The sequence below is a fragment of the Acuticoccus mangrovi genome (genome assembly GCF_016411865.1).
Classification (GTDB): domain Bacteria; phylum Pseudomonadota; class Alphaproteobacteria; order Rhizobiales; family Amorphaceae; genus Acuticoccus; species Acuticoccus mangrovi.
In genome coordinates, this window is sequence record NZ_JAEKJA010000017.1 from 1 (window position 1) to 88,899 (window position 88,899).

Here is an 88,899-nt window from a genome sequence, read left to right on the forward strand (position 1 = left end):
CGCGCCGCGCTCCCCGAGCCGACGGTGGCCGTCGCCGACCACATCGCCCCGGCGACGCCGGACGAGGCGGCGCTCTGCGCGATCGTCGCCGCCCTCTTGGGGGCGCCCCGGGTCGGCATGGGCGACGACTTCTTCCAGCTCGGCGGCCACTCGCTGCTCGCGGTGCGTCTCGTCGCCCAGCTGCGCGAGCGCCTCGGCCGCGACGTCTCCGTCCGCACCGTGTTCGAGCAGCCCGTCCTCCAGGACCTCGCCGACGCCGTCGCGAGGGCGACGCCGGCGAGCGGCCCGGTGACCGCAAGCCCGGACCCCGACAATCTGCTCCAACCGTTCGCGCTCACTCCCGTGCAGCAAGCCTACTGGCTGGGTCGCCAGCAGCTCGTCGCCCTCGGCGAGGTGGCCTGTCACGCCTATGTCGAACTGCGCGCAACCCGGTTCGACCCCGCGCGGTTCGCCAGCGGATGGCGGCAGGCGATCGACCGTCACCCCATATTACGGGAAGTAATCGACACGGATGGCGCCCAGCGCGTGCTCGAGGGCGAGGTTCCGTTCGCGATCGAGACGGTGGACCTCCGCCTTCTGCCGCCCGCCCAGTCCGCGGCGGGCGTGGCCGAGATCCGGCGGCAGATGTCTCACCAGCTGCTGCCGCTCGACCGGGCGCCGCTCTTCGAGGTGCGGGTGACACGGGTCGCCGACGACGATTGGCACATCCACATGAGCTTCGATGCGCTCATTCTGGATGGCGAAAGCATCAACCTGCTGCTGGCGGAGGTGTTGGCGGTCCATGCCGACCAGCCCCTCGCGCCCGCGCCGGCGCTGACGTTCCGTGATCATGTCATCGCCGCCGCCGGGAACCAGGAGGCTCACGCCCGCGCCGAAGCCTACTGGCGCAGCCGGGTGCACGCCCTGCCGCCGGCGCCGGCGCTGCCGCTCGCGGTCGCGCCCTCGCAGCTCGAGGATTCCCGCTTCGGTCGCCGCGCGGCGCGCCTGAGCCCGGCCGTCTGGGGGAGGCTGAAGCGCCACGCGGCCGAAGCCGGACTGACGCCGACGAACCTCCTCCTGACCGCCTATGCGGAGGTCGTGGCGACCTGGGCGAGCGAGGACGACTTCACCCTGAACCTGACCGTCGGCAACCGTCCGCATGGGTTCGACGGCGTGCTGGGCGTCTTCACCACGTTGCTGCCGCTCGAAATCCGCGCCGCCCGGCGGGGATCGTTCCGCGAGCGGGCGCGCGTGCAAAGTCGACGGCTGGCGATGGACCTCGACCACCTCGCCTTCGGCGGCGTGGAGGTGCAGCGGCTCAAGGCCCAGGCGGCCGGCGACCCCGAGGCCGGCCTGTTGCCGGTGGTGTTCACCAGCGTCATCGGCGAGGCGGACGTGACGCTGCCGGACGGGATCTCGGTCGCCAACGCCATCACCCAGACGCCGCAGACCTGGCTCGACAGCAAGGTCTACGAGGAGGGCGGCCCGGAGGGGGTCGGTCTCGGGATCGACTGGGACGCGCCCGAGGCGCTGTTCCCGCCCGGCCTGCTCGACGACATGTTCGCCGCTTATGTCCAGCGTCTCGAATGCCTGGCCGAGGCCGAGGCGTGGGACGTTCAGGGCGCGATGCTGACGCCGGCGGCGCACCGGGCCCTGTTCGCCGACGCCAACGCGACCGAGACCAACGCGACCGAGGCCGAGGCGAGCGCGGACCTGCTGCATGCGGGGATGTTGCGGGCAGCTGCGCGCTCCGGCGCGGCGCCGGCGCTGATCACGGCCGCCGGAACCGTCAGTCACGGCTCTCTGCTGGCGCGGGCCTCGGCGCTGGCGCACGACTTACGTGCCGCGCTGCAGTTGGACGATGCACTGGTGGCGATCGTCATGGAGAAGGGGGCGGAACAGGTCGTGGCGGCGCTCGCCGTGCTGCTGGCCGGGCGGGCCTTTCTGCCGATCAGCGCCGGCCAGCCCGACAAGCGGATCGCCGGTATCATCGATCAGGCGGGTGTCCGGGTGGCGATCACCCAGGCGCGCATCGAGCGCGGCCGAGCCTGGCAGACGATGGTGACGCTGTTCGACGCGCCGGAGACCGACCCGGTCGCGCCTCCACCGCCGTTGGCGGCGGACGCCGCGTCGCCGGAGGCCTTGGCCTACGTGATCTACACCTCGGGCAGCACCGGCGCGCCCAAGGGAGTCGCGATCACCCATCGCGCCGCCGTCAACACCCTCACCGATCTCGGCCGGCGCTTCGAGATCGACGAGCGCGATCGGGTGCTCTGGGTCTCCTCCTTCGAGTTCGACCTCTCGATCTTCGACATCTTCGGTGTTCTCGGGGCCGGCGGAGCGATCGTCATTCCGCCGGTCGAGGGTGCGCAGAATCCGGCGGCCTGGGCCGAGCTGGTGCGGGAGCACGGCGTCACCCTGTGGAACTCCGTGCCGATGGTGGTCGAGCTCATGCTGGCGGCGAGCCCCGCGCTGCAGGCCCAGCTCGCCAGCCTGCGGGTGGTGCTACTGAGCGGCGACTGGATTCCGCTCGCCTTGCCGCCCCGGCTGCGGTCCGTGCTTGCCGCGGACTGCCGGCTCGTCAGCCTCGGCGGCGCGACGGAGGCGGCGATCTGGTCGATCCTTCATCCGATCGAACGGATCGCGCCGGACTGGATATCCATTCCCTACGGTCGGCCCTTAGCCAACCAGCGCTTTCACGTGCTCAAGCCCGACCTGTCCCCCTGTCCGATCCATACGCCCGGCCGATTGTTCATCGCCGGAGCCGGCCTCGCCGAGGGTTATTGGCGCAATCCGGAAGAGACCGCCGCCCGTTTCGTTCGTCATCCCGCCACCGGCGAGCGGCTCTACGACACGGGCGATCTGGGCCGGTATCGGCCGGACGGGGAGATCGAGTTCCTCGGCCGCCAAGACAACCAGGTCAAGCTGCGGGGCTTCCGCATCGAGCTCGGCGAGATCGAGGCGCAGATGCGGCGCCATCCCGCTGTCGAGGCCGCGGCGGCTCTGCTCGTCGCCGACGGCAGTCGACGTCAGCTCGTCGGCTACTATGTGGCCGGCGCCTGCACCGACGCCGAGCTCCGCGCGTGGCTGGAGGACCGGCTGCCGGACTATATGACGCCCACGGCACTGATCCGGCTCGACGCGCTGCCGCTCACCGGAAACGGCAAGCTCGACCGCAGGGCGCTCACCGCCCTGCGGCCGATCGCGCCGGCCGGCGACGCCGCGCCCCAGACGCCGGCCGAGATCTGGTTCTGCGATCAGGTGGCGAGGCTGCTCGGGTTGGAGCGTGTCGGCCCGGACGACAATTTCTTCCATCTCGGCGGCGACAGCATCACCGCGATCCGCCTCGTCAACGCCGCGCGCAGCGCCGGCTTCGGCCTTGCCGCCCGCGACGTCTTCCTGCATCCGCTGATCCGCGAGATCGCGGAGCGCTCCGCACAGCCGGACGACTCCGAGGTCGTCGAGGCCGCCTTCTATCCGGACGAGGTCCTGGCGGGCCTGCGGCGAACCCATCCCGACATCGAAGACGCTTGGCCGCTGACGCCCTTGCAGCAAGGCATCTGGTTCCACGCCGCCTATGGCGAGGCCGGCACGGACGGCGAGGATCCCTATCTCGTCCAGCTCCTCCTGACCTTCGAGGGCACTCTCGACCCCGAGCGGCTGCATCGCAGCTTCGAGGCGCTGCTGAGACGCCATCGCAGCCTGCGCGTGTCGTTCCACGAGGATGGCGAGAAGCGCCCGGTGCAGCTCGTCGCGCGCGACTGCGCCTTGGCGTGGCGCGAGGTGGATCTGACCGACCTGCCGGCGGAGCCGCAAGCTGCCGAGGTCGAGGCTTTGGTCCGCGCCGACCGCGCCCAGCGCATCGCGCTCGACGTGGCGCCGCTGATGCGCGCCACCTTGGTGAGGCTGGCGCCGGACCGGAGCCAGCTCCTGCTCAGTCAGCATCACCTGCTCGGCGATGGCTGGGCGACGACGATCTTCTTCCGCGATCTCGTCGCGCTCTATCGGGCCGACGGCGCGGCGGGCGCCCTCCCGCCCCCGGCGGATTTCCGCGCCTATCTGGCCTGGCACGCCGGCCAGGATCGTGGCGCTGCGCGCGAGGCGTGGGGGACCTACCTCGACGGTCTGGCGGAGCCGACATTGGTGGCGCCCGACGCGAGCCGGGCGGCCTCGGCCCATCAGGCGATGCAGGAACGGCTCTTGAGCCGGACCCTGTCCGCGCGATTGACGGAGATGGCGCGAGAGCACGGCCTTACGGTCGCGAGCGTGCTGCAAGGCGTCTGGGGTCTGACCCTCGGCCTGACGCTCAACCGCACCGACGTCTGTTTCGGCGTGGTCAGCTCGGGACGGCAAGCGCCGGTCGCCGGCATCGAGGACATGCTGGGCGCCGTCATCACGACGACGCCCGTGCGTCTGTCGCTGCGGGGAGCACGCACCGGCCTCGATCTCTTCCAGACGCTCCAGCAGGATGCGGCGCGCCTCATGCCGCATCAGCATCTCTCGCTGATCGAGATCCACAGGCATCTCAATGTCGAGACGCTGTTCGATACGCTCTTCACCTACGAGAATTATCCCGTCGAGCCGCCGCCGCCCGCCCGGTCGCCGGACGATCTGCCGCTGACGGCCGTCGAGGGCCACAACAGCAACCACTATCCGTTGAGCGTCGCCGCCCTGCCGGGCTCGGCGCTGGGCCTGCGGTTCCACTACAACGCCGACCTCCTGCAGGCAGGCGACGTCCGGCGCTATGCCGATGCCTTCGTGCGGCTGCTCGAGCAGGTCACCCGCGATCCGCTGCAGCCAGTCGCGCGGCTCGACGTGCTGTCGGCCACCGAACGCGCCCGGCTGCTGGACGGGCTACCGCAGCCGACGGCGCTTCCGACGGTCTCCCTGGCCTCACTGTTCGAGGCTCAGGCGGCCGCGACGCCCGACCTGACGGCGATCGTCGATCGAGGCCAGAGCGTCGACTATGCCACGCTCGACGTCGAGGCCAACCGCCTGGCCTGGCAGCTGATCGGGCTGGGCGTCGGACCGGGCGATGTCGTGGCGACCCAGTTCGTGCGATCCGCGCTGATGGTGCGGGCCGTCCTGGCGGTGATGAAGACCGGGGCGGCCTTCATGCCGCTCGATCCCGATCATCCGCCAGAGCGCCTCGCGCAGTTGCTGGCCGATGCGACGCCCAAGCTCGCGCTGACCACCGGCGACCTCGCCGCGCGGCTGCCGGCCGATCTCGCGCGTCTCGTATTGGACGACGCGATCGTCTCGACGCAGATCGCGGAGGAGTCGGAGGTCGCGCCGCGAAACGAGGACCGCACGGTGCCGCTGCGGGGCGATCATCCGGCCTATCTCATCCACACTTCCGGCAGCACCGGGCGGCCGAAGGGTGTGCTGGTGCCGCATCGCGGTCTGCCCGGCTTGGCCAAGTCCCAGGCGGACCGGCTCCAGATCGGACCGGGCGACCGCGTGGTCCAGCTCGCGTCCTGCGCCTTCGACGCATCGATCTCGGAGCTGGCGATGACCTTGACGCGCGGCGCGACGCTGGTGATCGCGGACGCCGACGAGCGAGCCGGCACCGATCTGGCCCACCTATTGGACAGCGCTGCGATTACCCATGCCACCTTGACGCCGACCGCGCTGCAGACCTTGCCCATCGAGGCGGGGCGGACGCTGCGGGCGGTCATCGTCGCCGGCGAAGCGTGCCCGACCGAGCTTGCCGCTGCTTGGGCCGCGCGGGTTCGTCTGTTCAACGCCTACGGCCCGACAGAAGCCACCGTTTGCGCGACGATGAGTACGCCCCTGACGCGCGATGGGGGCGTTCCGATCGGCCGCGCCATCGCCGGCGTGCGGGTCTACGTGCTCGACAGCGCCCTGCGCCCCTGCCAACCCGGAACGGTGGGGGAGCTCTATATCGGCGGCGAGACGCTCGCCGAGGGCTATGTCGCCGACCCGGCGCTCACGGCGCTGCGGTTCGTGGCGGATCCCTTCTCCCGCGTGCCGGGCGCTCGGATGTACCGCACCGGCGACCGGGCGGCGTGGCGCGCCGACGGCGAGCTCGATTTTCACGGCCGCGTCGACGACCAGGTCAAGATCCGCGGCGTGCGCGTCGAACCCGGCGAGGTGGCGGCAGCCATCGCGGCGATGCCGCTGGTCGAGCAGGTTGCCGTCGATGCCGCGCCCAACGCCGACGGCCGACTGGCTCTGACCGCCTATGTGGCGCCCGCGCATCGGGGCGAGGCGATGCAGGCCCTGCGCCGGGCGAGCGCACGGGATCATGTCGAGGCGTGGCGTGAGATCGAGGACGACGGCGTCGTGTCGGGCGATGTCGCCGATCCGACCTTCGACACGCGGGGGTGGAACAGCGCCTATACGGGCGAGCCGCTGTCGGTCGCGGAGATGCGCGACTATGTCGACGGCGCCGTGGCCCGCATCGGCGGCCTCGCGCCGCGCAGGCTGCTGGAGATCGGCTGTGGGGCGGGACTGATCACCTTCCCGCTGCTCGGTGTGGTCGAGACCTATGTCGGCGTCGACATCTCCAAGCGGCGCATCGCGCATCTGCGATCCCTGCAAGGCGACGTTGCGCTGACGGATCGCACGCCGGGGCTGGCGCGCGCGGCGTTCCACTGCGCGGCCGCGCACGACATCGCGCGGCTGGCGCTCGGCCGTTTCGACACGATCGTCCTGCCGTCTGTCGCGCAGTATTTCGCCGATGAGGTCGACCTGATCGAGATCCTTGCCCAGTTGATCGAGACCTCGCTCGAGCCCGGAGGGACGATCTTCTTCGGCGACATCCGCCACAAGGGGCTGCAGGACGCCTTCAACCTGTCCGTCGAGCGGCGGCGCGGCCGCGCCGATACCGACGCCGCGGAGCTGCGCGAGCGCCTGTGGCGCAAGGCCGAGCAGGAGCGAGAGCTGTTGCTCGACCCCGCCTTCTTCATGGCGCTGCGCGCACGGTTTTCGCAGATCGCGCAGGTCGAGATCCTGCCGAAGCTCGGCGACGTTCCCGGCGAGCTGAACCAGTTCCGATACGACGTGCTGATCCGCACCGGCGGCAACGCCATCGACGCCGCGGCTTTCGCGTGGCGGGATGGCGGCGCAACCGATATGGCCGCCATCGAAGAGGCATTGGCCGGGCGACCGCCGGCACTCGCGTTGCGCGCCGTGCCCAACGCCCGGACGATCGCCGCGCACTGCGACGTCACCTGTCTGATGGACGGCGAGATGGCGTTGCTCTCGCCGGGCGTCGAGCCGGAAGACCTGAGGCGCCTGGGCGCCACGCTCGGCTACCGGGTCGACGTCAGTCTTGCGGCCGGGCATCCGGGGGGCGATCTCGATGTCTTGTTCCGGGCGGGCGACGACCGACCCGTGCAAATGCCGGGGAGCGCCGCCAGCGTGGACGCCCGTGCGCCCACCGGAACGCCGCTGGACGGGATGCTTCGCCAGCGCGTGGTGCAGCGCATCCGTGAGGCGCTCGAAGCGAAGCTCGCGGCGCCGTTCATCCCGCAGGACATCGTCCTGGTCGACGCCTTGCCGATGACCGTGTCGGGCAAGCTCGACAGGCAAACCTTGCGCGGCCTCGCCCGGCGGAGAAGCCGGCTCGCACCGGCGCTCGCGCCTCGCAATGCGCGTGAGCGCATTCTGTGTGCGATCGTCGCCGACCTCCTGTCGCTCGATGAGGTCGATCTCGACGGCAATTTCTTTCACCTCGGCGGCGACAGCATCAGCTCGATCCGGCTCGTCAGCCTCGCTCGGGAACAGGGGCTTAACCTGTCGCCGCGCGATGTCTTCCTGCACCCGGTGCTGCGGGATCTCGCGTCCGTGGCTCATGTCGGACCGGAGGAGTCGGAGTGGCAGGACGTCGCGGAAGGCGATGTCGCCGCGACGCCGATCATCCTCCATGCGACCGGCCGCAGCGATCGTTGGCGCAGCTTCCATCAGGCGAGTGTGTTGTTGACGCCCGCGGGTGCGGGCCTCGCCGCCCTGGAGCGCGCCTTGGCGGCGATTGTCGCCCACCATGATGCGCTCCGCCTGAGGGTCGATGACGCCGGAGCGCTGTTCATCCCGCCGCCGAACGCCGCCCGGCCCGTGTCGCTGCACCGGCTGACGACGGCCGACAACACGGCCGCCGAGCGCGATGCCGCGTTGAAGGCGGCCTACGCGGATGCCGTCGCTCGGCTCGACCCGGCATCCGGATCGATCGTGGAAGCGATATGGGCCGAAGCGGGGCCCTCGCAGCCGGGGCATCTGCTGCTCGTCGTCCATCATTTCGCGATCGACGGAGCGTCCTGGCGCATCCTGGCCGACGATCTCGCCCGCGCCTACGCGCAAGCGCTCGAGGGAGGACCGATCGACCTCGGCACGAAGACGACGAGCTTCCGCCAGTGGTCGCAGGCACAGGCGGCGGAGGCCTCCAACCATCGCAGTGAGCTGGCCTACTGGCAGGCCGCGACGAGCCGCGCGGGGCTGACATTCACGTCCGGCCAGCCCGATCCTCGGCGGGATCGGCTGGGGGATGCCGGCTACGTCAATCGCTCGCTGCCGAGCGCGGTCACCGGTGACCTGCTCACCCGCGTTCCGGCCGCATTCCGGGCGCGCATCAACGATGTGCTGCTGACGGCCTTGGTGCTGGCGGTCGCGGTCTGGTGCGAGCGGGCCGGCAAGGGCGGCCGACCGGCGCTGACGCTCGACCTCGAAGGCCACGGCCGCGAGCCGCTGAACTCGGTGGCGGATCTGACCCGCACCGTCGGCTGGTTCACCAGCCTGTTCCCGGTGCATCTCGACGCCGGCGACGTCGATCTCGACGACGTCATGGCGGGGGGAGGCGACGTCGGACGGGCGTTCAAGCGGATCAAGGAGCAGCTGCGCGCACTGCCTCACGCCGGCGTCGGCTACGGCTTGCTGCGGTATCTCGATGACGAAGGACGGGCGGCGCTGAGCGGCGGGCGGGATCCTCAGATCGCCTTCAACTATCTGGGCCGCTTCGGCCGGCCGCGGAACGAACCGTTCGCACCAGCCGCCGAATACGCCGCGGTCTTTGGTGGGGCGGAACGCGACAGGCCGCTCGATCATGTGATCAGCCTCAACTGCGCCGTGCACGAAACGCCCGACGGACCGCGGCTCGACGCCGTATGGCAATATGCGCCCGGGCTGCTCGGCGAGGCGGCGATGGACGACCTTGCCGACAGCTGGAACGCCGCCCTCGAAGCCCTCGTGCGGCACGCCGCGACGCCGGGCGCCGGCGGGCCCTCGCCGAGCGACTTCGACCTCGTATCCTACGATCAGGCTCAGATCGACGCGTTCGCCGCGATCGTTCCCGAGCTGGACGACGTGTGGCCCCTCACCCCGATGCAGGCCGGCCTGCTGTTCCACTCGCAGCGGGCGAGCGGGCAGGATCCCTATCTCGTCCAGCTCCGTCTGGAGCTTGACGGACCGCTCGATCCGGGCCGGTTGCAGCGAGCGCTGAACTCGCTGGTCAAGCGGCATCCCAGTCTCAACGTGCGGCTCGCCCACGACCGGCACGGCCGGCCCGTGCAGCTCGTTCCCGCCCAAGCGTCTCTGCCGCTGCGAACGATCGTTCTGGACGACGGCGCGTCGGACGGAGTGGACCGGATTGCGGCCGAGGACCGTGCGCGGGGTTTCGACCTCGTCGGCGGATCGCTCATCCGTGCGTCGATGATCGACGCGAACGGCGTGGGCCGTCAGCTCCTACTGACGATGCACCACATGGTCGTCGATGGCTGGTCGGGGGCGCTCTTGCTGCAGAAGCTTGACGCGCTCTATCGCCGCGACGGCGACGGGGCCATGCTGCCTCATCCGGCCCAGTTCAAATCCTACCTGCGCTGGCTTGGCGCGCAGGATGGCGAGGAAGCGCGAAACGCCTGGCGGGTCTATCTCGACGGCTTGGAGGCGACACCGCTGATCGGCGGCAAGGGCGATACGCCCGGCGAGGCGTCGGAGAGCAGGTTCAGCCTGTCCTGCGCGATGACGGCCCAGCTCGAGGCGCTGGCGGCCGACGAGGGCATTACCCTCGCCACCTTGGTGCAGGGCGCCTGGATGCTGCTGCTTTCGCGGCTGTCGGGACAGGATGACTTCTGCCTCGGCGTCGTCAGTGCCGGTCGGCACGCGGCGGTTGCCGACATCGAGCGCATCGTCGGCATGCTCATCAACACCACGCCGGTTCGCGTGAGACTGCACCGTGACGAGTCCGTGGTCGATTTCCTGCGCCGGCAGCAGCGCGAACAAGGCGCGATGATCCCCTATCTGCACCTTCCGCTTTCGGAGATCAGCCGGCTCACGGGAGGGACGCTGTTCGACACGCTGTTCACATTCGAGAATTTTCCGAGTGAGGGTGAGCACAGTCACGACGGAGGGCTGCCGCTCGCGTCGGTGTCTGGCAGCAGCGGTACGCACTATCCTCTGAGCCTGATCGTTCAGCCCGAATCTGCGCTCGCCTTTCAGCTCCATCTGAGCGCCGAGCTCGCGTCTATCGACGGGCCGGCGTTGCTGGCTCGGCTGGAGCAGGTGCTCAGATGGATGCTGGCCAATCGGCGCGCCGATGTGGCGGAACTCGATGTGTACCTGCCCGGCGAGCGAACCAGGCTGATACGGACGAACAACGAGACCGCTGCGCCCATCGCCGCCGGCACCGTCGTCGACGTGTTCGAGGCCCAGGCCGCCCGCACGCCCGATCGTGGCGCGGTGACCGACCGGGGGACGACGCTGAGCTACCGCACGCTCGACGAGCAAGCCAACCGCCTGGCCTGGCGGCTGATCGCCGAGGGTGTGGGTCCCGGCGACGTGGTTGCCGTCCAGCTGCACCGCGGGGCCGTGACGATCGTGACGATCCTCGCCATTCTCAAAGCGGGCGGCGCCTATCTTCCGATCGACGCCGAACTGCCGGTCTTTCGGCGGGACTACAGCTTCGACCAGACGCAACCGGCGGTGATCGTCACCACGAGCGAGCTCGCGGAGACGCTCGCACCCCGGTGGCGCGACGTCGCCCTCGCCATCGATGCCGCCGAGACCCGGTCAGACCTCGCGCAGCGCCCGTCGCGGGCGCCGGGTGCATCGGATCGCCGTGCGCCGCTCGTGCCGCTGCATCCCGCCTATCTGATCTACACCTCCGGCAGCACCGGCCAGCCGAAGGCGGTCGTCAACAGCCACGCGAACCTGATGCACCTGATGGCCGCTGCCGATCGGTTCGGCTTCGGCGAGACCGACGTGTGGACCTGGTTCCATTCCTACGCCTTCGACTTTTCGGTCTGGGAGATCTGGGGTCCGCTGCTGCGTGGCGGTCGGCTCGTAGTCGTGCCGCAGGCGGTCGCGCGGGCGCCGCGAGAGTTCCTCGCGCTGCTCGCCGATGAGCAGGTGACGATGCTCAATCAGACGCCGAGCGCGTTTCGCCGCCTGCTCCCCTTCAACGGCGACGGCCGGGGACTTGCCGTTCGAAGGCTCATCCTCGGCGGCGAGATCTGCCCGCCGGCGACGGCGGCAGCGTGGTCACGCCATTGCGCCGTCCACAACGGCTACGGCCCGACCGAGACGACGGTGTTCGCCACCATGAGCCCGGCGCTGGACGGGACGCGTACGCCGCCCATCGGGGCGCCGATCGCGAACGTTCGCGCCTATGTTCTGGATGAGCGGCTTCGGCCATGCCCGACCGGGGTGATCGGCGATCTCTACATTGCCGGAACGGGTTTGGCTCAGGGCTATCATTCTCGCTCGGCGCTCACGGCCGCGCGCTTCGTCGCCAGCCCATTCGAGGATGGTCAGCGCATCTATCGGACCGGCGATCGCGCCGCTTGGGACAGTGGTGGCCAGCTGATGTTCCACGGCCGCCTGGACGGCCAGGTGAAGGTGCGCGGATTCCGCATCGAGCTCGGTGAAATCGAGGCCGCTCTGTGTGTCCGCCCCGATATCGCCCAGGCTGTGGTGCGCGTCGTCGGCGACGCCGAGCGGACCCAGCTCATGGCCTGGCTGGTGCCGTCGGGCCCGCTCGCGCCGGATATCGACGTGGTGCGGCGAGAGCTCGCTCAAACGCTGCCGTATTACATGATCCCCGGTCAGTGGCGCATCGTGGCCGACATTCCGCTGACGGCCAACGGCAAGCTCGACCTGGCCGCCTTGCCCTACGGACGCGATGACGACGTCCGCTCCGATGTGGACGCGGGGGCGCCGGAGGAGCAGGCGCTCTGCGCCATCGTCGCGGACGTCCTCGGGGTGGAGCGGGTGGCTCCGACCGACAATTTCTTCGACCTCGGCGGCCATTCGCTGCTCGCCGCACAGCTCGCTGTGCAGGTCGGCGCCAGGCTCGATCGCGACCTGCCCGTCGAGACCGTCTTCAGCTATCCGGTGATCGGTGAGATGGCCAAGCGGATCGGCGTCGTGGCCGAGCGCGGCGCTGCGTTCGACGTGGTCCTGCCCATTCGGCCCGAAGGCGCACGCCCGCCGCTCTTCTGCCTGCACCCGGGGACGGGCCTCTGCTGGCCGTACACGAATCTCTTGGCCGTGCTCGATCCCGATCAGCCGCTTTACGGCATCCAGGCGCGCGGCTTTCTCCCGGGCGCTCCGTTGGCCGAATCCTTCGCGGACGTGGTCGACATCAGCCTGGCGGCGATCCGGTCGATCCAACCGGCCGGTCCCTACCGATTGGCCGGCTGGTCCTTCGGCGGCAGCGTCGCGCATGCGATCGCCACGCGCCTGCGCGCCGAGGGAGACGAAGTCGACGGCCTGTTGCTGTTCGACGCGTTCCCGCCCGCTCCCGACACATCGCCCGCGGAGGCTGAGGAGGTTTGGAGCGAGATCGCGCATGGCGCCGATCTCAGGACGGACGTCGCGCCGCGTGACGCGGCGCACCTCCTGAGCCTCGCCAAGGCGCAGGGGCACGTGTTCGGCAGCTTCTCCCTGCAGCAGCTGGAGGCGATGGCCCGTGTCGTCACCAACAACGCCCGCCTGCTGTGGGAGGCGCGCTTCGAGCGGTTCGACGGCGACGTGACCCTGTTCGAGGCGACCCGGGTCACGCCCGGTCTGGACCGATCCTTCGCCGATCCAGAGACGTGGCGTCCGCTGTGCGGCACGCTGCGGGTCGTCGAAGTCGACGCCGAGCATCATCATATGCTGTCGCCGGCGGCCGTCCGGCAGATTCGGGGAAGGGTGTGACCCTCGACGGCCGACAGGCGCGCCTCGCCACCCTGTGCGTGACCGTCGGGCTCGATCTGCGTGTGGGGCAGGAGCTGATCGTGTCGGCTCCCATCGAAGCGCAGCCTTTCGTGGGCCACGTTGCTGCGGCCGCCTATCGTGCCGGCGCTTCGCTGGTGACGTGCCTTTACGAGGACCCCGCCCTGATCCGCGCGCGCTTCGATCACGGCACGGACGAGGCGCTGGATCGCGCCGCCGGCTGGTTGTCCGACGGTGTCGCCGCGGCCTATGCCGACGGCGCGGCGCGGCTTTTCGTCTACGGGCCCTATCCTGATCTGCTGACGGGCGTCGCACCCGAGCGGATCGGCCGCATGCATGCCGCCATCGCCGCCGCCTCGGCTGCCGAGGGGGCGTACACGGCGGATTTGCGCGTGAACTGGTGTGCCGTTCCCTTCGTGACCCGGAGCTGGGCGCGGATGGTCTATCCGGCGCTGCCGATCGCCGAGGCGACCGCCACGCTCTGGGACGACGTGTTCGAGGTCGTGCGCCTGACCTCCTCCGATCCCCTCGCTGCCTGGCGCGACCATCTGGACGTGCTGGAGGCGCGATGCCGCACGCTTCAGGCGCTCGATCTCGGCGCGCTTCATTTCGTCGGCGGCGGCACGGATCTCATGGTCGGGCTGGCGGACGGGCATCAGTGGGTCGGCGGCCGATCATACGCCGCGAATGGTGCCCTTCCGGTCTGCAACTTCCCGACCGAGGAGGTGTTCACTTGCCCCCATCGCGACCGGGTCGAAGGAAGGCTGGCAGCCTCACGTCCGCTCGCCTTGGGCGGGACCGTCATCGACGGACTTGTGGTGACCTTCCGTGGCGGCGCCGCGGAGCGCATCGAGGCGCGGGAAGGGCGGGAGATGCTCGAGGGCCTAATCTCCGGCGATGCGGGCGCGAGGCGGCTCGCCGAGGTCGGTTTGGTGCCGTGCAGCTCGCCGGTCGCACGCAAGGACGTGCTCTTCTACAACACGCTCCTCGACGAGAACGCGGCGAGTCACGTCGCTTTCGGCCAGTCCTATTCGGCGTGCATCGAAGCCGGGCGGGACCCGGACGCGGCGGGCGCCAACACGAGCGCCCTGCATATCGATTGCATGATCGGCCATGACGCCATGGACGTGGACGGCATTCTGAAAGGCGGTGGCCGCCGGCCCATCATGCGGGCCGGTGATTTCGCGTTGGACTGACCGATCGGCTGAGACGTGTGTCTTCAGCGCGGCTCGGTCAGAGCGCGGCCGAGCGTCCCGGGCGCGACGTCTTCGCTCTGCACGAGCCTTCGCCGCGCCGTCTGCAGCGAGGGACCGGCCTCGACGCGGTCGGCGAGCATGTGCATCTGGGCGCGCAGCGTTCCGGTCAGCCCGTCGTCCCGACCGTCCCACGACCAGGGGACCCGGCGTCGCAGCTCCGGAACATCGTGAGCGAGGCGCCGGATCTCCGACAGCAACACGTCGGCATAGGTGAGGCTCTCCATGCTGATCGTCAGATGGAGCGAGTGCTCGTCGGTGCATCGCGCGGCGTGCATGACGCCGCGCGGAAGGTAGAGAACATCCCCGGCGCGCAACACCATGCTCTTGCCAGACCCGAGCGGCGTGTAGCGCTCCGGCTCCCAGGGCGTGTCCGCACTCGGAAGGTCGGTCTGGTCGACATAGTCGTCATAGATCGTCCAATCCTTGGCACCGGCGCACTGGACGATGAAGGCGTCGCTGATGTCGAAATGGGCGGGGAAGCCCGCACCGCCCGCCGGCGCGAGGTAGAGGTTCACCTGGCACGCGGCCAAGAAGAGCTGCTCGAGCCGGCGCAGGGTCTGCTGAACCTCTTGGCGTGCGTCCTGGAGATCCCGGATGCGCACCATCGAACCCTGGCGCAGCTGGTCGATGAGCACGGCAAGATGGGACCGTCCCGTCTTGTGCTGGAGGTCGCCGAGGCGGACCAACTGGCCCTTGGTGAAGACGTCGACCGCCTCGGGCCGAACCCTCGCGGCGCCCACATCCGCTTCGAGCGCATCCACCGTATAGAAGAGGCTTGAAATGTCGTCCTGCGAAAAGGCGCCGGGGTAATGCGCCCAACGGCGTTCTCGCACCTCTTCATTGAAGTGATGGATCGTCTGCCCCCCGACCAGACGAACGATCCGACGGTCAATCTCTTGGGACGCGGCTGGGGCGTCTTGCTCTATGCTATTCATCGCAAACTCTTCTTCCGACGCCGTCGAGCGATCGGCAATGTGACGTCGACCCGATGGGTGTGACCGTCCTACCAGTTCACTCCGGTCATCAAAACGCGTTGCTCTCTTCTGGCGCGACCGCACTCAGGCGACCTGCGGCAGCACGACGAACGCTACCCCATCCGTCTCAGGTCGGTCGGTCGATTATCGAGGATGGCTTCCATAGAGAAAAAGCCGCTGACCGCGGCGAGATCGAAGTCCGTTATCAGCTTCTGGTAGAACGTGTCGTAGCCCGCCATTCTGCGGGCCACCACCTTGATCAGGTAGTCCCAATCCCCGCCGATCCGGTGGAAGTCGACGACCTCGGGCAGGCGTTCCACATGCTTGCGGAAATTGACCGCCCACTCCTTCGAGTGGTGGCGCGTGCGGACCATCACGAAAACCGTGAGATCCAGGCCGAGCGCCTGCAGGTCGATGTCCATCCGCGATCCGCGCATGATCCCGGACTGGTTGAGCCGCTGCAGGCGTCGCCAACAGGCGTTTTGCGACAGGCCGACCTCGTCGGCCAATTCGCGCTGCGACATCGATGCGTCCCGCTGCAGGCAAGCGAGGATCCTCAGATCGATCGCATCGATTTTTTCCATTTCTTCGATCGTCCGATAGTTTTTCCACTCAAAATTACCCAAACAGGGTGAAGCTTTCAATGGGCGCGCTCCGCTAGGATTCACTTGGTTTTTCGGAGCCCTACATGCGAGTTAAGCCTATCGGGAAGGTCACCGGGCTGCTGGACAGCTTCAGCCAGGACCTTCGTTCGAGTGACCCAATCAAGGCGATCGCCGCCGGACAGATCGGCAAGGATGCCGAGGTCGATGGTCCGTTCGGTGCCAAGCCGCTGATCTACGCCGACTATGTCGCGTCCGGCCGTGCGCTGGCTCAGGTCGAAAGGTTCGTCCTGGAGAAGGTGCTTCCCTACTACGCCAACAGCCACACCGAGGCATCCTTCTGCGGCGGCTTCGTCACGAGGCTGCGTCGCGAAGCGCGTGCCGCTGTCGCTGACGGCTGCGGCGCCGATAGCCGTCACGCCGTCATCTTTTGCGGGTTCGGCGCCACGGCAGGGCTCAACCGGCTGGTGACGCTGTTCGGCATCACCGAGAAGACGCGCATCATCATCGGCCCCTACGAGCACCACTCCAACATTCTGCCCTGGCGGGAAAGCGGTGCCACGGTGGTCGAGATCGACGAGGCCGACGAGGGCGGCCCAGATCTCGGGCAGTTGTCGGCGGCGCTCGCCGAAGAGGGGGCCGACCGCGTGGTCTGCGCGTTCTCGGCAGCATCCAACGTCACCGGCATCATGACGGACGTCGCGGCGGTCACGCGCATGGTCAAGGCGGCCGGTGCGACGATGGTGTGGGACTACGCCGGCGGCGGCCCGTATCTGCCGATCACGATGACGCCCGGGACGGACGCCGAGATCGACGCCATCGTGGTGTCGCCGCACAAGTTCGTGGGTGGGCCGGGCGCGACCGGCGTGCTCGTCGTCCGCCGCGACGCTGTCGTGAGCTGTAAGCCGACATGGCCGGGCGGCGGGACCGTGAAATTCGTTTCCCCCACGGGTCACGACTACAGCGACAGCCTCGAGGAGCGCGAGGAAGCCGGCACGCCCAACGTCGTCGGCGACATCCGCGCCGCGCTCGCTTTTCTGGTCAAGCAGGCGATCGGCGAGACGGCGATGACGGCGCGCAACGCCACCTTGACCGCTCGCGCTCTGGCGAGGTGGTCATCCGAGCCTCGACTGGAGCTGATTGGCTCGCTGTCGGCCCCGCGGCTGCCGATCTTTTCGTTCCGTGTCCGCGACGGCGCGGGAGGCTTCGTCCACCACCAGCTCGTCACCCGCATGCTGAGCGATCGCTTCGGGATCCAGGCGCGAGGCGGGTGTGCGTGCGCCGGCCCCTACGTGCACCGCCTTCTCGATATCGGACACGAGGAATCCGACCACCTGCGTCAGGCCATCCTGGAAGGCCGCGAGATCGAGAAGCCCGGCTTCACGAGGCTCAACTTCAGCGTCCTCCTGTCGGACGAAGAGGTGGATTTCATCCTCGACCGCGTGTTGCAGCTGGCTTGCGACGCATCTGACTATGTACGCTTATATGATTTCGATCGAAGCCGGGCGATTTTCGCGCCTCGGGCACTCGAGGGCTGCGATGCGCGACTCTAAGCGACAAGATCTCACAGTGCCTCCAATGCTAACGACGATTGTTCGGGTATTGGACGCGCAATAGTGACAAGCATTCGCTGCGGCGCGCCGATCAAAGTCGTTCCAACCATCCTCTTCAGGAGGCGAACGATGGATTCTGGCGCTGCAGCGACGGTTGTGTTTCCTCCCGATGGACCATTCAATTCTGTGGCTTCACCGCCTTGGACCGATGATGACGATACTCGCATAGGAAACCTCATCGGCATTGTTGCTGATGGGATGCGCGACGCGGCCCCGAAGCGGGTGTATTCTCTGAGCGCCAGTTGTGTCACAAATGTGCGCATGTCTGGACATAACGACGAAATGATCGCGGATGATTGAGCAAGGCGGACAGGACTTGCTCGTAGACGTCGCGGTCATCGGCGGCGGACCTCGCGGGATCGCGACCGTCGAGCGACTCTCGGCCCGATGGGTGGGAGGATCCAAGCTGCGCGTGGCGGTCATCGATGCGGTCGAGGTGGGCGCTGGATCGACCTGGACCACGGACCAGACCCCGATCTTCCTGGCGAACACCCGCGCCGATCAGACGACGATCTACCCGGACGGTTCCACTGAAATCGATGGTCCGCTGGTCGGCGGCCCCACATTTCTGGAATGGGCGCAGCACGTATCTCGGCAGCCGGACGGTCATGAAGGCTGGGTGGCGGCCGAATGCGACGACGTCCATGCGTGGACGTTCGCCAGCCGACGGCTGCACGGCGTCTACTACCACGAGCAGTTCGCGCGCATCGCCAGCCGGCCATCGCTGGACGTCGTCGAGGTGCGCGGCCAGGCGACCGACCTGGAGCGGGACGGCTCCCTGCGGCGCATCACCCTCGCCGATGGTGGAACCGTCACCGCCAGCGCGGTCGTGCTGGCTCAGGGCATGATCGCGACCTCACCCGGGGGCGACACGGATCGCTTCATCGCCGCAGCGGCGGCCGACGGGCTCATCTATGTCCCGCCGGGCATGCCGGCCGTGCAGGACTGGAACCGCGTGGAGGCTGGCGAGCCGGCCCTCGTCCGCGGCCTGGGCGCCTGCTTTTTCGACATCTTGGCCGCGTTGACGCTGGGTCGCGGCGGAAGGCTCACGGGTGTCGGACTCGACGCCGTCTACGAGCCCAGCGGGGCGGAACCGATCCTGATTGCGGGCTCCGGTCGCGGTCTTCCGTTTCGGGGAAAGGCCCGCTACCCGGACGGTGTGCCGACCCGCTATGTCCCGCGCTTCCTGGGCGACGAGGTCGTGCGCGGGCTGATCACCGCCGCGCCGGTCAACTTCGAGCAGGCGGTGGAGCCGCTGGCCGTGCGGGAGCTGGTCTGGGCATATCTCGACGCGCTGTGCATGGCCCGACCGGACGTGGTCGCCGAAGCAGGTGCCTGGGAACCCGCGCTCCTCCGCCTGAAGACCGCGGAGGATGTGGATGCGCTGATGGCCCTCGCCGTCGCCGAGCCGCGCCATCGGCTGCGCCTCTCGGAGCTCGCGAGCCCGACACCGCCGGCAACCCTCTCGCGGGCCGACTGGGACGCCTATGTGGACGGCTATCTGCGCGACGACCTGTCGTCGGTGGCCGATCCCACCACGAGCCCGATCGACGCGGTCAACCGCGCCATGCAGTTCGTCCGAACTCAGATGAACAAGCTGAACAGGGCGGGGGCCTTCGACGGCTCCGCCTACATCAGTCCGGCGAAGCGCGCGCTCAATCGCAACAGCGCCTACATCGCATCGGGTCCGCCGCCGGAGCGGATGGAATTGATGTGGGGTCTGCGCCAGGCGGGCCTGCTGCAGTTCGTCGGCGCCGCCTCCCGGTTCGACCATCGCGACCACGCGTTCGTCGCGTGGTCGCCACGGGTCACGGGCGAGCCCATCCGCGCGAAGACGCTCGTCGAAGCCTGGGTGCCGCGCGGACGGATATCGCATACGGCCGACCCGCTCCTCCGATCGCTCCTCGACCGTGGCCGCGCCAGCCTGTTCGGCGTGACGCAGGCGTCGGGGGAAAGGGTGCTTCTCGACTCCCTGAACGTCACCGGCGACCGGTTCTCGCTGGTCGATGCGCATGATGTCGCCGACGACCGCGTCTACGCGATCGGCATTCCGGCGGGCGACGTTCAGCCGGGATCGGCGATCGGCGCGACGCCGGGCGTGTTCTCCCCTCTGCTCGCCGGCGCCGATCGCGTCGCGGCGGCGATCCTCACGATTCTACAGGAGACGACGACGGTGAAAGCCAATTTTGTCCGATCGCCGGGGGGCGATGCGCGATCAGACATCGACGACATCACCGCACCGCAAGATGTTCGCCCCGGAGCAGCCCGATGAAACCTTTTCACCTCGCCTGGTTTACCTGGTACGGGACGCAGGACTGAACCGACCCGAGCTGGGGTCCGATGTCCTGGAGCGACCCGTCGACGATCGTCGACATGGTTCGGACCCTGGAGGAACGGGGGCTGTTCGATGTCGTCGTGATCGGTGATCAGCTGGCGATCGCGTCCAAGTTGGGCAATTCGACGGACGTCTACGTGAAATACGGGCTCGACGGTCTGATGTTCGACCCGATGCCGCTGGCCGGCGCCATCATGGCGGCGACGAGCAAGATCGGCGTCGTCGCGACGCTGAACACGAGCCTGTGGCCTCCGCAGGTGCTCAGCCGCGCCATGCACACGCTGAAGCAGCTGTCCCAGGGCCGCACGGGCCTCAACATCGTGACCGGCGTGACCGAGCGGGCGAAGGACAACTTCGACCTCGCGATCCGGGGCCATGACGCGAGCTATGACTTCGCCGAGGCCTATCTGACGGAGTGCCGCAACATCTGGCGCGACTTCGAGGCCGCCGACCACGTGGCCGTCCCCGGGGTGCCGGCCGGTCCCGTCATCATGCAGGCCGGCAGCTCCGACCGCGGCAAGGACTTCGCGGCGGCCAACGCCAGCATCGTGCTCACGCACCAGAACACGGTGCAGAGCATGAAGGCGTTCTACGACGACATAAAGGCGCGCGTCCGAAAGTTCGGCCGCAACGAGGACGACTGCAAGGTCTTCTTCACGACGAAGCCGATCGTCGGTCTGACCGACGAGGATGCCGAGCAGGAGAGGCGGCTCCTTGCGAGCTCGCCGGAGATCTCCAGCGAGATAGGACTGGCGCGGTTCTCGCAGCGGATCGGAGTCGATCTGTCGGGCGCCGACCTGGACAAGCCGCTGGAGGGCGATGTTCCCGGGCAGACGCGGCAGAGCACCACCGGCCGATCGCTGTCGATGTACCAGCAATATTATGGCGACGACAAAACGCGCCGGCCGCCGCTGCGCGAAGTCGCCCTGCAGGAAGCGATGAAAGAGACGACGGGGGTGCAGGGCAGTCCCGAGACCGTCGCGAGCCGGATGATCGAGCTGATGACCGAAGTCGGCGGCGACGGGTTCGCCATCCGCGGCGGGCTATCCCCTCGAAAAGTCAGCACATTCGTCGACAAGGTGATTCCTGAGCTGCAACGCAGGAACGCCGTTCGAAGCGCGTACACGGGTACGACGCTTCGCGACCATCTCGCGCAATTCTGAAGAGTTGGAGACGTCTGGTGAACGAAGTGGTCGGCATGCGCACAGCCTGGATCTCCCCGCCGATGCCGGTGAGCGGCGAGACGAGGATGGAAATCAACTACGCCGTAAACCGGGTGCGTCTGCTCGAACGCATCGGCGTGGATCTGCTTCTCTTCGATGATCGCGCCGGCAATTTCATCCCCGGGGATTGGGCGGGCGACGATCCGCGATCCGAACCGGCCATTCCCGGTGTCGACCCCGCGGTCCTCGCTCCGATCATCGGGCGCGGCACGGACACCATCGGCATCGGCCTCGCTCTCGCGCCGACATCGTATCCCCCGTTCATGGCGGCCCGGCTGCTGTCGACGCTGGATCACTATGTCGATGGACGCGCCGCTTGGAATGTCGTGATCGCGGATGCGCCGGCGACGGGGGCGCAGCCCTCCGACGCGGCGCCGGACATGGCGGCCGTCGCCATCGACTACGTCGGCGCATGCCGGGCGCTCTGGGGGAGCTGGGATCCCGACGCTCTGGTTCTTGATGTCGAGTCCGGCGTGTTCGCAGATCCGAGCCATGTCCGCGACGCGAACTATGTCGGCCCCTTCTTCAAGACCCGCGGACCGCTCAACACCACCCCGTCCCGGCAGCGGGACGCGTTGCCTGTGACGCACGTGGCACGATCGGATGCCGGCCTCCGGTTCGCGGCCGCCTGCGCGGACGTCGTCGTGCTCACGGGCACGAATGCCGACGAGGTCGCCGGGGCCAGTCGGCGGCTGAAGTCCGAGCTCGAAAACCGAGAACGCCGTCGGGACGAGCTGGTGGTGCTCGTCGCCGTGAGCCCGCAGGTCTCGGCGAGCGCGGCAGGTGCCGCAGATCGCCCCGTCTCGCAGGCGGCGTGGTCGGTCGCGATGGATGGCTCGTTCGTGGACATCGCGGCGTCCATGCGCGACCTGATCGGAGCGGCGGAAGCCGATGGTGTGGCGGTCGTGGGGCAGCTCGACGGCGAGTTCATATCGGACTTCGGGCGTGTGCTGCGCGAGCTGCGCGGCCCGGCTCGTCCGGTGCGTTCCGGGGAGACGCTGCGGGCGAGGCTCCACACGGCGGGGCCGACACATGCGTGAGCGGCTCACCGACACGGGACTTCCGCCGCCGATGAGAGCCTTCGTGCGGCCTGACGCGTCGGGAAGCGCTCTCAGCGCCGCAATGCGTCCGCTGTCAACGCCGGGGCGAGGTCCGCGCGGGGACTTGGCCGCTGAGCGCCACAAAATGGCTGATGCGAAGTCCCATCGGAACGCAAAGTCGCCTTCTAATGCGCTGCCGTACGCACACACGTCATCCACATGTCGTCCAGGTGATGACGCGCATTCGGGGGAACGTGCGTGAACCCGATCGTCGAGACCACCCTCGATGAATCCGTGGACGTGGGTGCGGCGCCGCCGAGCGATCCATCGAGGAGAGTGCCGCTGTCACCCAATCGCGCATCAGATGAACCTGCCGCTCGCGGGAGGCGGCACCACCGCTCGCCGATCACGTTGCGTTTTTTCGTCTTGCGGCTGTTCACCGCCATGCTCGCGGTCTGGGGGGCGCTGACGATCGTCTTCTTCGCGCTCAACATGACCGGTAGCCCCGTTGCGCTGCTCGTGGGCGACAACGCGACGGCGGAAGAGATTGCGCGGCTCACCACCGAGTTCGGATACGACCGGCCCCTGGTCGTCCGATACGTCATCTTTCTGCGGGACGCGCTCACCGGGCAGTTCCCGGAGTCGCTGCAATACCACTCCAACTCGCTCGACGTGGTGCTGGAGCGGATTCCCGCGACGCTCCTGCTGAGTGGGCTCGGGCTCCTGCTGGGCGTGACCGTCGGCCTCGGTGTGGGATATCTGGCAGCCAATGGTCGCTGGGCATGGTCGAGGCGAGTGCCGCTCGCGATCATCGTCTGTGCCGAGGCGGTCCCGCCGATCCTGCTCGGCGTCGTCCTGGTGCTCATCTTCAGCCTGAAGCTCGGCTGGCTCCCGACGGGTGGGTCGGGATCATGGAAGAACCTCATCCTGCCGGTGACGCTGCTCTCGGTGTACGCCGCGCCCTCAATCGCGCGGGTGTTTCGCGCCAGCATCGTCTCGAATGCGCATGCGGACCATGTCCGGACGGCCGAGGCGAAGGGCCTGTCCCGCCGCATGGTTCGTTTGCGCCACATCGCGGCGAATGCGCTGATCCCGGTCATCAACCTCATCGGCGTGCACGTCGGCGCGATCCTGAGCGGGGCCGTCGTCACCGAGAGCCTGTTCTCCTGGCCCGGCGTCGGCCGGCTCTCCGTCGACGCTCTGCTGAACCGCGACTATCCGCTCGTCCTCGCGAGCGTGTGCGTCGTCGCGGTCGGCTTCGTCATCGTGAACCTGTTCGTCGACATCTTCATCGCGGTGCTCGACCCGAGGGCGCGTGAACGATGAGCACGCTGTTCAACAAGACGTTCGCACTCCGTCGCCGCCAGAAGCGAAACCGGTACCGATCCGGCGTGCAGGGGATCGTCGGCCTGGCGCTGATGGGGATGGTCATCATTCCGGTGATCTTCGCGCCGCTGATCGCGCCGTACTCGCCGACCGCCCTCAACCTCAGCAATGTCCTGGCCGGCCCGATGACGGGCGGCCACATCCTCGGCACCGACCAGCTGGGTCGCGACCTGCTGAGCCGGGTCCTCTACGGTGGACGTGTCCCGCTGATCGTCGTGACGGCCGCAGTGCTTCTCGCCTCGATCGTCGGCGTCGTCCTCGGCATGACGGCCGGCTATCTCGGGGGCTGGATCGATCAGGCCGTCTCGCGGTTCGCTGACATCCAACTGTCGATCCCCTCGCTGCTGCTCGCACTCGTCATGCTGGCCTTCGCGGGAAGCAGCCTCACCACGCTCATCCTGGTCATCGCGCTGGGGAGCTGGCCCGCGCAGTTCCGGATCGTCCGCGCCCAGTCGATCTCCCTGCGCAAGATGCCCTTCGTCGAGGCGGCGGTCGTCGGCTGCGTTCCGGCGCATGCCATCCTGCGTCGGCACTTTCTGCCCAACGTCATGCCCATGGTCGTGGTCACGGCGACGTTGAGCCTGTCCGCCGGCCTCCTCATCGTGGCGAGCCTGGGGTTCCTCGGACTTGGAATTCGCCCCGACACGCCCGACTGGGGCGCCATGATCGCGATCGGGCAGACGCAGCTCGGTCGGTCGTGGCTTCTCGCGGTGGCGCCCGGGGTCGCGCTGCTTCTGCTGCTGCTCGGCGTCCAGCTCGTCGGCGATTGGCTGGCCGATCGGTTTTCCGTGCAAGGTCTTCTGGCGAGGGGAGGGTAGCCTCGCGATGCTCAACGTAGACAAGCTCAGCACGGATATCGTCACAGCGGCCGGCGTCGTTCACGCTGTGGATCGGGTCTCGTTGTCGCTCGAGCGCGGGGAGATGCTCGGGCTGGTCGGGGAATCGGGCTGCGGCAAGACGATGCTGGCGATGTCGATCGCCGGTTTGCTGCCGGCGAGCGGGTCGGTCGTCTCCGGCTCGATCGTGCTGAACGACCGCGATCTCACGAGGCTTCCCTACGACGAGGCGAAGCGGCTTCGCGCGCAGAACATCGGCGTCATCTTCCAGAACCCGACCTCCGCGCTGAACCCGAGAATGTCCGTCGGCTCGCAGATCGTGGAGGCCCTCAATCCGGAGGATCGGACCTCGGCCGCCGGCGCGGATCGCAAGTGCGTCGAGCTTCTCGGAATGGTCGGTGTGCCGCGGCCTTGGGATCGTCTCTCGGACTATCCGCATGAACTGTCCGGCGGTCTCGCACAGCGCGTGCTCATCGCGATCGCGTTGGCGCGCAATCCCGAGCTGTTGATCGCCGACGAGCCGACCACCGCGCTCGACGTGACGATCCAGGCCCAGATCCTCGACGTCATCGATCGCCTGAGGTCCGAGCTGGGCCTCGGTGTGCTGCTCGTGTCGCACGACATGGCGCTGGTGGCGGAGCGGGCCGACCGGGTCGCGGTCATGTACGCCGGGCGCGTGGCCGAGACTGGCGAGGTGGGCGAGGTCTTCCGCAATCCGCTGCACCGCTACACCGCGGGGCTGCTCGACGCGGCGCCATCCGTCTGGTCCACCGGTCACGGCCGGACAAGGCTATTGGCGATCGACGGAACGCCGCCGGATCTGTCGGCGCCACCGCCCGGCTGCCGATTCGCTCCGCGCTGCAAGTTCTCCGAGAGCCGGTGCAGCACGGAGCCGGAGGTCGTCCGCCTCGACAACGGGCACACATACGCCTGCTGGAAACCGGCAGGTGAGCTGCTCGAGGCGACGTCCGCCGAGATGGCGCCCGACGTCGCGCCGGATCACGGCGCGCCGCCCGATGGCGACCGCGGCCAGCCGCTGATGAGCCTCTCCGAGGTGCGGAAGGAGTTCGTGATATCGCGCCGTGTTCTCGGGATCGGCACGGAGCGGCGCCGTCAGGCCGTGGCCGGCGTGAGCCTCGATATTCTCGAAGGCGAATCGCTCGGCATCGTGGGCGAGTCCGGATGCGGCAAGTCCACGATCGCCCGGCTGCTGGTCGGCCTGGAGCGGCCCACCGGCGGCACGGTCACGTTGCACGGACGCAAGACGGCGGCGGACGGTCGCGGCGAACAGACCGCGTGGCGGCGCACGGTGCAGCTCGTCTTCCAGGATCCCTATCTCTCCCTGGACCCGACGATGCGGGTACGCGACTCGATCGCGGAGCCGCTTCTATACAAGGGCGGGCGCAAGCGCGCGGTGCGCGACCTGGTGGAGCGGTTGGCCGCGGAGGTCGGGTTGGCCGAGGGCGTCACGCGGCGGCGACCCAACGAGCTGTCGGGCGGCCAGCGGCAGCGGGTGGGGATCGCCCGAGCGCTCGCTCTCGACCCGCAGATCCTCGTCGCCGACGAAGCCGTATCGGCGTTGGACGTCTCGGTGCAGGCCGTGATCCTCAACCTCTTGAAGGACCTTCAGCGAAATCGAGGCCTGACATACGTCTTCATCTCGCATGACCTCGGTGTGGTCCGCTACGTCTGCGACCGCGTCGCGGTGATGTACCTCGGCAAGATCGTCGAGACCGGCCCGACGGAACGGATCTTCTCCGCGCCTGCGCACCCTTATACCGCGGCCCTGCTCGCCGCGGTCCCGGGAAACGCCAAGCGAGCGACATTGGAGGGGGAGATCCCCTCGGCGGAGAACCCGCCGTCCGGCTGCAGATTCCGAACCCGCTGCCGGTTGGCGACGGAGAAGTGCGCTCTCGAAGAGCCGGTCATGCAGAACGTCGAGGGCGATGGCGGTGGCGCCGTGGCGTGCCACTTCCCCCTTGCCCGAACTGAGGGGATCCCACTCGGCTAGAGGACAGAATTCCAGGCTCGGTGGGCGCGAACAGACATGCGATCTATGAGGAAGAATGGATGGCTTACGTGTTGGAAGTGAATTCGTCGCGCAATCGAAAGTCTTGGAAAGACTTCATATCTCTTGTGGCCATCCCGGCCGTGGTGGCCTTGTGCCTCGGCAGCACCGGCGGTGCCGCTCAGGCCAACGAGTTGACGATCGGCGTGCCCAACGCGATCCCGTGTCTGGATCCCGCGTGCAACAACTCGCAGTATGAGCGCTCGGTGAAGAGCCAGCTGCATCTGGCGCTGACGAGTGTCAATCAGGACGAGCAACTGGTTCCTCAACTGGCGACGTCCTGGGAGAATCCGGCGCCGACCGAGTGGGTCTTCACGCTGCGCGACGGTGTCACGTTCGAGAACGGCACCCCGATCACCGCGGAGACGGTGAAGGCGAATTTCGACCGATACCGGGACCGGAGCGCCACGGCGAAGATCGCCGGGTCTTGGCTGGCGGATATCCAATCGTCCGTCGCCTCGATCGAGGCCATCGATGATTCGACCGTCAAGTTCACCCTCACCCGGCCGTGGACCGAGTTTGCCGCGCGCCTCGCCTCGCTGCCGATCATCGACTTGACGTGGGTCGCCGAGGGCAACGATGCCACCAAGGGGGCCAACGCGAGCGGTCCCTATCGACTGGTGTCCTTCGATCCGACGAGCGCGATCGTCCTCGAAGCCAACCCGGCCTACTATGGCGAGCCGCCCGCATACTCGAAAGTGACCTACCGCGTTCTCACCTCGCCGGCGGCCAGGCTGACGGCCGCGCAGGCGCACGAGGTCGACGTGGTGCTGGCGCTCGACCCGCAGGACTTGGCCGCTCTGAAGGGCGACTCCGCGTTGAAGGTGGGCGCCGTCGAATCCTCGCGGAACTACTTCATCTGGTACAACACCTCGCGCCCGCCCTTCGACAACCAGGACATTCGCCTGGCGCTGAACTATGCGGTGAACAAGGCGGCGATCACCGGCAGTCTCATGGACGGCATGACATCGCCCTCGAAGGGGCAGGTCCTGAACGAGCCCTATCCCGGCTTCAACACCGATCTGAAGCCGTTTTCCTTCGACAAGGCGAAAGCCAAGGAGCTGCTCGCGTCGGGTGGCCAGCCGAACGGCTTCAAGATGACGCTGTCCTACCCGTCGGGCGCCTATCCGGGCATCGATCTCATCGTGCAGGCGGTCGCCGCCCAGCTCGGTGACGTCGGCGTCAACGTGGACCTGCAGCCGATGACCCTCGCCAACTGGGTGTCGATGCTGCAGGGCGATGCGAGCAAGGCCACCGACGCGACCGTGGCGGCCCTCGCCCCGGCCGACACCCAGGACGTCGGCATGCTGAAGTTCTTCGCAAGCTCCTACACGATGAACAAGTCGATCGATCCCAAATACGATGAACTGTTCGCGGCGCTGCTCAAGGCGGAAACGCAGGAAGAGCATGCGAAGATCGTGAAGGAGCTGACGCAGCGCCAGCACGACAATGCGCAGCTCCTGTTCCTGTTCCCGACACCGCTGACGTACGCGATCAACAAGTCCGTGGACATGAAGATCCCGTCGAACGGGATGATCCGCGCCTACGACGCGAGCCCGGCCAAGTAGATTGGCCGGATCTAAGGCCCGCGGTCCGGATTCGATCGGATCACGCGGGCAAGGGTGGTGGCCGAGAGGATGCTCTCGGCCACCCGCTCGTCGACGAGGCTCAGGCGCTGTCCAGCGACGCGACGTGCCGCCTCGCGCCGACTGCCGAACCGACCGCCGGGAGGAGAGCGGCCGGCGGTTCGTGGCGCAGCGCATACGTCCCGCAATTCTCGACCGTGACGCTCACGACGTGAGAGCGACGGCGTTCTCGGTCGCGGCCGAGCCGCGCGACGAATTCTTCAGTGTAATGGACAGATAGTGTGGGGGCTTCCGATGAGGTCTGAGACGCCGACGGCGGCATTGCGCATCGGGTTGCTGGGCGCGGCGAGAATTACGCAAAGCTCGATCATCGAGCCGGCCGCCGACGCGGGCGTGCAGGTGGTGGCGATCGCGGCACGCGGCCGCGACCGGGCTCAGCGCATGGCGGACGCCGCGGGGATCGCGCATGTCCATGACGGCTACCTCGATCTCGTGCGCGACCCGGATGTGGACGTCGTCTACAACGCGCTGCCGAACGGACTGCACGGCCCCTGGAATCTCGCAGCGCTGGCGGCGGGAAAACACGTGCTGTGCGAGAAGCCGTTCTCGGCGACGGCTGCGGAGGCGCGCCAGGTGGCCGACGCCGTCCGCCAATCCGGCCGCGTCCTCATGGTGGCCTTCCACAATTTCTATCACCCGGCGCTGCAACGCGTCCGGGAGCTCGTCGGCTCCGGGCAACTCGGCACCATCCGCCGCATCGAAGTGTCGATGGCCACGCGGCCGCGTCCGGCCGACGATCTGCGCTGGTCCTTCGCTCTGGCCGGCGGCTCGCTGATGGACCTCGGATGCTACGGATTGCACTTCTGCCAGCAGCTGCGGGAGAGCTGCGGTGGTCCGCTCGCCGTGACGGCGGCCTTCGCCCGCGAGGCGTCCGGCTCGCCGGGGGTCGACGAGTCGATGCACGTGGAGGTCGAATTCCCCAACGGGGCGATCGGTACCGTCGACTGCACGATGATGGCGAAGGCGACGCGCATGGTCGCACGCGTGACCGGCGATCTCGGCGAAGTCTACGTGCACGACTTCGTCAAACCGCACCGGGACGGCCAGTTGCGCGTCCGGATCGGCGACCGCACCTGGATCGAGGATCTCGCGGAGAAGACCTCCTACTTCTATCAGCTGCAGGCGCTCGCTCAGGCCGTGCGCGATGGCGTGGCTCCGCCGACCGATGCGGCGGAAGGGGTCGCGATCGCGGAGCTGATCGACGAATGCTATCGGCTCGCGCGGATGCCGCCGCGGCCCGTGACCGGTTCGACCGGGTGAGAACGATGCCGAAACAACGGTCATGCTAGTCGGGAGATCGCGAAGTGTCCGCAAACAGTAAGGTTTTTCTCGTCACCGGCAGCGCATGGGGATTGGGCTTGGCGATCGTCGACGCGGCGCTGACGGCAGGCCACACCGTGGTTGCGACGGCGCGCGACGTTTCGGCGCTGGAAGCGACGTACGGGCACCGGGACGGGGTGGCTTTTCTCTCGCTTGACGTCACCGATGCCACGGCCGCACAGGGGGCGGTAGAATTCGCGACATCCCGCTTCGGCCGTGTCGACGTCCTCGTCAATTGTGCTGGGATCTCCAGGCTGGCGGCGGCCGAGGACGCCACGCTCGATGATATTCGCGGTCAGATCGATGTGAACTTCTTTGGGTCCATGAACCTCACGAAGGCGGTGCTGCCGCTGTTTCGCGAGCAGGGCAGCGGCCACATCCTTCAGATATCATCCGTCGGTGATCGCCTAGCTGGGGCGGGAATGAGCGGGTACCAGGCCTCGAAGTGGGCGATCACGGCTTTTTCGCTGGCAGTGGCGGCCGAGGTCGCGCCGCTCGGCGTCAAGGTGACCGTGGTCGAGCCTGGCGCCATGCGCTTGCCGGGCGCTCCGTCGTCGATGGTGATCGGCGAGATCAGCCCTCCCTATGAACCGACGGTCGGTGCCCGCGCGCGCAGAAAACCCCCGGAGGGATCGGCGAGCCTGCCATCGACCGTCGCGGACCTGTTGATCCGGGTGGTGGACATGCCGGAGCCGCCGCTCCGGCTGCTCGTTGGCCGGGATGCCGTCGAGGCCGCACAACGCGCGGCGGACAGCCTTGCCGAAATGGATCAGCGATGGCGCACCCTCAGCCTTCTCGACGTGGCACCGGGTCGCAGCGGCGATAAATAGGGGATCGATGCGATATCCGATCAAGCGGGCCTGGTGTACGTCGGCGGTACGGTTTCGATCGCCGACGGTGCATCGGGCACGCGGCCCCGACACGCTGCCGAGACGGTCCCGACGTCACACGTGAAGTGCTCTTTCGCATGATGCCTCGACCGTCACGCGGGTAGACACGCCGTGTGACGACGATCACCGGAGAATGATCGTCGCCTTCGGTCACCCGACGTGCAGCCACGCGGTTCGCGTCCTCCACCCAGCGGTCTTGCGAAGATTGCGACAGAGAACTTCGACATTGAGCGTTCCGACCTCATTCTCCCGCCTTGGCTTCGACATCCCGAAACTGCGCTTCTCGATGCGGACCGCCATCGCGGCGTGCGGAGCGTTGTTGGTGGCGTGGCTATTCGGATTGGAGCATCCGCAATGGTCGGCCATGACGGTGTGGGCGGCATCGCAGCCGACGCGAGGCCAATTGCTGGAAAAGAGCCTGTTCCGTGTCGCCGGAACGATCAGCGGCACGGTCGCAGGTGTGCTGTTGATGGTCCTCTCCGGCGGGCAGCCGATCATCCTCGCCGGAGGGCTCGCGGTCTGGATCGCTCTGTGCGCGGGCATCGGCAATCTCCAGCGCGGCTTCATCGCCTACGGCACCATGCTCGCCGGCTACTCCGCCTCGATGGTGGCGCTGCTCGACACGGCACATCCCGATCACGTGCTGGCGCTCGGCGCGGACCGGTTGGCAACCATACTCGTGGGCGTGCTCGTCGCCCTGGTCATCGGCCTCCTGTTCACGCTGAGGACGGCCGAGGAGGCGCTGACGGGCCGACTGCGGCGTCTCACCGCGCGAGTGCTACACGATCTGGCCGACGGCCTCGGGCACGCTGGTGACGGCAGTCTCGCCGCGGAGCAGCACGACATCCTCGCCGAGATGGCAGCCATCGAAGAGGCGCTCGAGCCGCATGGCGCCGGCTCCTTGCGTTCGCGCCGATCGGTGCGCTCCATCCGAACGCTGCTGATGGCGGAGATTTCGCTGCTGCTTCTCGCGCGCAGGCCGCGCATGGAGGGCGACCGGCGCGCTCTGATCGCTGCGCTCCAAGAGGAGGCCGCCCTTCTCGAAGCCGGCGCAGCGTGGCCGGAAATTCTCGTCGGCTTCGATCGCATCGCTCGGCTTTCGGCCTCTGACCGGTCGCTGCACGAGCCACTTTCCAGCATGGCCGCGGTCCTCCGCGACTATGCTTCGCCAAAACCGCGAGAGGCTGGGGTCGAACCGTCCGTTCTTCCGGTGGTTCTGCACCGGGATTGGGCCGGCGCCTGGCGAGCCCTCGTCCGCGCTGGAATCATGATGCTGGCGGTCGGCCTGTTCTGGATCGTGACAGGATGGAGCGGAGGCCCCTTCCTCCTGCTCGGCGTGTCGATCATGACCTCACTGTTTTCGACCTTCGACAATCCCTCGCGCATGATGCGCATGGTCGTCATCGGACAGATCTTTGGCGCGTTGGGTGCGCTCGCTTGCCGGTTTCTCGTCTGGCCGCTCGCCAGCAGTGAGCTGGAGGTGATCCTCCTGACGATGCCCTTCATTCTCGTTTCAGGCCTGTTCTTTTCGTACAGCAAGACCGTTTTGACTGCATTCGACTACGCGATGGTCTCGCTCCTGCTTCTGCACCCGGTCTATCCTCCGACTGGAACCTTTATGGAGATGCTGGCTGGCGCCTTCGCCGTGGTCGCGGCGCCGGTCATCGCCATGGCCGCCTATCGCTTTGTGTTTCCTCTCGACACCAAGAGCCGCTTCCAGATGCTGGGCGACATGATGATTCACGAGGTGCAGCGCATGGCACGCGCGACCGATCTGACATCCCATCGCCTCGTCTGGAGGGCCCGGCTCTATCACCGCCTGCTGCGTCTTTCTCATCTCGCCGACCGGGGCGGCGGCGATCGTGCGGCAGCGATCGACGGCGGACTGGCCGTCTTGGCGGTCGGCTCGGCCATTCTGGCGCTCGGCGATCTCGCGAAGCGGAGCGATGTGCCGAACGGTGTTGGCCGCGCGCTGCGTGTCGCACTCGGGCGCGTGGCGCGCATAGCCGACGATCCCTCCCGGACCGCCGCGGCGCTCTACGCGACCGCTGCGAAAGTGGCGACGTTCGACGCACGCGCGGCTGAAACCGTCGCCAGCGGCGGCCGGGCCCTCGCCGTGAACGAGACATTCTTCCGCCGCACCCCCTAGGTGCGTGGTCCCACGACGGAGTAGGCATCATCGATCCCGGCCCGTCGGGAGGAGGATGTTCGCGAGTGTGCTGGCTCGTGTTGGAAACGACATCTTCGCCGGCACAGTCTTCAAGGACGTGGCTCTGGCCGGGCCGTCCCTAGAGTGGTTCGACGACGAACAATGACCGCTCTCCTATCCAATCTGCGCGACCACACAGTGTCCTCGCACAAAACAAGTAACGCTTGATCGTGTAACAGATTGGAAACATTGGCGCACCCGACAGGATTCGAACCTGTGACCTCTGCCTTCGGAGGGCAGCGCTCTATCCAGCTGAGCTACGGGTGCTCCGAGGGGATGAGTAGCCGATCGGAGGCGGGGCGACAAGCGTCGGTGTGGGGGCTTCAGGCGGTGGAGAGGATCGTGACGCCGGCGAGGATGATCGCCGCCCAGAAGAGGCGGCGGCGGAGGTCGCCCTCGTTGAGAAGAAGGCTCCCGGCAAGCACCGTCAGAAGCACGCTCACCTCGCGCACCGGGGCCACCGCCACCACCGGGGTGAAGGTCAGCGCCGTCAGCACCAGGATGTAGGCGAGCGGGTTGAAGACGCCGATGCCGACGACCGCCATCCGATGACGACGCCAGATGGCGAGGAGCTCGCGGCGTCGACGATGCGCCGTCGGGGCGAGAAGGGCGACGCGGCCGACGCTCGAGGCGTAGTCGAGGAGGAGGGGCGGCACCATGAGGCTCGCGACCGTGTAGGCGTCCCACGCCGTGTAGCTGCCGATGAGGAGGCCCGCGCCGAGGCCGAAGAGGAGCGAGGCCGATGGACGCCGCGCACCGCGCCCGAAGCCGCCGGTCAGGCGCATCACGCCGAAGATGATGACGGCCCCGCCGACGGCGATCTGCAGCGTGATCTTCTCGCCGAGGACGAGGACGGCGAGAAGGGTGGAGATCAACGGCCCGGTGGCGCGCGCGGTGGGATAGACGAGCGACAGGTCGCCCTGGCGGTAGCCGGTCTGGAGCAGAAGAAAATAGCCGAGGTGGATGATCGCGCTACCGGCGATGAAGGCGAGCTCGAGCGCGCCGATCGACGGGCGCTCGACGAGGACGACGGCGACCGCAGCGGGCGCATAGAGCACCACCGAGACGACGGAGAAGAGAAAGACGAGCTCCGGCCCGCCGTTGATGCGCTTGACGAGGAGGTTCCACGTGGCGTGGCAGACGGCGGCACAGAGGACGAGGGCGAAGCCGAGAAGGGACATCAGACGGTCCGGGACGCTGGGGTGAGGACGTGCGCGTTCGCGCCCTGTCCACCCCCTCTGGTCTTTTCGTCCTCGGGTGTCCGCCGTTGTCGGCTCATGACGGCGCTCGGACCTTCTCGCCGAAGCGAGGGAACCCTAGCCGCACATGGATAGGCAGGCTCCGCCTAGCACTCGGACGCCCGACCGGCAAGGGCTCGGGCGGCGATGCGTCAAAGGCCTGCGATGGCGCGGGCGAAGTCGCCGGCGGCGAAAGGGGCGAGGTCGTCGATCCCTTCGCCGACGCCGATGAAGTGGATCGGCAGCTCGTGCTTGGCGGCGATGGCGACGAGGATGCCGCCGCGGGCGGTGCCGTCGAGCTTGGTCATGACGAGGCCCGTCACCCCCACCTCGCGGCGGAAGATGTCCACCTGGTTCAGCGCGTTCTGGCCGGTGGTGGCGTCGAGCGTCAGGATCACCGCGTGGGGGGCGTCGGGCAGGCGTCGCTTGATCACGCGCACGATCTTGGTGAGCTCGGCCATCAGCTCGGCCTTGTTCTGCAGGCGGCCGGCGGTGTCGATGATGAGGAGGTCGGCGTCCCGAGCCGCGTCGATCGCCTCGTAGACGAGGCCCGCGGCGTCGGCCTTCGGGGCGCCGGCCACCACCTTGGCGCCGGAGCGCTCGCCCCAGATCTTCAGCTGCTCCACCGCCGCGGCACGGAAGGTGTCGCCGGCTGCGAGCACCAGCGTCTTGCCGGCGGCGGCCTCCTTCGCGGCGATCTTGCCGATGGTCGTGGTCTTGCCCGTGCCGTTGACGCCCACCACCAGGAGCACGAAGGGGCCGTTGGCGGGCTTCTTCGTCTCGAGCGGCTGGGCGAGGGGGGCGAGCACGCGCTCCACCTCCTCGGCGAGAACCTCTTGCAGCTCTTCCGCCTCGATGCCCTTGGCGTAGCGGCCCTCCGACAGGCGGTCGGTGATCGCCATCGCCGTCTCGACGCCGAGATCGGCCTCGATGAGGATGTCCTCGAGGTCCTGCAGCGAGCTCGCATCGAGCTTCTTCTTGGTGAAGAGGCTGGAGACGCGATCGCCGAGGCGGTTCGACGAGCGGCCGAGACCGGTCCGCAGGCGCTGAAACCAGCCGCCGCGCTGGGCGGAGGCGTCCGGAGCCTGGGCGTCGTCGGGCGTTTCGACCGGCGGGGCGGGCACGTCGGCAGAGGGAACGTCGGCGGGGGCCGCCTCGCTGGCCACCGGCGCCTCGACCTCGCTCGTCTCGACCTCGCTCGCGTCGGCCGCCGGCGTCTGCTCGTCGGCTTCGGCCTCCTTGGCGCGCTTGCGGCCGAAGCCCCAGAAGGAGCGGCGTCCCTCGCTCATGCCGCCACCCCTTCCACGACCAACGTGCCGTTGTCGACGGCGGCGACCCGGCCTGTCACCAGCGCACCCGGTGCGGCCGGGACGCCCGCGAGGCGGGCCGGCAGATAATGGGGGGTGCGGCCGCGACCCTCCTCCTCGGCCAGCACCTCGGTGGTGGTGCCGACGGCGGCGGCGAGGGTTGCGGCGAGGCGGCGCGTGGCGGCCTCGCGCAGCCGCGCGGCGCGCGCCTTCACCGTCTGCCGCGCCACTTGCGGCATGCGGGCGGCGGGCGTGCCCTTGCGCGGCGAGAACGGGAAGACGTGCACGTGCGTCAGCCCGCAATCGTCGATGGCGGCGAGGGTGTTGTCGAACATCGCGTCGGTCTCGGTCGGAAAGCCCGCGATGAGATCGGCGCCGAACACGACGTCCGGCCGTCGGGCGCGCACGTCGGCGCAGAAGCGCACGGCATCCTCGCGCAGATGGCGGCGCTTCATGCGCTTCAGCACCATGTCGTCGCCGGCCTGCAGGGAGAGGTGCAGATGCGGCATCAGCCGCGCCTCGGAGGCGAACACGTCGAGGAGCGTGGTGTCGACCTCGATGGAATCGATCGAGGAGATGCGCAGCCGCTTGAGGTCGGGCACATGGCGCAGAATACGCGCCACGAGGTCGCCGAGCCGCACGTTGCCGGGAAGGTCGCCGCCGTAGCTCGTGAGGTCGACGCCGGTCAGCACGACCTCGACGTGGCCCGAGGCGACGAGGCGCTTCACCTGCTCCACCACCGCGCCCATCGGCACCGAGCGGGAGGGGCCGCGGCCGTAGGGGATGATGCAGAAGGTGCAGCGGTGGTCGCAGCCATTCTGCACTTCCACGAAAGCGCGGGTGCGGCTGTCGAAGGCGTCTACCATGTGCTCGGCGCTGTCGCGCAGCGTCATGATGTCGGACACCACCATGCGCTCCTGCCGCGGCAGGCCCTGCCAGAAGGCGGGGGCGAGCTTCTCGGCGTTGCCGATCACGTGATCCACCTCGACCATGCCGGCGAAGGTGTCGGGCTCGGTCTGGGCGGCGCAGCCGGTGGCGACGATGCGTGCGTTCGGCCGCTCGCGGCGAATACGGCGGATGGTCTGACGCGCCTGGCGCACCGCCTCGGCGGTCACGGCGCAGGTGTTGACGACGACCGTGTCGGTCACGCCGGCGTCTGCGGCGAGAGCGCGCACGTTCTCGCTCTCCAGCGCATTGAGACGGCAGCCGAAGGTCACGATGTCGAGGGCGGGAGGCGCAGCACTTTCTGTCACGAGGCGTGATATGCGACGACGCAGCCGGGCTTGCAACATACGCGTGAAGCAAGGGTGAGGTGCGAGATAGGGCTTGCGGTCCGCTCGATCCCCCGTCACCATCTTGCCATGAGCATCGACTCGATGGCGATCCGTACTGCGAAGCTGTCCGACTGCCGCGGGCTCGCGGAGGTCCACGACGCCGCTTGGCGTTTCGCCTACCGCGGCGTCCTGCCGGGCAACGAGCTGGAACGGATGATCTCCCGCCGCGGCCCGGACTGGTGGAAGAAGGCCGTCAACCGCCGGGTTCCGATCGTCGTCCTGGAGTCGGACACCACGGTGCGCGGCTACATCACCTACGGGGCGAGCCGGGTCCGCACGCTGCCCTACCGCGCCGAGATCTACGAGCTCTACATCCAGCCCGAATATGCCGGTCTCGGCTTCGGGACGCGCCTCTTCCGCACCGTGCAGCAGCGGCTCGCGCGGCGCGGCCACGATTCGCTGGTGGTCTGGTGCCTCGCCGAGAACATCCCCGCCTGCGCTTTCTACGAACGGCTCGGCGGTCGCATCGTCTCCACCGCGGAGGAGACGTTCGGGCAGAAACCCGTGGCGAAGGTGGCCTTCGGCTTCGAGCCGATCGAGAGCGACGGGAGCGAACCATAGCCGAGCATGGGCCGACGCTTCGGACCCTGTGCCCAGGCGGCCCGGTGAGGCGCGGGTGATCCCGCTCGACCAGATCCCCCTCGGCGACAATCCGCCCGGCGAGATCAACCTCTTCGTCACCGCGCCGGCGGAGGGCGAGCCGCTCGCGCTCCGGATCGACGAGACGTCGGGCGCCCTCACGGTGACGCATCTCTTCCAGAGCGCGATGCGCTATCCCGGCAATTGCGGGGTCGTGCCCCACACCGCCGTCGAGGACGGCATGCCGCTCCAAGCGATGATGGTGGGGACGCATCGCCTGGCGCCCGGCACCATCGTCGCCGTCCGCCCGGTCGGCGTCCTCTACGTCACCGGCGAGGTGGAGGAGATCACCCTTCTGACGGTGCCACTCTCCCGCCTTACCCCGCGCTACGATCGGGTGGCGAGCTACACCGACCTGCCGGCGGCGGAGCTTCGCCAGATCGCCCACTTCTTCTGCCACTATCGCGAGGTGGAGGAGCATGGCCGGCCGCGCACCTCCGGGTGGGGCGACGTCAGCGAAGCCCACCGCACGCTTCAGGAAGCGGCGGCGAGAGCCCGTCGACCGGCCGACGCGAGATCCTGACGCGGTAAGCTGGAGCGGGTTCAATGAACTCGCGTTCACCGAGCCGGCTTCAGGTTCCTTGCCTGCGCGCGTTCCGAGCGGAACAGCGGCTCCACCTTTCCTGAACGCGTGCTAGTCGTCTTCCTCGCAGATGAGGGCGTCCTCGCCCGGCCGCTCGAACCGCGCCGAAGCGCCCTTCGACCAAAAGGTGGTGGTCTCGGCGGCATCCGTGTAGCGCGCTCCGGAGGCCGAGACCGCTTGAGGCAGCACGATGGTGTCCCCGCCGACCTCAAGGGACACCAGCGGGGCCTCGTTGCCGATGAACACGGCGGATATCGGCGTGTCGAGGCCCTCGCAGCGGTAGGTGTAGGGGCCGCGGGTGACGGACATCTCGTCCGCGCCGCCCGCGGCGGGATAGGCCTCGAGAAGAGCGTGAATGCGGGTGGCGTAGCGGGCGGTGAGGCACGCGGCGACGTCGGCCGCATCGACGCAGGCGTCCTCGGTGCGCCAGGCGGTCTGCGCCTCGGTCAACTCGGCGGCCGGAGCGGGGTCGGCGGTGCCGGCGAGGGCGAGGCGGTAGACGCGATCCACCTCGGCATCGAGCTCGGCGAGGGCGGGGGAGGCGCACACGGCGCGGTCGGTCGCGCCGGCGGGGGCGGTGCAGTCGACCGCCGATTCTTGGGCCAGCGCCGGCACGGTGCCGGCCACTACGGCGAGGAGGATGAAGGGCATGCGGGTCATGCTCTTGGAACTCCGTTGAGGTTCGTTCCGTTCAGTCGTCTGCGTCGTCGATGGCGTACATGTCGTCGTCGGAAAGCCCGAAATGGTGTCCGATCTCGTGGATCAGGACGTGGCGGATGATCTCTTCCACCGTGTTTTCGCCGTCGGCCGCGTAGGCGAGGATCGGGCGGCGATAGAGCCAGATATAGTTGGGCGCCTGACCCGTCGCGACGGTCGCCTCGGCATGGGCGAGGCCGACGCCCTCGAAGAGGCCGAGGAGATGGAGGGGGTTGTGGATCCTCATCGTCCGCAGCACCTCGGGCGAGGCCTCCTCCGCCACCATCAGCACGATGTCACCGGTGAGCGACCGGAACTCCTCCGGCAGCCGCGCATATTCGGCCCGGGCGATCGTGGTGAAGGCGTCGATGTCGACCATCACCGGGCGCGGGGGGCGAAGCTCGCGAGGAGGAGCAGCAGCCCCGCCACGAACGAGCCGGCGGCGTTCCACCCGGCGAAGGAAAGGCCGAGGAAGCGGCCGGCGGCCTCCTGGCAGGAGATGAAGTGCGTCTCCTCCAGCTCCTTCAATAGATTGCCGGCGTCGAGCACCGCGGTGCTGCCGCCGCAGGTGTTGGGCCCCTGCCACCACGCCCATTCCACCCCGGCATGATAGACGCCGAGCGCGGTGGCGACGAAGATCGCGACGGCGGCGACGAAGAGCAGCAGGCGGCCGAGCCGCGGCACGGACGAGACGGCGAGGAGGCCGAGGATCGCGACCGGGATTGCCACGTAGTAGGGAATGCGCTGCTGCAGGCAGAGCGGGCAGGGCGTGTAGCCGCCGAACAGCTCGAAGCCCCAGGCCGTGGCAATCGCCACGATCATGAGAAGCAGCCCGAGCGCTGCGAGGGGACGCATGGTCATCATAGAAACTTCACCGCGATGAATCCGGCGACGCCGAGCGCGCCGACGACGCCGAGGACGAGGGCGAGCCGATTCTCGATGAAATCGCGGATCGGCGGCCCGAAGAGATAGAGGAGGCCGGCGACGATGAAGAAGCGGAGGCCTCGCGCCACGATGCTCGCCACCACGAAGATCGGCAGCGACAGCCCGGCGGCGCCGGAAGCGATGGTGATGACCTTGTAGGGAAAGGGCGTGACGCCGGCGAGGAAGACGATCCAGGCGCCATACTCCGTGAACCACTCGGTGAAGGCGGCGAACTTCTCGCTGTAGCCGTAGAAGGCGAGGATCGGCTCGGCCACCTGATAGAACAAGAGGGCGCCGATGGCATAGCCGAACATCGCGCCCACCACCGACGCGATGGTGCAGACGGCGGCGAGATAGACCCAGCGCTGCCGCGCCGAGAGCACCATCGGCACGAGGAGAAGGTCGGGCGGCAGCGGAAAGAACGAGCTCTCCGCGAACGACACGCCGACGAGGGCGGGAACCGCCTTGGGGCTCGCGGCGAGGGCGAGCGTCTTATCGTAGAGCCTGCGCAGCATCGGCGCGTCAGAGCGAATAGTCGAGGGCGGGCCCCGTCGGCACGATGCCGGTGGGGTTCAGGCTCTTATGGCTCTGATAATAGTGGTGCTTGATGTGAAACAGGTCCGTGGTGTCGGCAAAGCCCGGTTGCGCGTAGAGCGTTCTGAGATAGCGCCAGAGGTTCGGATAGTCGACGATCCGCCGCACGTTGCACTTGAAGTGGCCGTAATAGACGGGATCGAAGCGGATCAGCGTCGTGAAGAGGCGGACGTCGGCCTCGGTCAGCTTGTCGCCCATCAGATAATCGTAACCCTCGAGCCGCGCTTCCAGCCAGTCGAGCGAGGCGAAGAGGTCACCCACCGCGGCTTCGTAGGCCGCCTGCCTGGTCGCGAAACCCGCCCGGTAGACGCCGTTGTTGACGGTCTCGTAGACGCGGGCGTTGACGGCGTCGATCTCGTCGGCGAGCGCGGCGGGACGGTAGTCCTCCTCGCGCGCGCCGAGCCCGTCGAAGGCCTCGGCGAACATGCGGATGATCTCGGCCGACTCGTTGGACACGATGGTGCTCCGCTCCTTGTCCCACAGCACCGGAACGGTGACGCGGCCGGAATAGGAGGGATCGGCGGCGAGGTAGACGTCGCGCATGAAGGCGGCGCCGTTCACCGTGTCGGGGACGACGCCCTCGCCGGGGGCGAAGCTCCACCCGTCGTCGCCCATGTACCAGTGCACCACCGACAGGCCGATCATGTCGGCGAGGCCCTTGCGCTCGCGCACGACGAGGGCGCGGTGGGCCCACGGGCAGGCGAGCGAGACGTAGAGATGGTAGCGCCCCGCCGCTGCCGGGAAGCCGCCCTCGCCGGAGGGGCCGGGCGAGCCGTCGGCGGTCACGAAGCTGCGGAACGACGAAGCCTTGCGCTCGAATTCGCCGGATGTGTTGGCAAAGCCCGGGCTGCCGGTCTGCCAGACGCCGTCGAGGAGATAACCCATCAGCCGCTTCTTTCGTCCGTCATCGCCCACAAGTGGAGCTGCCCGTCGGCGCCGGCAACCCGCATCGGGCCGAGATCGGAGAGATCGCCGGCAAAGCCCGCGGCGCGCGCCCGGGAGAGCGTCTCGTCGGTGGTGAGCGCGATCGTGCCGGTCTCCTTGTTGAATTTCTCGAGCTTCGCCGCAAGGTTCGCCGCCTGGCCGATCACGGTGAATTCAAGTCGCGCCTCGCTGCCGAGGGTGGCGGCGACGACGCGGCCGGCGACTGCCGCACCGTTGATCGGGACCGCAGGCAGTCCGGCGGCGACGAGGCCCGCATCCCACTCGGCGCGCGCGTCGACGATCTCCTGAAGCGCGGCGAGACAGTCGGCGGCGGCGGTCGCGGAGGGGGTGAGGGCACCGAACGTCGCCATCACCCCGTCGCCGAGGAACTTGTCGACGACGCCGCCGTGGCGCTCGATGATCGGCACCACGAGACGGTGATAGCGCGTCAGCGTGTCGACCACGGCGCGAGGCGGGCGATCCGCCGCAAAGGCCGTGAAGCCTCGCAGGTCGAGCATGAGGATGGCGGCGTCCCGGTCCTGCGCGTCGCCGGCCATCGCGGCCGTCTCACGCGAGGTGATGGCGTCGGCGACGCCGGTGCCGAAGTAGCGGCGCATGTCGCGCGTCGCCGCGCTCTCGCGCACGGCGGTGATGAGGGTTCGTCGCGCCCGCGTCAGGGAGAGGGCGAGCACGGCGGTGACGAGCAGGATCGTGAACACCTTGTCGAACTCCGCCCCGAGGAGAACGAGGCTGTCGGTCATGTAGGCGACGAAGGAGCGCGTGATCACGCCGGGTCCCTCCGCCTGGATCGGATAGAGGGTCAACAGGATCCATCCGGCCGCGGCGAGGAGCCCCTGGGTGATGACGAAGCGGGCGTCAAAGCGCAGCGCCCGGATGGCGATGAGCACGAAGATGTAAGCGAACGTCGGCACCTTCAGGTAGAAGGCCGGCGGCTGGGCGTAGGCGATGTGGATGGTGAAGATCAGCGTGTAGAGTTGGGCGACGTCCGCGATCATCGACAGGACGAGGAACCAGCCCGGCAGGAAGCCCCGGTAGGAGGCGACGATGCGCACGATGGTGAAGACCGCATAGGTGGTGAGGACGGCCGGCACCGGCTGGAACATCGAGTTGGCATCGGTGGGGCGGGGGGCGATGAGATAGAGCGTGCCCGTCGCGATCACGATGAGCAGCTGGACCCAGCCGATGAGCCGCTCCGACCGCTCCTCCTCCGCCAGCACGAGCTGGAAGACGCGGGCGGGCATCCTGTCGGCGGCACCCTCGGGCAGGCCGAGGTGGCGGGTGAGGCTCTTGGCGATCATCGGTTGCCCTTCACGAGAGGGCACGTTGCCACAGCGGCGCGACCGGCGTGAGGCCGCTCGCGCCGCTACAGCGAAAAGTTGATGAAGGGTGAGGTGCCGGGAAGCGTGCCCGGCACCTGGAGGATCGGCGCGCTCAGCGCACCAGCACGTTGCGGAACTGCCAGGGATCGCTGGTGTCGATGTCCTCGGGGAAGAGGCCGGGGCGGTCGCTGAGCGGGGTCCAGTCGCTGTAGTAGCCCTTCACCGGGCCGAGATAGGGGAGCTGGACCTCCAGGCAGCGGGCGTGGTCCATCTCGTCGGCCTCGACGATGCCGGCTTCGGGGTTCTCCAGCGCCCACACCATGCCGGCGAGCACGGCCGAGGTCACCTGAAGGCCGGTCGCGTTCTGGTAGGGCGCGATCCGGCGCGTCTCCTCGATGGAGAGCTGCGAGCCATACCAGTAGGCGTTCTTGTCGTGGCCGTAGAGGAGGACGCCGAGCTCGTCGATGCCGTCGACGATCTCGTTCTCGTCGAGCACGTGATGGACCGACTGCGGCCGCCCCGCCTGGCCGAACATCTCGTGCAGCGACAGCACCGCGTCGTTCGCCGGGTGGTAGGCGTAGTGGCAGGTGGGGCGATAGTCCGGATCGAGACCCTCGCCGACGGTGTAGTAGTCGGCGATGGAGACGCTCTCGTTGTGCGTCACGAGGAAACCGTATTGGGCGCCGGGCGTCGGGCACCAGGTGCGCACGCGGGTGTCGGCGCCGGGCTGCAGCATGAAGCGGGCGGCGCGGCAGCCCGAGCCCTCGGCCTGGACGTGCATGTTGTCGGGCATCCAGGTCTCGTGCGTGCCCCAGCCGAGCTCGGCGGGCTGCAGCCCTTCGGAAATGAAGCCTTCCACCGACCAGGTGTTCCAGAACGCGTCGAGCGGCTTCGGCAGCTTGGTGCGTTGGGTATCGCGCTCGGCGATGTGGACGCCCTTGACGCCGCAGTCGCGCATCAGCGCCGCCCAGCCCTCGCGCGTGGCCGGGGCGTCGGCGGGCTTGCCGAGGTCCTGGGCGAGGTTGAGAAGGGCCTGTTTGACGAACCAGGAGACCATGCCCGGATTGGCGCCGCAGCAGGAGACGGCGGTGGTGCCGCCGGGGCTCGCCCGCTTCTCCGCCCGCACCGTCTCGCGCAGATGGTAGTTGGTGCGGGTGGCGGGGTCGGCGCCCTTGTCGAAATAGAAGCCCGGCCACGGCTCGACCACGGTGTCGATATAGAGGACGCCGAGCTCGCGGGTGAGCTTCATGATGTCGAGCGAGGAGGTGTCGACCGACAGGTTGACGCAGAAGGCCTGGCCGTCGCCGGCCGTCAGGAGCGGTGTCAGCACGTCGCGATAGTTCTCGCGGGTGATGGCGATCTGCTCGAAGCGGATGCCGCGCTCGTCGAGCAGATCCCGGTCGGCGTCGGACGGGTCGATCACGACCATGCGCGAGGCATCATACTCGAAGTGGCGCTCGATGAGGGGCAGCGTGCCGCGCCCGATGGAGCCGAAGCCAATCATGACGATCGGTCCGGTGATGGTGCCGTATCGCGGCCAGTCGCTCATGCAGACTACTCCCTTCCGAAGTTGGGCAGACGCCTACAGCATAGGAACGAGGTCGTCACCGTCCGAAAAAGCGGATCGGCGTCACCGCCGATCGGGCCGACGAGGCGGAGCCTCGCCGAGCGTGGTGGCGATGGTCTCGAGGGCGGAGGGGTTCTCGTCCGCGAGCGGCTGCGGGCGCGAGGCGCCGGCGAAGTCGCCGTCGATGGCGCACGGCCGCGCCACGGCGGGCGCCCGGGTCGCCGGAGGGGCGGCGTCGTTTCGCGGGCCGTCGCCGCCGGGCTTCGTGGTCGCGCCGATGGCGCTGCGCGGCGTCTGGGCGTTGGCGAGGAAGAGGGCGCCCTCCGCGGCGGTCTCGAGGTCGTCCGGGCGGCTCGTCCTGCCGACATCGGCGATGCCGATCGAGACCGACACCGCCTCGCCGTGCCGGCCGCCGCCGAAGCTGCGCGCGACGTTGGCTCGGATGCGCTCGGCGACGGTCCGCGCCGCCACGGCCGAGCAGTGCGGCAGGAGCACGGCGAAGCGGTCGAAGTCGATCGCCGTGCACACATCGGAATCGCGGACCGCCTTGCGCACGTCGCGGCCGACGTGATGGCGCACGTCCTGCCATCGGCGCTCGCCGAGGCGGTTGCGTAGGTTGGCGCCTTCGTCGATCGAGACGAGCAGATAGGCGTAGGGGCTGCCATAGCGCTCGTGCAGGAGCCAGTGGTGCTCGAGATGCTGGCGGAACACGGCGTGGCTCATCATCCGCATGGTGGTCTCCGCCGCCTCTTCGGCGATCTGCGCGCGTAGGGCGTCGCTGCGGGCGAGCTCGGCGAGCGTCAGGAGGCCGAACACCATGGTGCCGAGCGGCAGCCAGGCGAGGAGCGCGGGGAGCGAGGTCGGAGGCAGCTCGCCCCTGGTGGGAACGAGGAGGCAGAGGAGGCACAGCGGAGCGAGGCCGGCGAGCGAGATCACGCTGGAGCGCTGCAGCGGGCGCTTCGTGTAGCGGTGCACCTCGTGCACGGCGACCCCGATGCCGGCAGGGACGACGACCGACGCCAGAGCGGCCGGCATCGCCGCGCCGCCGGCCGCCGTCACCATGGCGAACGGCAGAGCGAGTGCGGCGAGCGCGCCGAGCGGCCCGCCGAAGAGGCCGGCCACGAGCAGCAGCGGGCCATGCGCCGCGATCGCCGGGCCGCCGCTGGAGGACAGCGGCGAGCTCATGACCGCGGCGACCGCGAGCCCGTACGCCACCCCGATCGCCGCCTTGCGCAGCCGCTCGCCGGCGAGATGGTCCGACAGAGCGCCGAGCGCGATTGGTGCGACGAGGGCGAAGCCGCTCATCAGAATGAGATGCCAGAGCGTGTCGACCATCAGCCTCGCGAGCCCGTGTGCGGTGACGATCTTGCCCGGCGTCGGTTGCGTGCGGCTGGGGCCGGCGGATCAGTGGCCGTAGGGCGGGTTGGGGATCGACATGTGCGCCTCGCGCAGCGCGTCCGACCAGCGGTTGCGCACGTGCTCGAAATAGGGGTCGTCCTGCCCGATCCGCAGATTGACGCTCGGCGTGAGCGAGCCGCGCGGCAGCACCAGAATGTCGATCGGCAAACCCACCGCCAGGTTGGAACGCATGGTGGAATCCATCGAGATGAGCGCCAGCTTCAGCGCTTCGTCGAGACTGGTCTCGAAGGTCACCGAGCGGTCGATGATGGGCTTGCCGTACTTGTGCTCGCCGATCTGGAGGTAGGCGGTGTCCTCTGTCGCCTCGAGGAAGTTGCCGGCGCGATAGATCATGAACAGGCGGAGCCGCCGCTCGTCGATCTGCCCGGCGAGGAGGAGCGAGCAGTCGAAGGTGCTGCCGTCCTTTTTCAGCGCCTCCGCGTCCCGCTCGGCGACGAAGCGGACGGCGCGGCCGGTGAACTCGGCCATCTGCAGCATCGTCGGCACGGTGTAGACGGTCTGGAGCTCGCCGTGCTCGTCCTCCAGCCCCTCCACCATGTGGCTCACCACCGACTGGGTGACGGCGAGATTGCCGGCGGTCGCCACGGCGACGAGCCGATCCTCGCGCTGGAACACCTGGAGCTTGCGGAAGGTGGAGATGTTGTCGACCCCGGCGTTGGTGCGGGTGTCGGCCACCATCACGAGGCCCTGACGCAGAAGAAGACCGATGCAGTAGGTCATGGATTGTCCGTTGACGGTCTCGTTGCCGTGCGCGGCCGGCAGGGATTGAAAGGTCGTCCAGCCCGGCACGGCGACCACCCTCCGCCTATTGCATGGACTGGGACTGGCTCTGCTCGCTCAGCGCCTGGCTGTGGGTGTTGCCCGGGTCCATCGTGACGGTGACGGTGAGCGTCTCGCCGAGCCCGCCATAAACCGCGCCGCGCACCGGCGAGGCGCTCTGATGGTCGAGGCCGACAGCCACGCGCACATAGGCGTCGGTGATGCAGGCGCCGGCGGAGGGGTCGAAGCCGACCCAGCCGAGGCCGTCGATATGGATCTCGCACCAGGCGTGGCCGCGATGGTCGTCGCGCGGCTTGTCCGCGGCGAATTGGTAGCCCGAGACGTAGCGCGCTGGCAGCCCGTCGCTCCGCGCGGCGGTGAGGAGCACGTGGGCGAGATCCTGGCACACGCCCTTGCCGGCCTTGAGCGCGTCGAGCGCCGGCGTGTCCACCTGGGTCATGCCCTCGACGTAGGTCACGCGCCGGTGGACGAGGGCGTTGAGCTTGTGGGCACGGTCGAGGGCGCTGCCGTCGCTCTCGGCGCGCGCCTCGGCGGCGAGGCTCGCCAGCGACGCGGCCGGATGGGTGAGGTCGGTGTCGCGCAGGAAGACGCCGACGGGCAGCGGCTCGCGCGTGCCGGAAACGACGCCGTTGGTCGTCTCCGTCTCCACCGTCCCGCTCGCGGTGATGAGCAGCTCCTCGCCGGGATTTTGCAGCGTGAAGGTGTGGGTGATGTTGCCGAAGGCGTCGTCGACACGGCGCAGCGGCGCGTCGCCGGTGACGTCGATGCGCCAGTCGCGCACCGTCTGGTTGGCGGTGTTGCACGGGGTCAGGCGCAGGATCTCGATGACGGAGCTCGGCGCCGTCTCGTACCGATAATGCGTCTCGTGCTGGATCTGGAGGCGCATGGTTGCTCCCGTTCAGCGCAGATATTGGGCTTCGATCGCAACGCTCAGCGCGTTGTTCTCGCGGATGACGCGCTGCAGGAACTCGTGCAGCCCCTCGCGGTAGATGGCATCCACCGTGCCGTTGGCCAAGCCGGCGTGGTAGGCGCGGGCGGCCCGCTGGGCGGGACCTTGGCGCCCGTAGTCGTTGGCGAGCTGGTCAAGATACCACAGCGTGTTCTCGGCGCAGTTGGCGATCGAGCGCGGCAGCTCCTTGCGCAGCGTCAGAAGCTCGGCCACCCGCCAGGGTCGCAGCGCGTCGCGGAACACCCACTGATAGGAGGTGAGCGCCGAGGTCGCCCGCAGCAGCGAGGCCCACTGAAAGTAGTCGAGCCCGCCGCCCACCGTGTCGCCCTCCGGCAGAAGCACGTGATACTTCACGTCGAGGATGCGGGCGGTGGCGTCGCCCCGCTCCACGAAGGTGCCGAGGCGGAAGAAGGCGTGCGCGTCGGTGCGCAGCATGGTGCGGTAAGCCGAGCCGTCGAAGCGCAGGCACGCTTCCTTGACGAAGGCGAGGAATTCGGCGAGCTGGCGCGGCGACATGGCGTCGACCGAGTAGTGGCGCAGCTCCAGCCAGGCGTCATTGATCGCCGTCCACATCTCGCCGGTGATCGCCGTGCGCACCGAGCGGGCGGAGCGGCGGGCGACGTCGAGGCAGGAGAAGATGCTCGACGGATTGTCCGGCGAGAAGGCCAGGAAATCGATGACGTTGCGGCGGTTCGCCTCGTCGTAGCGCTCGCGGAAAAGCGTCTCCGCGCCCGTCGAGATCATCGCCGACTCCCACTCGTTGGTGGTGCCGCCGTAGTTCGTGGGCAGGGAGGAGAGGCGGGAGGCCACATCGAGGATGCGGGCGGTATTCTCGGCCCGCTCGGCGTATCGGGCGAGCCAGTAGAGATCGGCAGCGACGCGGGAGAGCAGCATTAGCGGTCCAGCACCCAGGTGTCCTTCGTGCCGCCGCCCTGGCTGGAGTTGACCACGAGGGACCCCTCCTTGAGCGCGACACGGGTGAGCCCGCCCGGCACGGTGCGAATGCCTCGTGAACCGTAGAGCACAAAGGGCCGCAGATCGACGTGGCGCGGCGCGATCCCCGACTCCGTGAAGGTCGGGCAGGTCGAGAGCGCGAGCGTCGGCTGGGCGATGAATTCGTCGGGCTCCGACTTCAGCTTGGCGCGGAAGTCCTCGATCTGCTCCTTGGTCGCCGCTGGGCCGACGAGCATGCCGTAGCCGCCCGAGCCCGACACCATCTTCACGACGAGGTCGGGCAGGTTGTCGAGCACGTAGGCGAGCGCCTCCGGCTCGCGGCAGCGCCAGGTGGGCACGTTGTTGAGGATCGGCTCCTCGCCGAGATAGAAGCGGATGATGTCCGGCACGTAGGTGTAGACGGCCTTGTCGTCGGCGACGCCGGTGCCCATGGCGTTCGCCACCGTGACGGTGCCCGAGCGGCAGGCGGCGATGAGGCCGGGCACGCCGAGCACCGAGTCGGGGCGGAAGGCGAGGGGGTCGAGGAAGTCGTCGTCGAGGCGGCGGTAGATCACGTCGACCTGCTTCGGCCCCTCGGTGGTGCGCATGTAGACGCGGTTGTCGCGCACGAAGAGGTCGCGCCCCTCGACGAGCTCCACGCCCAGCCGGTCGGCGAGGAAGGAGTGCTCGTAGAAGGCGGAGTTGAACGAGCCCGGCGTCAGGATCACCACCGTCGGCTCGCGCGAGGCGGTGGCCGGGGCGATGGACTGCAGCGTCGCCAGCAGCTCGTTCGGATATTGCTCGACGGGCTGGATCGCGTGCTCGCTGGTGAGGTCCGGCAGCAGGCGCATCGTCACCTCCCGGTTCTCCAGCATGTAGGAGACCCCGGACGGCGTGCGCAGATTGTCCTCCAGCACGTAGAAGGTGTCGGCGTCGACGCGGACGATGTCGATGCCGCAGACCGGCGTGTAGATGCCGTGCGGCACCTTGATGCCCACCATTTCCGGCCGGAAATAGGTGTTCTGGTAGACGAGCGCCTCCGGAACGATGCCGGCCCGCAGGATCTCGCCGGCGCCGTAGATGTCGGCGAGGAAGAGGTTGAGCGCCCGCACGCGCTGCTCGAGGCCCGCCGACATCGACTTCCACTCGGCCGCGGTCAACACGCGCGGCACGATGTCGAAGGGGATGATCCGCTCTTCCGCGCTGTTGTCGCCGTAGACCGCGAAGGTGATGCCGACGCGCCGGAATAGCATTTCCGCCTCGCGGGAGCGCTGCTTCAGCTGGTCGAGCGAATTGGTGTCGAGCCAAGGCTTCACCGAGCGGTAGGCGTCCCTGAGGACGCCGTCCTCGCCGTTCATCTCGTCGAATGTTCGAGTCATCTGTCGCGGGGCTGCCGGTACACCGGGTGGGATGGGTTCATTCCTCAACGGTGCGATGGGGCGCGCGGTAAATCAAGGTCGTCTCGCCGATCAATCCGTCGCGAGTTCTGTCGGAACGGCGGATGATGGGTGGCGTCGGGCCGGCTTTCGCGCAATTTAAGGAGGTAACGGCAGGACGGTGCGGGGAGAGCGGCATGGGACGAGGCGCAGGACGACAGCGGCGCGCGCTGGTGTGGGCGGTGCTGGGGACGATGGCCGCGACACCGGCCGCGGCCCAGTCGGTGGGGCTGTGCGAGGGCTACGGTCCGCAGAGCCCGCGCGACATCGCGGCCCCCGGCGGCACCAACCCGGTGGTGACGGCGCCCGCCCCGCCGCCGACGCAGATGAACCTCTGCAACATCCACGTCCACGCCCCCGCCGAGCACAAGGGGCCCGGCTACTCGGTGCCGAACCCGAACGGCGGCTACGATTGCGACGGCGCCAACGCGCTGAGCGCGGCGGAGCGGCAGGACCCGGCGGACGGGCGCGGCGCGTTCTACGGTGCCGTCCCCGGCGACACGATCGAGGTGCATTGGGTCTATACCTCGTGCACGGTGACCCCGGGCATGGGGCTGTCGGCCTGCGTGTCGGACCAGTGCGCCAACCCGCAGCTGCGCGTCGAGGCGCAGGTGTTCCTGCTCGTCAACGATCCGGCCGCGGCCGATTTCGCCTCGTTCATCTATCGGGGACGGGCGGCGGGGCACGAGCAGCCCCGCTCGCTGCCCGACACGACGGGAGAGCCGGTGGTCTATTCCGGCTCCACCACCGGACCGACCTACGACGAGAGCAAGTGCTCGCCGCTGAGCGTCACCTGGAGCGTTCGCCCCAACTGCGCCCGCCTCGACGTGAGCTCGCTCAACGCCTGGGCGCAGGCAGGCAACGTGTTCAACGAGTATCGGGTGCACGGGGTGCGCCGCCTGGTGGTCTCGCCCGAGCTGCTGGCGCCCATCGGCGCACGACCGAGCAATTAGAGACGCGAACCGCGCGGAAAGCAGGTCGCGCGAACGCATAATCGCGTGGCCTGCTCTCAAAGCGCCGGCCGGGCGCCGCCCGCTGGGAGCGGCGTCCGGGTCGTCGATGCCGTCAGCGGATCGCGATCGGGTTGATGATCATCTGCACGGCGCCCTTGATGCGGGCTTGGCCGAGCACGAACAGGAACTCGTGCACCCCGTCGTCGGCGAGGGCGCGCGTGTCGAGATTCTCCAGGATGTAGATGCCGTTCTGTGGCTGGAAGATCTGGTGGGCGCGGAAGGCGACACCCTCTTCCTCCGCCGGCACCACCTCCATGCCCCAGGTGTCGGCCCCGACGGCCATCACGCCGATCTCGGCGAGATATTCCGCGCCCGACACGCCGACGCCGGGCTCGGCGGAGCCGAAGCGCAGCGGATCGGGGTCGGCGCCGTCGAGAAGGTCCATCCAGTTGGAGTTGAACAGCACCACGTCGCCCTCGCGCAGCTCCACGCCCTGCTGCTCGGCGGCGGCCTTGATGTCGTCGGCGGTGTAGGCGGTGCCCTCCTCCACCATGTCGACGCCGTAGAATTTCGCCATGTCGATCAGCACGCCGCGGCCGACGAGGCCGGGCAGCTTCTCGAGCCCCAGCTCGGTGAGGCCCGACGCCTTGGCGAAGTCCGCATCGGTCAGCCCGCGATAGTAGACGTGATCGATGCCGGCGTGGCCGAGGCCGTCGATCTGCGGCCCGATGCCGAGCCAGCCCATGAAGATGTCGTCGTTGTAGGTGAACTTGTTGGAGCCGAGGCCGGAGTTCGACACCTGGTTCGGCTGCAGCACGGTGACCGACAGGGTGCGCGGCGGAAACGCCGGTGTATCGGCACCGACGATCATGCCGAGACTATAGACCTTGCCGTCGGTGACGAGACCCACGGCGTCCAGAACGCGTTCCGGGGTCATCAGGTTGGCGGCGCCGATCTGGTCGTCGTCGCCCCACTTGGAGGTGGCCCATTCGGGCTTGTCTTGCGCGATGGCGGTTGTCGCGGCCAACGCCATGACGGCGGGCGCCACGATCTGGCGAACGAGCAGCATCATTCTTCCTCCTTTTTCTTGTTTTGGAGGAAGAATAGATGCGGCTTGACGGAAGGCTCATACAAAAGTTGTCTCGCCGCCATAGCCGCACGCTATCGCGGCGGTCAGGCGACCGTGTGGAAGCCGTTGTCGGCGTAGACCACCGAGCCGGTCATCGGGCCGCCGGCGTCGCTGGCGAGGAAGGCGGCGATGCGACCGATCTCCTCGATGGTCACGAGCTGGCCGGCGGGGGTGCGGGCGCGCACCTCGTCCATCAGCACGTCGAAGCGGCCGATGCCGGAGGCGGCGCGCGTCTTCACCGGGCCGGCGGAGATCGCGTGGGCGTGGATGTTGTGTGAGGCGAGGTCGGCGGCGATGTAGCGCACGCTCGATTCGAGCGCGGCCTTCACCGGGCCCATGAGGTTGTAGTTCTCCACCACCCGGTCCGCCCCGTAGAACGTGACGGTGAGGAGGGAGCCGCCCTTCTTCATGAGCGGCGTCGCGAGGCGTGCCATGCGCACGAAGGAGTGGCAGGAGATGTCCATCGCCAGCATGAAGCCCTCGGGGGAGGAATTCACCACGCTGGTGTGGAGGTCGTCGCGCGGCGCGTAGGCGATGGAGTGGAGCAGGAAGTCGAGTTCGCCCCACTCGGCGGTGATGCGCTCGAACACCGCTTCGAGCTGCCCCGGCACGCGCACGTCGCACGGCACGATGATCGGCGCCTCGAGCCGCTCGGCGACGGGGCGGACATAGGGCTCGGCCTTCTCGTTGAGGTAGGTCACGGCAAGCTCCGCGCCGGCCGCGCGGAAGGCGCTGGCGCAGCCGCTCGCGATCGAGTGCTCGTTGGCGATGCCGACGACGAGGCCGCGCTTGCCGCTCAAGTCCACGATAGGGCTCATGCCATGGCCTTTCCCGTCGCGCCGAGCGTCTCCTCGGCGATGATGAGTTCTTCGTTGGTGGGGATCACGAGGCCTGTCGCCGGGCTGTCGGCCGCGGTGATGATCGGGGCGTTGGCGGCGTTGGCCGAGGCGTCGAGCTGCAGCCCCAGGAAGCCGAGGCGTTCGATCACGGCGGAGCGGATCTCGGGCTGATGCTCGCCGATGCCGGCGGTGAAGACCAGCGCGTCGAGCCCGCCGAGGGTCGCGGCGAGGCGCGCCACCTCGCCGGCGATCCGCCGCGTGAACACCTCCAGCGCCTCGGCCGCCGCGGGGGCGTCGCTCGCGAGGAGGTCGCGCGTGTCGGCGCTGATGCCGGACATGCCGAGCAGGCCGGAGTCGTAGTAGAGGAGGTGGGTCACCTCCTCGGTGGTCTTCTGCAAGGGACCGAGAAGGTGGAGGATCACCGCCGGATCGATGGCGCCGCAGCGGGTCGCCATCGGCACGCCGTCGAGGGCGGAGAAGCCCATCGAGGTGTCGCGGCTCACCCCGTTCTCCATGGCGCAGAGGCTCGCGCCGCTGCCGAGGTGGGCGGCGACGACGCGGCCCTTGGCGAGCGCCGGATCGCGCCGGGCGAGTTCGGCCGCGATGAAGGCGTAGGAGAGGCCGTGGAAGCCGTAGCGCTTGATGCCCTCGTCGTGCAGGGCGCGCGGGATCGCGAACCGGCGCACCGCGTCGACGTTGGTGCGGTGGAAGGCGGTGTCGAAGGAGGCGGTCTGTGGCAGGTGGGGCCGCATCGTCCGGATCGCCCGGATGAGGCGCAGCGCACCCGGCTGATGGAGCGGGGCGAGCGGCGTCAGCGCCTCGATCTCGGAAAGAGTGGTGTCGTCGATCACGACCGGGCCGGCGAAGTGGTCGCCGCCGTGCACCACGCGGTGGCCGGCAACGGCGATGCGGCCCATGTCGAAATGGTTGGCGAGCCAGGTGAACGCCTCCTCCATGACGCCGGACAGGTCCTCGCCCGGCTCGTTGTGGAGGGAGACGTCGAAGGTCTCGGGACCCTCGATGAGGTGGAAGGTGAGGGGGCGTCGGCGGAAGTCGATCATCCCCTTGGCGATGCGGCGGAGCGGGGCGGTCTCGAACAGGCCGAGCTTCACCGTGGAGGAGCCGGCGTTGAAGGTGATGAGGATGTCGCTCACGAGACGGTGCCCGCCACCGGTTGCTTGGCGACGAGCTTGGCGAGCGCCGCCGAGGCGATCCGCGCCGACAGCGGATCGGCCCGGCTCGTGAGGACGATCGGCACCCGCGCCCCGAGCACCAGCCCGGCCGCAGTCGCGCCGGCGAAGTAGATGAGCTGCTTGGCGAGCATGTTGCCGGCCTCGAGGTCGGGGACCAGGAGGATGTCGGCGAGGCCCGCCACCGGCGAGACGATGCCCTTGGTGCGGGCGGCGTCGAGGCTGATGGCGTTGTCGAAGGCGAGCGGGCCGTCCACCTTGGCGCCGGTGATCTGGCCGCGGGCGGCCATCACGGTGAGGGCGGCGGCATCGAGCGTCGCCGGCATCTTGGGGTTCACCGTCTCCACCGCGGCGAGCACGGCGACGCGCACCTCCTCCACGTCGAGGGCGTGCATCAGGTCGATGGCGTTCTGGCAGATGTCGCGCTTGCCGAGGAGATCCGGCTGAATGTTGATGGCGGCGTCGGTGATGATGATCGGCTTCGAGTAGGCCGGCACGTCGAGAGCGTAGACGTGGCTGATGCGCCGCTCGGTGCGCAGGCCCGAGCCGTGGGCGACGACGGCGCCGAGGAGCTCGTCGGTATGGAGGCTGCCCTTGACGAGCGCGCCGACGACGCCGGCGGTGGCGAGCTCCACCCCCTTCTCGGCGGCGGCGTGGCTGTGCGGCGTGTCGATGAGCTCGTAGCCGTCGAGGGACACCTGGGCCGCCTCGGCGGCGGCCCTGATCTTCGCCTCGGGGCCGACGAGCACCGGCTCGATCAGCCCGGCCTCGCGCACCTCCACCGCGCCGAGGAGCGCTTCGGGCGAGCATGGATGCACCACGGCGGCGCGGAGCGGATCGCCCGAACGCGCCCGCTCCATGAAGGATTCGAACCGGGAGGCCCGGCGCAGCGACACGTCCGGCAGCCGCTTCGCCGGCCATTCGACCGACGTCTCGGGCGCGATCACCGTCGCCGTGCCGGTGAGCACGGCCTTACCGTCCTGGTTGGTGCACTCGGTGTCGAAGATCACGATGCGCTTTTCCGGCCGCTTCTCCTTCACCCGCACCGTCGCGGTGATGGTGTCGCCGGGCGACACCGGGCGGCGAAAGGAGAGCTCCTGCCCGAGATAGATCGTGCCGGGCCCGGGCAGCTTGGTGCCGAGCACGGCCGAGACCAGCGCCGCCGTCCACATGCCGTGCGCGATGATGTGGCCGAACATGTCCGTCGCGGCGAACGCCGCATCGATGTGGGCGGGGTTCACGTCGCCCGTCACGGTGGCGAAGAGATCGATGTCGTCGCGGCCGACAATGCGCACCACCGACGCCTCGTCGCCGACGGTGAGCTCGGCGAAGGTGCGGTTCTTCAGGATCGTTTCGGTCATGCGGGTCTCTAGCGCTGGAACACGTAGGTGCCGGGAGCGTCCTCACGCGGGGCGTAGTCGGGGCTGCCGGCGACGCCCATCGGCGGCGGGGCGACGCGCTCTTGGGGGGAGTGGGCGGCAAGCCATGCCGACCAGGCCGGCCACCAGGAGCCCTCCTCGGTGGGGGCGGTCTCGAACCATTCCTCGGCGCTGATGCAGGGATCGGTGATCCGCTTGAGGGCGATGCGGTAGTGGCGGTGCGGGTGGTGCGGCTCGGACACGATGCCGGCGTTGTGGCCGCCGCTCGTCAGCACGAAGGTCACGTCGGTGTCGGTGAGGTAGTGGATCTTGTACACCGAGTGCCACGGGGCGACGTGGTCGCGCTCGGTTCCCACCACGAACATCGGCACGCGAATATTCTGCAGCGCGGCGGGATGGCCGTCGACCATCAGCCGGCCCGCGGCCAGCTCGTTGTGCAGATAGAGACGCCGCAGATATTCGGAGTGCATGCGGTAGGGCATGCGCGTCGCGTCGGCGTTCCAGGCCATCAGATCGTTCATCGGCGTGCGCTCGCCCATCATGTAGTCGTGCACGATGCGCGACCAGACGAGATCGTTGGAGCGCAGCATCTGGAAGGCGCCGGCCATCTGGTTGGAGGCCAGATAGCCGCGATGCCACATGATGCTGTCGAGCACGTGCATCTGGCTGTCGTCGATGAAGAGGGCGAGCTCGCCGGGCTCGGTGAAGTCGGTCTGCGCGGCGAACATGGTGACGGAGGCGAGGCGGTCGTCGCGCACCCGCGCCATGGCGGCGGCGGCGATGGAGAGCAGCGTGCCGCCGAGGCAATAGCCGGTGGCGTGGATCTTCCTGTCGGGCACGACGGCGTTGACGGCGTCGAGCGCGGCCATCACGCCGTCGCGCCGATAGTCGTCGAGCGACATGTCGCGGTCGTCGGCGGTGGGGTTGCGCCAGGAGATGCAGAACACCGTGTGTCCGCGCGAGACGAGGTCGCGCACCAGCGAGTTATGCACCGACAGGTCGAGAATGTAGTACTTCATGATCCACGCCGGCACGATCAGCACCGGCTCGGCCAGCACCTCGTCGGTGGTCGGCGCATACTGGATCAGCTCGATGAGGTGATTGCGGTAGATCACCTTGCCCGGCGTCACCGCCACGGTCTTGCCGGGGACGAACGCCTCGGTGCCGGCGGGCGGCTCGCCCGCGATGTTGCGGCGCACATCCTCGACGAAGTTGAAGTAGCCTTCGAGGAGGTTGGCGCCGGCCGAGGTGATCGTCCGGTCGATCACCTCCGGGTTGGTGAAGGGGGTGTTCGAGGGCGAGGCCATGTCGAGGAGCTGGCGGGTGGCGAAGGCGACGACGTCCTGGTGGTGCTGCGACACGCCCGGCACGCCGTGCGTCACGTTGTGCCACCACTGCTGGTTCAACAGGAACGCCTGGGCGAGGAAGGCGTAGGGCTGCTGGCTCCAGCCTTCGCTCGCGAAGCGGCGGTCGCCGGGCAGCGGCGCGATGGCCGGCGTGGCATCCGCGTGGGTGGCGGCTTCGCCGACATAGGCGGCGAGACGGGTCGCCTTGCGCACCGCCTTGTCGGCGAGCTCCATGCGCTTGCCGGGCGCCATCGACAGATGCATCGCCCAGTCGATGGTGGCGAGCGCCACGGCGGCCGGGGACAGGCCGAGCGTGACCTGGGCCGCGAGCGCCTCGCGCAGACGGTCGATTGCACGGTAGGCATCGCCGTTGTCGTCGGCCGCATCGTCTACGGTGTGGGCGTGCGTATGGGCTTTCGGGGTGTGCTGATCCATCGGCATCATCCGTGAAAAGGCGGAATTGGCGAACAACGGTAGAGCTTTGGTGAGCGTCCCGAAAGCCGCGGCGGACCGTCGGGGGCGTATCGGGTCGTCGGACGAGTGCGAACACCCCGCCCCTCGGCGAAGGCTACAGCATGAAGCATGCCGCAATGCACACGCCGCACGAGGCCGCCGGCATGGGCTCCGGTTCCGCGTCGCGGGCCATGTCGGTCCTCGGTTCGATCGGCTGTCAACGAGGGACCTTCTGACGCAGCGCAGCGCGCTGTGGCATTGACAATAATCAAGGCGAGTTATTCACGGAAAGGTACGCTCGTTCCCTCAGCCTGTGCATGCGTATTAGACCATCCAGATAAGGACAGACTGATGACAACGGAAAGCTCCGCAGCGAACGGTTCGGCGAACCCGCTGCTCGGCGGCCTCGATTGGGCACAGCCCTTCTCCGAAGCGCCGCTGAACGCCTACACCGCCATGTGCCGGGAAGCGCTCGGCGCCACGGCGCGCTGCCTTCAGGCACAGAGCGAGTTCGTGCAGCGCCTCGCCGAGTGCACGAGCCCCTCGGACGTCATCGGCTGCCAGAGCGAGTTCGTGCGCAAGTCGATGGAGATGTGCTTCGACGAGGGCCAGACCATGCTCGGGACACTGCAGCGCAACATGCCCGTCGAGTCCTACCACAGCTGATCTCCGGCGCCCCGGCACGAGGGGCGGCGGCGGACAATTTGCCGCTCCGCTCCACCGGCCGGCGTCGCTCATTCCGATCCATCCTGGGCCGCCGGGCCTGCCCGGCGGAGCCTTGAACGATTCAATGTTTTGAACCGGCGCGCTTTTGGCCATAGAGTGCCGCAAAACGTAGCAAGTGGATCTGGAATGCCTCCCTATCGCTCCCGCACGACAACACACGGCCGCAACATGGCCGGCGCGCGCGGACTCTGGCGCGCCACGGGCATGAAGGACGGGGACTTCGGCAAGCCGATCATCGCCGTCGTGAACTCCTTCACGCAGTTCGTGCCAGGTCACGTGCACCTCAAGGATCTCGGTCAGCTCGTCGCGCGCGAGATCGAGGCGGCCGGCGGCGTCGCCAAGGAATTCAACACCATCGCCGTCGACGACGGCATCGCCATGGGCCACGACGGGATGCTCTATTCGCTCCCCTCGCGCGAGCTCATCGCCGACAGCGTCGAGTACATGGTGAACGCCCACTGCGCCGACGCGATGGTGTGCATCTCGAACTGCGACAAGATCACGCCCGGCATGCTGATGGCGGCGTTGCGCCTCAACATCCCGGTGGTGTTCGTGTCCGGCGGCCCGATGGAGGCCGGCAAGGTGGTGCGCTCCGGCAAGACGCAGGCGCTCGACCTGATCGACGCGATGGTCGCCGCCGCCGACGATCGGGTGAGCGAAGAAGAGGTGCAGGTCATCGAGCGGTCGGCCTGCCCGACCTGCGGCTCCTGCTCGGGCATGTTCACGGCGAACTCGATGAACTGCCTCACCGAGGCGCTCGGCCTGTCGCTGCCCGGCAACGGCTCCACCCTCGCGACCCACGCCGACCGCCGCCGTCTGTTCGTCGAGGCGGGCCACCTCGTCGTCGATCTCGCCCGCCGCTACTACGAGGGCGACGACGAGACCGTGCTGCCGCGCGTCATCGCCGGCAAGGGCGCTTTCGAGAACGCCATGGCGCTCGACATCGCCATGGGCGGCTCCACCAACACGGTGCTGCACATCCTCGCCGCCGCCCACGAGGCCGAGCTCGACTTCACCATGGACGACATCGACCGCCTGTCGCGGAAGGTGCCGTGCCTGTGCAAGGTCGCTCCGGCGAAGAACGACGTCCACATGGAGGACGTCCACCGCGCCGGCGGCATCATGCGGATCCTCGGCGAGCTCGATCGGGCGGGCCTCATCCAGCGCGACATGCCCACCGTGCACGCCACCTCGATCGGCGACGCCATCGACCAGTGGGACGTCAGCCGCACCGAGAGCCAGACGGTGCGCAACTTCTACATGGCCGCCCCCGGCGGCGTGCCGAGCCAGACCGCCTTCAGCCAGGACGCCCGCTGGGACGATCTCGACCTCGACCGCGAGACGGGCGTCATCCGCAGCGTCGAGCATCCGTTCTCGCAGGACGGCGGCCTCGCCGTGCTCAAGGGCAACCTCGCGCTCGACGGCTGCATCGTGAAGACCGCGGGCGTCGACGAGAGCATCCTGAAGTTCACCGGTCCGGCGCGCATCTTCGAGAGCCAGGACGCCGCCGTCAGCGGCATCCTCACCAACAAGATCAACGCCGGCGACGTGGTGGTGATCCGCTACGAAGGCCCGCGCGGCGGCCCCGGCATGCAGGAGATGCTCTATCCGACGAGCTATCTGAAGTCGAAGGGCCTCGGCAAGGCGTGCGCGCTCATCACCGACGGGCGCTTCTCCGGCGGCACCTCGGGCCTTTCCATCGGCCACGTCTCGCCGGAAGCGGCGAACGGCGGCATCATCGGGCTGGTGCACGAGGGCGACGTCATCGAGATCGACATCCCGAACCGCACGATCGAGCTGAAGGTGAGCGAGGAGGAGCTCGCCGACCGGCGGGCGGCGCAGGAGGCCGCGGGCTGGGTCCCGGTCGAGCCGCGCAAGCGCCGCGTCACCAACGCGTTGCGCTCCTACGCGGCGTTCGCCACGAGCGCCGCCCACGGGGCGGTGCGCAAGGTCCCCGAGTAGGCGGGCGCCGCCCCGCCGCCGCGAATGAGCGTCAAGATCTCGCAGCTCCGCGCCTTCGTCGAGGTGGCGCGGTGCGGCAGCTTCACGCGGGCGGCGGAGCGGCTGTCGCTCACCCAGCCGTCGTTGTCGATGGCGATCCGCCAGCTTGAGGACGAGCTCGACCTCAAGCTGTTCGACCGCACCACCCGCCGCCTCGGCCTCACCGACGAGGGGGCGAAGTTCCTGCCGACGGTCACCCGCCTCGTCGAGGAGTTCGACGCGGCGGTGGCCGGTGCCCGCCTCGTCGCCGAGCGGCGCAGCGGGCGCGTGTCGCTCGCCGTCCTGCCGTCCATCGCGTCGATGTTCCTGCCGGCGGCGACGGCGGCCTTCTCGGCCCGCTATCCGGCGATCAAGGTGCATCTGCGCGAGGACAACAGCTCCGGCATCTGGGGCCGCGTGGCGCGCAACGAGGTGGACTTCGGCATCGCCGGCGAGTTCCAGCCCGATGCCGAGGTGGAGTTCACCCCGATCTTCTCCGACCGCTTCGGGGCGGTGTTCCGCAACGACCATCCGCTCGCGGCGGGGGGCGGACCGTTGCGCTGGAGCGACCTCCTGGAGCACCGCCTGATCGGGCTCGCCGCCGACACCGGCATCCAGCCGCTCATCGACATGGCGCAGTCGATCCCCGACGAGATCCGCCTCCCGGTGCACGAGGTCTCCAACATCCTCACGGCGCTGAGCCTCGTGGAGGCGGGGCTCGGCATCACCGCCATTCCCGCCTTCGCGGCGATGCTCGACCGCCATCCGACGCTGGTGTTCCGCCCGCTGGTGCGGCCGGTGTTGAGCCGCGAGATCGGCTTCGTGACCCGCCGCGGCCGCTCGCTGTCGCCATCGGCCGAGGCGATGCGCGAGGTGCTGGTCGAGTCGCTCGACGCAATGCTGCGCGCGCCCGCCCAGTTCATAGGGAATATTGATGAATAGATAAGTTTCATCAAGATATTGAATTTTTAGTTGCAGGTCCCTCTGCTGCGTTTTTACCCTTGCTTAAGACGCAAGCAGAAAAGGAACCCCCGTCATGGCCCTGCCCCGTCTCTCGCGTTCCTTCTCCCTCCGATCGCGCATTGCCGCATTGGCGGCGGTGGCGATGGTGGCGACGCCACTCGCCGCGCAGGCGGAGGATCCGGAATTCCTCACCATCGGCGGCGGCCCGTCGGGCGGCACCTTCAACGTGGTCGCCACCGGCCTCGGCGACGTGTTGCGGAAAGAGTTCCCCGACACCCTCATCGACGTGCAGCCCGGCGGCTCCGGCCCCAACCTGCTGCGCGTCTCGTCGGGCAAGGCCGACCTCGGCATCACCTCCGCCAACAACGCCTTCGACGCCTGGAACGGCCGCGACCCGGCGACCCCGGAGCACCCGATCAAGAACGTGCGCGGGCTGATGACCTTCTTCCCGAGCGCCATCCAGATCTGGGTCGACGCCAACTCCGACATCGAGACGCTCGAAGATCTCAAGGGCAAGCAGATGAGCGCCGGCCAGCCCGGCCAGACCTCCTGGCTCGCCTTCGAGAACCTCCTGTCGGTCTACGGCATGTCGATCGAGGACATCGAGTCGGACGGCGGCCAGCTGCACAAGTTGAGCTGGGCGGAATCGCAGAACGGCCTGCGCAACGGCCAGCTCGACGCGGTGATGTGGGTCTCCCTCTACCCCCACACCACGGTGCTCGAGAACGAGACCGCCCGCCCGATGCGCGCCCTCTCCTTCGACGAGGACAAGCTCGACGAGTATCTCGAAAAGTTCGGTGGCGGCTTCGAGAAGGTGACGCTCCCCGCGGGCCTCTATGGCGGTCAGGCCGAGCCCGCGCTGACGGTCGGCACCAAGACCTTCCTGTTCGCCAACGAGGACATGCCGGAAGAGACCGCCTACCGCATCGTGGAGACGATCTGGGACAATCTCGACCGCTTCCAGAAGACCCATGCCCTCCTGAAGTTCATGGACAAGGACACCGTGGGCAAGGGCATGGTGGTGCCGCTGCACCCCGGCGCCAAGAAGTTCTTCGACGAGAAGGGCATCCCCTACTCCGAATCGAAGCTCCAGTAAGCGCCGGGCCGCGCGGCCGTCGCGCCGCGCGGCTCCCCATCCCCTGCGAGGAGCCAGATCCTTGGACGACACGCCCCGCTCCGACACGCCTCCGCTGCTCGATTGGACGATCGGGGCCCTGGCCCTCGCCATGGTGGCCTTCCACCTCGCCGCCGCCTCGCCCTTCCTGCTGATGCCCAACCTCTTCCTGCGCGGGGTGCATCTGCTCTTCGCGCTGGTGATCGGCTTCCTCACCTACCGCCTGCGCTGCGGCCGGCCGGGACGGATCGTCGACGGCGTCTTGATCGCGCTGTCGCTCGTCTGCCTCGGCTATCTCATCGTCTTCAACCAGTCGATCGTGGTGCGCCCGCCCTGGACGCTGGAGGCGACGCCGCTGGAGCTCTTCGTCGCGCTCGGCACCATCGTGGTGGTGCTGGAGCTCACCCGGCGCACGCTCGGCTACACCATCACCATCCTCTGCCTCGTCTTCATCGCCTACGGCTTCGCCGGGCCCTATCTGCGCCACGTCGACTGGCTGCGGCCGCTCGCCCATCGCGGCGTCGGCATCAACGAGTTCGTCGACCAGATCTATTTCTCCTTCGAGGGCATCTTCGGCACGGCGCTCGGCGTGTCGACGGAGTTCATCTTTCTCTTCGTCGTGTTCGGGGCCGTCCTGCAAGTGATCGGCGGCGGCGAGTTCTTCATCGACGTGACGCGCGCCGCCACCGGCCGCAGCCGCGGCGGGCCCGCCAAGATGGCGGTGGTCGCGAGCGCCCTGATGGGCTCGATGTCGGGCAGCTCCGTCGCCAACGTCGCCACCACCGGGGCGCTGACGATCCCGCTGATGAAGCGGCTCGGCTACAAGAAGGAATTCGCCGGCGCGGTGGAGGCGGTGGCGTCGACCGGCGGCCAGATCACCCCGCCCATCATGGGCGCCGCCGCCTTCCTCATGGCGGCGATCCTCGGCATCGAATATCTTGAGGTCGCCCAGGCGGCGGTGCTGCCGGCGCTCCTCTTCTTCGGCGCCCTGCTCGCCGCCGTCCACTGGGAGGCGCTGAAGCAGGATCTCAAGCCGCTGGAGGAGGCGGGCGCCCGCCGCACCTGGGCGGCGCTGAAGGAAGGGTGGACCTTCCTCATTCCGCTCGTCGTCCTGGTGACGCTGCTGGTGGAAGGCTACACCGCGTCCTACTGCGCCTTCTTCGGCGTCGTGACGGCGCTCGCCGTGCCCTATCTGCGGCGCAGCACCTTCGTGCGGCCGGCCACGCTGGCGCGCGGGCTGCGGCTCGGCGCCGAGGGCGCGATCGTGGTCGCCATCGCCTGCGCCTCGGCCGGCATCATCGTCGGCATCGTGCAGATCTCGGGCCTCGGCTTCCGCTTCTCCAGCCTCGTGGTGGACTTCGCCGGCAACTCGCTGCCCGTGGCGTTGGTGCTCGCGATGGTGGCCTCGTTCATCTTCGGCATGGGGATGCCGACGACGCCGGCCTACATCATCCAGGCGACGCTCGTCGCCCCGGCGCTGATCGACCTCGGGGCCGACCCGCTGGCGGCGCACCTCTTCGTGTTCTACTTCGCGGTGCTCGGGCAGATCACCCCGCCGGTCGCGGTGGCGGCCTATGCGGCGGCCCCCATCGCCGGGGCGAGCGCGGCGGCCGTCGGATGGCGCGCCTTCGCGCTGGGGGCGCCGGTCTACATCATCCCTTTCTTCTTCGTGGCGAGTCCGGAGCTTCTGCTTCAGAGCCTCGAATGGTCGCTGGTGCCGACGCTCGCCCGCTGCGCGGTCGCCGTGGTGGCGATCGCGATGTCGATCGCCGGCTGGATGGGCGGGCGGCGCCTGCCTTGGTATGGCCGCATCGCGATCCTCGTCGCCGCCTGCCTCACCGTCTTTCCCGATCCGCTGGCCGACGCCGCCGCCGTCGTTCTGCTCGCCGGCACCTACGCGCTGCAGCGCCGCCTTGCCACAAGGACCGCGACACCATGACCGACATCCATCTCGCGCCGCCGGGCCGCGTGCGGCAACGCCTCACCGAGGCGGGCATCGGGCTGCCCGACCCGCACGTGACCCACTTCGACTATATCCCCGTGTCGATCCACGGGACCACCGCCTACCTCGCCGGCCAGATCCCCAAGACCGACGCCGACGAGATCCTCGTGACCGGCAGGCTCGGCGAGAGCGTCGGCGTGGAGGACGGCAAGGCGGCGGCGCGGCTCGCGGCGGGGCAGGGGCTCGCCTGGCTCGATGCCCTCGCCGGCGGTCTCGACAATGTGGCGCGGGTGCTGCGGATGGACTTCTTCTGCGCGGTGGACGATGCCTTCGCCGACATGTCGCTCGTGGCCGACGCCGCCTCGGGCATCCTCGTCGCGGCGTTCGGCGAGGCGGGGCGGCATCCGCGCTCCGTCATCGGCGTGCGCCGACTGCCGCGCAACTCGCCGGTCCTTCTCGATCTCGCCGTGGCGCTCCACGCGTCGCCGGCCAATGCGGCGCTGCCCGCGCGCCAACCCCAGGAGCCGCACCTCACATGAGCGACACCCCGATGCTGATCATCGACGGTCCCCAATATTGCAACTGGTCGGAGAAGATCTTCCGACAGATGCGCGAGGGCGGTGCCAGCGCGATTCACGTGACGATCTCCTACCATGAGACCTTCCGCGAGACCGTGTACGTGATGGAGACGTGGAACCGCTGGTTCGAGCGCTACAGCGATCTCATCGTGCCGGCGAAGACTGCGGCCGACGTGCGCAAGGCGCAGGCTGAGGGCCGCACGGCGATCGTCTTTGGTCTCCAGAATCCGTCGTCGATCGAGGACGATATCGATCTCGTTGAAATCCTCCACACCCTCGGCGTGCGCTTCATGCAGCTCACCTACAACAACCAGTCGCTGCTCGCGACCGGCTGCTACGAGGCGGAGGATCCCGGCATCACGCGCATGGGAAAGCAGGTCATCGCCGAGATGAACCGGGTGGGGATGGTGATCGACATGAGCCACTCGGCCGAGCGCTCCACCTTCGAGGCGATCGACCTGTCGTCGCGGCCGATCACGATCTCCCATGCCAACCCCTCGTCGTGGCATCCGGCGCTGCGCAACAAGTCGGACGAGCTCATTGCGGCGCTGACGGCGCGCGGCGGCATGCTGGGCTTCTCCACCTACCCGCATCACCTGAAGGACAAGTCCGACTGCACCCTCGAGAGCTACTGCACGATGATCGCCCGCACTGCCGAGCGCGTCGGGGTGGATCATCTGGGGCTCGGCTCGGACCTTTGTCAGGATCAGCCCGACAGCGTGGTGGAGTGGATGCGCAACGGTCGCTGGAGCCGCGAGCGCGACTACGGCGAGGGCACGGCCGCCAGCGCCGGCTTTCCGCCGCAACCGAGCTGGTTCCGCGACAACCGCGACTTCGGCGTCATCGCCGAGGGCCTCGCCGCCGTCGGCTTCTCCGGCGAGGAGGTGGCCAAGATCATGGGCGGCAACTGGCTCGCCTTCTTCGAGGCGTCGTTCGGCCCGAAGAGCTGACCCGTCGGGCAGGCCGCGGCCGGTGCGCGCCGCGGCCGCCCGCAGCGTAGGCGCGGGCGGTCAGACGACGCGGCTCTTGCCGAGCTTGCGGGCGAGGGTGCGCCGGTGCATTCCGAGACGGCGGGCGGCTTCGGAAATGTTGAAATCCACCTCCGCCAGAACCTCGTGGATGCGCTCCCACTCCAGTGTCTTGATGGACGTCGTGCGGGTTCCGAGCGGGATCGCGGTATCGCCGTCGCCGCGGGCGAAGGCGGCCTCGATGTCGTCGGTATTGGAGGGCTTGGCGAGGTAGTGGCAGGCGCCGAGCTTGATCGCCTCCACCGCCGTGGCGATGCTGGCATAGCCGGTGAGGACGACGATCTTCATGTCGCTGTCGTGCTGGTGGAGTGCCTTGACGCATTCGAGGCCCGACCCGTGGGCGAGCTTCAGATCCACCACCGCGTAGTCGGGCGTCTCCTCGGCGAGCGCGGCGTGCATCTCCACGAGGTCGGCGGCGACCGACACGGCATATTGGCGCCGCTCGAACGATTTGCGCAGGGTTCGCTGGAACACCGCGTCGTCCTCGATGATGAGAAGGGTGGGCTCAGCCTCCATCGGGCGTCTCCGCGGACAGGCGGCTCAGCGGCAGCGTGAGGACCACCGAAGCGCCGCCGGTGGCGCGGTTCTGCGCGCTCACCGTGCCACCGAGCTTGCGTACGACGTTGACCACCAGATAGAGACCGAGCCCGCCACCGGGTCGGTTCTTGCTGGAGCGGTAGGGCTTGCCGAATTCCGACAGCATCTCGGCGTCGAAGCCGGGCCCCTTGTCGTCGATCGTGATGATCAGGACGTTCGCCTTTCGCGTCGCGGTGACGCCGATCCACCCCGGCGAGGCTTCGAGCGCGTTGTCGAAGAGGCTCGCCACCACCTGCTTCAGCGCCGGGTCGGATAGGATCGGCTGGTCGGGATGGAAGCCGTTCCAGTAGTCCATCCGCTGCGGCGAGCGCACCGCGCGCCATTCCTCGACGAGCTCGTCGAGGAATGTGCCGACCGTCGTCTCGACCACCATCTCGCCGCGCGCTTCGCCGGACGACATGAGGATGCCGGACACGATGGCCTTGCAGCGATCGAGCTGGGTCTGCATGTCCTCCATCTCCTGCGCGATCTCCGGGTTGCGGGTGATCTCGGGCATCTTTCGCCAGTCGTTGAGGATCACCGACAGCGTGGCGAGCGGTGTGCCGAGCTCGTGGGCGGCGCCCGAGGCGAGGAGGCCCATGCGCACGATGTGTTCCTCCTCCGCGGCCTGACGCCGGAGATCGGCGAGGCGCGCGTCCCGCTGCCGTAGATTGCTGTTGATCTTCTCGATGAAGAAGACCAGCAGCCCCGCCGTCAGCAGGAAGCAGATGAGGCTGCCCTGCAGCTGCAGCGGCGCCATGAAATGCTCCGAGCCGGGCGGAAGCTTGAGGCGGATGGTGTCACCCATCAGAGCGAGGAAGCACGCAATCGTCACGCCGACCAGCGCCCATGCGGACCACGCTTCGAGCAGCACCGCCGACAGGATGATCTGCAGCAGGAACAGCATGACGAAAGGGTTCGACGCCCCGCCACTAAAATAGAGCTGCACCGTGAGCAGTGCAACATCGAGGAGGAGTTGGACGAAGAGTTCCGGGTTCGACACCGGGTGGCCATGCCGATGGCGCCAGAGCGTCGCGACGTTCAGCCCGAGAAGGAGCAGGACGACGAGACCCATCGGCCAGAGCGGCAGCTCGATCTTAAGGACGTACTGCACGAACAGGATGGTCAGAACCTGGCCGGTCGCGGCGATCCACCGCAGCTGCGTGAGGAGCAGGAGGTTCTGCCGATTGGCCGCTTCGCCGATCGGGACGACGCGCTCTGTACCGGCCTTCACGCCGGCGTCGCCCGTCCACGCCGGGCCGGATCGTCGGGTTCCGCCGCGCGCCCCTTCACGAAGACCAGGCCGCCGGCGAACAGCGCCATCGCCGCGAGCGCGAACCAGGTCAGCGCGTAGACGAGGTGGGAGTTGGGGAACGACACCACGGTGAGGCCGCCGATCGGCAGCGCGCCGGGCGCCCCGGGCCGGGCGTCGGCGTCGACGAAATAGGAGGGGGCGACGTCGGTGGCGCCCAGCGTCTCGGCGATGGCGGGGACGTCGCGCGAGTACCAGCGCCCGGCCTCGGGCCGGTTGCTGCGCAGGAAGCCGCCGCCGAGCTCGCTGATCCGGACGAGCCCCGTCACCACGGTCTCGTCGGCCGGGCGCGGGTCGGCGCGCCGATCCGCCGGCACGAAGCCGCGATTGACCAGTACCGTGAACCCCGCGTCGGTGACGAACGGCGCGACGACCCAGAAGCCGCCGCCCCGCGCCGTCACCGCCTGCACCAACGCATCGCCGTCGGAAAAATGCCCCGTCATGATGACGTGCTTATACTCGATTTCGCTGTCGCTGAGCGTGGGCCACTCTGCCGGCCCCGGCGGCGCGGCGGGGGCGGCCGCGATGCGGGCATCGACCCGCGCGATCAGATCGCGCTTCCATTCGCGCCGTTCGAGCTGCCAGACGCCGAGCGAGACCAGCACGGCGCACAGGACGAGGGCGCACGCGAGGGCCGACAGCCGGGCGCCGATGGACCGGGTGCCGCTCCTCACAGCACTCCCATGTCATGCGTCGGCATCATGTTGGTGTTGAGGTGGTACATGACCCACAGCGAGCCGCTGATGGCGATCACCACCACGATCAGCGTGAACACCAGCGAGGTCATGATCCAGCCGCCCTCCGAGCGCGGGTCCATGTGCAGAAAGTACACCATGTGCACGACGATCTGCACAACCGCGAGAGCGACGACGATGAACCCCGTCGTCTGCGCGTCCGGCAGCGGCATGTCCATGACGAGCCAGAACGGGACGGCCGTCAGGATCACCGAGAGGATGAAGCCGGTGAGGTAGCCGGCGAGCGTGCCGTGCGCGGCGCCGCCGTGGCCATGGTCGCCATGGCCGTCGTCGTGTCCGTGTTCGACGACGTGCTCGCGTCCGTAGCGGTCGTGGTGGGCGATACTCATCGCAGCATTCCGAGAAGGTAGACGAAGGTGAAGACGCCGATCCAGATGACGTCGAGGAAGTGCCAGAACAGCGACAGGCACATGAGACGCCGCTGGTTGGCTTCGATCAGCCCTTGCCGGCGCACCTGAACCATCAGCGTGACGAGCCAGACGATGCCGAACGTCACGTGCAGGCCGTGCGTTCCGACCAGCGTGAAGAACGCCGACAGGAAGCCGGAGCGCTGCGGCCCGGCGCCGATGTGGATGAAGTGGGTGAACTCGTAGAGCTCGATGCCGATGAAGGCGGCGCCGAAGAGGCCGGTGACGGCGAGCCAGAACAGCGTCATCCGCGTGCGGCCCTTCACCATCTCCAGCATGGCGAAGCCGTAGGTGATGGAGGACAGGAGCAGCATCGTCGTGTTCACGGCGACGAGGTCCAGCTCGAAGAGGTCCCTGGGCGCGGGGCCGGCGGCGTAGTTGCCGCCGAGCACGCCGTAGGTGGCGAACAGGATCGCGAAGATGAGGCAGTCGCTCATCAGGTAGATCCAGAAGCCGAGCATCGTGGAGGAGCCCTCCGGATGGTGCGGCTCCTCGGCGAGGTGGAAGCGGACCTCCTCCTCGGTGGCGGCGTGGGTCATGGCGGCGCTCATTGGGCGGCCACCGCGGCGAGCTGCACCGTGCGCGCCTCTTCGGTGTGCGTCACCACGTCGGCGGGGATGTTGTAGTCGCGGTGGTAGTTGAACGTGTGGTGGATCGCGTAGCCGATCATCGCGATGAACGACAGCGCCGCCAGCCACCAGATGTACCAGATGAGGGCCAGCGCCAGCACCAGGGCGCAGCCGGCGAGGATCACGCCCGTGCCGGTGTTCGACGGCATGTGGATGGGCCGGTAGCCGGCGAGCGGACGCCGGTAGTTCCGCGCCTTCATGTCCGCCCAGGCGTCGGTCGCGTGGACCAGCGGCGTGAAGGCGAAGTTGTAGTCGGGCGGCGGCGAAGACGTCGCCCATTCCAGCGTGCGCCCGTTCCAGGGGTCGCCGCTGGCGTCGCGATATTCGGCCCGCTTCCAGATCGAGATGGCGTACTGGAGCAGCATCGCGCCGATGCCGCAGGCGATCAGTGCCGCGCCGGCGCCGGCGATGATGAACCAGATCTGCAGCGACGGGTCGTCGAACACCCGCATGCGTCGCGTCACGCCCATCAGGCCGAGGATGTAGAGCGGGGCGAAGGCGGCCCAGAAGCCGACCACCCAGCACCAGAAGGAGACGAGGCCCCAGAACTTGTTCAGCCGGAACCCGAACGCCTTGGGCCACCAGTAGTTGATCGCCGCGAACGACCCGAACAGCACGCCGCCGATGATCACGTTGTGGAAGTGGGCGACGAGGAACAGCGAGTTGTGCAGCACGAAGTCCGCCGGCGGCACCGCGAGGAGCACGCCCGTCATGCCGCCGATGACGAAGGTCAGCATGAAGGCGACGGTCCACATCATCGGCAACTCGAAGCGGATGCGGCCGCGATACATCGTGAAGAGCCAGTTGAACATCTTCGCCCCCGTTGGGATCGAGATGATCATCGTGGTGATGCCGAAGAACGAGTTGACGCTCGCTCCCGATCCCATGGTGAAGAAGTGGTGCAGCCACACGAGGTAGGACAGGATGGTGATGACCACCGTCGCGTAGACCATCGACGTATAGCCGAACAGCCGCTTGCCGCAGAACGTGGCGGTGACTTCGGAGAATACGCCGAACAGCGGCAGGATCAAGATGTAGACTTCAGGGTGGCCCCAGATCCAGATGAGGTTCACGTACATCATCGGATTGCCACCGAAGTCGTTCGTGAAGAAGTTGGTGCCGATGTAGCGGTCGAGCGACAGGAGCACGAGCACGGCCGTCAGCACCGGGAAGGAGGCGACGATGAGGACGTTGGTGCACAGGCTCGTCCACGTGAAGATCGGCATCTTCATGAGGCTCATGCCCGGGGCCCGCATCTTGAGGATGGTGCAGATGAGGTTGATGCCCGACAGCGTGGTGCCGACACCGGCGACCTGTAGCCCCCAGATATAGTAGTCGACTCCGACATAGGGACTGGCGCCGAGGCCGGAGAGCGGCGGGAAGGCGAGCCAGCCCGTCTGCGCGAACTCGCCGACGAACAGCGAGGCCATGACGATGATCGCGCCCGCCGTCGTCATCCAGAACGAGAAGTTGTTGAGGAACGGGAACGACACGTCGCGTGCGCCGATCTGCAGCGGCACCACGTAGTTCATCAGACCCGTGACGAACGGCATCGCCACGAAGAAGATCATGATGACGCCGTGCGCGGTGAACACCTGGTCGTAGTGGTGGGCGGGCAAATAGCCTTCCGAACCGCCGAAGGCCATTGCCTGCTGCAGGCGCATCATGATCGCGTCGGAGAAGCCGCGCAGGAACATGATGAGACCGAGGACCATGTACATGATGCCGATCTTCTTGTGATCCACGCTGGTGAACCACTCGCGCCACAGGAAGCCCCACAGGCGGAAGTAGGTGAGCGCGCCGACGAGGGCCGCCGCGCCCAGCGCGACGACGGCGAAGGTCACGACGAGGATCGGCTCGTGGAACGGGAACGCGTCAAGGGTCAGTCGCCCGAAGATCGGGCTGACGGGAACAGTCGTTGGAACAGCCATCGGATCAGAGATTTTTCAAGAGATCGGGGAGCGACGACGTGCGGATCGGGGTCATCGCGGATGGGCCGGGACGGGGCAGCCCTCGCCCGGCCAGCGGCGTGAAGCGGTCGCGCATGGGGGCGCCGTCGCGCTCCACGAGCCCGGCCATCGCCTCTTCCTTCGTGCACAGGGACTGCACGTAACTCGGCTCGTTGCCGAAGACGGCGGTGCCGCGGCGGGCGAACTTGTCGTAGGTGAGCGGCAGCGTGTTGTGGATGCCGGCGAGGCCGAGGCCGCCCCGCGCGTCGATCGCCATCATCTCGCTCATGCACATCTTGCCGGGGTCGACGCACATGTTCACGATGAGATCGAAGAGGTTCTCCGCCACGCCGTTGTAGAGCTCTACCGGCACGCCCTCGCTGGGGCGCTCCAGCGCGAGGTAGGTGGCGCGGTCGAGCGTCGCCTCGCTGTCGCGGGCCTTCTGGACCCAGGCGTCGAAGCCGGCCTCGTCGACGCCGTGGAAGGCGAAGCGCATCTTGGAAAAGCCGGCGCCGGAGTAGTTGGAGGAGAAGCCTTCATACTCGCCCGGCGCGTTGATGACGCCGTGCAGCGTCGTCTCCATCCCCGGCATCGTATAGATCATGCCGGCGAGGGCGGGGACGAAGAAGGCGTTCATCACCGATGTGGACGTCAACTTGAAGCTGATCGGCCGGTCGACCGGCGCGGCGAGCTCGTTGACCGACGCGATGCCGTACTGCGGCAGGATGAACAGCCACTTCCAGTCGAGCGAGACGACCTCGACCTCGAGCGGCTCCACCTCCTCGGCCAAGGGGGTCGCGTGGTCGATCCGACCGAGCGGCCGGTAGGGGTCGAGCAGGTGCGTGTCGGCCCAGGTGAACGCCCCGAGCGCGATGATGATGAGCAGCGGCACCGCCCACACGGCGAGCTCGATCTGCGTCGAGTGGTCCCACTCCGGCTCGTAGCGCGCTTTGGCGCTGCTCGCCCGATAGCGGATCGCGAAGACCACCGTCAGCACCATGACGGGAATGATGACGAGGAGCATCAGGCCCGTCGCGATGTAGATGAGATTGCGCTGCTGTGCAGCGACATCCCCGGACGGGTCGAGCACGACCATGTTGCACCCGCCGAGGAAGCCGGCGAGCAGGAGGAGTGGAGTCAGGCGGACAAACGGCATGAGCAACTGCGAACAGATGTGGTGGGTAACCGCGCTGCTAGCCCGGTCCGCCGGCGGGCGACATTGGACAGTTTGCCCAATCCCCTCCGCCGCCGCCGTTCGGGCATAGGGTGGAGCGATGGCGTGTCACCCGCGCCCGACCGCATGCCGAGTGCCCGATGGGAAGTATTGATGACAACTGAAGCAATGACTGAACGCGATGCCCGCGTCGTCAACACACGTCACGAAGACGTCAATCCGGCGGATATTGCCGTTGGCGTCATCATCGGTCGCACTTCCGAGTTCTTCGATTTCTTCGTGTTCGCGATTGCCTCGGTGATCGTGTTTCCGACCCGCGTATTTCCCTACGTCGATCCGCTCACCGCGACGCTCTATTGTTTCGCGATTTTCGCGCTGGCGTTCGTCGCCCGGCCGTTCGGCTCCGCCCTCTTCATGGCGATCGACCGCGCCTACGGCAAAAGCGCAAAGCTGACGGTCGCCCTGTTCATGCTCGGCTCGGCGACCGTGGCGCTCGGCTTCCTCCCCGCCTACGACGTCATCGGCCGGTGGTCGGCGGTCATCCTCATCATCTTGCGGATCCTTCAGGGTCTCGCTCTCGGCGGCTCGTGGGACGGGCTCGCCTCGCTCCTCGCCCTCAACGCGCCGGAAGGGCGGCGCGGCCTCTACGCGATGGTCCCGCAGCTCGGCGCGGCGGTCGGCTTCCTCGTCGCGAGTGGCCTCTTCGCCTACTTCGTCGCGATCCTGTCGCCGGCAGACTTCTACGACTGGGGCTGGCGCTATCCCTTCTTCGTCGCCTTCGCGATCAACGTCGTCGCCCTGTTCGCGAGGCTGCGCATCGTGGTGACGCCGGAGTACACGCGCCTCTTCGACGCGCGCGAGCTGCGGCCGGAGCCGATCTTCGCCATGCTGCGCAACGAGGGACGCACCGTCGTGATCGGCGCCTTCACGCCGCTCGCCACCTTCGCCCTCTTCCACATGGTGACGGTGTTCCCGCTCTCGTGGATCTTCCTCTACACCAAGGAGCGGCCCTGGCAGTTCCTCACCATCGAGGCGGCGGGCGCCGTCGTCTTCATGCTGGCAATCATCGCCTCGGGTCTGTTGGCCGACCGCTATGGTCGGCGCCGGGTGCTGTGGATCTGCGCGGCGTTGACGGCGGCGTTCAGCGGCTTCGCCCCCCAGCTCCTCGACGTGGGCTTCATCGGCGAGATCTGGTTCATGTTCTCCGGCTTCGCGCTGCTCGGCATCACGTTCGGACAGTCGTCCGGCGCGGTCGCCTCGGGCTTTTCCCAAAAGTACCGTTACACCGGGTCGGCCGTCACCTCCGACCTCGCGTGGCTGGTCGGCGCGGGGTTCGCACCGCTGGTGGCGCTCTTCCTCGCCTCGCAGTTCGGCCTTATCGCGGCCGGCGCCTACCTCCTCTCGGGCGCGCTCGTGACGCTTCTCGCGCTGCGCCTCTCCGATCGCTGGGGCATCGTCCCGGCCCCCGTGGACCAGCCCTGAGCCCGGCCTTCCCCGCACGTTCGCAAGAGTAGAGACATGCGTCGTTCACTATTCGCCGCCGTCGGCGTGGTTGCACTCGTGGCCGTCGCCGGCGTTCTCCTCGTCGGCACGCGTGGCGAGCGCGGCGGCGCCGAGGCGAGCACCACCATCGGCGGTCCGTTCAGCCTCACCACGCACACCGGCGCCACGCTGTCCGACAGCGACCTGAAGGGCACCCCGTTCGCGGTCTTCTTCGGCTTCACCCATTGCCCGGAGATCTGCCCGACGACGCTGTGGGACATGTCGCTCGCTCTGAAGGAGCTCGGCCCCGACGCCGACCGGCTGAAGGTGCTCTTCATCACCGTCGATCCGGAGCGCGACACGCCGGAGTTCCTGGGGCACTATCTCGGTGCCTTCGACCCGCGCATCATCGGCCTCATCGGTTCCGAAGCCGAGCTCGCCGAGCTCGGCCGCGACTACCACGCCTACTGGGAGAAGGTCCCCACCAAAGACGGCGGCTACACGATGAACCACACCGCCTCTGTCTACCTGATGGACGCGGACGGCCACTTCGTCGACACCATCGGCTACGGCGAGGACCCCTCGACGCGCCTCGCAAAGCTGCGCCGGCTGATCGACGGCTGACGCCGCGCGACCACTTCTGGCCGCAGGGCGGCCGCGTTCATACGATCTGTCGAGAAGGTGAAGCCGGACTGCGGCGCGGGTCTCACCCTCTTCGGCGGCGGCGCGGCAACGGTCCTATGACCCTCCTCCTACCGCCCCGTGCGGGCGCCGGATCAGATCTCCGTCGCGACCTGGGTGCCCGGCCGCATCCGTGGCGATGCGCGCCTCGCCTTTCGGCTCGGCCGGGTTCACCAAGCCCTCGTGTCCTTTGCCTCGCGCTTTTCCACTTTGCGGTGGCGCTTCCAGAACTGCCGTTTGACGATGCGGCGGAGATGCTTCCACCATTCGGGCGAACCCACGAGGTGCCCCTTCTTGACGTGCGCCATCTCATCGCCTCCGGGTTCCCGACCACGCATATAGGATGCGAACGGCCGGTGCGACACCAAGGGCACGGGGGTAGTGTCTCAGTTTGAATTTATTCGCTGAGTAGGCGGCGGATCTCTCGGCGCTCTAGCCACTCAGCGTGTTTGCGCAGTGCTGCCCACAGCACGTGGTCAAACACCCAGCGCTGCTTCGGCGTAAGAGAGTCCAGGCCGAAATCGATCGCCTGCTGCGCAACGCCGTACGCGGGTGTGCCCTCTTCAAGGTAGCCGGCATCCACAGCAGCTTCGACCATGTCCGCCAGCTCGAAATCGATATGATCGTTGTGGCCCATGCAATCGGCTCCCCATCGCGACATCCCACGTGAACCTATATATGCTTACCGGTAAGCATATGGGAAAGGGACCATGCCGACAGGACCTAAAGGACAGAAGCGCCCCGCCGACGTGATCGGCAACGCCGTGAAGGTGATGAAGATCGCGACGGGCGAGGAAGCCGAAGACATCCCGGCGAAGCCGGAGAAGGATGAGGCTGCCGCAGCAATGGGGCGGAAGGGTGCCGCTTCGCGCAAGGAAAAACTGACGCCCGAGCGGCGGAGGGAGATCGCGCGGGATGCCGCCTTAAAGCGGTGGGAAACAACCCGCGAATCATAACAGTGCGCATATTTTGACCTTGATTTTGTAAAATGTGGGGCGTACTGCAAGGGCACTCATCGGAGATGATGCTGCTCATGCCGCTGCCATTAGAAGACTACGTACGTCAAGTTTTGCTAGAGAACGGCCGTGGAGCAAAAATCCACGAGGCCGTTGCCGAGGGATGGGCAGCGTTTCAATCGCTATACCCTCAGCGCCATCAGTGGCGACGAAAGTCCTCATCCCGCCACATGATGTGGGAAGAGGTTGCGCAGCGGCTCGCGGTGATAGCCGCCGATGATCAAGGAATAGATGCTGTCGAACATCAGGACACGCTTTCATTGATCGTAGAAGGCGCTGTATTGATTAGGCTGAAACACGCTGATACCACTCTGATCACGCAAAATTTCCCAACGGCTGAGGCTCGGGCGTTCGATGACCACGAACAAGACTTGTTCGGGTACGCCGGTCTACAGAGGGTGCGCCTCTGCTATGTTTTGAACCGATACGAAACTGCCTTACTCTGGGTTGGTATTGCAGCCCACGACAAGGGAAGTTTCTTGTGGAAGCTTGAGTTGGAGGCAGCAGGCGCCGTTCAGAGCATACCGCAGCTGCCATTGCCGGCTCCAACCGAGGATACATCGAGGTTCGCACGTATTAAACGCAGCGCGAGCGATCAAGACCAAGCAAACAAAAAGCGCAATGGCTGAACCCTATGTCTCAGCATCTAAATCACGAAATGCTGCTTCTCGCGAGGCAGTACCGAGGGAGGAGTCAATCTCAGGTGGCTGACGCTGCCGGCTTAGATCAAGGGCACTATTCTCGACTTGAGCGCGGGCTACTCAATGGTGAACCTGGGGAGGCGACTATCGTAGCTGTCGCGAACGCTTTGGGCTTCCCTAAATCATACTTCTTTCAGAGTGATGAGATAGCGGGACTACCGCTTAGCGTTCACGAGCCAGCTTGGCGTAAGCGGGCATCGGTGGCCGCCGGCGAGTTAAAGCGCCTCCATGCTGAACTGAATCTCCGCATCATGCACATCAGGCGCTTCCTTCAGGCGGTCGACATCGAGGCTGAGCGTCCGCTGCCATCTATTGATGCCGATGAAGCGGGAGGGGCGGATAAGGTCGCATTGCTAATTCGCCGAGCTTGGATGGTGCCAGATGGCCCGGTGAAGAATCTTACTGCGCTGTGTGAGCGCGCTGGCATTCTTGTAGTCCATTGCAAATTTTCTGAAAGAATTGATGGCGTAACCATGCGCATACGCGACGTTCCTCCATTGATTTTTTTAAATACTAATGCGCCATCAGATCGCATGAGGCATTCGCTCGCCCATGAGCTTGGGCATCTTATCATGCACCGCGTGCCGACATCCTCCATGGAAGACGAAGCGGACCTTTTCGCCAGCGAGTTTTTGGCGCCAATAGCGCAACTACGCTCCGACCTGATCGGAGGGCGAATAACTCTTGATCGACTTGTTCGCCTTAAGGGGTATTGGAAAGTTTCCGTCGCCTCTTTGTTATATAGGGCGACGAGATCCGGGTTACTCACGCAGAACCAAGCTGGGTATTTATGGCGCCAACTGAGTTCTCGCGGCTGGAAGAAGAGGGAGCCAGAGGAAACGCAATTCGAGCGTGAACAGCCACGGCTATACCCACAAGTGATTGCGCTGCACGAAAACGACCTCGGATACGACCCGAGTGATATTGCAAGGATGCTGCATATCGACCTGGAGGATGTTCGATCTTTGTATGGCCTTGCGGCTGACGACGGCAAGCGCCGACACCTACGCGTGATAAAATGAACTTTCATGCTTGACGTAAAGCACGGAAATTCACACATATGGGCTATGAACAAGTTGCCCATCAAATCCCGCGCGACGATCCTCAACATGCTGGTGGAGGGTACCTCGATGCGGTCAATCAGCCGCATGACGGGCGTGTCCATCAACACGGTCACGAAACTCCTGGTGGACGCAGGCACCGCCTGCGCCGCCTACCACGATGAGACGGTGCGCGGCGTGGCAGCGAAACGCGTCCAGTGCGATGAGATTTGGTCCTTCACCTACGCCAAGCAGAAGAACGTCGCCGGCGCGAAGGCCGCCCCGGAAGAGGCTGGCGATACGTGGACGTGGACCGCGCTCGACGCGGATAGCAAGCTCATCATCAGCTACCTCGTGGGCGGCCGTGATGCTGGCGAGGCTTACGAGTTCATGTCGGACGTGGCCGACCGCCTCGCTAATCGGGTGCAGCTCACGACAGACGGCCATCACGCCTATCTGGACGCTGTCGAAGAAGTCTTCGGCGCCGACGTGGACTATGCTCAGCTCGTGAAGCTCTACGGCGCCGCGCCGGAAGGCGCCAAGGGACGATACAGCCCCGCCGAGTGCACCGGCATCCGCAAGCGCCGCGTAGAGGGCCGCCCCGATGAGGCGCACGTCTCCACCTCCTACGTGGAGCGCCAGAACCTTTCGATGCGGATGCACATGCGCCGCTTCACGCGGCTGACAAACGGCTTCTCAAAGAAGGTCGCGAACCACACGCACATGGTCTCTCTCTATACCGTCTGGTACAACTTCTGTCGCATCCACAAGACGCTGCGCGTGACGCCTGCGATGGAGGCTGGCATCAGCGACACGCTGCGCGATTGCGAGTGGATCGTGGGTCTGATCGACGCCGCTGCGCCGGCGCGGAAGCGAGGTGTCTACAAAAAGAAATCTCAGGCTGGCGCCTGAGCGCGGGCACGCCAAATATCCAAAAGTCGGAAAGCTGCATCTAGTGACGCAGCTTTCGCCAAGACGGCAATTCCGCCCCCAATTGGCCTGTCATCGACCTCGTAGATGAAATAACCGCGAGCACCGCCGAGTTGGGTTACGCTTGTATTGCAAAGCGTTCTTTCGGATAGTTGAGATATGCAGATTTGACGATGGTCATCGATTTTCTCAACTACGAAAAATTCATCGCTCATGGTGCCCTCATGACAGACATTCGACGGCGACCGACTCCACGCATCTCCGCGAACGACCTTGCCAGATACATGGTTTCTACCGAGTCTGGGAAGATCGGCATCATCCGCCGAGCACGGGAGTCCTCCACACCTGGACGCATACGGTATACGGATGCCAAGGATATTTTGAAGGCTGCTCTTATCGATCCGGCAGGGGAAAGGCGTATTATTGCCGCGGGGCGTGACATGTTTGATCAGCGGGTTGATGACGCCTCTCTGTCGGACTTCGTGCGTGACGACGCCGCAAAATCGCTCGATGCGTTTGACGCATTCGACCGGATGCGGAACGAGATCGCTGGCTTCGATTACCAGCCGGCCCCGAAGCGCCAGCCCAAGCTCACCTTGGCCGATGTGCCGGTATCGGTGTATGCGGATGTCCTCATACACCGGGACTACAGAGGCGTTGGGCAGATCGGCGGGGCAATCTTCCGAATGACCCTCCCTGATGAGGAGGAAGGAGAGTCCGCAACGACGAAGCGCCGCGAGATGGGCCTATACGCCGCGACGCTGGTGCAAATGCACATACGGGAAAATCTGGCTGGTAACCGCACTCCGGCCCATCAGCTATGCTGGGCCATCGACGTGCAATGTGGCGAGAAGCACATTGCTCCACGGACCTATGCGCAGCGTGCGCAGAACCTCGAAAATGCCTGCCGGTTCATCGCTGCAATGTGGGACCGCGTCTAAGTTAGAAATTCAAACTGAGACACTACCGGCACGGGCGGCCAGTTGCGAACCGCGACGTCGCCGTGGGGTCTCCCACGGCAGTCCGCAGCCTCGCGTCGGCCCGTCGTGCGCGTCTCGAATGGAGTGTTCTCGACTTGGCACCGAGATCGGATCGGCGCCGTCACGCCCCGCCCGCGGGACAGCACCCAGTACGCCTCTTCGACGGGCGGTCGTCCCCTCGCGTGCAATCTGGGCGATCGCACAGTTTCCCGCGCCCGATATGTCGGGCCCGGTCGCGTAAGGTATTGGGGAGACTGGTGGAGCCGAGGGGATTCGAACCCCTGACCTCTGCAGTGCGATTGCAGCGCTCTCCCAACTGAGCTACGGCCCCCGTGGGCGCGGGTATGGGATTGCGCGGCGGCAAAGTCAACATGATTGAAAGGCTTGCCGCTCCATCACCGACGAAAAATCGCGCCGCTCAGATTGACGACCAAAGGAGCCATCGTGATCGTCTTCCTCCAGATCCCGTTCGGTGCGGGGATGGGCGCCTATGAGACGCTGCGCGCGGCTCTCGGGGCCGAGCACGTCGGATGGGTGGGGCGCAACGTTTCGATCGATGCGCTGCGCAAGGGGCTGCCCGGGCGGCAATATAAGGTGCTCGGCGGGGCGATCACCATGGCTCACCTCGAGGCGCTCGAGGGGATCAGCCTGTTCACCGTCGTCACCAGCGATCCGGTGGCGCGCACCCTCGGCCAATGGGTGTCGGTGGAGCAGAACTCCGAGCATCCGCAGCACGTCGTGTCGCAGACCCTCTTCCTGCGCGAGGTGCTGGAGCTGAACCATCCGTTCACCGGGCTCCTCACCAACGCCCTCACGCGCTTTCTGACGCCGTCGCGCAAGCCGCCCACAGTGGGCTTCGCGACGAGCGTCCTGTCCGAATATCCCTTTCTGGTCGGCGATGCCGCCAACCCCGAGCCCTATGCCGAGGCGCTGGCGACCGAGCTCGGCCTCGCCCCCGACGCACTCGACGCGGACGCCTTCCGCGCGCGCAACCGCGGCCAGCCGAACGAGGAGATGCGCAAGCTCCTGGAGAAGGCCAACCTGGAGGACATCCGGGTGATCAAGGAGATCGCTCGGCGGCGGGGAGATCAGCCGGTGCTGCGCACCTAGCGCGCTTACCGCTCAGGTTGGATCAACCTGAGCGGGACGTGCTCTCGAGGGGCTCCACCCGGCCATGACGTCGGCCACAAAAAAAGGCGCCCCGAGGGGCGCCTTTTCGCGTTGGGTGGATGGGCCTCAGGCGGCCATCTCCTTCTCGAGGCGGGCGGCGACGGAATCGAGGAAGCCCGTGGTGGTCTCCCAGTTCTGGTCGGCGCCGACGAGCAGGGCGAGGTCCTTCGTCATGTGACCGTCCTCGATGCAGCCGACGGTGGCCTTCTCGAGGGTGTCGGCGAACGCGGCGAGGTCCTTGTTGTCGTCGAGCTTGGCGCGGTGGGTGAGGCCACGCGACCAGGCGAAGATCGAGGCCGTCGAGTTGGTCGAGGTCTGCTGACCCTTCTGGTGCTGGCGATAGTGGCGCGTCACGGTGCCGTGGGCGGCCTCGGCCTCGACGGTCTGGCCGTCCGGGGTCATCAGCACCGAGGTCATCAGGCCGAGCGAGCCGAAGCCCTGGGCCACGGTGTCGGACTGCACGTCGCCGTCGTAGTTCTTGCAGGCCCAGACGTAGCCGCCGGACCACTTCATGGCGGAGGCCACCATGTCGTCGATCAGACGGTGCTCGTAGGTGAGGCCCTTCTTCTGGAACTCGGCCTTGAACTCGGCGTCGTAGATGTCCTGGAAGATGTCCTTGAAGCGGCCGTCGTAGGCCTTCAGGATCGTGTTCTTGGTCGACATGTAGACCGGATAGCCGCGCATCAGGCCGTAGTTCAGCGAGGCGCGGGCGAAGTCCTTGATCGACTCGTCGATGTTGTACATCGACATGGCGACGCCCGGGCCCTTGAACTCGTACACTTCGCGGGTGTCGGCCTCGCCGCCGCCTTCGGGGGTGAAGGTGATCGTCAGCTTGCCCGGGCCCGGCACCACGAAGTCGGTGGCGCGGTACTGATCGCCGAACGCGTGGCGGCCGATGATGATCGGCTGGGTCCAGCCCGGCACCAGGCGCGGCACGTTGCGGCAGATGATCGGCTCACGGAAAATCACGCCGCCGAGGATGTTGCGGATGGTTCCGTTGGGGGAACGCCACATCTTCTTGAGGCCGAACTCTTCCACGCGGGCCTCGTCCGGCGTAATCGTCGCGCACTTGACGCCGACGCCGTGCTTCTTGATCGCGTTGGCCGCATCGACGGTCACCTGGTCGTCGGTGGCGTCGCGATGCTCGACGCTGAGGTCGTAGTATTCGAGCTGGATGTCGAGATAGGGGTGGATGAGTTTGTCTTTAATGTACGCCCAGATGATGCGGGTCATCTCGTCCCCATCCAGTTCCACGACGGGGTTTGCCACCTTGATCTTCGCCATTCCAGGACCTTGCATCTCTACCGATTGGGGAAGCCGCGTGCGCCGCGGCATGGGTGGGCTTTAGCATGGCCGATAGGACGGGGGAAGTTGCCGCGGCGCCGGCGATCGTGCTCGCGGCGCCGCAGCTCGGCGAGAATATCGGCACCGCGGCCCGCGCGATGGCGAATTTCGGGGTGACGGACCTGCGTCTCGTCGCCCCACGCGACGGCTGGCCAAACGAAAAGGCCCGGTCCGCCTCGTCCGGCGCTGATCACGTGATCGATCATGTGCGCGTGTTCGACACCGTCGCCGAAGCTGTGGCGGACCTTTCGTTCGTGATCGCCACCACGCGGCGCCCGCGCGGCTTCACCAAGCGCGTGGAGGGGCCGGCGGACGGCCTCGCCGAGCTCGTGGGTCACGCCCGGCGCGGCGCCCGGACCGGCATCCTCTTCGGCCGCGAGCGCTGGGGGCTCGAGAACGACGAGGTGGCCCAGGCGAACATCATCGTCACCTTCCCGGTCGACCCCAACTTCGCCTCCCTCAACATGGCGCAGTCGGTGCTGCTGATGGCTTACGAATGGCGTCGGGCCATGGGGCTCGCCGCCGACATCGCCGAGTCCGATGCCGTCCCGGCGACGCGCGAGGAGGTGAACGGGCTGTGGCGCCACCTCGTGAGCCTCTTGGAGCCGAGCGGCTACTTCCGGCCCGATGACATGGCGAAGAAGATGGAGCGCAATCTCCTCCTCATCCTGTCGGACGCGGGGTGGGACAAGCAGCAGGTGCGCACCCTGCGCGGTGTGCTCGCCCATCTCGGCCGTCGCGCCGAAGCCGTCGAGCCGGTGGCGGAGGCCGAGGACGGCCCGAACGAATCCTGAGCGGCGCGTCGCGCCGGCTCGACCGATCCGCCGATGCGCACGGCGCACGGCCGACGAAACGTCAAACTGGGAGGCCTCGCCATGTCGCCCCACCTGCGCCAGGCGCTGCTCGGCACCTTGATGGCCACCGCGCTGTGGTTCGTCGCCTTTCCGCTCGTGGCGGGGGAGGGGAGCGCGGCCTACGTCTCCGTCAGCCACGTCGTGGGCACGGCGATCTTCGCGGTGCTGTTCTTCGCGTTCACCCTGGTGGTCGCCCGCCTTCAGCGCTGACGTGTCGGTGCGGGGAGCGGGCGGCGCCGGGAGCACCGCCCGATGGCGCCGCCTACTTGCGGCGGGCGAAGACGATGCCTTCGCGCGTCTCCTGAAGCGCCCGCTGGGCGAGATCGAGCGCCTTGGCGCGGTGGCCACCCTTGCCGGACGACGCCCGCTGGAGGGAGGCGATTGCCTGCTGCAGATAGCGCACGGCGTCGTGCATGTTGTCCTGGTCGGCGAGAGCCTCGGTCGACACCGTGGCCGTCGCAGCGGCGGCGGCGGTGCCCAAAATGGCGCCGCGGCGCGTGATCTGATCCATGGGCTTGTCCTTTCTTGTCGTGGGGCGCCGCGAGGCGGCACCAAGGGATAGACTATGTTTCCTATCGTGAAGATGAAAGGAAACGGTCGCCTTCAGACAAGCATCTGGATGTCGCCGTCGATCGCCACCGCCTGGCCGGAGATGGTCCGCCCGCGAGGCGAGGCGAGGAACACCATCTGGTCGGCGAGTTGGCGGGCGGTGACCATGGTGCGCAGCGAGACGCGCGACAGCGCCTCCGCCTCGATGTCGGCGACCGCCACGTTGCGCGCCCGGGCCTTGCCTTCGAACACCCGCTGGATGCGTTCGCCTTCCACCACGCCGGGCAGGATCGCGTTGCAGCGGATGCCGAACGGGCCGAGCTCGACGGCGAGCGACTTGGTGAAGCCGATCACCCCCCACTTCGCTGCCGAATAGGGCGTGCGCAGGGCGAAGCCGAAGCGCCCGGCCGCCGACGACAGGTTGATGATCGAGGCGTTGTCCGACTGCTTCAGGTGCGGCACCGCGAGACGGGCGCAGTTGAACTGGCTCGTGAGGCACACCTCGACGCAGCGGTCCCAGTCCTCCGGCTCGATCTGGTCCACCGCGGCGGTGGGGCCGGCGATCCCGGCGTTGTTCACCAGCACGTCGAGGCCGCCGAGAGCGGCGAGCGCGTCGTCGAAGAGGCGGCCGACGGCGGCCCGGTCGGCGACGTCGCAGACCGAACGCGTCAGCGTCGGGTCGGTGTCCGCGAGCGCGTCGAGCGCGTCCTCGTCGACGTCGCACACGTGCACCTTGGCGCCCTCTTCGGTGAACGCGCGCGCCACCTCGCGTCCGATGCCGGACGCACCCGCCGTCACCAGCACCCTCAATCCGGCAATCCCGAGATCCATGGTCGTTCCCTCGTTTCTTATGTCTAGTCGTGAAGTTGGCCGCTGGTGGCGATGAACGCGGCGGTGCCGGCGATGTCGCCGGTCATGGCGGCCCGCGCCGCCGGCCCGTCTCGGGCGATGATCGCCTCGAGGCAGCGGCCGTGGTGGGCCTCGGCGCCGCCGAGCGACAGGCGCTCCGGCGAGAAGCGCATGTCGAAATTGAGCAGGGGTCCGATCTTCAGCCACAGGCCGGAGATGATCTTCATCAGGCTCGGCAGGCCGGCAGCGGCGTAGACGGCGAAGTGGAAGTCGCGGTTGGCGCGCATCGCCACCGCCGTGTCGCGCGTCTCCGTCACGCACTGATGTCGGAAGGCGGCGTCGTAGCGGCGGATCAGGGTGAGATCGGACGGCGTGCGATGAAGTGCCGCACGCTCGGCGGCGAATCCCTCGATCGCCATGCGCACGGTCGTGAGCTCCTGATAGGCCGACAGCGTCATGATCGGCACGCTGATCGCCCGGTTGGGCGACACCGTGAGGGCGCCGTCAGCGACGAGCCGCGACACCGCCTCGCGCACCGGCATCACCGACGTGCCGAGTGCTTCGGCGAGCGAGCGCAGCGACACCTTCTCGCCGGGCGGCAGCTCGCCGCCGATCAGCCGGTCGCACAATTCGGCATAGACCTGGCCACCGAGCGTCACCGGCTTGGCGCGTTCCACGTCGACGACGTTGTCCGTCACACCCGTTCCTTCATTTCAGCCCTCGACAAGAAGGCGCGTATCGGTCAGTCTAAGTGTGATCACAGAAAGCAGCAAGGATGCTGTCAAACTGTGGCGTGAATTAAAACACATCTGGTCTCGGGAGGACCCACGAATGCCCTTCAACCGTGATCTCAGCCGTCGCCGACTCCTGCAGGGAGCCGCGGGGGCGACGCTCGTCTCCAGCCTCGGAATGCCGGCGGTGCTGCGCGCGCAGAGCGGTCCGATCCGCATCGGCCACCTCACCCCGTTGACCGGCTTTCTCGGTCCGCTCGGCGAATATGCCCAGCTCGGCGTGAAGCTCGCCGTCAGCGAGATCAACGAGGCCGGCGGCGTCAATGGCCGCCCCATCGAGCTCGTGATGGAAGACTCGGTGAACCCGCAGACGGCGTCGGCGAAGGCGGAGCGCCTGCTCACCCGCGACGACGTGGTGCTGATCATCGGTGAGATCTCCTCCTCCTCCGGGCTCGCCATCGGTCAGGTCGCCAACCGGCTGAACCGCATCTTCATCAACACCGGCTGCAACTCCGACGAGCTGCGCGGCGCCGGCTGCAACCCCTTCATGTTCCACGTCGAAGCCGCCAACTCCATGTACGTCCAGACGGCCGGCCAGTATCTGCTGGAGAACGGCCTCGTCGAGGGCAAGTCATGGTACACGCTGACGGCCGACTACGCCTTCGGCCACGATCTGCTGCGGGTGGCGCGCAACTTCCTGGAGAAGAACGGCGGCACCTTCGCCGGCGAAGATCTGGTGGCGACCGACACCACCGACTTCAGCCCCTTCATCCTGAAGATCCGTCGGGCGCGGCCGGACGTGGTGATCTCGAACCTCTCCGGTAACCAGGTCACGAACTTCATCAAGCAGTATGCCGAGTTCGGCCTGCCGTTCCCGATCTCGGGCTTCGACATCCCCACCACGGCGGCCTGGGCGGCCGGGCCGGGGGCGTTCTCCGGCATCTGGCCGTCGGTCTGGCACCACCGCGTCGACACCGAGGGCTCGAAGGCCTTCATCACCGCCTTCGTCGAGGAATACGGCAAGCTGCCCGAGAACCAGGCGTGGGGCGACTACAACGCGATGAAGATCGTGGCCGCCGCCATCGGCGAGCTCGGCGGTGCCGATTCGCCGGAGATCGCCGACTATCTGCGCACCGGCGTCGAGTTCGACGTGCTGAAGCACCGCCCGGCCTTCTTCCGCCCCTACGACAATCAGCTCGTGCAGGAAATGTACGCCGTGCGGGCGAAGTCGGCCGAGCAGATGGAAGACGCGACCGACGTCTACGAGGCGCTCGGCACCGTCCCGCTGCCCGATCAGAGCCTCGAGATCATCGCACCGCCGCGCGACGGCGCCTGCCAGATGCCTGCCTGATCCCAGTCGCCCCGCCCGCTGCGGGCGGGGCTCGTCGTTCTGCCCAACGCTCCGGTGTCACCCGTGCCAATGGAAGTCATCTTCCTGCTGGAACAGGTATTGAATGGCCTGCTCGTCGGTGCCTATTACCTGCTTCTGGCGTTAGGATTGTCGCTGATCTTCTCGCTCGGCGGGATCGTCAACCTCGCCCACGGCGGTTTCTACGCCATCGGTGCCTATCTCGCGGTGGTGCTGACGCGCCATCTCGGGTGGGCCCCGGCGTTCGTCGCATCACCCATCCTCGTCGCGCTGCTCGGCGTGGTGGTGGAGCGGCTGTTCTTTCAGCGCTTCTATCGGCGTGACCCGATCCTCTCGATCCTTCTCACCTTCGGCCTCGCGATGGTCATCGAGCAGTCGCTGCGGATGATCTTCGGGGCGGCGCCGCTGCCGACGTCGATCCCGCGGGCTCTCAGCGGTACCGTCATCGTCGGCGACTTCCTCTATTCGCGCTACCGCCTGACGATCCTCGCGGTCGCGATCCTCGCCGTCGCCGCCACCTGGCTCATCGTCTACCGCACGTCGTTCGGCCGCGTGGTGCGGGCCGGGGTGCAGAACCCCGACATGGTCGGCGCCCTCGGCATCTCGCTGAAGCCTTACATGACGGCGATCGCCGCCCTCGCGATCGGTCTCGCGGGCCTCGCCGGGGTGCTCCTCGCGCCGATCTCGGGCGTCCACCCGGCGATGGGGGCGGAGATCCTCACCGCCGCGTTCGTGGTGGTCGTCATCGGCGGGCTCGGCTCCTTCTGGGGCGTGATCATCGCCGCCCTCCTCGTCGGCGTCGTCCGCGGGGTCACGATCTACGTGTTCCCGCCCGCCGGCGAAGCCTCGATCTACCTCCTGATGGTGGTGGTGCTCCTGATCCGCCCGCGCGGCCTCCTCGGCGAGCGCATCGAAAGGTTCGAGTGATGCGTGCCGTCTCTCTCTTCGTCACGGCCGCGGGCCTTCTCGTCCTGCCGTTCGCGTTCGATGCGATCGGCCTGCCGCTGCGCTCCTCGATCGACGTTGTCCTCCTCGCCGTCGCGGCGATGGGGCTCAACGTCCTCGTCGGCCACACCGGCCTCGTCTCCTTCGGCCACGGCGCCTGGTTCGGCATGGGCGCCTATGCCGCGGCCCTCTCCCAGCGCCATCTCTTCGAGGGGATGTTCGCCCTCCCGGTGGCGTTCACGGCGCTCTTCACCCTCGTCGTCGCCACCGCGGTGGGGGCGATCATCCTGCGTCGGCGGGGCGTCTACTTCGCGCTCCTGACGCTCGCCTTCTCCGCCGTCCTCTTCGCCGTCGCCTTCCGGTGGACGGAGTTCACCGGCGGCGAGAACGGCCTCGGCGGCATCACGCGTCCGGCGATCGTCGGCGTCGATCTCGCCGACGACCGGATCTACTACACCGTGGTCGCCGTGATCGCCTTCGTGGTGGTGGGGCTGTTGTGGCGCTTCCACCACTCGCCGGTCGGCTCGGTGCTCGTCGCCATCCGCGAGAACGAGCAGCGCGCCCGCTTCCTCGGCTACTCCACCTACCGCTACTCGCTGGTCGGTTTCATCGTGTCGGCGGTCGTCGTGGGGGTTGCGGGGGCGCTCTCCGTGTTCAACCACCGCTTCGCCTCGGCCGAGCCGATCTCGGTGATCTTCTCCGGCGAGCTCCTCGCCATGGTGGTGATCGGCGGGATGCGCTCCTTCCTCGGCCCGGCCCTCGGCGCGCTGTTCTACCTCCTCTTCCGCGAGTTCCTGTCCTTCTGGACGCCGCATTGGCTGTTCTTCTTCGGCATCCTCTTCGTCGGCTTCATCATGTTCTCGCCCGAGGGGCTCGTCGGGGTCGGCCGGCGCGTCGTCGCGCCGTTCCGCAAGACGGCGCACGAGGCGGCGGCGATGGCCGGCCGCACCATCTCCGAAATGCCGCTGCCGCCCTTCCTGCGGCCGGCGAGCCACGTCGACGGCTCGGTGCTCGTCGCCCGCGATCTCCACAAGAGCTTCGGCGGCACCAAGGCGGTCAACGGCGTCTCCTTCGAGCTCGCCGACCGCTCGCTGCACGCCCTCATCGGGCCGAACGGGGCGGGCAAGACCACGGCCTTCAATCTGATCTCCGGCATGTTCCCGCCCGACTCGGGCTCCGTCACGCTCGCCGGCCGGTCGGTGGCGGGGATGACGCCGTCGTCCATCGCCCACGCCGGCATCGGCCGCTCCTTCCAAATCACCAACCTCTTCCCGACGCTGTCGGTGGAGGAGAATGTGCGCCTCGCCGTGCAGGCGAAGAGCCCGGAGCGGTTCAACCTGTGGCGCAACGCCCGCGGCCTCCACGACGTGGAGGAGGAGACGGCGACGTTGGTGCGCTATCTCGGCGTCGCCGGGATGGAGAGGGTGGAGGCGGGCTCGCTCTCCTACGGCGGCCAGCGGCTCCTCGACATGGGTCTCGCCCTCGCCAACAAGCCGCGCCTCCTCCTCCTCGACGAGCCGCTCGCCGGCCTCGCCGCGGCCGAGCGCGAGCGCATCGGTGACATCATCAAGCGGATCTCGGCCGACGTGCCGGTGCTCCTCGTCGAGCACGACATCGACCGGGTGTTCCAGCTCGCCGACCGCGTGACCGTGATGAACGACGGCCGCGTGCTCGTCGACGGCACGGTGGAGGACGCCCGCACCAGCCCCGAGGTGCAGGCGGTCTATATCGGCTCTGGGGCGGAGGCGATCGCGGTGAAGCATCGCGAGAGCGCCGCCGAGCCGGAAACGCTGCTCGCCCTCGATCGCGTCAACACCTTCTACGGCAAGAGCCACATCCTCAACGACGTCTCGATGACGGTGCATCGGCACGAGATCGTCGCCCTTCTCGGCCGCAACGGGGCGGGCAAGTCGACGCTCCTCAAGACGCTGATCGGGATCGCCCCGCCGGCCTCCGGCACGATCGCGCTGTCGGGCGAGGCGATCGCCGGCCTCTCCTCGGCCGAGATCGCGCGCCGCGGCATCGGCTACGTGCCGCAGGGGCGCGGCCTCTTCGCCGGCATGACGGTGCGGCAGAATCTCGAGCTCGGCCGGCTGCGGCGGCAGACCGGGGAGGGGCTGCGCTGGGACGAACAGCGCATCTTCGACTACTTCCCGCGCCTCAAGGAGCGCATCGACACCAACGCCGACGTTCTCTCCGGCGGCGAGCAGCAGATGGTGGCGGTCGCCCGCGCCCTTTCCGGCGACGTGAAGGTGCTGCTGCTCGACGAGCCCTTCGAGGGTCTGGCGCCGGCGATCGTGGAGCAGCTCTTCGAGAGCTTCGACAAATTGCGCCGCGAGATCTCCATCGTCATCGTCGACCACAATCTCGACCTCGCCCTGGCGCTGTCCGACCGGACCGTCGCCCTCGAGCGCGGCGCGGTGATCCACGAGGGCCCGTCGGTCGCGCTGCGCGACGATCTGGAACTGCGCCGCAAGGTCTTGTGGCTCTAGCGCGCGTTCAGGAAAAGTGGAGCCGGTTTTCCGCTCGGAACGCGCGCAGACAAGGACGCTGGAGCTGGTTCCAGCTCTAGCGCGAGGTCGAGGCGCGGGCGATGATCCCGCGCCCCGGCGCAGAACAACACAAC

At 67.7% G+C, this 88,899-nt stretch carries 72 protein-coding genes and 2 tRNA genes; 37 read left to right on the forward strand and 37 right to left on the reverse strand.

The features are described from left to right. Window positions 1-24: 24 nt before the first annotated feature. Window positions 25-13,131 (forward strand): non-ribosomal peptide synthetase, encoded by a 13,107-nt coding sequence (locus JCR33_RS17430; protein ID WP_198883401.1) that lies wholly within the window; start codon window positions 25-27, stop codon window positions 13,129-13,131. Beyond that, window positions 13,128-14,345 (forward strand): aminopeptidase, encoded by a 1,218-nt coding sequence (locus JCR33_RS17435; RefSeq protein WP_198883402.1) that lies wholly within the window; start codon window positions 13,128-13,130, stop codon window positions 14,343-14,345. Before JCR33_RS17430 ends, JCR33_RS17435 begins: the two co-directional genes overlap by 4 nt. A gap of 23 nt (window positions 14,346-14,368) precedes the next feature. On the opposite strand, the gene JCR33_RS17440 is transcribed toward JCR33_RS17435, so the two are convergent. Next, entirely contained in the window at window positions 14,369-15,463 is a 1,095-nt protein-coding gene (locus JCR33_RS17440) for a JmjC domain-containing protein (RefSeq protein WP_198883403.1), read from the reverse strand. Between the two features lie 29 nt (window positions 15,464-15,492). Next, window positions 15,493-15,963, reverse strand: a complete 471-nt coding sequence (locus JCR33_RS17445) for an Lrp/AsnC family transcriptional regulator (RefSeq protein WP_198883466.1) — start codon at window positions 15,961-15,963, stop codon at window positions 15,493-15,495. A gap of 104 nt (window positions 15,964-16,067) precedes the next feature. Between JCR33_RS17445 and JCR33_RS17450 the strand changes: the two genes are divergently transcribed. The 12 genes from JCR33_RS17450 (at window position 16,068) to JCR33_RS17505 (ending at window position 32,487) form a co-directional block, all read left to right on the forward strand. After that, window positions 16,068-17,534 carry an aminotransferase class V-fold PLP-dependent enzyme gene (locus JCR33_RS17450; RefSeq protein WP_198883404.1) on the forward strand — a complete coding sequence of 489 codons (1,467 nt, stop codon included), beginning with the start codon at window positions 16,068-16,070 and terminating at the stop codon, window positions 17,532-17,534. A gap of 129 nt (window positions 17,535-17,663) precedes the next feature. After that, window positions 17,664-17,894 carry a hypothetical protein gene (locus JCR33_RS17455; RefSeq protein ID WP_198883405.1) on the forward strand — a complete coding sequence of 77 codons (231 nt, stop codon included), beginning with the start codon at window positions 17,664-17,666 and terminating at the stop codon, window positions 17,892-17,894. Further along, window positions 17,887-19,866 carry an FAD/NAD(P)-binding protein gene (locus tag JCR33_RS17460; RefSeq protein ID WP_198883406.1) on the forward strand — a complete coding sequence of 660 codons (1,980 nt, stop codon included), beginning with the start codon at window positions 17,887-17,889 and terminating at the stop codon, window positions 19,864-19,866. Before JCR33_RS17455 ends, JCR33_RS17460 begins: the two co-directional genes overlap by 8 nt. A 68-nt stretch (window positions 19,867-19,934) precedes the next feature. Next, a complete protein-coding gene (locus tag JCR33_RS17465; RefSeq protein ID WP_198883407.1) occupies window positions 19,935-21,092 on the forward strand; it encodes an LLM class flavin-dependent oxidoreductase in 1,158 nt (385 codons plus the stop codon). Window positions 21,093-21,109: 17 nt separating this feature from the next. Continuing rightward, entirely contained in the window at window positions 21,110-22,192 is a 1,083-nt protein-coding gene (locus JCR33_RS17470) for an LLM class flavin-dependent oxidoreductase (protein WP_198883408.1), read from the forward strand. 258 nt (window positions 22,193-22,450) lie between these two features. Beyond that, window positions 22,451-23,518, forward strand: a complete 1,068-nt coding sequence (locus JCR33_RS17475; protein WP_198883409.1) for an ABC transporter permease — start codon at window positions 22,451-22,453, stop codon at window positions 23,516-23,518. Beyond that, window positions 23,515-24,396: an ABC transporter permease gene (locus JCR33_RS17480; RefSeq protein ID WP_198883410.1), complete on the forward strand. Its 882-nt coding sequence runs from the start codon at window positions 23,515-23,517 to the stop codon at window positions 24,394-24,396. Before JCR33_RS17475 ends, JCR33_RS17480 begins: the two co-directional genes overlap by 4 nt. 7 nt (window positions 24,397-24,403) lie before the next feature. Then, window positions 24,404-26,425: a dipeptide ABC transporter ATP-binding protein gene (locus JCR33_RS17485; RefSeq protein WP_198883411.1), complete on the forward strand. Its 2,022-nt coding sequence runs from the start codon at window positions 24,404-24,406 to the stop codon at window positions 26,423-26,425. 20 nt (window positions 26,426-26,445) lie between these two features. Then, window positions 26,446-28,050: an ABC transporter substrate-binding protein gene (locus JCR33_RS17490; RefSeq protein WP_198883412.1), complete on the forward strand. Its 1,605-nt coding sequence runs from the start codon at window positions 26,446-26,448 to the stop codon at window positions 28,048-28,050. A 339-nt stretch (window positions 28,051-28,389) separates the two neighbouring features. Then, the gene (locus tag JCR33_RS17495) at window positions 28,390-29,388 is read left to right on the forward strand and encodes a Gfo/Idh/MocA family protein (RefSeq protein ID WP_211110382.1); all 999 of its coding nucleotides are present in this window, start codon (window positions 28,390-28,392) and stop codon (window positions 29,386-29,388) included. A 44-nt stretch (window positions 29,389-29,432) separates the two neighbouring features. Next, window positions 29,433-30,278: an SDR family oxidoreductase gene (locus JCR33_RS17500; protein WP_332461218.1), complete on the forward strand. Its 846-nt coding sequence runs from the start codon at window positions 29,433-29,435 to the stop codon at window positions 30,276-30,278. A 286-nt stretch (window positions 30,279-30,564) separates the two neighbouring features. After that, window positions 30,565-32,487 (forward strand): FUSC family protein, encoded by a 1,923-nt coding sequence (locus JCR33_RS17505; protein ID WP_198883415.1) that lies wholly within the window; start codon window positions 30,565-30,567, stop codon window positions 32,485-32,487. Between the two features lie 250 nt (window positions 32,488-32,737). Here the strand turns inward: JCR33_RS17505 and JCR33_RS17510 are convergent. The 4 genes from JCR33_RS17510 to mtaB form a co-directional block, all read right to left on the reverse strand. Further along, window positions 32,738-32,814, reverse strand: a tRNA-Arg gene (locus JCR33_RS17510). A 56-nt stretch (window positions 32,815-32,870) separates the two neighbouring features. Continuing rightward, on the reverse strand, window positions 32,871-33,728 hold the full coding sequence (locus tag JCR33_RS17515) for an EamA family transporter (protein WP_198883416.1): 858 nt from the start codon (window positions 33,726-33,728) through the stop codon (window positions 32,871-32,873). A gap of 209 nt (window positions 33,729-33,937) precedes the next feature. Beyond that, the gene (gene ftsY / locus JCR33_RS17520; RefSeq protein ID WP_198883417.1) at window positions 33,938-35,074 is read right to left on the reverse strand and encodes a signal recognition particle-docking protein FtsY; all 1,137 of its coding nucleotides are present in this window, start codon (window positions 35,072-35,074) and stop codon (window positions 33,938-33,940) included. Further along, window positions 35,071-36,345, reverse strand: coding sequence for a tRNA (N(6)-L-threonylcarbamoyladenosine(37)-C(2))-methylthiotransferase MtaB (gene mtaB / locus JCR33_RS17525; protein ID WP_332461219.1), 1,275 nt, complete (start codon window positions 36,343-36,345; stop codon window positions 35,071-35,073). The genes ftsY and mtaB overlap by 4 nt, the downstream gene beginning before the upstream one ends. A 123-nt stretch (window positions 36,346-36,468) precedes the next feature. On the opposite strand from mtaB, the gene JCR33_RS17530 reads away from it, so the two are divergent. Continuing rightward, window positions 36,469-36,987: a GNAT family N-acetyltransferase gene (locus tag JCR33_RS17530; RefSeq protein WP_198883419.1), complete on the forward strand. Its 519-nt coding sequence runs from the start codon at window positions 36,469-36,471 to the stop codon at window positions 36,985-36,987. A gap of 55 nt (window positions 36,988-37,042) precedes the next feature. Continuing rightward, window positions 37,043-37,588 carry an inorganic diphosphatase gene (locus JCR33_RS17535; protein ID WP_198883420.1) on the forward strand — a complete coding sequence of 182 codons (546 nt, stop codon included), beginning with the start codon at window positions 37,043-37,045 and terminating at the stop codon, window positions 37,586-37,588. A gap of 111 nt (window positions 37,589-37,699) precedes the next feature. Here JCR33_RS17535 and JCR33_RS17540 read toward each other — a convergent pair whose 3' ends face one another. The 12 genes from JCR33_RS17540 to JCR33_RS17595 form a co-directional block, all read right to left on the reverse strand. Then, a complete protein-coding gene (locus JCR33_RS17540) occupies window positions 37,700-38,308 on the reverse strand; it encodes an MliC family protein (protein ID WP_198883421.1) in 609 nt (202 codons plus the stop codon). Between the two features lie 31 nt (window positions 38,309-38,339). Then, window positions 38,340-38,723, reverse strand: a complete 384-nt coding sequence (locus tag JCR33_RS17545) for a metallopeptidase family protein (protein ID WP_198883422.1) — start codon at window positions 38,721-38,723, stop codon at window positions 38,340-38,342. Next, on the reverse strand, window positions 38,723-39,205 hold the full coding sequence (locus JCR33_RS17550) for a disulfide bond formation protein B (RefSeq protein ID WP_232372651.1): 483 nt from the start codon (window positions 39,203-39,205) through the stop codon (window positions 38,723-38,725). Before JCR33_RS17550 ends, JCR33_RS17545 begins: the two co-directional genes overlap by 1 nt. Next, complete coding sequence (locus JCR33_RS17555; protein ID WP_198883424.1) at window positions 39,205-39,783, reverse strand: YqaA family protein; 579 nt, start codon at window positions 39,781-39,783, stop codon at window positions 39,205-39,207. Before JCR33_RS17555 ends, JCR33_RS17550 begins: the two co-directional genes overlap by 1 nt. A 7-nt stretch (window positions 39,784-39,790) precedes the next feature. Then, a complete protein-coding gene (locus tag JCR33_RS17560; protein WP_198883425.1) occupies window positions 39,791-40,747 on the reverse strand; it encodes a glutathione S-transferase family protein in 957 nt (318 codons plus the stop codon). Beyond that, a complete protein-coding gene (locus JCR33_RS17565) occupies window positions 40,747-42,105 on the reverse strand; it encodes an adenylate/guanylate cyclase domain-containing protein (RefSeq protein ID WP_198883426.1) in 1,359 nt (452 codons plus the stop codon). The genes JCR33_RS17560 and JCR33_RS17565 overlap by 1 nt, the downstream gene beginning before the upstream one ends. A gap of 133 nt (window positions 42,106-42,238) precedes the next feature. Further along, window positions 42,239-43,675 (reverse strand): homospermidine synthase, encoded by a 1,437-nt coding sequence (locus JCR33_RS17570; protein ID WP_211110384.1) that lies wholly within the window; start codon window positions 43,673-43,675, stop codon window positions 42,239-42,241. Window positions 43,676-43,756: 81 nt separating this feature from the next. Continuing rightward, window positions 43,757-45,028 (reverse strand): GGDEF domain-containing protein, encoded by a 1,272-nt coding sequence (locus tag JCR33_RS17575; protein WP_198883427.1) that lies wholly within the window; start codon window positions 45,026-45,028, stop codon window positions 43,757-43,759. Window positions 45,029-45,097: 69 nt separating this feature from the next. Continuing rightward, the gene (locus JCR33_RS17580; protein WP_198883468.1) at window positions 45,098-45,832 is read right to left on the reverse strand and encodes a peptidase; all 735 of its coding nucleotides are present in this window, start codon (window positions 45,830-45,832) and stop codon (window positions 45,098-45,100) included. An 85-nt stretch (window positions 45,833-45,917) separates the two neighbouring features. Continuing rightward, window positions 45,918-46,778, reverse strand: a complete 861-nt coding sequence (locus tag JCR33_RS17585; RefSeq protein WP_198883428.1) for a transglutaminase family protein — start codon at window positions 46,776-46,778, stop codon at window positions 45,918-45,920. 12 nt (window positions 46,779-46,790) lie between these two features. Continuing rightward, a complete protein-coding gene (locus tag JCR33_RS17590) occupies window positions 46,791-47,732 on the reverse strand; it encodes an alpha-E domain-containing protein (RefSeq protein WP_211110387.1) in 942 nt (313 codons plus the stop codon). 2 nt (window positions 47,733-47,734) lie between these two features. Beyond that, window positions 47,735-49,153: a circularly permuted type 2 ATP-grasp protein gene (locus JCR33_RS17595; RefSeq protein WP_198883430.1), complete on the reverse strand. Its 1,419-nt coding sequence runs from the start codon at window positions 49,151-49,153 to the stop codon at window positions 47,735-47,737. Between the two features lie 194 nt (window positions 49,154-49,347). Between JCR33_RS17595 and JCR33_RS17600 the strand changes: the two genes are divergently transcribed. Further along, a complete protein-coding gene (locus tag JCR33_RS17600; protein WP_232372652.1) occupies window positions 49,348-50,163 on the forward strand; it encodes a delta-class carbonic anhydrase in 816 nt (271 codons plus the stop codon). Between the two features lie 112 nt (window positions 50,164-50,275). Here the strand turns inward: JCR33_RS17600 and JCR33_RS17605 are convergent, their stop codons facing one another. The 5 genes from JCR33_RS17605 to JCR33_RS17625 all read right to left on the reverse strand — a co-directional run bounded on the left by JCR33_RS17605 (window position 50,276) and on the right by JCR33_RS17625 (window position 56,481). Continuing rightward, entirely contained in the window at window positions 50,276-51,235 is a 960-nt protein-coding gene (locus JCR33_RS17605) for a cyclase family protein (protein WP_198883431.1), read from the reverse strand. Between the two features lie 101 nt (window positions 51,236-51,336). Then, the gene (gene fabI, locus JCR33_RS17610; protein ID WP_198883432.1) at window positions 51,337-52,110 is read right to left on the reverse strand and encodes an enoyl-ACP reductase FabI; all 774 of its coding nucleotides are present in this window, start codon (window positions 52,108-52,110) and stop codon (window positions 51,337-51,339) included. Further along, window positions 52,107-53,285 carry an acetate/propionate family kinase gene (locus JCR33_RS17615; protein WP_198883433.1) on the reverse strand — a complete coding sequence of 393 codons (1,179 nt, stop codon included), beginning with the start codon at window positions 53,283-53,285 and terminating at the stop codon, window positions 52,107-52,109. Before JCR33_RS17615 ends, fabI begins: the two co-directional genes overlap by 4 nt. Next, entirely contained in the window at window positions 53,282-54,682 is a 1,401-nt protein-coding gene (locus tag JCR33_RS17620) for a bifunctional enoyl-CoA hydratase/phosphate acetyltransferase (RefSeq protein ID WP_198883434.1), read from the reverse strand. The genes JCR33_RS17615 and JCR33_RS17620 overlap by 4 nt, the downstream gene beginning before the upstream one ends. A gap of 8 nt (window positions 54,683-54,690) precedes the next feature. Beyond that, window positions 54,691-56,481 carry a PHA/PHB synthase family protein gene (locus JCR33_RS17625; RefSeq protein WP_198883435.1) on the reverse strand — a complete coding sequence of 597 codons (1,791 nt, stop codon included), beginning with the start codon at window positions 56,479-56,481 and terminating at the stop codon, window positions 54,691-54,693. A gap of 369 nt (window positions 56,482-56,850) precedes the next feature. On the opposite strand from JCR33_RS17625, the gene JCR33_RS17630 reads away from it, so the two are divergent. From JCR33_RS17630 to JCR33_RS17660, 7 genes are all read left to right on the forward strand, one after another. Continuing rightward, a complete protein-coding gene (locus JCR33_RS17630) occupies window positions 56,851-57,165 on the forward strand; it encodes a phasin family protein (protein ID WP_198883436.1) in 315 nt (104 codons plus the stop codon). A 186-nt stretch (window positions 57,166-57,351) separates the two neighbouring features. Continuing rightward, complete coding sequence (gene ilvD / locus JCR33_RS17635) at window positions 57,352-59,187, forward strand: dihydroxy-acid dehydratase (RefSeq protein WP_198883437.1); 1,836 nt, start codon at window positions 57,352-57,354, stop codon at window positions 59,185-59,187. Between the two features lie 24 nt (window positions 59,188-59,211). Next, a complete protein-coding gene (locus JCR33_RS17640; protein ID WP_198883438.1) occupies window positions 59,212-60,147 on the forward strand; it encodes a LysR family transcriptional regulator in 936 nt (311 codons plus the stop codon). Window positions 60,148-60,241: 94 nt separating this feature from the next. Then, window positions 60,242-61,264, forward strand: coding sequence for a TAXI family TRAP transporter solute-binding subunit (locus JCR33_RS17645; RefSeq protein WP_198883439.1), 1,023 nt, complete (start codon window positions 60,242-60,244; stop codon window positions 61,262-61,264). Between the two features lie 61 nt (window positions 61,265-61,325). Next, window positions 61,326-63,221 carry a TRAP transporter permease gene (locus JCR33_RS17650; RefSeq protein ID WP_198883440.1) on the forward strand — a complete coding sequence of 632 codons (1,896 nt, stop codon included), beginning with the start codon at window positions 61,326-61,328 and terminating at the stop codon, window positions 63,219-63,221. Beyond that, a complete protein-coding gene (locus tag JCR33_RS17655) occupies window positions 63,218-63,763 on the forward strand; it encodes a RidA family protein (protein ID WP_198883441.1) in 546 nt (181 codons plus the stop codon). The genes JCR33_RS17650 and JCR33_RS17655 overlap by 4 nt, the downstream gene beginning before the upstream one ends. Beyond that, on the forward strand, window positions 63,760-64,752 hold the full coding sequence (locus tag JCR33_RS17660; protein ID WP_232372653.1) for a membrane dipeptidase: 993 nt from the start codon (window positions 63,760-63,762) through the stop codon (window positions 64,750-64,752). Before JCR33_RS17655 ends, JCR33_RS17660 begins: the two co-directional genes overlap by 4 nt. Before the next feature lie 60 nt (window positions 64,753-64,812). On the opposite strand, the gene JCR33_RS17665 is transcribed toward JCR33_RS17660, so the two are convergent. From JCR33_RS17665 to cyoA, 7 genes are read right to left on the reverse strand one after another with little or no spacing between them, the layout of a single operon-like run. Further along, a complete protein-coding gene (locus tag JCR33_RS17665; protein WP_198883442.1) occupies window positions 64,813-65,346 on the reverse strand; it encodes a response regulator transcription factor in 534 nt (177 codons plus the stop codon). Further along, on the reverse strand, window positions 65,336-66,640 hold the full coding sequence (locus JCR33_RS17670; RefSeq protein ID WP_198883443.1) for an ATP-binding protein: 1,305 nt from the start codon (window positions 66,638-66,640) through the stop codon (window positions 65,336-65,338). Before JCR33_RS17670 ends, JCR33_RS17665 begins: the two co-directional genes overlap by 11 nt. Continuing rightward, the gene (locus tag JCR33_RS17675) at window positions 66,637-67,392 is read right to left on the reverse strand and encodes an SURF1 family protein (protein ID WP_408628771.1); all 756 of its coding nucleotides are present in this window, start codon (window positions 67,390-67,392) and stop codon (window positions 66,637-66,639) included. The genes JCR33_RS17670 and JCR33_RS17675 overlap by 4 nt, the downstream gene beginning before the upstream one ends. After that, entirely contained in the window at window positions 67,389-67,802 is a 414-nt protein-coding gene (gene cyoD / locus JCR33_RS17680) for a cytochrome o ubiquinol oxidase subunit IV (RefSeq protein ID WP_198883444.1), read from the reverse strand. The genes JCR33_RS17675 and cyoD overlap by 4 nt, the downstream gene beginning before the upstream one ends. Continuing rightward, window positions 67,799-68,419, reverse strand: a complete 621-nt coding sequence (gene cyoC, locus JCR33_RS17685; RefSeq protein ID WP_198883472.1) for a cytochrome o ubiquinol oxidase subunit III — start codon at window positions 68,417-68,419, stop codon at window positions 67,799-67,801. The genes cyoD and cyoC overlap by 4 nt, the downstream gene beginning before the upstream one ends. Before the next feature lie 8 nt (window positions 68,420-68,427). Beyond that, window positions 68,428-70,440, reverse strand: a complete 2,013-nt coding sequence (gene cyoB / locus JCR33_RS17690) for a cytochrome o ubiquinol oxidase subunit I (protein WP_198883445.1) — start codon at window positions 70,438-70,440, stop codon at window positions 68,428-68,430. A 4-nt stretch (window positions 70,441-70,444) separates the two neighbouring features. Next, on the reverse strand, window positions 70,445-71,614 hold the full coding sequence (gene cyoA, locus JCR33_RS17695; protein WP_198883446.1) for a ubiquinol oxidase subunit II: 1,170 nt from the start codon (window positions 71,612-71,614) through the stop codon (window positions 70,445-70,447). 186 nt (window positions 71,615-71,800) lie between these two features. On the opposite strand from cyoA, the gene JCR33_RS17700 reads away from it, so the two are divergent. Beyond that, window positions 71,801-73,114: an MFS transporter gene (locus JCR33_RS17700; RefSeq protein ID WP_198883447.1), complete on the forward strand. Its 1,314-nt coding sequence runs from the start codon at window positions 71,801-71,803 to the stop codon at window positions 73,112-73,114. Between the two features lie 36 nt (window positions 73,115-73,150). Next, complete coding sequence (locus tag JCR33_RS17705; protein WP_198883448.1) at window positions 73,151-73,738, forward strand: SCO family protein; 588 nt, start codon at window positions 73,151-73,153, stop codon at window positions 73,736-73,738. Between the two features lie 227 nt (window positions 73,739-73,965). On the opposite strand, the gene JCR33_RS17710 is transcribed toward JCR33_RS17705, so the two are convergent. Both JCR33_RS17710 and JCR33_RS17715 read right to left on the reverse strand, forming a co-directional pair. Continuing rightward, complete coding sequence (locus tag JCR33_RS17710) at window positions 73,966-74,103, reverse strand: hypothetical protein (protein ID WP_198883449.1); 138 nt, start codon at window positions 74,101-74,103, stop codon at window positions 73,966-73,968. Window positions 74,104-74,192: 89 nt separating this feature from the next. After that, complete coding sequence (locus JCR33_RS17715) at window positions 74,193-74,432, reverse strand: hypothetical protein (RefSeq protein WP_198883450.1); 240 nt, start codon at window positions 74,430-74,432, stop codon at window positions 74,193-74,195. 73 nt (window positions 74,433-74,505) lie between these two features. Between JCR33_RS17715 and JCR33_RS17720 the strand changes: the two genes are divergently transcribed. From JCR33_RS17720 to JCR33_RS17740, 5 genes are all read left to right on the forward strand, one after another. Continuing rightward, the gene (locus tag JCR33_RS17720) at window positions 74,506-74,751 is read left to right on the forward strand and encodes a histone H1 (protein WP_198883451.1); all 246 of its coding nucleotides are present in this window, start codon (window positions 74,506-74,508) and stop codon (window positions 74,749-74,751) included. A 65-nt stretch (window positions 74,752-74,816) separates the two neighbouring features. Next, window positions 74,817-75,440 (forward strand): hypothetical protein, encoded by a 624-nt coding sequence (locus tag JCR33_RS17725; RefSeq protein WP_198883452.1) that lies wholly within the window; start codon window positions 74,817-74,819, stop codon window positions 75,438-75,440. Window positions 75,441-75,469: 29 nt separating this feature from the next. Continuing rightward, window positions 75,470-76,534 carry a helix-turn-helix domain-containing protein gene (locus JCR33_RS17730; protein ID WP_232372654.1) on the forward strand — a complete coding sequence of 355 codons (1,065 nt, stop codon included), beginning with the start codon at window positions 75,470-75,472 and terminating at the stop codon, window positions 76,532-76,534. Between the two features lie 45 nt (window positions 76,535-76,579). Then, window positions 76,580-77,464 carry a DDE-type integrase/transposase/recombinase gene (locus tag JCR33_RS17735; protein WP_198883454.1) on the forward strand — a complete coding sequence of 295 codons (885 nt, stop codon included), beginning with the start codon at window positions 76,580-76,582 and terminating at the stop codon, window positions 77,462-77,464. A 191-nt stretch (window positions 77,465-77,655) separates the two neighbouring features. Beyond that, window positions 77,656-78,423, forward strand: coding sequence for a hypothetical protein (locus tag JCR33_RS17740; protein ID WP_211110386.1), 768 nt, complete (start codon window positions 77,656-77,658; stop codon window positions 78,421-78,423). A gap of 294 nt (window positions 78,424-78,717) precedes the next feature. Here JCR33_RS17740 and JCR33_RS17745 read toward each other — a convergent pair. Next, window positions 78,718-78,793 (reverse strand) — tRNA-Ala (locus JCR33_RS17745). A gap of 113 nt (window positions 78,794-78,906) precedes the next feature. On the opposite strand from JCR33_RS17745, the gene JCR33_RS17750 reads away from it, so the two are divergent. After that, a complete protein-coding gene (locus JCR33_RS17750; RefSeq protein WP_198883456.1) occupies window positions 78,907-79,572 on the forward strand; it encodes a hypothetical protein in 666 nt (221 codons plus the stop codon). 126 nt (window positions 79,573-79,698) lie between these two features. On the opposite strand, the gene JCR33_RS17755 is transcribed toward JCR33_RS17750, so the two are convergent. Beyond that, a complete protein-coding gene (locus JCR33_RS17755) occupies window positions 79,699-80,916 on the reverse strand; it encodes an NADP-dependent isocitrate dehydrogenase (protein WP_198883457.1) in 1,218 nt (405 codons plus the stop codon). A 65-nt stretch (window positions 80,917-80,981) separates the two neighbouring features. Here JCR33_RS17755 and JCR33_RS17760 point away from each other — a divergent pair, with 65 nt between their 5' ends. Together JCR33_RS17760 and JCR33_RS17765 are read left to right on the forward strand one after the other, a co-directional pair. Then, on the forward strand, window positions 80,982-81,770 hold the full coding sequence (locus tag JCR33_RS17760) for an RNA methyltransferase (RefSeq protein ID WP_198883458.1): 789 nt from the start codon (window positions 80,982-80,984) through the stop codon (window positions 81,768-81,770). A gap of 81 nt (window positions 81,771-81,851) precedes the next feature. Next, window positions 81,852-82,040 carry a hypothetical protein gene (locus JCR33_RS17765; protein WP_198883459.1) on the forward strand — a complete coding sequence of 63 codons (189 nt, stop codon included), beginning with the start codon at window positions 81,852-81,854 and terminating at the stop codon, window positions 82,038-82,040. Between the two features lie 52 nt (window positions 82,041-82,092). On the opposite strand, the gene JCR33_RS17770 is transcribed toward JCR33_RS17765, so the two are convergent. The 3 genes from JCR33_RS17770 to JCR33_RS17780 all read right to left on the reverse strand — a co-directional run bounded on the left by JCR33_RS17770 (window position 82,093) and on the right by JCR33_RS17780 (window position 83,926). Then, window positions 82,093-82,341: a hypothetical protein gene (locus JCR33_RS17770; RefSeq protein ID WP_198883460.1), complete on the reverse strand. Its 249-nt coding sequence runs from the start codon at window positions 82,339-82,341 to the stop codon at window positions 82,093-82,095. Between the two features lie 92 nt (window positions 82,342-82,433). Beyond that, on the reverse strand, window positions 82,434-83,210 hold the full coding sequence (locus JCR33_RS17775; RefSeq protein WP_198883461.1) for an SDR family oxidoreductase: 777 nt from the start codon (window positions 83,208-83,210) through the stop codon (window positions 82,434-82,436). 23 nt (window positions 83,211-83,233) lie between these two features. Further along, on the reverse strand, window positions 83,234-83,926 hold the full coding sequence (locus JCR33_RS17780) for a GntR family transcriptional regulator (protein ID WP_198883462.1): 693 nt from the start codon (window positions 83,924-83,926) through the stop codon (window positions 83,234-83,236). A gap of 133 nt (window positions 83,927-84,059) precedes the next feature. Here JCR33_RS17780 and JCR33_RS17785 point away from each other — a divergent pair, with 133 nt between their 5' ends. The 3 genes from JCR33_RS17785 to JCR33_RS17795 all read left to right on the forward strand — a co-directional run bounded on the left by JCR33_RS17785 (window position 84,060) and on the right by JCR33_RS17795 (window position 88,765). After that, entirely contained in the window at window positions 84,060-85,310 is a 1,251-nt protein-coding gene (locus JCR33_RS17785; protein WP_198883463.1) for an ABC transporter substrate-binding protein, read from the forward strand. A gap of 69 nt (window positions 85,311-85,379) precedes the next feature. Continuing rightward, window positions 85,380-86,255 carry a branched-chain amino acid ABC transporter permease gene (locus tag JCR33_RS17790; RefSeq protein ID WP_198883464.1) on the forward strand — a complete coding sequence of 292 codons (876 nt, stop codon included), beginning with the start codon at window positions 85,380-85,382 and terminating at the stop codon, window positions 86,253-86,255. Further along, window positions 86,255-88,765 (forward strand): branched-chain amino acid ABC transporter ATP-binding protein/permease, encoded by a 2,511-nt coding sequence (locus JCR33_RS17795; RefSeq protein WP_198883465.1) that lies wholly within the window; start codon window positions 86,255-86,257, stop codon window positions 88,763-88,765. Before JCR33_RS17790 ends, JCR33_RS17795 begins: the two co-directional genes overlap by 1 nt. Window positions 88,766-88,899: the final 134 nt, after the last annotated feature.

Bases quoted from the DNA above. Each gene is read 5' to 3' on its own strand.
- JCR33_RS17700 (WP_198883447.1), top strand. From the start codon at position 71,801: ATGACTGAACGCGATGCCCGCGTCGTCAACACACGTCACGAAGACGTC.
- JCR33_RS17630 (WP_198883436.1), top strand. From the start codon at position 56,851: ATGACAACGGAAAGCTCCGCAGCGAACGGTTCGGCGAACCCGCTGCTC.
- JCR33_RS17585 (WP_198883428.1), bottom strand. From the start codon at position 46,778: ATGCGCCTCCAGATCCAGCACGAGACGCATTATCGGTACGAGACGGCG.
- JCR33_RS17480 (WP_198883410.1), top strand. From the start codon at position 23,515: ATGAGCACGCTGTTCAACAAGACGTTCGCACTCCGTCGCCGCCAGAAG.
- JCR33_RS17765 (WP_198883459.1), top strand. From the start codon at position 81,852: ATGTCGCCCCACCTGCGCCAGGCGCTGCTCGGCACCTTGATGGCCACC.
- ftsY (WP_198883417.1), bottom strand. From the start codon at position 35,074: ATGAGCGAGGGACGCCGCTCCTTCTGGGGCTTCGGCCGCAAGCGCGCC.
- JCR33_RS17465 (WP_198883407.1), top strand. From the start codon at position 19,935: ATGTCCTGGAGCGACCCGTCGACGATCGTCGACATGGTTCGGACCCTG.
- JCR33_RS17545 (WP_198883422.1), bottom strand. From the start codon at position 38,723: ATGGTCGACATCGACGCCTTCACCACGATCGCCCGGGCCGAATATGCG.
- JCR33_RS17640 (WP_198883438.1), top strand. From the start codon at position 59,212: ATGAGCGTCAAGATCTCGCAGCTCCGCGCCTTCGTCGAGGTGGCGCGG.
- JCR33_RS17655 (WP_198883441.1), top strand. From the start codon at position 63,218: ATGACCGACATCCATCTCGCGCCGCCGGGCCGCGTGCGGCAACGCCTC.
- JCR33_RS17550 (WP_232372651.1), bottom strand. From the start codon at position 39,205: ATGACCATGCGTCCCCTCGCAGCGCTCGGGCTGCTTCTCATGATCGTG.
- JCR33_RS17730 (WP_232372654.1), top strand. From the start codon at position 75,470: ATGCTGCTTCTCGCGAGGCAGTACCGAGGGAGGAGTCAATCTCAGGTG.
- JCR33_RS17575 (WP_198883427.1), bottom strand. From the start codon at position 45,028: ATGGTCGACACGCTCTGGCATCTCATTCTGATGAGCGGCTTCGCCCTC.
- JCR33_RS17620 (WP_198883434.1), bottom strand. From the start codon at position 54,682: ATGACCGAAACGATCCTGAAGAACCGCACCTTCGCCGAGCTCACCGTC.
- JCR33_RS17665 (WP_198883442.1), bottom strand. From the start codon at position 65,346: ATGGAGGCTGAGCCCACCCTTCTCATCATCGAGGACGACGCGGTGTTC.
- JCR33_RS17540 (WP_198883421.1), bottom strand. From the start codon at position 38,308: ATGACCCGCATGCCCTTCATCCTCCTCGCCGTAGTGGCCGGCACCGTG.
- JCR33_RS17705 (WP_198883448.1), top strand. From the start codon at position 73,151: ATGCGTCGTTCACTATTCGCCGCCGTCGGCGTGGTTGCACTCGTGGCC.
- JCR33_RS17580 (WP_198883468.1), bottom strand. From the start codon at position 45,832: ATGACCTACTGCATCGGTCTTCTTCTGCGTCAGGGCCTCGTGATGGTG.
- JCR33_RS17735 (WP_198883454.1), top strand. From the start codon at position 76,580: ATGAACAAGTTGCCCATCAAATCCCGCGCGACGATCCTCAACATGCTG.
- fabI (WP_198883432.1), bottom strand. From the start codon at position 52,110: ATGAGCCCTATCGTGGACTTGAGCGGCAAGCGCGGCCTCGTCGTCGGC.
- JCR33_RS17445 (WP_198883466.1), bottom strand. From the start codon at position 15,963: ATGGAAAAAATCGATGCGATCGATCTGAGGATCCTCGCTTGCCTGCAG.
- JCR33_RS17725 (WP_198883452.1), top strand. From the start codon at position 74,817: ATGATGCTGCTCATGCCGCTGCCATTAGAAGACTACGTACGTCAAGTT.
- cyoB (WP_198883445.1), bottom strand. From the start codon at position 70,440: ATGGCTGTTCCAACGACTGTTCCCGTCAGCCCGATCTTCGGGCGACTG.
- JCR33_RS17560 (WP_198883425.1), bottom strand. From the start codon at position 40,747: ATGGGTTATCTCCTCGACGGCGTCTGGCAGACCGGCAGCCCGGGCTTT.
- cyoC (WP_198883472.1), bottom strand. From the start codon at position 68,419: ATGACCCACGCCGCCACCGAGGAGGAGGTCCGCTTCCACCTCGCCGAG.
- JCR33_RS17555 (WP_198883424.1), bottom strand. From the start codon at position 39,783: ATGCTGCGCAGGCTCTACGATAAGACGCTCGCCCTCGCCGCGAGCCCC.
- JCR33_RS17605 (WP_198883431.1), bottom strand. From the start codon at position 51,235: ATGATGCTGCTCGTTCGCCAGATCGTGGCGCCCGCCGTCATGGCGTTG.
- JCR33_RS17645 (WP_198883439.1), top strand. From the start codon at position 60,242: ATGGCCCTGCCCCGTCTCTCGCGTTCCTTCTCCCTCCGATCGCGCATT.
- JCR33_RS17790 (WP_198883464.1), top strand. From the start codon at position 85,380: ATGGAAGTCATCTTCCTGCTGGAACAGGTATTGAATGGCCTGCTCGTC.
- JCR33_RS17625 (WP_198883435.1), bottom strand. From the start codon at position 56,481: ATGGATCAGCACACCCCGAAAGCCCATACGCACGCCCACACCGTAGAC.
- cyoA (WP_198883446.1), bottom strand. From the start codon at position 71,614: ATGCCGTTTGTCCGCCTGACTCCACTCCTCCTGCTCGCCGGCTTCCTC.
- JCR33_RS17515 (WP_198883416.1), bottom strand. From the start codon at position 33,728: ATGTCCCTTCTCGGCTTCGCCCTCGTCCTCTGTGCCGCCGTCTGCCAC.
- JCR33_RS17770 (WP_198883460.1), bottom strand. From the start codon at position 82,341: ATGGATCAGATCACGCGCCGCGGCGCCATTTTGGGCACCGCCGCCGCC.
- JCR33_RS17450 (WP_198883404.1), top strand. From the start codon at position 16,068: ATGCGAGTTAAGCCTATCGGGAAGGTCACCGGGCTGCTGGACAGCTTC.
- JCR33_RS17775 (WP_198883461.1), bottom strand. From the start codon at position 83,210: ATGGATCTCGGGATTGCCGGATTGAGGGTGCTGGTGACGGCGGGTGCG.
- JCR33_RS17530 (WP_198883419.1), top strand. From the start codon at position 36,469: ATGGCGATCCGTACTGCGAAGCTGTCCGACTGCCGCGGGCTCGCGGAG.
- ilvD (WP_198883437.1), top strand. From the start codon at position 57,352: ATGCCTCCCTATCGCTCCCGCACGACAACACACGGCCGCAACATGGCC.
- cyoD (WP_198883444.1), bottom strand. From the start codon at position 67,802: ATGAGTATCGCCCACCACGACCGCTACGGACGCGAGCACGTCGTCGAA.
- JCR33_RS17600 (WP_232372652.1), top strand. From the start codon at position 49,348: ATGGGACGAGGCGCAGGACGACAGCGGCGCGCGCTGGTGTGGGCGGTG.
- JCR33_RS17455 (WP_198883405.1), top strand. From the start codon at position 17,664: ATGGATTCTGGCGCTGCAGCGACGGTTGTGTTTCCTCCCGATGGACCA.
- JCR33_RS17460 (WP_198883406.1), top strand. From the start codon at position 17,887: ATGATTGAGCAAGGCGGACAGGACTTGCTCGTAGACGTCGCGGTCATC.
- JCR33_RS17570 (WP_211110384.1), bottom strand. From the start codon at position 43,675: ATGAGCGACTGGCCGCGATACGGCACCATCACCGGACCGATCGTCATG.
- JCR33_RS17785 (WP_198883463.1), top strand. From the start codon at position 84,060: ATGCCCTTCAACCGTGATCTCAGCCGTCGCCGACTCCTGCAGGGAGCC.
- JCR33_RS17720 (WP_198883451.1), top strand. From the start codon at position 74,506: ATGCCGACAGGACCTAAAGGACAGAAGCGCCCCGCCGACGTGATCGGC.
- JCR33_RS17795 (WP_198883465.1), top strand. From the start codon at position 86,255: ATGCGTGCCGTCTCTCTCTTCGTCACGGCCGCGGGCCTTCTCGTCCTG.
- JCR33_RS17760 (WP_198883458.1), top strand. From the start codon at position 80,982: ATGGCCGATAGGACGGGGGAAGTTGCCGCGGCGCCGGCGATCGTGCTC.
- JCR33_RS17565 (WP_198883426.1), bottom strand. From the start codon at position 42,105: ATGATCGCCAAGAGCCTCACCCGCCACCTCGGCCTGCCCGAGGGTGCC.
- JCR33_RS17715 (WP_198883450.1), bottom strand. From the start codon at position 74,432: ATGGGCCACAACGATCATATCGATTTCGAGCTGGCGGACATGGTCGAA.
- JCR33_RS17595 (WP_198883430.1), bottom strand. From the start codon at position 49,153: ATGACTCGAACATTCGACGAGATGAACGGCGAGGACGGCGTCCTCAGG.
- JCR33_RS17740 (WP_211110386.1), top strand. From the start codon at position 77,656: ATGGTCATCGATTTTCTCAACTACGAAAAATTCATCGCTCATGGTGCC.
- JCR33_RS17710 (WP_198883449.1), bottom strand. From the start codon at position 74,103: ATGGCGCACGTCAAGAAGGGGCACCTCGTGGGTTCGCCCGAATGGTGG.
- JCR33_RS17660 (WP_232372653.1), top strand. From the start codon at position 63,760: ATGAGCGACACCCCGATGCTGATCATCGACGGTCCCCAATATTGCAAC.
- JCR33_RS17485 (WP_198883411.1), top strand. From the start codon at position 24,404: ATGCTCAACGTAGACAAGCTCAGCACGGATATCGTCACAGCGGCCGGC.
- JCR33_RS17755 (WP_198883457.1), bottom strand. From the start codon at position 80,916: ATGGCGAAGATCAAGGTGGCAAACCCCGTCGTGGAACTGGATGGGGAC.